Origin of the sequence: Paracoccus sp. DMF, from assembly GCF_004407025.1 — a bacterium.
Classification (GTDB): Bacteria; Pseudomonadota; Alphaproteobacteria; order Rhodobacterales; family Rhodobacteraceae; genus Paracoccus; species Paracoccus aminovorans_B.
This window is the reverse complement of sequence record NZ_SOKV02000010.1, coordinates 1-111,956: the sequence shown is the minus strand read 5'-3', so window position 1 is coordinate 111,956 and position 111,956 is coordinate 1. Positions and strand designations below refer to the sequence as shown.

Below are 111,956 nucleotides of genomic sequence, written 5' to 3'. Positions count from 1 at the left end.
CTACATCGTCGTGTCGCTGTGGTTCCACTTCTGGCGCTACCGCTTCGTGAACCGGGGCGCGCAGTTCACCATGCCCTGGCCCAAGCCGAAGGGCTATTGACGATGCCGGCAGCAGCCTGGACTGCCGTCATCCTTGGCCTGGGGCTGGCCTGGCTGGCCCTGCGACTTTACACCGACGCGGGCCGGCGCCAAGCCGCCCGCGCCGGCTATTTCGACCTGGTGCTGCCGCAGATGCGGGCGGCGCGGCGGGCCTTCGCGCCCACCGGCTTCGCCCGGGTCTCGGGCCGCATCGCCGGGACCGAGACCGACCTGCAGGCGGTGCCCGACACGCTGACCTTCCGCAAGCTGCCGGCGCTGTGGCTTCTGGTCACGCAGCCCGGCCGCCTGCCGGTCGGGCAGCGCATCCACATGATGGCCCGGCCGCGCGGGATCGAGCCGTTTTCCGCCTTCGACCAGCTGCCGCACCAGACGCTGCTGCCCGAGGGCTTTCCCCATGACGCCACGCTGCGCAGCGAGACCGCGCTGAGCCCGGCCGAGGCGGCGCTGCTGTCGCGCCATCGCGCGATCTTCGACGATCCGCGCGTGAAGGAACTGGTGATCTCGCCCGCCGGGCTGCGCGTCACCTGGCTGGCCGACGAGGCCGAGCGCGGCCGCTACCTGATCTTCCGCGAAGCCGAGATGGGCCGCGCGCCGCTGGCGCCGCACAGCCTGGCGCCACTCTTGGAGGCGCTGGCCCGGCTGCGCCGCGACATCCTGGCCGATGCGGCGGCCGCTTCCGAACAAGCGAGATGCGCATGAATTCTCCGCCCAACCCCTATCTGGTGCTGGCCTTGGCCATCGTGCTGCCCGGCTCGGGCCAGGTCTGGAACCGCGAGCCGCTGCGCGGGCTGATCTTCCTGTTCTTCATGCTGCTGCTCGGCGGCTTTACCCTGAAGACGGCGGCGCCGGACGTGTCCTTCGTCGGCCAGTTCGCCGGCGGCTTCTTCGTCCATGCCATGGCGATCTTCGACGCCTACAAGCGGGCGCGCATCCGCCATGCGGTCTGGCAGCACGGCGCGGCCGGCCGGGCCTAGGAAAACACCGCCCGCACCGGGCTGCGCGACAGCGTGATCAGCCGTTCGCGCAGCCGCTGCGCCAGGGGCGACAGCGGCCGGCGCTTCAGGTCCAAAAGGTAATAGGCCGAGACCCGGATCTCGTGCGGGATCTGCAGCATGGCGAAGCCGGCCGAGACCGGCGGCCGGATCAGCAATTCGGCCACCTCCTCGGACATCGGCGCCACGGCGTCGCATTGCGCCAGATAGGCGATGGTCAGCAGAAGCGACGGGCTGTTGACGATGTTCTTCGGCTCGGCCAGCCCGACATCGGCAAAGGCCGCCAGCGCCGCCTCGCGGATCGGGGCGCCGCGGCTTTGCATGATCCATTCCTGTCCGGCAAGCTCGGTCAACGTGACGGCGGGCGCGCGGCTCAGCGGATGGCCGGCGCGGGTCAGGAAGGTCACCTTCTCGTCGCGCATCGGCAGGATGTTGAAATCCTGGCTGTCGAATTCCGGCAGGATGCGGGCCAGGACGAAATCCATCTCGCCCGCCGCGAGATGGCCCAGAAGCTCGCGTGAGGGCATCACGTCGACGGTGATGTCGGCATCGGGCGCGCTCTGCTTGATCTCGCGGATGGCCGAGACCAGGTAACCCACCGCCGGCCCGGTCACCGCGCCGACGCGCAGCGTGCCGCCGAACCCCTCGCGCAGCGCCCGCACGTCCGAGGCCATGCTGACCATCTCGCGCAGGATGACGCGGGCGCGGCGCAGCACGGCGCGGCCGATCTCGGTCGGCTCCATGCCCTTGGGCTGGCGCAGGAACAGCTGCGCGCCGACCTGGTTCTCGATCTCGGCCAGCATGCGCGAGGCGGCGGGCTGGGTCATGCCGACCGTCTCGGCGGCCAGCTGCAACTGACCATGCTCGGCGATCTGCTGGATCAGGCGCAATTGGGCCGGCTTCAGCATCAACCGGGCGGGAGGCAGAGACATGGCGGAATCGCTATTCAGGGGACGGGTCGCATGACCTTATCATCATGTCCCGGCCGGCGCCAAGCCTCAGTCCGGCCCCGCCTCGAAGGCGCGGGCGATCTCGGCCTCGGGGCAGCCATTGGCAAGCAGCGCCGCCAACAGGATGCGCGCCTGTCCGGGCCGCAGGATGCGGGCATGGATGGCCCCGGCCCGGCGCATGTCGTGGCCACCGCCGCCACCGCCATAGATCGGCGCCAGCAGCCCGCGCGGCACCCGGCTCGACACCACCACCGGCACGCCCTGCGCCCGGGCCCGGGCGATGGCCGCGACCAGTTCCGGCGTCGCATTGCCCGAGCCCATGGCCGAGATGACGATGCCCCGCGCCCCCGCGGAAAGGCTCGCATCCAGATGCAGCCCGTCGCTGCCGGGATGGGTGGCGACAATGTCGACGCGCAGGCCCGCGACCGGCGCCGGCAGGGCGCGGTCCAGAGACGGTTCCTCTTCGGCGGCGCGCTCGAAGGCTTCGGGGGAATCCGAGGCTTCCTTGTAAAGCCCCCAGGCCGGCAGCGCCCGGCCGCCGAAGACCAGCGACACCCCCCTGCCCGGCGCCATGGCCGCGCCGAGCGCATCGGCCAGGTTGCGCGGCCCGTCCGACTGCGGATGGTCGGCGGCGAATTGCGCGCCGGTGAACACCACCCGCTTCGCGGGCTGATGCTGGAGCTGGACCAGCAGCGCGGTTTCCTCCATCGCGTCGGTGCCATGCAGCACGACCACGCCGTCGATGGCCGGGTCGGCCAGCTGCGCGCCGACCGCGTCGCTGATCGCCTGCATGTCGGCCAGCGTCAGGCTGGCGGAATCCTTGGCCAGCACCTCGCGCGGGCGCAGCTCGACCTGCATCGGCGGCACCAGCGCCAGCAGGTCGCGGCCGCTGAGGCTGGGCCGGGCGGCGCCATCGGCACCGCGGCGGCTGGCAATGGTGCCGCCGGTCGCCAGCACCGCCAGCACCGGCGGGCTGCCGGTCATGGTCGCCGTGCCTTCGGCATGGGTGCGCATCATCCTTCCCCCTCGCTGGTCGCGGGCTGCCGAGGCGCGGGCACACGACCCGCGAACCTGTCTGACAGATTTACCGGATTAGCGGCAAGCCCTGCCCCGGGTCAAGCATGCTGGTATGGAAATATGCCGAAATCCGCCGTCGCACGCAGGAAAGTTGCCGCGGGACGGCCATCGCCGCAAGGATCGGGTTCAGGCGCCGCGAGGGGCCTGGCCGATGATCCAGGTCATCGCCTGCTCGACCTCGTCGAGATGCTCGCGCATCGCCGCCCGCGCCTCGTCCTCGGATCCGGCCGAGATCGCCTGCGCGATGCGGCGATGTTCGTCATTCGAGGTCACCCGGCGGTCCGCCATCAGGTTCACCAGTTCGGACTGCCGCATGAGCGCATCGCGGGAATCGGTGACGATGCGGGCAAAGACCGCATTCTGCGCCGCCTCGGCGATCAGGAAATGGAAATCGCTGTCCAGCCGCACCCATTTCAGCGCGTCCTCCTGGCGTTCCATGCTGTCGCAGAGCTGCATCAGCCGCGCCATCTGCTCGGGCGTGCGGCGCAGCGCGGCCCAGCCGGCGGCCGGGATCTCGATGAAGGGCCGGGCCTCGATCAGCTCGCGCGCCGAGTAATGGCCATAGGCCAGTTCCGGCGCCTGGCGGTCCGAGATCACGAAGCTGCCGCTGCCGCTGCGGCTGCGGGTCAGGCCCAGCGTCTGCAAGGAGCGCATGGCCTCGCGGATGATCGGGCGGCTGACGCCATAGCGTTCGGCCAGCTTGGCCTCGGAAGGCAAGCGGGTGCCGACCGGCAGCTGGCCGGCCAGGATGGCGCCTCTCAGATCCTCGAACACCGTTTCGGCGGCGTTTTTCCGACTGACCGGGCTTTTGTGTGTCAACCAATCAGCCACTTTGTTCATGGCGCCAATGTTGCACGTCCGGCGAAGCTGTCAAGCCATGGCTTTGACGGCGCTACCAATAAAACACTGCGGCCCCGACCAGTCCGAGCATCCCGGCGACCTGGGCCATGAAAATCAGGTGATAGAGTCTCATCCGCGACCTCCGCGACAGAAGATGGCGACAGATGGTCATGGTGCGGCGAGCGGTCGGCCTTGGGAAAGCCGCATTTGCGCCGATGAACATTTATCAACCGCGCGGACGGGGTTGCGGGCGGGGCGCGATCATGGCATCAGACCTGCGGCGGCGGCGAATGACCCAATGGCGCGATTCTGCGTCCGCTTTTCCCATATTCTGAGACATTACAGGTTTTCCGATGCGTGATCCCCTGTTCCGCATGGCCCTGCTGCTTGGCCTGCTTTCCGCCGTCGGTCCCTTCGCGATCGACATGTACCTGCCCGCGCTGCCCGAGGTGGCGAGCGATCTCGGCACCAGCGAGGCTGGCGCCGCGCTGACGCTGACCGCCTATTTCATCGTCTTCGGCATTGCGCAGATGATCTATGGCCCGCTGTCGGATGCCTTGGGCCGCAAGCCGCCGCTGGTGATCGGCGTCGCGATCTTCCTGGCCGCGACCATCGCCGCCAGCCTGGCGCCCGACATCGGCTGGCTGATCGCGGCCCGCGCCGTGCAGGGCCTGGGCGCCGCGACGCTGATGGCGGTGCCGCGCGCGGTGATCCGCGACATGGCGACCGGGCCCGCGGCGGCGCGGATGATGGCGGCGATTATGATCGTGATCTCGGTCTCGCCGATGCTGGCGCCGCTGACCGGCTCGGCGGTGATGGCCTGGGGCGGCTGGCGCGAGATCTTCGCGGTCCTGGCCGTCGCGGCCGCCGTCAGCCTGGGGCTGATCGTCTTTGCCCTGCCCGAGACGCTGGCCGTCGCGCAGCGCCGCCCGGTGCGGCTGGCCGAGATGCTGGCCGGCGCGCGCCGGCTGCTGGGCGACCGCCGTTTCCTGGGGCTGACGATGATCGGCGGCTTCGGCATGGCCAGCTTCTTCGTGTTCCTGGCCTCGGCGAGCTTCGTCTATACCCGGCAATACGGGCTCAGCCCGACCGGCTTTTCCCTGGCCTTCGCGGTCAATGCCATCGGCTTTTTCTCGGCCACGCAATTCGCCGGGCGGCTGGCCGAGCGTTTCGGGATGGAGCGGGTGATCTCGCTGGCGATCACCGGATTCGCGCTGGCGACTCTGCTGCTGTCTGCCGTAGTGCTGGCCGGGATCGACGCGCTGCCGGTGGTGGTCGCGGGGCTGTTTATCGGCAATGCCTGCCTGGGACTGGTGTTGCCGACGGCCATGGTGATGTCGCTGGACCCGCATCCCGACATCGCGGGGCTCGCCTCGTCGCTGGGCGGCACGGTGCAGATGCTGACCGGCGGGCTGATGATCGCCGTCACCGGGCCGCTTCTGGACAATACCGCGGCGACCATGGTGCCGGCCATCGCGCTGTGCGCGGTGCTGGCCTGGGTGGCGGCGGCGGCATCGCTGCCGCGGCTGCGCCTGCGCTAGCTGCGCGGCCGGGTTCTGGGTATTTGGAAAACAGAGAAAGCCGGGGCGCCGTTCCGTTGCGGCGCCCCGGTTCGTTCAGGCGTTCTGCAGCTCGCCCGCCTCGGGGTTCTGCAGCACGCTGCGGTCGGTCTGGCCGAGGATCTGCGAGGTCACCGTGCCCGCCGTCATCGAGCCCGAGACATTGAGCGCGGTGCGGCCCATGTCGATCAGCGGCTCGACCGAGATCAGGAGTGCGACCAGCGTGACCGGCAGGCCCATGGCCGGCAGCACGATCAGCGCCGCCAGGGTGGCGCCGCCGCCGACCCCTGCGACCCCGGCCGAGCTGAGCGTCACGATGGCGATGAGCGTCGCGATCCAGGCCGGGTCCAGCGGGTTGATGCCGACCGTCGGCGCCACCATCACCGCCAGCATCGCCGGATAGAGCCCGGCGCAGCCATTCTGCCCGATGGTCGCCCCGAACGAGGCCGAGAAGCTGGCGATGGTCTGCGGGATGCCCAGCCGGCGGGTCTGGATCTCGACGTTGAGCGGAATGGTCGCGGCGCTGGAGCGGCTGGAGAAGGCGAAGCTCAGCGCCGGGACGATCTTGCGAAAGAAGGTCAGCGGGTTCACCCCGGTCAGGGTCAGCAGCACGCCATGCACCACGAACATGATCGCCAGGCCGATATAGGAGGCGATGACGAACTTGCCGAGGTTCAGGATGTCGGCCGCGTTCGAGGTCGCCGCCATCTTGGTCATCAGCGCCATGACGCCATAGGGCGTCAGCCCCATGATCAGCCGCACCAGCTGGCCGATCCAGGCCTGCAGCATGTCGATCAGCGCCAGCAGGGCGTGACCCTTTTCCGCATCGCGCCGGACCAGCCGGATCGCCGCCACGCCCAGGAAGGCCGCAAAGATCACCACCGAGATGATCGAGGTCGGGTTCGCCCCGGTCAGGTCGGCGAAGGGGTTCTTCGGAATGAAGGACAGGATCAGCTGCGGCACGGTCAGGTCGGCGACCTTGGGGGCATAGGTCGATTCCAGCGCCGTCAGCCGCGCGGTTTCCGCCGCGCCCTGCGCCAGCCCCTCGGCGGTCAGCCCGAAGGTCAGCGACATGACCACGCCCACGAAGGCCGCGATCGCCGTGGTGCCCAGAAGCGTGCCCAGCGTCAGCGCCGAGATCTTGCCTAAGGCCGAGGCGTCGTGCAGCCGCGCCACCGCGCTGAGGATGGCGGCGAAGACCAGCGGCATGACCACCATCTGCAAGAGCTGCACATAGCCGTTGCCGACGATATTGATCCAGTTGATCGTGGTCTGCAGCGCCTCGGACTCGGTGCCATAGGCCAGTTGCAGGCCGATGCCGAACAGGGTGCCCAGCACCAGGCCGATGAAGACCCGCACCGACAGCGACAGATGCCCGCCCTGCAGGCGGGCCAGCGCCATGATCAGCGCGGCGAAGATTGCGAGGTTGATGAGAACGGATGCCATTTGCGCGCCTCCGGCAATTTGAGATTGTCCCGTTAAGCCACAATGCACGCCCGTCGTATAGAGGCGCCGGCGCAGGGCCGCTATGGCGCGGGTGCAGGGGCCGAGGGCCATTATACAGCAAAACTTGCGTCAGCTTTCGGAGATTGTTGATTATCGCAGCGCCCCGGCCGGGATAATCTGCCGCCGTGCCGGACGTGGGATCGGGTGCGAGACAGGCGGCCCCGGGCCAGGAAGGCAAGCGATGGAGCAGACCAGATCCGGCGACCGACCCCTGCTTCTGGGGCTGGTGGCGCTGGTCGGGCTGGCGCTGCGGCCCTTCCTGACCGGGCTCGGCCCCGTGGCGCCGAAGGTCGCGGCGACGACCGGGCTGGGCATGCAGGGCTTGGCGCTGCTGACCTTGCTGCCGGTCCTGCTGATGGGCGCCGGCGCCTTCTTCGGCCCGGCCTTGCAGGCCCGGCTGGGCGCGCGGCGCGCCACGGTGGCGGCGCTTCTGGTGCTGGCGGCCGGCTCGGCCCTGCGGCTGGTGGCGGGCTCGGGGACGCAGATGCTGGGCTCGGCGCTGCTTCTGGGCTTGGGCGCGGCGGTGGTGCAGGCGGTATTCCCGACCATCATCAAGCGCGAGTTTCCGCGCCGCATCAGCCTGGCCATGGGGGTTTACGCCTCGATGATGATGGGCGGCGGCGCCTTTGGCGCGCAGGTCGCGCCGCTGATCGCCGAGGCGAGCGGCAGCTGGCGGCTGGCGCTTGGCTGGCTGGCGCTGCCGGCGGCGCTGACCGCCTGGCTCGTGGCGCGGGTGCTGCCGCGCGACGCCCGCCCGGCGCGTGCCGCGACGGCGGCGGGGCTGCTCGGCTGGCTGCGCCTGCCCCGGGTCTGGCTGCTGATGGCCTGTTTCGGGCTGATCAACGGCGGATATTCGTCCTCGGTCGCCTGGCTCTCGCCGGCATTCCGCGAGCTTGGCTGGACGGCGGGCGCCAGCGGCGGGCTGCTGGCCGTGCTGGCGGTGGGCCAGGCGGTCGCGGCGCTGCTGATGCCGGTGCTGGCCGGGCGCCGCCCCGACCGCAGGCCCTGGCTTTGGGCCTGCCTCGCCGCTCAGGCACTGGGGTTTCTGCTGCTGGCGGTGCAGCCGCTGGCCGCGCCCTGGGCGACTGCCTTCCTGCTGGGCGCGGGCCTGGGCGGTTGCTTTTCATTGATGATGCTGGTGGCGCTGGACCACCTGCCCGACCCGGCCGGCGCCGGCGCCCTGGCGGCGCTGATGCAGGGCGGCGGCTTCCTGCTGGCGGCGGTGCCGCCCTGGATCCTGGCCCTGCTGCACGAGGCGCGCGGCGGTTTCGCCGCCGGCTGGCAACTGCTCCTGGCCGCGGTGCTGCTGGTCGGCCTGCTGGTCCTGCGGCTCGACCCGCGGGGCTATGGCACCGCCACGGCCATGGGCGCGGCCCGGCCCACCCCGGCCGAATGACCGAGATTTTCACGAGGAGGAGAAACCCATGCTGACCATCACCCGGCTCGACCAGCAGGACGCCCGGCGCCTGATCGAGGGCGCCGAGGCGCATTCGCGCCAGATCGGCGTGCCGATGTGCATCGCCGTGACCGACGAAAGCGGACATCTGCTGGCATTTTCGCGCATGGACGGCGGCAAGATCACCTCGGCCACCATCGCCATCGACAAGGCCTTCACCGCCGCCGCGGCCCGCAAGCCCACGCATGAATACGGCACCGCCAGCCAGCCGGGCGCCCCGGCCTGGGGCATCTCCTCGGCGCTTGGCGGCCGGCTGATGGTGGTTGCGGGCGGCCTGCCGGTGGAGCACGAGGGCCAGGTCATCGGCGGCATCGGCGTGTCCTCGGGCAGCCCGTCCCAGGACCAGTCCGTGGCCCAGGCCGGCATCGACCACTGGCGCAGCACCCAGGGCTGACGGCGCGGCGGGCGGGCCGCCGCCCGCTTGCACCCCGGCCGGAAAGCCGCTACCAGCGCGCCCTTTGCAGATCCTGGGGAACGCCATGGCAGAGACGCTGGCCATCGACTTCGGCACATCGAACTCGGCCGCCGCCGTGCTGCGGGACGGCCGGCCGCTGCGGCTCGCCATCGAGCCGGGGGCCGAGACCCTGCCCACCGCCGTCTTCTTCCCGGCGCGCGGCGGCGCCATGCGCATCGGCGAGGCCGCGACCGAGGCGCTGATCGCCGGCGCCGAGGGCCGCTATATGCGGGCGCTGAAAAGCGTGCTGGGCACCGAGCTTTTCCATGAATCGCGGCTGGTCGCCGGCCGGCGCCGCACGCTGGCCGAGATCGTCGCGGCCTTCCTGGCCGCGCTGCGCGAGCGGGCCGAGGCGGCGACGGGACGACGCTTTGCCCGCGCGCTCTCGGGCCGGCCGGTGCATTTCCACGCCGACCCGGCCAGCGACGCCCGGGCCGAGGCCGACCTGCGCGGCTGCTATCTGGCTGCCGGCTTCGCGCAGGTCGATTTCCTGCCCGAACCCGAGGCGGCGGCGCTGGCCAGCCATGGCCTCGGGCGCGAGGGCGAGCTGGGGCTGATCGTCGACATCGGCGGCGGCACCTCGGATTTCTCGGTGTTCCGCAGCCAGGGCGGCAAGGCGCAGATCCTGGCCAATCACGGCATCCGCCTGGGCGGCACGGATTTCGACCAGCAGGTCTCGCTGAGCCACGCCATGCCGGCGCTGGGACAGGGCGGCAGCCTGCGGCGCGAGATGGGCCGGGGCCTGTTGCCGGTGCCGAACGCGGTCTATGTGGATCTGGCGACCTGGGCGCGCATCCCCTTCCTCTATACGCCCGAGACCCGGCGCATGGCGGCCGGGATGGCGCGCATGGCGCTGGACCGGCCGGGGATGGATCGGCTGGTCGCGGTGCTGGACGAGGAACTGGGTCATGAACTGGCCTTCGCGGTCGAGCGCGGCAAGATCGCGGCCAATTCCGGCGCCGAGGCCGGCATCGCCATGGGCTTCATCGAGCCGGGGCTGGCGCGGGCCATCACGCCCGAGACGCTGGAGGCGGCACTGTCGGCCAACCGCCATGCGCTGGCCGAGGCCGCGGCCGAGACGCTGCGCCTGGCCGGCGTCACGCCCGGCCAGATCGGCAGCGTGGTGCTGGTCGGTGGCTCCAGCCTGATGGGCCTGGTCGCGGACGAGGCCCGGCGGCTTTGCCCGGGCGCCAGCCAGCTGCGCGCCCAGGCCTTTACCGCCGTGGTCGACGGGCTGGCGCTGGCGACGGCGCGTTAGCGCTTCGGCTTGCCCTTGGGCCCGGGCTTGGCGCCGGCTTTCGGCGCGGCCTTGAAGCCGGGCTTCGGCCCATCGCGGAACGGCTTGCCCTCGGCCTTGTGCGACTTGAAGCCGACAGCGCGCCGCGGCCGGGCCTCGGCACCGTCGCGCTCTTCGCGCGCCGGCCCGCCATGCGACCGGGATCCGGCCGCGCGCGGCGCCGCGGGCGCACCCTTCTGCGCCTGCTTCTTCTCGGCGCTCCAGCGCGCCTTGCGCACCGGCGCCTCGGCAGGCTCGGCCTCGGCCGCGGGCCGCGGCGCCACATCGGCCGGGTCCAGCAGGGCCGGGCGCTTTTTCGGCGCAGGCCGTTCCACCGGCTGCGGCCGGGGCGTTTCGGCATAGGCGGCCCGCTCGCCGCCCTGCCCGCGATGCGGCTTCTTCTCGCGCGGCGCCTGATCTTCTCTGTTTTCCAAATACCCCTGCCGAGGCTTCCGCTCGCGCGGCGCCGCCGGCTCGAACACCGGCTCGCCCTCGATGCGGCGCATGGTCAGGCCCGGCTCCAGCTCGGCCCGCTCGCCGAACTGGCCCGCGACCGCCGCGGCGATCTGCACGAAGGTCTGGTCGGTCTTCACGCGGATCGCGCCGATCTCGTCGCGGGTGATGCCGCCGGTCTCGCAGATCTTCGGCAAGAGCCAGCGCGCCTCGGCCCGGCCGGAATGGCCGACCGACAGGATGAACCAGACCGAGGGACCGAATTCGCCGCGCTCGCGCGGGGCGGTGGGCGCGGGGCCGGCGCTTTCGGACAGCTCCTCGGGCGTCGGGCGGCCTTCGCGCCACAGCCGCAGGAAGGCGGCCGCGACCTGCTCGGGCCCGAACCGCTCCAGCAGCGCGCCGGCCAGCGCCGCATCCTCGCCCGGCGCCTGGTTCAGCCCGGGATGCTCCAGCATGCGCTGGTCGTCCTGGGCCTGCACCTCGTCGGCCGAGGGCGCCTTGCCCCATTCCGCCACCAGCTTGGCGCGCTGCAACAGCCGCTGCGCCCGCTTGTATTCCGAAGACGGCACGATCAGCACCGAGGTGCCCTTGGCCCCGGCCCGGCCGGTGCGGCCCGAGCGGTGCAGCAGCGTGTCGGGATTGGTCGGCAGGTCGGCATGGATCACCAGTTCCAGCCCCGGCAGATCGATGCCGCGCGCGGCCACGTCGGTGGCGATGCAGACCCGGGCGCGGCCGTCGCGCAGCGCCTGCAGCGCATGGCTGCGTTCCTGCTGCGACAGCTCGCCCGACAGCGCCACGACCTTGAAGCCGCGATTGCCCATGCGCGCCAGCAGGTGGTTCACATTGGCGCGGGTCTTGCAGAAGATGATGGCGCGGCTCGCCTCATAGTAACGCAGCGTGTTGAAGATCGCGTGCTCGCGGTCGCGGGTCTGGACCGAAAAGGCGCGGTATTCGATGTCGCCATGCTGGCGCGCCTCGCCCTGGGTCTGGATGCGCAGCGCATCGCGCTGGAAATCGCGGGCCAGCGCCTCAATGGCCGGCGGCACGGTGGCCGAGAACATCAGCGTGCGGCGTTCCGCCGGCGCCGCGCCCAGGATGAACTCCAGGTCCTCGCGGAAGCCCAGGTCCAGCATCTCGTCCGCCTCGTCCAGCACGGCGGCGCGCAGGCCCGACAGGTCCAGCGAGCCGCGCTCGATATGGTCGCGCAAGCGGCCGGGGGTGCCGACGACGATCTGGGCGCCGCGCTCCAGCGCCCGGCGCTCGTTGCGATAGTCCATGCCGCCGACGCAGGTCGCGATCTGGGCGCCGGCGTAAAGCCAGGCCAGCTCGCGCGCGACCTGAAGCGCCAGTTCGCGCGTCGGCGCGATGGCCAGCGCCAGCGGCCGGTCGGCGACGGGCAGCGCCTCGCCATCCAGGATGTCGCTGGCCATGGTCAGGCCGAAGGCCACGGTCTTGCCCGAGCCGGTCTGGGCCGAGACCAGCAAATCGCGGCCCCGCGCCTCAGGCGCCAGCACCGCCTGTTGCACCGAGGTCAGGCTGGCATAGCCCTTGGCCGCCAGCGCCGCGGCCAGGGGCGCGGCAATATCATAGTCGTTCATGTTCTTCGCCAGAAAGGGGATGCGGGTCGCATCCGGGTGACGGCACCATTCCCCTTTGCGGCCGGGCCCTCCACGGCCCGCCGGCCCGGAACGCGGAGCCAAGCCGCCCGCCTAGCGCGTCCGGACCCGCGAGTCAAAGCGTATTCGGCCCGCCCGACCCGGCGTCACGGCCGCGGTCCCGGGCCAGGCTGCGGCGGATCTCGTCCAGAAACAGGCGCAGCGCCGGCACCGGGTCGTCGTGGTGATAGACGATATAGACCTCCGAGATCGGCGGATCGGGCCGGATCGGCAGAAAGCTCAGCGGACCCGAAGTCAGCCGGGCGATGCCCGCCGGCACGATGCTGACGCCGAAGCCCGCGACGATCAGGCTGGGGATCGACTGCGCATCGACCACCTGCTGCGACACCCGCGGCCGATAGCCCGCGGCGACGATGCAGGCCATGACATAGGCGGCGAAATCCGAGCTGTCGGGGCGCAGCACCACATGCTGGTCCTCGCGCAGGTCCTGGATCGAGACGCAGGTGCGCCCCGCAAGCCGGTGGTCGCTGCGCACCAAGGCCACCATCTCTTCGCGCCAGCCGTATTCATGCGCCAGTTCCGGATCGCGCGGCACCGAGCGGTTGAAGCTGACGTCGGTGCGGCGGCTGAGGATCTCGCTGATCTGGACGGTCGGTGACTGCTCGTGCACCCGCAGCGTGATTCGCGGGTGCGCCTTGGCGAAACGGGCCAGCAGCTCGGCCAGCTCGCCGCGCAGGATCGATCCGGTCGCGCCGATTTCCAGCATCCCGTCCTGGCCCTGCTGAATTTCGCGAATCTCCTGCAGGCTGCGCTCGTATTGGTCCAGGATGGTGCGCGCCCGTTGCAGGAACACCTCTCCGGCCCGGGTCAGGGCGACGCGGCGGCTGGTGCGGCTGATCAGCTCGGCGCCGACTTCGCGCTCAAGTGTCTGAATCTGCGTGCTGAGCGGTGGCTGCGACATATGCAGGCGCTTGGCCGCGCGGGTATAGTTCAGCTCTTCGGCCAGCACCACGAAACAGCGCAATTGGCGTATTCTCATATCGTCACCCTATAGATACCCTGTAAATCGATATTAGACACACAGGTGACATTTCACCAAGAATTCCAGTATCGGGCGGCCGGAAAAGCGCCGCCGGTCGCAGGGAGGAACGACATATGCCGAATTGGTCCCGGTCCTTGTTTGGACAGGTCTGCGTGGCGCTGGTGCTGGGGATTGCCGCCGGCTTCTTCGCGCCCGAATTCGCCGCCAAGATGAAGCCGCTGGGAGACGGTTTCATAAAGCTCATCAAGATGCTGATCCCGGTCATCGTCTTCTGCGTCGTGGTGCATGGCATCGCCGGCGCGGGCGACCTGAAGAAGGTCGGCAAGGTCGGCGTGCGCGCCATCATCTATTTCGAGGTCATCACCACCATCGCCCTGACCCTGGGCCTGGCCATCGCCTATCTGTTCGGGCCGGGCCACGGCATGAACATCGACGTCAGCACGCTGGACGCCTCGGCGCTGTCGGCCTATGTCGACCGCGCGCATGAGGTCAGCGACGGCGGCACCATCGCCTTCCTGATGAAGCTGATCCCGACCACCATGGTCAGCGGCTTCGCCGAGGGCGACGTGCTGCAGGTGCTGCTGGTCTCGGTGCTGTTCGGCTGCGCGCTGTCGCTGGTCGGGCCGCGGGGGGCGCCGCTGCTGGGCATGATCGAGCTGGTCGGCGACACCACCTTCAAGATCATGTCCTTCATCGTCCGGCTGGCGCCGCTGGGCGTGTTCGGCGCCATCGCCTTCACCACCGGCAAATACGGCATCGCATCGCTGGCGCAGCTGGGCTCGCTGGTCGCGCTGTTCTACGTCACCATCGCCATCTTCGTCTTCGTGGTGCTGGGTCTGGTGATGCGGGTCGCGGGCTTCAGCATCTTCAAGCTGCTGCGCTACCTGCGCACGGAAATCGGCATCGTCGCCGGCACGGCATCCAGCGACTCGGTGCTGCCGCAGACCATGCGCAAGCTGGAACACCTGGGCATCAAGGACTCGACCGTGGGCCTGGTGGTTCCGACCGGCTATTCCTTCAACCTGGACGCCTTCTCGATCTACCTGACGCTGGCCGCCGTCTTCATCGCCCAGGCGACGAACACGCCGCTGGCGACGGGCGATCTGCTGGCGATCCTGGGCGTGGCGCTGATCACCTCGAAGGGCGCGCATGGGGTTCCCGGCTCGGCCATCGTGATCCTGGCCGCGACGCTGGCCGCGATCCCGGCCATCCCGGCCATCGGCCTTGTGCTGGTGCTGTCGGTGGACTGGTTCATGGGCATCGCCCGGGCGCTGGGGAACTACCTGGGCAATTGCGTCGCCACCGTGGTCGTCGCCTCGTGGGTCGGGGACATCGACCGCGACCGCGCCCGCCGGGTGCTGGACGGCGAGGACATGCCGACGCTGGACATCCTGGACGAGGACACGCCCGTCTCGAACACCGTGCCGCAGCACGGCTAGAGGTCTCTCGCGCTGCGGGACGGGTCGCGCGACACCGGCCCTCCCGCGTCGCCGAGACGACGGCCTGCGCCTTCCCTCCCGAGGGCGCAGGCCTTTTCGCGTCAGCCCACCAGCAGGCCGATCAGCGCCTGCATGGCGCGGGTGCAATGCCGCCGCGGATCGGTCAGCAGCGAAAACGGCCGCTCGGCCCCCGGCAGCGGCAGGCTGCGGATGCGCCCGGCGGCCGCCGCCGTCTCGACCGCGCGATGCGACAGCGCGGCCAGCCGGCGGCTGGCGGCCACCGCGCTCAGCACCGCTTCGTTCGAGGGCAGGTCCAGCGTCTCGGGCAGGTCGGCGACCGACAGTCCCTGCCCCGCCAGCCAATGCTCGAAGGCCGAGCGCGTGCCCGAGCCCGGCTCGCGCAAGACCCAGGGGCAGGCGGCAAGCTGCGCCAGCGGCGCCTCGGTCAGTCCCGCCCAAGGGTGGTCCGCCGCCATGACCAGCACCAGCCGGTCCCGCGCCACCACCTGAAGATGCAACCCGCCATGGGCGACCTCGCCTTCGACCAGGCCGATGTCGGCCGCGCCCTCGGCCACGGCATCGGCAACCTGCGTGGTATTGCCGACCGTCAGCCGCAGTTCGATGCCCGGATGCAGGTCGCGCAGCGCCACCAGCCGGGGCGGCAGCCAATAGCTGGCGACGGTCTGGCTGGCATGCAGGCGTAGCCGGCCGCGCGGTTCGCGCGCCAGATCCTCCAGCACCATCTCGGCGGTCTCGGCCCGGTCGAGCACGGCACGGGCCTCGGCCATGAAGGCGGTGCCGGCATCGGTCAGCACGATGCGCCGGCCGACGCGGTCGAACAGCCGCACGCCATGGCGCGCCTCCAGCGCCGAGATCGCGGCGCTGACCGCGGATTGGGTCAGGCCCAGGACCTCGGCCGCGCGGGTGACATGCTGGCGCTCGGCCACGGCCAGGAAGATGCGGAGCTGTTCCAGGGTCATGCCCGATACATAAGTCAAATCGAACGATCTGACAAATATAATGCGATGGAATGATAAGCGTTCGGGAACCATGTTCCGCCGTGAAGGCAAAGGAGCGGAATCATGTCCCAGATGGATCATGCACAAAGCGGAACCCCGGGTTTCGTCACCTGGTTTGCGGCGACCCTGCCGGGGCTGGGGCTGACCTTCGGCATCGCGGTGGCAGCCATGGCAGTTCAGCGCCTGTCGGGCACCCCGGCGCTCAGCCCGCTGGTGGTGGCCATGGTGCTGGGCATCGCGGTCCGCAACCTGATCGGCACGCCTGCGGTGGCGCAGCCGGGGATCACCTTCTCGCTGCGGCGGATCCTGCGCCTGGCCATCGTGCTGTTGGGTTTCCAGCTGACGCTGGCGCAGCTGCGCGCCGTCGGCCTTCCGGGGCTGGCGGTGATCTCGGTCACGCTGGCCGCGACCTTTCTGTTCACCAAATGGGCCGGCCGGGCGCTGGGGGTCGAGCGGCGGCTGGCCGAGCTGATCGCCGCCGGCACCTCGATCTGCGGCGCCTCGGCGGTGATCGCGACGAATACCGTCACCCGCGGCGCGGACGAGGACGTGGCCTATGCCATCGCCTGCGTCACCGTCTTCGGCTCGCTGTCGATGATCGCCATGCCGGTACTCGGCAGCCTGATGGGCATGGATGCGGCGCATTACGGCATCTGGACCGGCGCGACCATCCACGAGGTGGCGCAGGTCGTCGGCGCCGGCTTCCAGCACGGGGCCGAGGCCGGCCAGGCCGCCACCGTCGCCAAGCTGAGCCGGGTGATCCTGCTGGCGCCGATGATCCTGACGCTGGGTGCGCTGGCCCGCCGTCGCGGCGGCAGCGCCCATGGCAGCGCGCCCACGCCCTGGTTCGTGCTGGGCTTCATCGCCGTGGTGCTGCTGAACAGCGCCCTGCCGCTGCCCGAGGGCGCCAAGGCCCAGGTCGTCACCCTGACCTCGTCCCTGCTGACCGTGGCGCTGGCCGCGATGGGGCTGGAAACCGACCTGCGCAAGCTGCACGCCAAGGGCATCCGGCCGCTGGCGCTGGGGGCGCTGGCCTGGCTTTTCATCTCGGGCCTGGGACTTGCCCTGGTCGGGCTGGTCTGAGCCATTGATCGCGCGGGCCGGCGGCCCTAGGTAGAAAGCGACCCTGCCGACCGGAGCCGCCATGCAGCCCGCCGACACCCGCCCGATGACCCGGCGCGAAACCGAGGTGCGCCGCTTTGCCCGCGCGCGCTTCGGCTTGCGCGGCACCTTGGCGCTGCATCGCCACGCGCTGGGGCTGGACCTGTTGCGGGCGCCGGTCAATGTCATGCTGTCGCCGGTCTTCCTGCTGACGCGGCTGGCGCCGCCGCTGTTGCGCCGCTTGGGCGCCACGCGGGCGGCCGGTTGGATGGCGCGGCGGCGGATCTTCCTGCCCTCGGACCTGTCGCACCATATCGCGCAGGACCTGACGGGTTTCATCGCTGCGCTGGACGCCCAGGGGCTGGGCCCGCGGGCCCCGCCCGAGGCCGTCGCCCGCGCCACGGCCGACTATGCCGAGACGCGCAATGCCGTGTCCGAGATCACCACCTCGATCCTGGTGCTGCTGGCGGGGCTTTTGCTGTTTCACCGTGCGACGCCGGGCGTCATCTCGCTGGCCGTGCCGCTGGCCGACATGCGGGCGCAAAGTCAGGCGATCCAGGATTTCGCGCTGGGAAGCTGGGCCGGCGGGCTGTGGTACGGCATCTTCCCGCGCGAGCTTTCCACGCTCGAAGTGATCGCGACCGGGTTCGGGCTGGCGGTGCTCGCCTCGGTGCTGACGACCTTCGCCGGGCTGATCGCCGACCCGCTGCAACTGGCCGCGGGCACGCACCGGCGCCGGATCATGCGGCTGCTTGCGCGGCTCGACCGCGCCGCCGAGGCGCCGGCGCTGGAGCGCGAGCACCTGCTGGCCCGGCTGGGCGACCTGACCGATGCCTGCCTGAGCCTGTGGCGCAGCCTGAAGGGCTAGACCTTGCAGATAGAATTGCCGCCATCGGCCAGCATCGCCGTGCCGGTGACGAAGCTCGCGTGGTCGGACAGCAGGAACAGCGCCGCGCGGGCGATCTCCTCGGGCCGGGCCATGCGCTTCAGGGCATGCAGGCCGGCGATGAAATCCGCCGTGTCGGGGTTGGTCGCGGCATCGCCCGCCATCTCGGTCAGGGTGCCGCCGGGCAAGAGCGCATTGGCGCGGATGCGCTCTGGGCCGTAATCCACCGCCAGCGCCTGCACCAGCCCGATCAGCCCGGCCTTGGCCGCGGCATAGCCGCCCATGCCCGGCAGCACCGCGGTATGGCCGATGAAACTGCCGGTAAAGACCAGCGCGCCCCCGCCCCGCGCCAGCAGCGCCGGCACCTGCGCCCGCGCGGCCAGGAAGGCGGCGGTCAGGTTGGTGGCGATCAACCGCTGCCATTCCGCGTCCGGGATCTCGTGCACCCGCGCGCCCGAGCCGATCTGCCCGGCATTGTTGAAGGCGCCGTCGAGCCCGCCGAAGCGCTCCTGCGCCAGCGCGACCAGCGCCTCGGCATGGCCGGGCGCCGTGACATCGCCGGCCAGCACCGCGACGCGGCCCGCGCCTTGATCGATTCGGGCTGCGAGGTCGGCAAGCCGATCCTCGCGCCGGGCCGAGATCACCAGCCGCGCGCCCTCGGCCGCGAAGATCTGCGCCGCGGCCGTGCCGATGCCGCTGGAGGCGCCGGTGACGATGAAGGTCTTGTCCTTGAGCAGCATCCTGCTTTTCCCTTGCTTGTTGCGGGGCCAGCATGGGCCGGGGCCTGAAGCGGAACACCCGGTTTCTTGCGCCGGTAACCGGGTGTTCGCGTTAAGGTCCCGCATGCGGGTAATTGTCCACAGGGACACCATATCTCTGTGGATACCCCCGGAACCGACACTATATGTGGTTGACGACCGGGCGCGCTCATGGCTTACTGGGCGGGTCATGGTTAATCCGGTTTCGGCCGGGAGACGAAGAGGGAAGCCGGTGCGAATCCGGCACTGCCCCCGCAGCTGTAAGCGGTGAGCGACGCTGGAACGCCACTGGGAAACCGGGAAGGCCAGCCGAGCCGAGACCTGCGAGTCAGAAGACCTGCCATGACGCTGAAAGGACGACACCGTGCGGCGGGCGCGGGGCTTGATCGGCGCGATGGCCTGGCCATCGGCCCGGCCCTGTGCTGCCCACAGCAATAAAAGGAGCAGAGGCATGTCCATCACCGTTTATTCCAAGCCCGCCTGCGTGCAATGCACCGCCACCACCCGCGCCCTGGATGCGCGCGGCCTGGACTATCACCTGGTCGACCTGACCGAGGATGACGCGGCGATGGAACTGGTCACCTCGCTGGGCTATCGCCAGGCGCCGGTCGTCGTCGCCGGCGAGGCGCATTGGGCCGGCTTCCGTCCCGACATGATCGGCCGCCTGTCCTAAGGCCATGGCCGGCGGGGGCGATCTGGTCTATTTCTCCTCGGCCTCGGGGAATACGGCGCGTTTCGCGGCACGGCTGGGCCTGCGCGCCCTGCGTGTCCCGATCTCGCCCAAGGACGCGATGCCGGCGCCGGCCCGGCCCTATGTGCTGATCTGCCCGACCTTTGCCGATGGCGAAGGGCGCGGGGCTGTCCCGAAGCAGGTCATCCATTTCCTGAACGATCCCGACCGCCGCGCCGGCTTGCGCGGCGTCATCGCCACCGGCAACCGGAATTTCGGGGCGACTTACGCCTTGGCCGGCAGGGTGATTTCTGACAAGTGCAACGTCCCCGTGCTGTATCGATTCGAGCTGGCGGGGACTGATCTGGACATTTCCCGCGTGCTGGCGGGGCTCAACAAATTCTGGGGGACGGAATGCTTGACGATGGCGTAAAGGCCGAGCTCGACTATCACGCGCTGAACGCGATGCTGAACCTTTACGATGCCGACGGCCGCATCCGCTTCGACGCGGATCGCAAGGCCGCGCGGCAGTATTTCCTGCAGCATGTCAACCAGAACACGGTGTTTTTCCACAACCTCGACGAGAAGCTGCGCTATCTGGTCGACGAGGGCTATTACGAGCCCGAGGTGCTGGACCAGTATTCCAAGAACTTCCAGCGCGCGATCTGGGATGCCGCCTATCAGAAGAAGTTCCGTTTCCCGACCTTCCTGGGCGCGTTCAAGTATTACACCAGCTATACGCTGAAGACCCGCGACGGCCAGCGCTACCTGGAACGCTATGAGGACCGCGTGGTCATGGTCGCGCTCGCGCTGGCGCGCGGCGACGAGGGCCTGGCCATGCGCTTCATGGAGGAGATCCTGTCGGGCCGCTTCCAGCCGGCGACGCCGACCTTCCTCAATGCCGGCAAGAAGTCGCGCGGCGAGCTGATCTCGTGCTTCCTGCTGCGGCTGGAAGACAACATGGAGTCGATCGGCCGCTCGATCAACTCGGCGCTGCAGCTGTCGAAGCGCGGCGGCGGCGTGGCCTTGATGCTGACCAACCTGCGCGAGGCCGGCGCGCCGATCAAGGGCATCGAGAACCAGTCCTCGGGCGTGATCCCGGTGATGAAACTGCTGGAGGATTCGTTCAGCTATGCTAACCAGCTGGGCGCGCGTCAGGGCGCGGGCGCGGTCTATCTGAACGCGCATCACCCCGACATCCTGCGCTTCCTGGATACCAAGCGCGAGAACGCCGACGAGAAGATCCGCATCAAGACGCTGAGCCTTGGCGTGGTGATCCCGGACGTGACCTTCGAGCTGGCGAAGCGCAACGAGGACATGTACCTGTTCTCGCCGCATGACATCCAGAAGGTCTATGGCGTGCCCTTCTCGGAAATCTCGGTGACCGAGAAATATGCCGAGATGGTCGACGACAAGCGCATCAAGAAGCGCAAGATCAACGCGCGCGCCTTCTTCCAGACCCTGGCCGAGATCCAGTTCGAAAGCGGCTATCCCTATATCATGTTCGAGGACACGGTGAACCGCGCCAACCCCGTGCATGGCCGCATCACCATGTCGAACCTGTGCAGCGAAATCCTGCAGGTCAACGAGGCCAGCGAGTTCAACGAAGATCTCAGCTATGCCCACCTGGGCACTGATATTTCTTGCAATCTCGGCTCGCTGAACATCGCCGCGACCATGGACGGCCCGGACCTGGGCGCCACCGTCGAGGCGGCGATCCGGGCGCTGACCGCGGTGTCGGAAATGTCGGCCATCGACGCCGTGCCCTCGATCCGGCGCGGCAATGACGAGGCCCATGCCGTGGGCCTGGGCCAGATGAACCTGCACGGTTTCCTGGCGCGCGAGCGCATCCATTACGGCAGCCCCGAGGGGGTCGAATTCACCTCGGTCTATTTCGCCGCCGTGGCCTATCACGCCATCCGCGCCTCGAACCTCTTGGCGCAGGAGCATGGCAGCACCTTCAAGGATTTCGAGAAGTCGAAATACGCCGACGGCTCGTTCTTCGACAAATACACCGAGCGCGACTGGCTGCCGACGCTGCCGGACGTCGAGCGGGTGTTCGAGAATGTCACCCTACCCACGCGCGAGGATTGGGCGGCGTTGAAGGCATTGGTCATGCAGCACGGGCTTTACAACCGCAACCTGCAGGCGGTGCCGCCGACCGGCTCGATCAGCTATATCAACAATTCGACCAGCTCGATCCACCCGATCGTCGCCAAGATCGAGATCCGCAAGGAAGGCAAGATCGGCCGGGTCTATTACCCCGCCGCCTTCATGTCGAACGAGAACATCGAGTTCTATCGCGACGCCTATGAGATCGGCCCCGAGGCGATCATCGACACCTATGCCGCCGCGACCGAGCATGTTGACCAGGGCCTGTCGCTGACGCTGTTCTTCCCGGCCGAGGCGACGACGCGCGACATCAACCGCGCCCAGATCTATGCCTGGAAGAAGGGCATCAAGACGATCTATTACATCCGGCTGCGCCAGACCGCGCTGGAAGGCACCGAGGTGCAGGGCTGCGTGTCCTGCACGCTGTGATCGGCCGTAGCGGTGGGGGCTGTCTGCCCCCACACCCCCGAGGATATTTGCACAAGAAAGAAAGGTTCTTCGGATGAAGGATCACGCGCTCCAGGCTCCCTTGCGGGCGATCAACTGGAACCGGCTGGAGGACGAGAAGGACCTGGAGGTCTGGAACCGGCTGACCGTCAACTTCTGGCTGCCCGAGAAGGTGCCGCTGTCGAATGACGTGCAGAGCTGGGCCACGCTGCGCCCGGCCGAGCGCGAGTTGACCATCCGGGTTTTTACCGGGCTGACGCTGCTCGACACGGTGCAGAACACCATCGGCGCGCCTTCGATGATGCCCGATGCGCTGACGCCGCATGAGGAGGCGGTGCTGTCGAACATCAGCTTCATGGAGGCGGTGCATGCGCGGTCCTACAGCTCGATCTTCTCGACGCTGTGCCTGACCAAGGAGGTGGACGAGGCCTTTCGCTGGGCCGAGGAGAACCCGCATCTGCAAGCCAAGGCCCGCACCATCGTCGAGAAATACGCGGCCGGCGCCGATCCCTTGAAGCGCAAGATCGCCTCGGTCTTCCTGGAGAGCTTCCTGTTCTATTCGGGCTTCTATCTGCCGATGTACTGGTCCTCGCGCGCGAAGCTGACCAATACCGCCGACCTGATCCGCCTGATCATCCGCGACGAGGCGGTGCATGGCTATTACATCGGCTACAAATACCAGCGCGGGCTGGAGAAGCTGGGCGCCGAAAAGCAGCAGGAGCTGAAGGATTTCGCCTTTTCGCTGATCTTCGACCTTTACGAGATCGAGTCGCGCTATACCGCCGAGCTTTACGACGGCATCGGCCTGACCGAGGACGTGAAGGCCTTCCTGCATTACAACGCCAACAAGGCCTTGCAGAACCTGGGTTATGAAGCGCTGTTCCCGCCCGCCGCCTGCGAGGTGAACCCGGCGATCCTGGCCGCGCTGTCGCCCGACAGCGAGAACCATGACTTCTTCAGCGGCTCGGGCTCATCCTATGTCATCGGCAAGGCGGTCGCGACCGAGGACGAGGACTGGAACTTCTAGGCTGCGGCCCGGGCGCGGCGCTGCGCCACGGCCGAGCAGACCAGCAGTTGCGTCATGTGATAGATCATCACCGGCAGCACGGTCGCCCCGACCGTCGCCGCCGGGAAGATCGCATAGGCGATGGGCAGCCCCGAGGCGAGGCTTTTCGTCGAGCCGCAGAAGAACAGCACCGCCTGGTCGGCCGGCGGCAGGCGGCAGGCGCGGCCGGCGGCGGTCATGATGCCCATGGCCAGCGCCAGGAGCAGCGCCACCACCAGGAAGCACAGCACCAGCCCCGAGGCCGGGATGCTGGACCAGATCCCCGCGACCGTGCCGGCGCCGAAGGCGGAATAGACGATGAGCAGGATCGAGCCGCGGTCCACGATCATGGTCAGGAACCGGTGGCGCTGGACGAAGCTGCCGATCCAGGGCCGCAGCACCTGCCCGACCACGAAGGGCAGCAGGATCTGCAGCGCGATCTTCTGCACCGCCTCGAAGCTGACGGCCGCGCCCTCCTGGTGCAGGATGCGCGCGACCAGCAGCGGCGTCAGCACCACCCCGACCAGGTTCGAGACCGAAGCGGCGCAGATCGCCGCCGGGACATTGCCGCGCGCGATCGAGGTGAAGGCGATCGAACTCTGGATCGTTGAGGGCAGCACCGCCAGGAACAGCAGGCCCAGCGTCAGTTCCGGGCCCAGCATGCCGCCGAACACCGCCGCCAGCGCCAGGCCCAGCAGCGGGAACAGCGCGTAGGTCGCGGCGAAGGTCAGCCCCTGCAAGCGCCAATTCAGCATGCCGGCGCGGATCGAGGCCGGGTCCAGCTTGGCGCCGTAAAGGAAGAACAGCAGCACCACCGCCCACCAGGTCGCAAGCCGCAGCGCCTCGGCCGCCATGCCGCGGGCCGGCAGCAGCAGTCCCAGCGCCACGGTGGCCAGCAGAAGCAGCATGTAGGTGTCGATGCCGATGCGTTTCAGCGCGTTCATGGCGGTCCCCGTGGCTGGCGTTTCGGCGGTTCTGGACCACATGGCCGCCGGATACAAGCAAGCCGGGGATCAGTCGAAGCCCTGTTTCAGCACCACCATGGTCGAGGTCTCGGCCACCGCCGGGATGCGTTGCAGCACGTCGCGGATGAAATGGCCAAGCGCGTCGATGTCCCGGACCTGCACCCGCAGCATGTAGTCGATATTGTTGCCGGTGACGAGAAAGCAGGCCATGACCTCGGGCCGGCCGCGCAGGGCGGCGAGAAACTCCGCGCTGCCCTCGGCGCCGCTGCGCGCCAGGCGCACCGCGATCAGCACGCTGACATTCAGCCCCAGCGCGCGGGGGTCGATCTGCGCGGCATAGCCGGTGATGACGCCGGCCTCCTCCAGCCGCCTGACCCGGCGGCCGCAGGGCGTGGGCGACAGGCCGACCCGCTCGGACAGGTCGAGAATCGAGATCCGCCCCTCGGCCCGCAGATGGGTCAGGATGCGGTGGTCGATGGCGTCGAGCTCAATCATTGGCGAATCCGGTCGCTGAAATGGCAATTTCTGGCGTAATAGCGCGCAGATGGAGCGATTGCAGCAAGTCTTTGCAGGGACACGCCGCCATGGCGCCTGTATCCTGCGCCGGTCGTCCATGAGGTTGTCCATGCCCGCCACCGCCGCCGCCGCGCCGCCTGAACCCGCCGCCCGTCCCGATTTTGCCGAATGGCTGGGGCGCGGCAATGACGTGACCTCGGTCTTTCTGGCCGCCGGGCAGATCCCGGGGCTGATCAACCTGGGCGGCGGGCTGCCCGATCCGGCGCTGTTCCCGGCCGAGGAACTGGCCCTGCTGGCGGCCGAGGCGATCCGCAGCCAGCCGCAGGATTGCCTGGGCTATGGCCCGATCCCGGGCCTGCCGGCGCTGCGCGACCGGATCGCGGCCCGGGCTTCGACCGAAAGCCTGCAGCTGACGCGCGAGAACGTGCTGATCACCTCGGGCGGGATGCAGGGGCTGGATCTGGTCGGCCGGGTGCTGATGCATCCGGGCGCGGTGATCGCGGCGCAAAGCCCGGCCTATCTGGGTGCGCTGGACGCCTGGCGCCCGCATGATCCGGCCTATCGGCCGATGCTGCTGGAGCGGCCGGGTTTCGATGCGCACGCCGCGCTGGCGGGGGCGCAATTCGCCTATACCGTGCCGAATTTCTCGAACCCCAGCGGCCGGCTGGTGCCGCTGGAGGAACGCCGGACGCTGGTCGCGGCGGCGCATGAAACCGGCACCTGGCTGATCGAGGACGACCCCTATGCCGTGCTGCATTACGATGCGGCGCCGCTGCCCCGGCTGCTGGATCTGTCGGGGGCGCAGGCGCCGGGCCCCTATGCCGGGCCGGTGATCCACATGGGGTCGCTGTCCAAGGAGCTGACGCCGGGGCTGCGCATCGGCTGGGTCATCGCCGCGCCCGAGATGATCGCGGCGCTGGCGCTGGCCAAGCAGGGCGCGGACATGTGCAGCAGCGGGCTGTCGCAGGTGCTGGCGCTGCGGGCGCTGGAAACCGGCCTGGCCGAACGGATCCGGCCGCGGATCCTGGAAACCTATCGCCAACGCCGCGACGCGCTTTGCGCGGCGATGCGGGCGCATCTGGCCGAGCAGCTGGACTGGCAGCGGCCGGTCGGCGGCATGTTCGTCTGGGCACGGGCGCGCGATGCAAGGCTCGATACCGACCGGCTGTTGCGCCATGCGTTGCAGCACGGCGTCTGCATCTCGCCCTCCAGCGTTTTCGACCCCGAGGGGCGCGACCGCGGCGGGCTGCGGCTGAACTTCACCCTGAACCCGCCCGAAAAGCTGGACGAGGCTTGCCTGCGGCTCGCCCGCGCCATCCGGGTCGCGCTGGCCGAGGCCTAGCGGTCGGCAGCGGCCATGGTCGCCGCGACCGCCTTTTTCCAGCCCTGGTAGCGGGCCTCGCGCTGCCCGGCCGGCATCCCGGGCTCAAAGCGGCGGTCGAGCGCCCAGTTCCGCGCGAATTCCTCGGGCGGCGGGCAGAGGCCGGCGCGCAGGCCCGCGAGATAGCCCGCGCCCAGCGCCGTGGTTTCGGTCACGCGCGGGCGGTCGACCGGGGCGCCCAGGATGTCGGCCAGGAATTGCATGGTCCAGTCGCTGGCCACCATGCCGCCATCGACGCGCAGCACGCTGTCGCCGGCGCCGGGCCAGTCGGCGCGCATGGCTTCCAGCAGGTCGCGGGTCTGGAAGCCGACGCTTTCCAGCGCCGCGCGGGCGAATTCCGCGGGGCCCGAGTTGCGCGTCAGGCCAAAGATCGCCCCTCGGCAATCCGGTCGCCAATAGGGCGCGCCCAGGCCGGTGAAGGCCGGGACCAGCAGCAGTTCCTGCGAGGGATCGGCGGCTTCGGCCAGCGGCTGCGTCTCGGCGGCCTCGCGGATGATCTTCAGCCCGTCGCGCAGCCATTGCACCACGGCCCCGGCGATGAAGATCGAACCCTCCAGCGCATAGGTCGTCTGCCCGTCCAGGCGATAGGCGATGGTGGTCAGCAGCCGGTTCGAGGACGGCACCCTCTCGGCCCCGGTGTTCAGAAGCGCGAAGCAGCCGGTGCCATAGGTCGATTTCAGCATGCCGGGCTGAAAGCAGGCCTGGCCCACGGTCGCGGCCTGCTGGTCGCCGGCGACGCCCAGAATCGCGATCTCAGAGCCGAAAAGATCGGCGCGGGTCATGCCGAAGTCGTCGGCGCAGTCACGCACCTCGGGCAGCAGCGCCATGGGAATGCCGAGCAGCGCGCAGATTTCCGCGTCCCAGCGGTTCTCGGCGATATTGTAAAGCAGCGTGCGCGCGGCATTGGTCGCATCGGTGGCATGGACCCGGCCGCCGGTCAGGTTCCAGATCAGCCAGCTGTCAACGGTGCCGAAGGCCAGTTCGCCCGCCTCGGCCCGCGCCCGTGCGCCCTCGACGTTGTCGAGCAGCCATTTCAGCTTGGTGCCCGAGAAATACGGGTCCAGGAGCAGCCCGGTGCGCGCCGCGATCATCGGCTCATGGCCTTCGGCCTTCAGCGCTTCGCACAGACCCGCCGTGCGGCGATCCTGCCAGACGATGGCGCGATGCAGCGGCTGGCCGGTCTTGCGATCCCAGATGAGCGTCGTCTCGCGCTGGTTGGTGATGCCGATGGCGGCGATGTCGCCGGCATGCAGCCCGGCCTTTTCCACCGCAGCCCGCGCCACGCCCGCCACGCTGACCCAAAGGTCCGAGGCGTCATGCTCGACCCAGCCCGAGGCCGGGAAATGCTGGGGAAACTCCTTCTGCGCCGAGGCGACGGGGTTCAGCCTGGCGTCGAAGATGATGGCGCGCGATGAGGTGGTGCCCTGGTCGATGGCAAGGATATGGGTCATGGCGGGTCCGGCGTCTTGGGAAACGGGGGGCGGCGCACCGCCCCCCGGCTGGGCATTACTGCCAGGACTTGATCAGCTCGTCATAGGAAATCGTCTCGCCCTGCGGCTTTTCGTTTTCCAGCGGACCGACCGGCGAGCCCTCGGCGTCGAGCCATTCCTGCGGGTCCTTCTCCTCGTTCAGCTTCGGACCCAGGTCGCCCTGCACCTTCGCGCGTTCCAGACGGGCCAGCACCTTTTCCTGTTCGGCGCAAAGCGCGTCCAGCGCCTCTTGCGGGGTCTTGGCGCCCGAGAGCGCGTCGCCGATGTTCTGCCACCAGAGCTGCGCGAGCTTCGGATAGTCCGGGATATTGGTGCCGGTCGGCGACCATTGCGTGCGGGCGGGCGAGCGGTAGAACTCGATCAGCCCGCCCAGCTTGGGCGCGCGGTCGCTGAAGTGCTGGCTGTCGATGGTGGACTGGCGGATGAAGGTCAGGCCGACGTCGGATTTCTTCACATCGACCGTCTTCGAGGTGACGAATTGCGCATAGAGCCAGGCGGCCTGCGCGCGATCCACCGGCGTCGACTTCAACAGCGTCCAGCTGCCCACGTCCTGATAGCCGATCTTGGTGCCGTCCGACCAATAGGCGCCGTGCGGGCTGGGCGCCATGCGCCATTTCGGCGTGCCGTCCTCGTTCACGACCGGCGTGCCGGGCTTGACCATATCGGCGGTGAAGGCGGTGTACCAGAACATCTGCTGGGCGATGTCGCCGCGCGCCGGGACCGGGCCGGCCTCGCCGAAGGTCATGCCCATGGCTTCCGGCGGCGTGTATTTCTTGAGCCAGTCGATGGCCTTGGTCACGGCATAGACCGCCGCCGCATCGTTGGTCGCGCCGCCGCGTGCCACGCAGGAGCCGACGGGACGCGAATTCTCGTCGACGCGGATGCCCCATTCGTCGACCGGCAACCCGTTCGGCTCGCCCTTGTCGCCCATGCCGGCCATGGACATCCAGGCGTCGGTATAGCGCCAGCCCAGGCTGGGATCCTTCTTGCCATAGTCCATGTTGCCCCAGGCCTTCGCCGGGCCGCCCTCGATATAGGACATGTCGCGGCCGGTGAAGAATTCGGCGATGTCCTCATAGGCCGACCAGTTCACCGGCACGCCCAGGTCGTAGCCATATTTGGCCTTGAAATCGTCCTTGGTCTTCTGGTCGTTGAACCAGTCGTAGCGGAACCAGTAGAGGTTCGCGAACTGCTGGTCGGGCAGCTGATACAGGTCGCCGTCCGGCGCGGTGGTGAACTTCAGCCCGATGAAGTCGTCCAGGTCCAGGGTCGGGCTGGTGAAGTCCTTGCCCTCCTCGGCCATCCACTTGGTCAGGTCGCGGGCCTGCTGATAGCGCCAATGCGTGCCGATCAGGTCCGAGTCGTTGACATAGCCGTCATAGATGTTCTCGCCGGTCTGCATCTGGGTCTGCAGCTTTTCGACCACGTCGCCCTCGCCGATCAGGTCGTGGGTGACCTTGATGCCGGTGATGGCGCTGAAGGCCGGGGCCAGCACCTTGGCTTCGTATTCATGCGTGGTGATGGTTTCCGAGACCACCTTGATTTCCATCCCCGCCAGCGGCTTCGCGGCGTCGATGAACCACTGCATTTCCTTTTCCTGATCGGCGCGGGGCAGCGTGGACATCTCCCCGATCTCGGCGTCCAGAAATTTCTTGGCGGCCTCCATGTCGGCCCAGGCCGGGGCACCCATCACCATCAGCGCCAGCGCGATGGCTGTGGCCGCTGCGGCCCCTCTGTTCGGGATGGTTCTTGTCGGTCTCATGGTTTTCCTCCCTGACGAGACTTCTTTGTTCAAACCCAGCGGAATACCGCTGCGGCATAGACAAGGCACAGCGCGAGCGCCCACCACAGCGGCGGACCCGCGAAGAACAGCCAGCCCAGGCAGATGAAGGCCGAGCCGAGCAGGCTGATGAACAGCCGGTCCCCGCGCGTCGTCTCGATGCGCAGGATGCCGGTGCGCGGGGTTTCGGGAAACCGCAGCGCAAGAATGGTGAACAGCGTCAGAAGGCTGGCGATGACCCAGAAGAACAGCGCCACCGGAAAGGTCCAGGCCATCCAGCCGCCGGGGATCATCGGGTCGAACCATTGCTTTTCGCCGCTCGTGCTGGGGGTGGCCCAGAGCAGGAACGCCAGGGCAGCGCCCAGCACAGCGACGGCGGCGATGCAGATCGCGGTCCAGTTGACGCGACGGACGGCCAGGTCGGTCATCACACCCTCCCCAGGGCAAAGCCCTTGGCAATGTAGTTGCGCACGAACCAGATCACGAGCGCGCCGGGGATGATGGTCAGCACCCCCGCCGCCGCCAGCACGCCCCAGTCCATGCCCGAGGCCGAAACCGTGCGCGTCATGGTCGCGGCGATGGGCTTGGCGTTGACCGAGGTGAGCGTGCGCGACAACAGCAGCTCGACCCAGGAGAACATGAAGCAGAAGAAGGCCGCGACGCCGATGCCCGAGGCGATCAGCGGCATGAAGATGCGCACGAAGAAGCGCGGGAAGCTGTAGCCGTCGATATAGGCGGTCTCGTCGATCTCCTTCGGCACGCCGCGCATGAAACCTTCCAGGATCCAGACCGCCAGCGGCACGTTGAAGAGGCAATGCGCCAGCGCCACCGCGATATGCGTGTCGAAAAGCCCGATCGAGGAATAAAGCTGGAAGAAGGGCAGCGCGAAGACCGCCGGCGGCGACATGCGGTTGGTCAAGAGCCAGAAGAACAGGTGCTTGTCGCCCATGAAGTTGTAGCGCGAGAAGGCATAGGCGGCAGGCAGCGCCACCGCGATGGAAATCACCGTGTTCATCACCACATAGATGATGGAGTTCACGTAGCCCATATACCAGCTGGGGTCGGTCAGGATCACCCGGTAGTTCCGCAGCGTCAGGTTGTGCGGGTAAAGGCTGAAGGTGCCGGTGATCTCGGCATTGGTTTTCAGGCTCATGTTGAGCAGCCAATAGATCGGGATCAGCAGGAACAGCAGGTAAAGCACCATGACGATGGCCGAGGGTTTGAGGCGCATCACAGGCCCTCCGGGATGTCGGACGGGTTGCGGTCCATGCTGGTCATGACGGTGTAGAACACCCAGGAGACCAGCAGGATGACCAGGAAATACATCAGGCTGAAGGCCGCCGCCGGACCCAGGTCGAACTGCCCGACCGCCATTTTCACCAGGTCGATGGACAGGAAGGTGGTCGAATTGCCGGGACCGCCGCCGGTGACGACGAAAGGCTCGGTATAGATCATGAAGCTGTCCATGAAGCGCAGCAGCACGGCGATCAGCAGCACGCCCTTCATCTTCGGCAGCTCGATATAGCGGAACACGGCCCAGCGGCTGGCCTGGTCGATGCGCGCCGCCTGGTAATAGGCCTGCGGGATGGATTGCAGCCCGGCATAGCAGAGCAGCGCGACAAGCGAGGTCCAGTGCCAGACGTCCATGACGATGACCGTGACCCAGGCGTCGATCGGGTCGTTGGTATAGTTGTAGTCCAGCCCCAGGGCCTCAAGCGTATGGCCCAGAAGGCCGATATCGACGCGGCCGAAGATCTGCCAGATCGTGCCGACCACGTTGAACGGGATCAGCAGCGGCAGCGCCATCAGCACCAGCACCAGGCTGGACCAGAAGCCCTTTTTCGGCATGTTCAGCGCCACGAAGATGCCGAGCGGCACCTCGATGGCGAGGATGATGGCCGAGAACAGCGCCTGCCGCCCCAGGGCTTCGTGCAGGCGCGAGGAATGCACCATCTCGTCGAACCATTCGAGCCCGGCCCAGAAGAACTCGTTGTTGCCGAAAGTGTCGTTGAAGGCATAGTTCACCACCGTCATCAGCGGAATCACCGCCGAGAAGGCGACGATCACCAGGACCGGCAGCACCAGGAACCAGGCCTTGTTGTTCCAGGTCTTTTCCATCAGCGGCCCTCCTGTGGCGCCACGCGCCAGTCATCGGCATAGACGTTGATCTTGGACGGCAGAAAGGCGACGCGCGGTTCGGCCGGCAGGGCGCCGCCCTCGGGCAGGACCAGGTTCAGCGCCCGGCCCGCGACCTCGCCGCGCAGCAGGCGGTGGCGGCCGACGTCCTCGATCCGGCGCACGGCCAGCGGCAGGCCCTCCGCCGCAAGCGCGACATGTTCGGGGCGGATGCCGATCTGCACCCGGCCCGACAGCGCCGGATAGCGGGCGCCGAGCGCCACGATCTCGCCGCCCGGCAGCCGGGCCTGATCGCCCTGCACCTCGGCGTCGAGGAAATTCATCCCCGGCGAGCCGATGAAATAGCCGACGAAGCTATGGGCCGGACGCTCGAACAGTTCCTCGGGCGTGCCGATCTGCACCACGCGGCCGTCATACATGACCACGACCTTCTGGGCGAAGGTCAGCGCCTCGGTCTGGTCATGGGTGACATAGATCATGGTATGGCCGAACTGGCGGTGCAGCTCCTTGAGCTGGGTGCGCAGTTCCCATTTCATATGCGGGTCGATGACGGTCAGCGGCTCGTCGAACAGGATCGCGTTCACGTCCTCGCGCACCATGCCGCGGCCAAGGCTGATCTTCTGCTTGGCATCGGCGGTCAGGCCCTGGGCCTTGCGCGCCAGCATCGCCTCCATGCCGATCATCCGGGCGATCTGGTCCACGCGCGCCTTGATATAGGCGGCGTCCTTGCCGCGGTTCTTCAGCGGAAAGGCCAGATTCTCGCGCACGGTCATGGTGTCGTAGACGACCGGGAACTGGAACACCTGGGCGATGTTGCGGGCCGCCGTCGGCGCGTCGGTCACGTCGCGGTCGCCGAACAGCACCCGGCCGTGGCTGGGGGTCAAGAGCCCCGAGATGATGTTCAGAAGCGTGGTCTTGCCGCAGCCCGACGAGCCCAGCAGCGCATAGGCGCCGCCGTCCTGCCAGACATGGTCCATTTCCTTCAGCGCGTAATCCGCTTCCGACTTCGGATGCGGGTTGTAGCTGTGCGCCAGGTTCTTCAGCGTGATCTGCGCCATCTCAGGCCGCCTTCGCATAGGATGCGGGCGCGGCCAGCCGGCCGTCCGCGTCGAACAGATAGACATGCGCCGGGTCCAGCCAGACCGAGAGCGGCTGGCCCGGCGTCAGCACATGCACGCCCTCGACCAGCCCGACCCAGCGCTCGGCGCCGTGATCGACATGGATGAAGGTTTCCGAGCCGGTGATCTCGGTCGCGACCAGGGTGCAGGGAAACTCCACCGCCGCCGGGCTGTGGCGGGAGAGCGACAGGTGGTTGGCGCGAAAGCCGGCCAGATAGTCGCCGTCGGGCAGGCCCGGGACCGAGGGCACCGCGACCTGACCCAGAAGCAGCCGGTCGCCGCGCCGGGTGGCGGGGACGAAGTTCATCGGCGGGTCGGAGAACACCCGCGCCGTCGCGGCATCGACCGGGGCGCGATAGACCTGCGGCGTCGGGCCGAATTGCGTCATCCGGCCCTGCCACAGCGTCGCGGTATGGCCGCCCAGCAGCAGCGCCTCCTCGGGCTCGGTGGTGGCATAGACGAAGATCGCGCCGGAGGCCTCGAAGATGCGCGGGATCTCGACGCGCAATTCCTCGCGCAGCTTGTAGTCGAGGTTCGCCAGCGGCTCGTCCAGCAGCACCAGCCCGGCGCCCTTGACCAGCGCGCGGGCCAGGGCGCAGCGCTGCTGCTGGCCGCCGGACAGTTCCAAGGGCTTCCTGGCCAGCATCGGCGTCAGGCGCAGCATCTCGGCGGTCTCGCGCACCTTGCGGTCGATCTCGTCCCGCGGCCGGCCCAGGATGCGCAGCGGCGAGGCGATGTTCTCATAGACCGAAAGGCCGGGGTAGTTGATGAACTGCTGATAGACCATGGCGACGCCGCGGTCCTGCACGCGCTGGCCGGTCACGTCCTGGCCCTGCCACAGGATGCGGCCGGCGGTCGGCTGGTCCAGCCCGGCCATCAGGCGCATCAGGCTGGTCTTGCCCGAGAGCGTCGGGCCCAAGAGCACGTTCATCGTGCCCTCGCGCAAGGTCAGGCTGGTCGGGTGGATATGCACCCTTCCGCCGACAAGACGCGAGACGCCCTGCAATTCCAGCGCCATTCCTTCTCCTCCCCTCGCCGCCCCCTCCGGGCGGCGGATCATCGCGACCCGACGAACGCCTCCAGCTCGCGGATCTGGTTGTCATTCATATGCAGCCCCAGCTTGGTGCGGCGCCACAGGATGTCCTCGGCCGTGCAGGCGAATTCGTTGGCGATAAGCCAGCTTACCTCGGTCTCGCTCAGCCCGGCACCGAAATCGCGACCCAGGTCCGCAAGGCTCTGCGCCCCGTCGAGCATCAGGAAGGCCTCGGTGCCATAGGTCCGCACCAGCCGCTGCGCGAGTCGCGCAGGCAGGAACGGAAAGCCGGCCCGGAGTCGCGCGATCAGCTCGACCGCGCCATCGACCGGGAAATCGCCGCCGGGCAGCGCCACGCCGGCCGTCCAGGGCTGGCCTGCCTGCGGAAAGAAGGGGCTCAGCTTTTCCAGCGCGCTTTCGGCCAGCCGGCGATAGGTGGTGATCTTGCCGCCGAAGACGTTCAGCAGCGGCGGGCCATCCGTGTCGAGGCTCAGCACATAGTCCCGCGTCGCCGCCGTCGCCGATTTGGCGCCGTCGTTATAGAGCGGCCGCACCCCGGAATAGGTCCAGACCACCTGATCCGGCGTCACCGGCGCGGCGAAATACTGGCTGGCGAAGGCGCAGAGATAGTCGCGCTCGGCATCCGTGCAGCGCGCCTCGCCCGGCGGGCCCTGATGGTCCATGTCGGTGGTGCCGATCAGGGTGAAATCCTGCTCATAGGGAATGGCGAAGATGATGCGCCCATCGCTGCCCTGGAAGAAATAACAGCGGTCGTGGTCGTAGAGCTTCGGCACGACGATATGGCTGCCGCGCACCAGCCGCACCCCTTCGGATGAGCGGATATGCGCGACATTGCGGATCACATCCTCGACCCAGGGGCCGCCGGCATTGACCAGCGCCCGGGCCTGATGGGTCTGCACCCCCGCCGGGCCATCGGTCGTGACCTGCCACAGATCGCCCACCCGCTCGGCCCGGGTGACGCGGGTGCGGGTCAGGATGGTGGCGCCGCGTCCCACGGCATCGCGGGCGTTCAGCGCCACCAGCCGCGAATCCTGCACCCAGCAGTCGGAATATTCCCAGCCACGCCGGAAGCCGGGCTTCAGCGGCTTGCCCAGGGGGTCGGTCGCGAGATCCAGCCGGGCGGTGCCGGGCAGGATCTTGCGCCCGCCAAGGTGGTCATAAAGGAACAGCCCCAGCCGGATCAGCCAGGCCGGGCGGCGGCCGCGCGTCCAGGGCATGACCAGGCCCAGCAGGCGCGAAGTCGGCGTGTCGCTTTCAAAGCGCATCTCGGGCGAATAGGGCAGCACGAAGCGCATCGGCCAGCTGATATGCGGCATGGCGCGCAGCAGGGTCTCGCGTTCCTCCAGCGCCTCGCGCACCAGGCGGAACTCGAAGAACTCCAGATAGCGCAGCCCGCCGTGGAACAGCTTGGTCGAGGCCGAGGAGGTCGCCTGCGCCAGATCGCCCATCTCGGCCAGCGTCACCGACAGCCCGCGGCCGGCCGCGTCGCGCGCGATGCCGCAGCCGTTGATGCCGCCGCCGATGATGAAAAGATCGGCCGTTGGCCGCTTTGCCGATGACACGCCAACCCTCCGCCGGTGCCACGCCCCTGTCTTGCCGAAAACTTGTAACGGCTGCGTGACCCCGGTCAAGCATTGATTTTCGTTTTCATGCCAATTCGCGCAAAAACGAACTGATTTGCGCGGCGATGCAGAAAAATTCCAGGCGGGATTGCTGCAATTGCAGCGTGACGCCCGCGTCCATACGCGGTTTCTTTCGTTTCGCGTGGCGGAAGCTCCGCCGCGATGGCGGTTGAAGCGGCGGCGCGGCTCTTGCTAAGCATCGGGCGAATGCGGCCGCGCGCCGCCCGCCAAAGGAACCGCCATGCCCTTTTCCAGCCTTCGGCCCGCGCTGCTGACCGGCCTTGCCCTGCTGATGCTGGCGGGCTGCGGCATGCGGCGCCACAGCCCGCTGGAATGCATGGAGCGGGCGATGTATTTCGAATCGAACCGCTCCAGCCGCGACGGCATGATCGCCGTGGGCAGCGTGGTGATGAACCGGGTCGAATCGGGACAGTATCCGCGCTCGATCTGCGGCGTCGTCGGCCAGCGCGGACAGTTCGCGCCGGGCATCATGACGCGGCGCATGAACGACAGCGGCCTGCCCAAGGTACGCGAGGCCGCCCGCGCCGTCCTGCGCGGCGAGCGTCACCCGATGATCGGCAAGGCCATGTTCTTCCACGCCGCCAGCCACCGCTTCGGCTATGACAACATGCATTACGTGCTGGTCGCGGGCGGCAATGCGTTTTACGAAAAGCGCAAGAGCCACCTGGTCAGCCAGCCGGTGCCGCCGCGCCCGGTCGAGGGCATCACCGGCTGGTAAGCCGCGCCGAAGCGAACCCATACGAAAATTTGCGAATGGATACGCACGGCCGGACGCCGTTCGCCCGGGCATACCGGCCGGACAAGGCGGATTCCCGCTGCGGTGGTCTTGGTATTGCCGGCGAAATCTGGCAAAGGACGCGCAACACTGAACAGGGGCCATGCAGATGAGCAGCATCGAGACAGAAACCGAGGGTCGGGCGGCCACCCTGACCCATCTTCAAAGGCTTGAGGCCGAGAGCATCCAGATCATGCGCGAGGTCGTCGCCAGCGCCGACAATCCGGTGATGCTCTATTCCGTGGGCAAGGACTCGGCCTGCATGCTGCATCTGGCGAAAAAGGCCTTCTACCCGGCGCCGCCGCCCTTCCCGCTGCTGCACGTGGACACGACCTGGAAGTTCCGCGCCATGTACGAGCTGCGCGACCGCGCCGCCGCCGCCGCCGGCATGGAGCTGATCGTCCACCACAACCCCGAGGCGATGGAAAAGGGCATCAACCCCTTCGACCACGGCAGCCTGCACACCGACATGTGGAAGACCGACGGGCTGAAGCAGGCGCTGAGCAAGTTCAATTTCGACGTGGCCTTCGGCGGCGCGCGCCGCGACGAGGAGAAATCCCGCGCCAAGGAGCGGGTGTTCTCGTTCCGCTCGGCCAACCACCGCTGGGACCCCAAGAACCAGCGCCCCGAGCTGTGGAAGCTCTACAACACCCGCAAGGGCAAGGGCGAATCGATCCGGGTCTTCCCGCTGTCGAACTGGACCGAGCTGGACATCTGGCAATACATCCACCTGGAAGGCATCGACATCGTGCCGCTGTATTTCAGCGACAAGCGCCCGGTCGTCGAACGCGACGGGCTGCTGATCATGGTCGATGACGAACGCTTCCGCCTGCGCGACGGCGAACAGCCGATGATGAAATCGGTGCGCTTCCGCACGCTGGGCTGCTATCCGCTGACCGGCGCCGTGGAATCCGAGGCCCGCACCCTGCCCGAGGTCATCCAGGAAATGCTCTTGACCACGACCTCGGAGCGCCAGGGCCGCGCCATCGACCACGACCAGTCCGCGTCGATGGAGAAGAAGAAGCAAGAGGGGTATTTCTGAAATGAACCTTCAAGACAAAGACCCCGTCTACGTCACCGACGCGCTGATCGCCGAGGACATCGACGCCTATCTGCTGAAGCACCAGCACAAGACCATGCTGCGCTTCATCACCTGCGGCTCGGTCGATGACGGCAAATCGACGCTGATCGGCCGGCTCTTGTACGACAGCAAGATGATCTTCGAGGATCAGCTTGCAAGCCTTGAAAACGACAGCAAGAATGTCGGAACCCAAGGCGGCGAGATCGACTTCGCCCTTCTGGTCGATGGCTTGGCGGCGGAACGCGAACAGGGCATTACCATCGACGTGGCCTATCGCTTCTTCGCCACCGACAAGCGCAAATTCATCGTCGCCGACACTCCCGGCCATGAGCAATATACCCGCAACATGGTCACCGGCGCCTCGACCGCCGACCTGGCGGTGATCCTGATCGACGCGCGCCAGGGTGTGCTGACCCAGACCCGGCGGCACAGCTATCTGGTGAACCTGCTCGGCATCAAGAACGTGGTGCTGGCGGTGAACAAGATGGACCTGGTCGATTACTCGGCCGAGCGTTTCTACGAGATCGTCAGCGATTACAGCCACTTCGCCAAGCAGATCGGCATGGAAAGCTTCCTGCCGATCCCGATCTCGGGGCTCAAGGGCGACAATATCGTAACCAAGAGCCCGGCGATGCCCTGGTATCAGGGCCCGACCCTGCTGGGCCACCTGGAAGAGGCGCCGGTCAACGACGCCCGCATGCAGGAGCAGCCCTTCCGCATGGCGGTGCAATGGGTGAACCGGCCGAACCTCGACTTCCGCGGCTTCGCCGGCCAGATCGGCGCCGGACAGGTCCGGCCGGGCGACGCGATCCGGGTGCTGCCCTCGGGCAAGACCACCACGGTGAAATCCATCGTCACCTTCGACGGCGATCTGGACCAGGCGGTGGCCGGGCAATCCGTCACCATCACCTTCGCCGATGAGATCGACTGCTCGCGCGGCGACGTGATCGTCCGGTCGGACGCACCCTGCGAAGTGGCCGACCAGTTCGAGGCGACGCTGGTGTGGATGGCCGAGCAGGAGATGCTGCCGGGCCGGCCCTATATCCTGAAGATCGGCACCCAGACCGTGACCGCCACCGTGACCGAGCCCAAGTATGAGGTGAACGTCAACACGCTGGAGCACCTGGCCAGCAAGACGCTGGGCCTGAACGCGATCGGCGTGGTGAACATCTCGACCGACCGGCCGATCCCGTTCGAGGCCTATGCCACCAACCCCGACCTGGGCGGCTTCATCCTGATCGACCGGATGTCGAATGCCACGGTCGCGGCCGGCATGATCCATTTCGCGCTGCGCCGCTCGCAGAACGTGCATTGGCAGGCGCTGGATGTCGACCGCGAGGCCCATGCCAGCCTGAAGAACCAGAAGCCCGCCGTGGTCTGGTTCACCGGCCTGTCGGGCTCGGGGAAGTCGACCATCGCCAATATCGTCGAGAAGAAGCTGCATGCGCTTGGCAAGCACACCTTCCTGCTGGACGGCGACAACATCCGCCACGGGCTGAACCGCGACCTTGGCTTCACCGATGCCGACCGGGTGGAAAACATCCGCCGCGTGGGCGAGGTTGCCAAGCTGATGACCGATGCGGGGCTGATCGTTCTGACCGCCTTCATTTCGCCCTTCCGCTCGGAACGGCAGATGGTGCGCGACCTGATGGCGCCGGGCGAATTCGTCGAGGTCTTCGTCGACACGCCGCTGGCGGTCGCCGAATCGCGCGACGTGAAGGGCCTTTACAAGAAGGCACGCGCGGGCCAGCTGAAGAACTTCACCGGCATCGACAGCCCCTATGAGCTGCCGCAGCAGGCTGAGATCACCGTCAATACCGTCGATCTGACCCCCGAGGACGCCGCCGAGCGCATCGTTCAATACGTGCTGACCCGGATGAGCTGAGGCCGGATCCTTAGGGATTGACTTAAAAGCCAGGCAAAGGGGCGGTGTCGGCAACGGCACCGCCCTTGCCTTGCGCCGTTTCGGCAACACTGTCCGAAAGTGGTATTGTTGTTCCCCTGTTCCGCGAGGCAGGCTTGGGGAAAGAACAACAGGAGATGACCATGAAAGGCACGGTCACGATCACCGGTCGCAAGGGCGCGCTGGTGTCCGGGGAATACGAAGTCACCGGCGATCGGCTGCGGGTGTTCTATGACGGGCAGGAGCGGCTGGTGCGCATCGACGGCGGCCAGGTCGATCACCTGGCCCAGGCGCTGCTGCGCGACCTCTGGCTGGGCTGAGCCCGGCGGAACAAGCCTCGCGCCGGGCCGATGCGGCCCGGTGCGCGCGCCTTAGGCGTCCTTGCCGGCCGGGCGGTATTCCCGCGCCAGCGCGGCCCGGCCTTCGGGCGGCACGGCATCGGCCGCGGTCAGGTCCACGACCAGCAGCGCCTCGCCCCGCGCGCCCGCCATGGCCAAAGGCTGGCCGTCCGGTCCAGCGATGACCGACAGGCCGCCATAGTCCAGCCCGGCCTCGGAGCCCGCGTAATTCGCATAGGCCACCACCGCGCCACTCTCATGCGCGCGGGCCGGGACCAGCACGCGCTGGACATGCTCGAAGCCCAGGGGATTGGCGGTCGGCACCAGGATCAACCGTGCGCCCCCCGCCGCCAGCGCCGCGGCATGGCCGGGAAACTCGATGTCATAACAGACCAGCGTTGCCGCCGCCCGCCCCGCCAGTTGAAAGACCGGCGGCAGTTCGGTGCCGCGCCGGAACCCTGCCTGCTCCATGGCGCCATAGAGCTGGATCTTGCGATAATGCGACAGGATCGCCCCGTCGGCGCCGATCACCGTCGCGGCGTTGTAAAGCGCCTCGCCCGCGCGCTCGGCCCAGCCAAGGCATAGCCCGCAGCCGGCCTCGCGCGCCATCTCGCGCAGGCGGGTGATCCATGCGCCGTCCAGCGGCTGGGCCAGCGCGGCATGCAGGTCGGGGCGGTTATAGCCCGGCAGGATCAGCTCGGGCGTCAGCAGCAGCCCGGCGCCCGCCGCCGAGGCCGCCCGCAACTGCTGGCAGATCGCCCGGAAAACCGCGTCGATCCGGCCATTTGTCGGCGGCGCCTGCCAGAGTGCAATCTTCACTTTTCAGCCCCTTCGCGGCGATACTGGCGCGCAGTCTAACCGATCCTCCGGCCTTCGCCAGCCGGCCCCGTGGGAGAGCAGCATGACCGACCGCCCCGTCACCGCCTTCGGGCCGGATTTCCCCTTTGCCTATGACGACTGGCTGCGCCATCCGGCGGGGCTTGGCGCCATCCCGGCCGAGCGGTTCGGCACCAAGGTTGCGGTGATCGGCGCGGGCTGCGCCGGCATCGTCGCCAGCCACGAGCTGATGAAGCTGGGCCTGCATCCCGAGGTCTATGAATCGGCCAAGCTGGGCGGCCGGCTGCGGTCCGAGATCTTCGAGGGCACCGAGGACGTGGTGGCGGAACTGGGCGGGATGCGCTTTCCGGTCTCCTCGGCCGCCTTCTACCATTACGTCGACCTGGTCGGGCTGGAAAGCCGGCCGTTTCCGAACCCGCTGACCGCCGCCGCCGGCTCGACGGTGATCGACCTCGAGGGCGAGACGCATTTCGCCCGCAGCCTCGACGATCTGCCCCGGCTTTACCACGAGGTCGCCACCGCCTATCGCACCGCGCTGGAGGAACACGCCGATTTCGCCGCGCTGCAACAGGCGGTGCGCGACCGCGACGTGGCGCGGCTCAAGGCGCTGTGGGATCCGCTGGTGGCGCAATGGGACGAGCGCACCTTCTACGATTTCGTGGTCTCGTCCAAGGCGTTCCAGGGCCTCGGCTTCCGCCACCGCGAGGTGTTCGGCCAGGTCGGCTTCGGCACCGGCGGCTGGGACAGCGATTTTCCGAATTCGATGCTGGAGATCCTGCGGGTGAACCTGCTGGAGCTGGACGACAATCAGCGTTTCATCGTCGGCGGGGTCGAGACCGTGCTGCAACGGCTGTGGCGCCAGCCGGCGGTCTGCGTGCATTGGCCCGCGGGCACCACGCTCAGCGCGCTGAACGGCGGCGCGACGCTGGGCCGGGCCTGCCGCATCGCCCGCAACGGCGCGGGCTTCACCGTCACCGACCAATGGGGCGTTGCCCGCGACTATGCGGCCGTGCTGGTGACCTGCCAGAGCCACCTGCTGACCACCTCGGTCGCGGTGGACGAATCGCTCTTCGACCAGAAGCTGTGGATGGCGCTGGACCGCACCCGCTACATGCAGGCGGCGAAGACCTTCGTCATGGTGGACCGGCCGTTCTGGAACGATACCGATCCGGCGACCGGCCGGCCGCTGCTGTCGATGACGCTGACCGACCGGCTGACGCGCGGCAGCTATTTCTTCGACAATGGCCCCGACCGGCCGGCGGTGATCTGCCTGAGCTATTCCTGGATGACCGACGCGCTGAAGGTGCTGCCGCTGGCACCCGAGCGGCGGGTCGAACTGGCGCTGGATGCGCTGGACAAGATCTATCCCGGCGTCGACATCCGCAGCCATATCCGCGGCGCCCCGATCTGCGTCAGCTGGGAGGCGGACGAGAATTTCCTCGGCGCCTTCAAGGGCGCGCTGCCCGGGCATTACCGCTATAACCACCGCATGTATGGCCATTTCATGCAGGGCGCCATGCCCGAAGAGCAGCGCGGCATCTTCCTGGCCGGCGACGGCATCAGCTGGACCCCGGCCTGGGTCGAGGGTGCGGTGCAGACCGCGCTGAACGCGGTCTGGGGGGTGATGGCGCATCTGGGCGGCGCCTGCGCGCCCGAGAATCCCGGGCCGGGCGAGCTGTGGCCGCGGATCGGCCCGCTGGCCTTGCCGGACTGAACCCGAAAAATCGCGTGACAAGCCGGCGCGGCCCGGCTAACCATGGCGCCATGTCGCATCGTGAATTCTACACCGCCTCGTTTTATTGGTTCCGCTGTCCCCAGCGGAGCCGGGTTGCCGTGTAGCGTCAGGAACGCGATACTATCCCCGAAAGCCGCTGGCCCGACCGGCGGCTTTTGTCTTTCGAAAACCCCCGGTCCGGCCCCTTCGCAGAGAAAGAGCCATGACCATCCAGACCGAAAACCTGCATATCGACAGCCTGCGCCTGCTGCCCGCGCCCGCCGCCCTGGCGGCCGAGCTGCCGCGCGACGATGCGATCTCGCGCCTCGTCACTGAAAGCCGTGCCGCGATCCGCGCCATCCTGGCCGGCGCTGACCGCCGGCTTCTGGTGGTGGTCGGCCCCTGCTCGATTCACGACCCCAAGGCCGCGCTCGACTATGCCGCGCGGCTGGCCGAGGAGCGCCGGGCACTGTCCGACCGGCTGGAAATCGTCATGCGGGTCTATTTCGAGAAGCCGCGCACCACGGTCGGCTGGAAGGGGCTGATCAACGACCCGCATCTGGACGGCTCGGACCGGATCGAGGACGGGCTGCCGATGGCGCGCCGGCTGCTTTTGGACATCAACCGCATGGGCCTGCCGGCCGCGACCGAATTCCTGGACCCGATCCTGCCGCAGTATTTCGCCGACCTGATCGCCTGGGGCGCCATCGGCGCGCGCACCACGGAAAGCCAGATCCATCGCCAGCTGGCCTCGGGCCTGTCCTGCCCGGTCGGCTTCAAGAACGGCACCGATGGCGGCGTGCAGGTGGCGCTGGATGCGATCCGCTCGGCCGCGGGTGCGCACAGCTTCCCGGCGATCACTGCCGACGGCCGCGCCGCCATCGCCCGCACCACCGGCAATGCGGCCTGCCATCTGGTGCTGCGCGGCGGCCATGCCGGGCCGAATTACGGCGCCGCCGATGTGGACGCCGCCGCGGCGGCGGCCGCCAGGGTCGGGGTGGATCCCGGCATCGTCATCGACGCCAGCCACGCCAACAGCGGCAAGGACGCCGCGCGCCAGCCGGCGGTGATCGCCGATATCGCCGCGCAGATCCGGGGCGGCGAGGCGCGCATCCGCGGCGTCATGCTGGAAAGCAACCTCGTCGCCGGGCGGCAGGATCTGGCCCCGGGCCGCGTGCCGACCTATGGCCAGAGCATCACCGATGCCTGCCTGGGCTGGGAGGACACGCGCCGACTGCTGCACGACCTCGCCGCCACCCTGGACGCGCAGGCCCGCGCTGCCTGAGGCTCGGGGCGTCGGGCCAGCTTTCCTGACGCCCGCGGCCATTCGCGGCGCAAGCGGCCGATGGCGAATTCGGCAAGGCGCGGCGGTCCTTCCTGGTCACCGCCCAGACGGTGCCCGCTCGACCAGCGGCCGGCGCATGATTCCGGGCTATGGACCTCGACCACCGCGCATTCGTCGAAGATCGCTATGCCCAGGCCCGTGGTGCAGCAGGCGATCGCCGCCTCGCGGAACGGCCGCGCCGGGTCTCGCTTTTCGCGACGGCGAGCGCGTCCCGCATGGTTTGCACAGGAAAGGCAGATGACGCCCTTCCTGGCGGCGGCGGCCGCCGCTATCAGGTCGACATGCTCTTCGGATCCCGCCCGATCTGGAGCGTCGCCGCGCTGCGCGAGACGGCCGCGATCAGCTGTTGATCGCAACGGAACGCCGCCCGGATCGGCTGATCGGGGCGGCGGGATGGCGCGGGACGCGGGGTCTGCTGCCCCGGCCGTCCTTACAGGTGGATCTGGCTGAAGGCGGCCTTGGGAATGCCCAGTTTCTTCAGGTCGCGCGCGTCCGGAGTGCGGTGCATGTCTACCGCGGCGGCAGCGTGGACGGCGGCCTGGAAGGCGCCGAAGAACGAGCGGAGGGACTGAAGGGCGGTCATCTGTTTTGCCTGTCTGTCGGTGTTTCTACGCCAACAGAGATGGGCCTCTCCCGCCGTTTCCGCAACGCAGCATTTGGGCAATGCCGCCATGTGCGCAGGGCATGGCAACCCCGGCCGCGCCGTTGGGCGGGCCGGGGTTATTGCTTCAGTCCTCGTCGCCGGCAAGCTGCGCCAGCACCTGGCCCTTGCCGCGCGCCCGCAGGATCAGCGGCACGATCAGCGCCAGGGCGGCGATGCCCAGAAGCGTGGCCGCGATGGGCGAATGCAGCAGATAGCTCCAGTCGCCCTGGCTGATCGACAGCGCCCGACGCAGCTGCTGCTCGGCCATCGGGCCCAGGATCAGCCCGACGACGATGGGCGCGATGGGATAGCCGTAAAGCCGCATCACATAGCCCAGCACGCCGAAGCCCAGAAGCATCCCCAACTCGACGCTGGAGGGGTTGGCGCCGATGGTGCCCAGCGTCGCAAACAGCAGGATGCCGGCATAGAGCCAGGGTTTCGGCACGGTCAAGAGCTTCACCCACAGCCCGATCAGCGGCAGGTTCAGGACCAGCAGCATGGCGTTGGCGATCAGCAGGCTGGCGATCAGCCCCCAGACCAGCGTCGGGTTGGTGGCAAAGAGCAGCGGGCCGGGCTGCAGCCCGAACTGCTGGAAGCCCGCCAGCATGATCGCCGCCGTGGCGCTGGTCGGCAGGCCCAGCGTCAAGAGCGGCACCAGCGTGCCCGCCGCGCTGGCGTTGTTCGCCGCTTCGGGACCGGCCACGCCTTCGATGGCGCCCTGGCCGAATTCCTCGGGGTGCTTCGACAGCTTCTTCTCGGTCGCATAGGACAGGAAGGTGCCGATCTCGGCCCCGCCCGCGGGCATGGCGCCGATGGGAAAGCCGATGACGGTGCCGCGCAGCCAGGGCTTCCACGAACGCGCCCAGTCGCTGCGGTTCATCCAGACCGAGCCCTTGACGGCGGTGACCTCGTCGTCGTGCTGCTCGCGCTGGCCGGCGATGAACAGCGCCTCGCCCACCGCGAACATGGCGACGGCCATGGTGGTGACCTCAATCCCGTCCAGAAGCTCGGCCTGGCCGAAGGACAGCCGCGCCTGCCCGGTCAGCTGGTCGATGCCGACGCAGGCCAGCGCCAGGCCCAGGAACAGCGAGGTCAGCCCGCGCAGGGCAGAATCGCCGAAGGCGGCCGAGACGGTGACGAAGGCCAAGACCATCAGCGCGAAATATTCGCGCGGGCCGAATACCAGCGCCAGCTTGACGATGGTCGGCGCCAGGAAGGCCAGCAGCAGCGTGGCGATCAGTCCGGCGATGAAGCTGCCGATGGCGGCGGTGGCCAGCGCCGGCCCGCCCCGGCCCTTGCGGGCCATCTTGTTGCCTTCCAGCGCGGTGATGATCGAGGCGCTCTCGCCCGGCGTGTTCAGCAGGATCGAGGTGGTCGAGCCGCCATACATGCCGCCGTAATAGATGCCGGCGAACATGATGAGCGAGCCGGCCGGATCCAGCCGATAGGTCACGGGCAGAAGCAGCGCCACGGTCAGCGCCGGGCCGATGCCGGGCAGCACGCCCACGGCGGTGCCCAGCGTGACGCCGATCAGCGCATAGAACAGCAGCATCGGGTCAGCGGCGGTCGCCAGGCCCTGCATCAGGAAATCGAAGGCGCCCATGGCTCAGCCCCCCGGAAAGAACAGATGCTCCAGCGGGCCGGGCGGCAGGTGCAGCATCAGGAGTTGCGAGAAGATCACCCAGACCACGAAGGCGAAGGCGATGCCGATGGGCAGGGTCATGGCCAGGTTGCGCTTGCCGAAGGCGAAGGCGGTGCAGGCGAACAGGATGCCCGTCGCGATGGAAAAGCCCGCGACATGCAGCAGCAGCAACTGCACGGCCAGCCCCGCGACGATCCACAGCACCGGCGCGACCCTTTGCGGCGGCCGCTCGGGGAAATCGCCGCGCAACGCGGCCAGCACGGTCCAGCCGGCCAGGCCCAGAAGGCAGAAGGCCACCACGCGCGGCACGCTGGCCGGGCCGACGCCGGAATAGCCGCCCAGATCGGCCAGCCGGGCGCTGTCCCACAGCATCACCCCGGCGATGACCGCAAGGCCGGCCGCGATGACAAGCGCCGCCCCATCCGGGCGGCGCTTGGTTTGCGGTTGCAGGTCGCTCATTTCACCAGACCGATGTCCTTGAGGATCGCGGCGGTGGCCTCGGTGTCCTTGGCGAGCTGGGCGTCGAACTCGGGCCCGGCCAGGAAGGTGTCCATCCAGCCCTTGTCGGCCAGCTGCTTCTGCCAGTTTTCCGACTTGGCCATCTTCTCGATATCGGCGGTGACCTTGGCCTTCTGCTCGTCCGAAAGGCCCGGGGCGGCGGCGACCATGCGCCAGTTCTCCAGCGTCACGTCCAGCCCGGCCTCTTGCAGGGTCGGGGCATCGACGCCCTCCAGCCGCTCGGGCGCGGAAACCGCCAGCAGGCGCAGGGTGCCGGCCTGGATCTGGGCCTCGAACTCGCCCAGCGAGGAAATGCCCGCGGTGACCTGGTTGCCCAGGATCGCCGCCAGCGCCTCGCCGCCGCCGGAATAGGCGATGTAGTTGATCTTGGTTGGATCGACGCCGGCCGCCTTGGCGATCAGCCCGACGGCGATATGGTCGGTGCCGCCGGCCGAACCGCCGGCCCAGCTGACCGCGCCCGGGTCGGCCTTCAGCTTCTCGACCAGCCCGGCCATGTCCTGGATCTCGGACGCGGCGGGCACGACAATGGCCTCGTATTCGCCGGTCAGGCGCGCGATGGGGGTGACGTCCTTCAGCGAGACGGGCGAGCCGTTGGTCAGGATGGCGCCGACCATGACATAGCCGCCGACGATCAGCGCATCCGGGTTGCCCTTGTTCTGGCTGGCGAATTGCGCCAGGCCGATGGTGCCGCCGGCGCCGGGCACGTTCTGGACCTGCACCGATTTCGAGATGCCTTCCTCTTGCAGCACGGTCTGCATGGTGCGCGCGGTCTGGTCCCAGCCGCCGCCGGGGTTGGCGGGCGCGATGATGGTATAGTCGGCCATGGCCGGCAGCGCCATGGCGCCGGCGAAGAGGCTGGCGAGAACGAGATGCTTCATGGTTTCCTCCGCATCGGCCGGACGCGCGGCGGCGCCGGCCCGTTTTCCTGTTTTTCTGGCTTTGGCCCGCATCTCTCCCGGAATGCGGGCGGTCCTCCGTGAACCCGCTGGCGGGCTCTGCGCCCTTTGCATCACAGAAACCTGTCATGGACCTGACGCGGGCGTGAAAAATTTCGCAAACCTAGCGGGCCGACAATGCCCGACTCCAGCGCGCCAGCAGCCGGGCGCGCGTCGCCTGGTCCAGATAGGCCAGCAGCCCGGGGCTGACCGGCACCGGCTTCAGCCGCACGCCCTCCAGCCCCGCCATGCCGCCCAGTGGCGAATCCTGCCCCGCCACCTCGAGGCTGACGGCCGACAGCCGCAACGTGCGCGACAGCAGCGCCTGCCCCTCGGGCGACATCAGGAAGGCCAGGAATTCCGCGCCCAGTTCCGGCGCCCGCGCCGCGCGCGGCACCAGCGCCACGCGCGAGACGACCACGGTGAAGTCGCGCGGCAGGATAACGCCCACCTCGGGGTTCTGGCGCGCCCAGTCGGCGGCATAGGAGCCGAGCAGGTTGTAGCCCACCGCCAGCCTGCCGTCGGCGATGCGGGCCAGGATCTCGGCCGTGGTCGGGTATTGCCGCACGCCCATGCGGCCCATCGCGCGCACCACGTCCCAGATCTGCGGATAAAGCTCCTGGTCGCGGGCCAGGAACAGATAGCCCACGCCCGAGCGGGCCACGTCATAGGTGCCGATGCGGCCCTGCGCCTCGGCCGGATGGCGCGCCATCCATTCCAGCAGCTCGGCCCGGGTGGCGGGCGGCGGGTGGTCGCGGAAGCTGGGCTTGTGATAGGCGAAGACCGCCGGCTCGAAGGTCAGCGCATAGGCGGTGTCGCGCCAGTTCGCCCAATCCGGCCAGCCGGGCGTGTCGGGCGTCACCACCGGCCGGGCGAAGCCGTCGTTCGCCAGCTTCACCTGCAGGTCCATGGCCGAGGAAAAGGCGAAATCCGCCGTGCCGGTGCCGGCCTCGGTCTCGGCCACGATGCGGTCGTGCAGGGCGCCGGTCAGCAGGTTCTCGTAGCGCAGGGCAAGGTCGGGCCGGCGCTGCTGGAATGCCTCGACCAGCGGCCGGGCCAGATCGTCGTCGAGCGAGGAATAGATCGTGAGTTCGCCCGCCGCCTGTCCGGATGGCGCGGGAAACAGCACCGCCTCGGCCCGGGCGATGCCGGTCAGGGCCAGGATCAGCAGGGCGGGCAGCAGGGCAAGGCGCATGATGGCCGCCAGACTGCCCCAGCCGGACCCCGTTCACAAGCCGGGGCACAATCGCTAACCTGCCGGGCCGAGGGGGATTTCATGCGCATCCTGCTGGTCGAGGACAATCTTTCGCTGGCCGAGGGCCTGTCGGCGCTTCTGCGCCAGTCCGGCTATGCCGTGGACGTGGTCCATGATGGCGCCTCGGCCGAGGCGCTGGCGGCGGCGGAAAGTTTCGAGCTGGTGATCCTGGACCTGAACCTGCCGCAGATGGACGGGCTCGAGGTGCTGCGCGCCATGCGGGCGCGCAGAAACCCGGCGGCGGTGATGATCCTGACCGCGCGCGGCACGCCCGAGGAGCGGGTGCGCGGCCTCGACCTCGGCGCCGACGACTACCTCATCAAGCCCTTCGACATCGGCGAGTTCGAGGCCCGCATCCGCTCGCTTCTGCGCCGGCAGGCGGGCTTGCGCACGGCGACGGTCAGCTTCGGCGCGTTGAGCTTCGACCAGAACAGCCGCAGCTTTTCGGTCGAAGGCCAGCCGCTGGACCTGCCCGCGCGCGAACGCGGCCTGCTGGAACTGCTCATCACCCGCGCCGGCAAGGTGGTGCCGCGCGACAGCATCGTGCAGTCGCTGACCTCGCTGGAAGACGACCTGTCGGCCAACGCCATCGAGCAATATGTCAGCCGGCTGCGCAAGCGCCTGGCGGCGGCCGGGCTGACGGTGCGCACGGCGCGCGGCATCGGCTATTTCCTGGACCGGGCATGAGCCGGCCGTTCTCGATCCGCCGCCGGCTGCTGCTGTGGCTCCTGGCGGCGACGGCGGTCTTCGGCGCGCTGGCGCTGGTCGACACCGGGCGCGAGGCGCGGCACATGGCGACGGCGCTGGCCGACCGGGTGCTGGCCGGCTCGGCCCTGGTCATCGCCGAACGCGCCTCGCTGGACGAAGAGGGCATGATCGCCATCGAGATCCCCTATGGCGCGCTGGAAATGCTCAGCTCGGCGGCCGAGGACCGGGTGTTCTATCGCGTCGACGGCCCGCCGGGGCGGCTGGTCACCGGCTATGCCGACCTGCCGGTGGCGCCGGCGGTGCCGGGCGGCGAGCCGGGCTTTTCCGACGGCCTGTTCCGCGACCAGCCGGTGCGGGTGGCGACGCTGGCCCGCGCCGCCTCGACCGGCATCGACGAGGTGCCCTTTACCGTCACCGTGGCCGAGACCACCACCGCGCGCGAAGAGCTGACGCGGACCATCCTGATGCGCTCGGCCCTGCGGCTGGGGCTGATGATGCTGGGCGCGGCGCTGATCGTCGGCATCGCCGTCACCGTCTCGCTGCGGCCCTTGTCGCGGCTGTCCGAGGCCATCGCCACCCGCAGCCCCGACGACCTGTCGCCGGTCGAGACCCCGGTGCCCAGCGAGGTGCGCGGGCTGGTCGGGGCCATCAACGGCTTCATGCTGCGGCTGAAATCGGCGCTGGACGGATTGCGCAATTTCACCGGCAACGCCGGCCACCAGCTGCGCACGCCGCTGGCCGTGGTGCGCACGCAGCTGGCACTGGCGGCCCGCGCCGGCACGCTGGCCGAGGCGCAGGCCGCCGCCGCCAAGGGCGACGCGGCGGTCGCCCATGCCGAGCGCATCCTGGCGCAGCTTCTGCTCTTGGCCAAGGTCGATGCGGCGGCGGGCCGGGCGCCCGACGTGATCGACCTTGCCGGTTTCGCCCGCGACCTGACCGCCGAGCAGATCCCCGCCGCCGCCGAGGCCGGCATCGACCTGGGTTTCGAGGGCGGCTTCGACGGTGAAGGCCCCCTGCCCGTCCGCGCCGAGCCGCTTCTGCTGGGCGAGGCGCTGGCCAACCTGATCTCGAACGCGATCCTGCACACCGGGCGCGGCGCGATGGTGACGATCCGCGTCCGCGCCGAGGGCGACGAGGCCGTGCTGGAGGTCGAGGACGACGGCCCCGGCATCCCGGCCGAGGCCCGCGCCGCCGCCATCGGCCGTTTTGCGCGCGGCCAGGGTCAGGGTCAGGGGCCGGGCCTGGGCCTGGGCCTGCCGGTGGTCGAGGAAATCGCCCGGCTTTTCGGCGGCCGGCTGGGCCTGCACCCCGGCGCCGGCGGTCGCGGCCTTTGCGCCCGGCTGCATTTCCCCCGCGCCGCCTGATCCCCCGATTTGCAGAATCGGCGCCGCCATGGCATCGCGCGCCTTTCACCCGCAGGAAAGATCGCCATGCCGTCCTCGCCCCGCCAGACCCGGTTGATGCTTCTGGCCTGTTTCCTGGCCGCCGGCATCGGCGCCGGCGTCTGGGGCGCCAACCTGCCGGCGCTCGGCCGGCGCACCGGCATGGACGAGGCGCAGATCGGCCTGGTGCTTCTGTGCTTCGCGGCCGGGGCCATCGCCTCGATGAACCTGGTGCCGCGGCTGATGGCGCGCTTCGGCGCCGGGCGGGTCTCCTGCCTTGCGGCCGGGCTGTTCGGCGCCGGCATCGCCGCCGTGGCGCTGGTCGGGCAGATGGGACAGGCGGCGCTGGTCGCGGGTTTCTGCGGCGTGGTCTTCGGCGCGCTGGACGTAGCGATGAACAGCCATGCCGCGCAGTTCGAGGCCCGCGCCGGCCGGCCGGTGATGTCCTTCTTTCACGCCATGTTCAGCGCCGGAACCCTGGCCGGCGCCGCCGGCTATGCCTGGCGCGCCCATGCCGGCGGCGCCGCGCCGGCCAGCCTGGTCGCGGCCGGCGTGCTGATCCTGCTGCTCGCGGCGCTGGCCGCCACCTGCGCGGGCGGTGTCCCCGCGCCGCAAGGCGACACCACCCCAGCGCAAGCGCGCAGCGGCACCGGGGCGCCCGGCCTGCGGGTGCTGGCGCTTGGCGCGGTGGCATTCGCCATCTTCTTCGCCGAGGGCGCGATCATGGACTGGGCGGCGCTCTACCTGGTGCGAATCCTCGGCGCCAGCGAGAGCACCGGCGCGCTGGGTTACGCGGTCTTTGCCGGCAGCATGCTGCTGGGCCGGCTGCTGGGCGACCGTGCCAACCGCATGTTCGGCGCGGTGCGGCTGTTCCGGCTGGGCACGGCGACGGTGGCGCTGGCGCTGGCGGCGATGCTGGTCGCGGGGGCCGTGGCCCCGGTGCTGGCGGCGATGGCGCTCTGCGGGCTTGGCATGGCGAATGTCATCCCGATTCTGTTCTCGGCCGCCGGGCGGCTGGGGCTGGCGGATGGCGGGCGCTCGATGTCGCGGGTGCTGACCATGGGCTATGCCGGGCTGCTGGTCGGGCCGGCGATCATGGGCTTCATCGCCAAGGCCGCCTCGCTGCAGGTCAGCCTGGCGCTGGTGGCGCTGGCGGTGGCCGCCACCTGCCTTGGCGCCCGGCTGGTGCGACCCGAGGCCGGCTGAGCGCGCTCGCCGCCGTCAGGGCTGCACCGCCTCGGCCCGCAGCATCTCGACCATGCGGTCGCGCATGACGAATTTCTGCGGCTTGCCGGTGACCGTCATCGGCAGGTCCGCCACCACGCGGACATGGCGCGGCACCTTGAAATGCGCGATCTGCCCCTTGCAATGCGCGCGCAGGGCCTCGGGGTCGATGGTCTGGCCGCTGCGGGGCACGACCCAGGCGCAGACCTCTTCGCCAAAGCGGTCGTCGGGGATGCCGAAGACCTGCACCTCGCGCACCTGCGGGTGACGGATCAGGAATTCCTCGATCTCGCGCGGGTAGATGTTTTCGCCGCCGCGGATGATCATGTCCTTGACCCGGCCGACGATGGTGCAGAAGCCCTGCTCGTCCAGCGTGCCCAGGTCGCCGGTCTGCATCCAGCCGTCGTGGATGGCCTCGGCACTGGCGGCGGGATCGGCCCAATAGCCCGACATCACCGAATAGCCCCGGGTCCAGATCTCGCCCTTTTCGCCGACCGGCACGGTCGCGCCGCCCTCGCCGACGATGCGGACCTCGAGATGCGGGTGGATGCGGCCTACGGTCTCGCAGCGCTTCTCGGTCGGGTCGTCGGTGAAGCTCTGGAAGGACACCGGCGAGGTCTCGGTCATGCCGTAGCAGATCGTCACCTCATGCATGTGCATGTCGCGGTTGACCCGCTTCATCACCTCGATCGGGCAAAGCGCGCCGGCCATGATGCCGGTGCGCAGGCTCGCAAGGTCGCGATGCGCATTGTCCAGTTCCTGCAGCATGCCGACGAACATCGTCGGCACGCCGTAAAGCGCCGTCGCACGCTCGGCCTCGACCGCGTCCAGGGTCTGCGCGGGGTCGAAGGCCTCGGAGGGAAAGACCATGGTCGCGCCCTTGCTGACCGCGCCCAGGACGCCCATCACCATGCCGAAGCAATGGTAAAGCGGCACCGGGATCACCAACCGGTCGGCCTGGGTCAGCGCGATGCGGTCGGTGACGAAGCGTCCGTTGTTGACGATGTTCAGATGCGACAGCGTCGCACCCTTGGGCTGGCCGGTGGTGCCCGAGGTGAACTGGATGTTGATCGGCTCGTCCGGGTCCAGCGCGATCCGGTCGAGGCCGGCCAGCAGCGCGGGCGTGGCGCGGGCGGAGATCTCGGCAAAGGGGATCATGCCGGGGCCGGGATCGTCCTGCATCATCACCACATGGCGCAGCTCGGGAAAGCGGGCGCTGCCGCCGCCGGCGGCCAGTTCCGGCATCAGCTCGCGCAGCATGCCGGCATAGTCCGAACTCTTGAAGCGGCTGGCGGCGATCAGCGCCCGGCAGCCGACCTTGTTCAGCGCATGGTCCAGCTCGGACAGGCGATAGGCCGGGTTGATATTGACCAGGATGGCGCCGATGCGGGCAGTGGCGAACTGGGTCAGCACCCATTCCAGCCGGTTCGGCGACCAGATCCCCACCCGGTCGCCCTTGGCGATGCCGAGCGACAAGAGCCCCGCCGCCAGCCGGTCCACCCGGGCGGCGAAGTCGCGATAGCTCAGCCGGTCGCCGCTTTCGCGAAACACCAGCGCGTCGTTCGCGCCATGCGCGGCCACGGCCTCGGCCAGCAGTTGCGGGATGGTGGCATGTTTCAGCGGCGGCTCGGCCGGTCCGCGCACATGCGACAGCCCGTCCTGCGGCGCGGCCGAACGGGAAAGCGGATGCGTCATGATCGTCTCCTGTCCTTTCAAGGGCCGGGGCGCGGCGGGACCGCGCCCCGGCCGGGCGACCTTCAGCCGCGCGCGATGTTGACGACCTGCATCTGGGTGTATTCGGTCAGCCCCTCGACCGATTGCTCGACGCCCAGGCCCGAGCCCTTGAAGCCCGCCATCGGGATATGCGGACCGATGTTGAGCTGCTGGTTCACCCAGACCGTGCCGGATTCGATGCGCCCGGCGATCTCGGCCGCGCGGTCCACATCCGCCGAATGAACCGAGCCGCCCAACCCGTAATCCGAGGCATTGGCCCGCGCGATCACCTGGTCGACGTCGTCGAAGCGGATCACCGGCAGGATCGGGCCGAACTGTTCCTCGTCGACGATGCGCTGGCCGTCGCGAACGTCGCGCACGATGGTCGGCGTGATGAAATAGCCCCGGCCCTCACGCGCCTCGCCGCCGGCGATGACCGTGCCGCTGGCCCTGGCATCGGCCAGGAAGCCCTTGACCTTCTCATACTGCGCCTTGTTCTGGATCGGGCCGATGGTGGTGCCCTGCTTCAGCCCGTCGTCGACCACGGCGGTCCGGGCGATCTCGGCCAGCGCGTCGCAGAATTCGTCATAGATCGCGTCATGGACATAGGCGCGCTTGACCGCCAGGCAGACCTGCCCCGCGTTCATGAAGGCGCCGCCATAGATCTTTTCGGCGGTCTTCCTGACATCCACGTCGGGCAGGACGATGGCCGGGTCGTTGCCGCCCATCTCCAGCGTCACCCTCTTCATCGTGCTGGCGGCGCTGGCCATGATGCGCTTGCCGGTCTCGGACGAGCCGGTGAAGCCGATCTTGGCAATGCCCGGATGCGTGGTCATGCGCGGGCCGAGGTCGTTCGCGTCGGTGATGATGTTCACCAGCCCGGCCGGGAAGATCGCCGCGCAAAGCTCGCCCAGCTTCAGCGCCGCGACCGGCGTGGTCGGCGCGGGCTTCAGCACGATGGCATTGCCGGCCATCAGCGCCGGGCCGATCTTCCAGCAGGCCAGCAGCAGCGGGAAGTTCCAGGCGATGATCGCGCCCACGACGCCCAGCGGCTTGTGGCGGGTCTCGATGCGGAAATCCGCATCGTCCTGGATCACCCGGTCGGGCAGTTCCAGCGTCGCGGTATGGGCCAGATAGCCCTGGCTCCATTGCACCTCGCCCATCGCCTCGGGCAAGGGCTTGCCCTGTTCCTGGGTGATGGTGCGCGCCAGGTCCTCGGCCTGCTCGCCGATGGCGGCGGCCAGCGCCTCGATCCTGGCCCGCCGCTCGGCCATGCTGGTCCTGGCCCAGTCCCTTTGCGCGGCGGCGGCGGCGGCGACGGCCTCGTCCAGCTGCGCCTCGGTCGCGTGCGGCACGCGGGCGAAGACCTCCTCGGTGGCGGGGTTCAGCACCTCCACCATGCGCTCGGCCGAGATCAGCTTGCCGCCGATCAGCATCCTGTAATCCATGTCATCCTCCCATGGCTCCGGCTCCTCGACCGGGCATGGCGGACAGCATAGGGCGCGGGTGCTTGCGGCGTCTTGGCGTGGCGCGCCAGCGACCGGGGCTGGCGCGCCAGGAAAAGCCTTTGCAATCAATGCACGGCGCGGCAGGAAGCGTAATAGTCGCCCGGCGCCATGGCGTAATGCTGGCGAAACACCCGGTTGAAATGCGACAGATCGCCAAAGCCCGCGCGAAAGGCCAGGTCCGAGATCACCGGCCGGCGGTTCATCTGCGCCGCGCGCCGCAGGTGGTCGGCGGTCAGCCGGGCGCGGCGCTGCGCCAGCACCTGGGTGAAGCTGGTGCCATGGTCGCTGAAATCGCGCTGCAACTGGCGCCGCGACAGGTTGACCAGCGCCGACAGCCGCTCGATCGAGAATTCCGTGTCGGTCAGATGGCGCTCGATGGTCTCGCAGGCATGGCGGAACCGGCCGGCGCGGTCGCGAAAGCCGGGCGCCGGGCCATCGCCGCGAAACAGCAGCGCGACGAAATCGAACAGATAATCGGCGGCGTCATCGGCCTCGGGCGCCTCGGCCAGCAGGGCGCCAAGACCCGCGAGCAGCGGATGCCGGGCCGGAATGCGCCGCCCGGTCAGCGGCGCGGCGGGACGACCCTCCAGGCACAGGGCGCGCGGCAGGTGCACCGAGGTGAAGCTGGCGTCGCGGCCGTCGAAGCGGATCTGGGCGGTGCGGGTCGAATCCATCAGCAGGCAGTCGCCGGCCGCCAGCACCTCGGCCGCGCCATTGTGGATGACCCGCGCCTCGCCCGCGCGCTGCATCAGCAGGAACAGGTATTCGCTGTCATCGCTGCGGATGCCGGAGCGCTGGCGGTCGATGCGGTCGATGCGGCAATCCATCTCGGCGATGTCGATGCCGTGGCGGCGGCGCAGCCGGAAATCCCCCACGGCCCGCCGGTTGCGCTCGGCGGGGGTGCAATCGTATTGGCCGCAATTGGACAGGACGCAATTGCTCCATTCCTCGAAACACATCATCGCCCTTCCTCCCCAGAAGGCTGGCTGTGCGGCGGCCATGATACGCGAGGGCGGCGCAAGATCAACCGCGCCCTTCAGGGCGCGCCGATCTCGTCGCTGCGGCGGCTGTCGAGCTCCTGCGCATAGCGTTTCAGGCAATAGGCCTCAGTCAGCGAGCCCAGCACCCGCTGCGTCGCCGGCCCGTCCAGCACCGGCAGGATCTCCAGCTGCGTGCGCGAGAACTGGTCCAGCACGGCCTGGATATTGTCCTGGCGGAACACATGCGCATCGGCGCCGATCATGCAATCGGCGGCCAGCAGGACCTCGGCCAGCTCGGTGATCTCGGGGTCGTGCACGGTCGCCATGTCGATGATGCCGGCATAGCGGTCGTGCTCGTCCACGGCGAAGGCGTATTTGCGGCTGCCCAGCGGCAGCTCCTCGCGCAGCAGTGCCACCGGCTGGTGCAGCGGCACGCGGCGGATGTCGCTGCGCATCATCCGCCCCGCCGTCAGCTCGCGCACCCAGCCCACGTCATGCGCGCCCAGCAGCGGGATGCCGCGCAGATGGAAGCGCCAGGTCGAGAAGGAATAGCCGAAGGTCAGCCGCACCACGGTCGAGGCGATGAAGGCCGCGGTCAGAACACCGACGGTAAAGGCGAAATTGCCGGTGATCTCCAGCACCAGAAAGACCATGGTCAGCGGCGCGCCGGTGATGGCGGCGCCGACCGCGGCCATGCCGGCCAGCATGGCGGGGATGCGCAGCTCGGGCAGGCCGGGCAGCGCCAGCACCAGCAGCTGCGCGACCAGCGCCCCAAGCAGGCAGCCGATGAACAGCGACGAGCTGAAAAGCCCGCCGCGAAAGCCCACGCCCAGCGACAGGGCCGAGGCCAGGACCTTGCCAAGCAGCAGCAGCGCCACCGCCGCCAGGCCCCAGTTCTGGCTGATATGCACCTGGATCGAGTCGTGTCCGCTGCCCAGGACCTGCGGGCTGGCCAGCGCCATGGCGCCCAGCACCAGCCCGCCCGCCGCCGGCCGTGCCCAAGCCGCCAGCCGGCTTTTCTGGCACAGGCGCTCAAAGACCGAGACCAGCCGCATGGTCGCGGTGCCGACCAGCGCCGCCAGCAATCCGATGACGATGAACAGCGGCAGCAGCGTGTCGGGCAGCGCCATCACCTCGGGCAGGTGGAACAGCGAGCCATGCGGCTCGACCGCGCGGCGCGCCAGCGCGCCCGAGATCACCGCCGCGCCGATGATGGCGATGTTGCGCGGCGCGTAGGAGCCGTGGACCAGCTCGAAGCCGTAGAAAGCGCCGGCCAGCGGCGCGTTGAAGGCCGCGGCGATGGCCGCCGCCGCCCCGGCCGAGGTCAGGCAGCGCTTGTCCTCGCGCCGCAGCCGGAAGGGTTGGGCCACTGCGGAAAACAGGCTGGCGCCGAGCTGGCTGTAGCCCGCCTCCATCCCGACCGAGGCGCCCGACAGGTTCGAGAGCAGCGTGAGCCAGGCCAGCCGCAGCGAATCCCAGACCGACATCTTGCCGCCGTAAAGCGCATTGGCCTCGATCGGGTCGACGATCTCGGCCGGGCGGATGCGCTGCGCGACCAGCGCCCAGACCCCCAGCACCAGCCCGCCCACCGCCGGGACCAGCGCATAGGGCCAGGCCGGCAGGTCCGAAAGCGCGCTCAGCGCCGCATCGCGCGGCAGGCCGAACAAGAGCCCCTGCGCCGCCAGAAGCAGCCGGTGCAGCCCTGCAACCGCCAGCCCGACCAGCCCGCCAAGCGCGAAGGCAATGACGACCAGCATTGCCTCCTGGTCGCGCAGCTGCCGTCGGACCTCGTTGATCCGCTGCAGAAAGGACAGCATCAGGCGGCGCGGGGCGGTCTTGCGGGCAAAGGGCATGGGGCGATGTTCCGGCGGTCGCGGGCGCGGGCCTATTCCCCGCGCGGAAAACGCTTGTTTTCCTCGAGCACGTTCAGGTCCATGTGGTTGCGCATATAGCGTTCCGAGGCCCTTTGCAGCGGCTGGTAATCCCAGGGGAAATAGGCGCCGTTGCGCAGCGCCTCATAGACCACCCAGCGCCGGGCCTGGCTTTCGCGCACCTCGGCGTCATAGGCCTCCAGGTCCCAGCGCGCCCGCATCTGCGCCGAAAGCCGCGCCAGGGTCTCGGCATGGGCGGGGTCGTCGGCCAGGTTGCGCAGTTCCTGCGGGTCGTCGGCCAGGTTGTAAAGCATCGGCGCATCGGCATTGCACAGCGCCAGCTTCCAGTCGCCATCGCGCAGGGCGACCATGGGCGTGACCGTGCCCTCGGCCGCATATTCCATCGGCACCGGGCCGCGCGCGCCCTGCCCCGTGGCAAGCCCGGTCAGATCCTCGCCATCGGTCCAGCGCGCAAGCGTGCTGATGTCCAGCCCGGCCAGCGCCGCCACCGTCGGCACCACGTCCAGCGTCGAGGCCGGTTGGTCGATGCGCCCCGGCTGCCAGCCCGGCGCCGCGATCATCAGCGGCACCCGAGCCGAGCCCTCGAAGAAGCTCATCTTGAACCACATGCCGCGTTCGCCCAGCATGTCGCCGTGGTCCGAGACGAACAGGATGATGGTGTTGTCGTCCATCCGGCCGCGCTTCAGCACGTCGAGGATCTCGCCGATCTTTTCGTCCACATAGGAGATATTGGCGAAATAGCCCTGCCGCGCCCGGCGCACGTCCTCGGGCGCGATGTCGAAGGCGCGGAAGTCGCAGGCCTCCATCAGCCGCTGCGAATGGCTGTCCTGCTGATCGAAGGGGATCGCCGGCACCTCGGGCTCCAGCGCCGGGCAGTCGTCGTAGAGATCCCAGAAGCGGCGGCGCGCGACATAGGGATCGTGCGGATGGGTGAAGCTGACGGTCAGGCACCAGGGCCGGTCGTCCAGCCGCCGCGACAGGTCATAGAGCTTTTGCGTGGCGTTGAAGGCGACCTCGTCGTCATATTCCATCTGGTTGGTGATCTCGGCCACGCCGGCGCCCGTCACCGAGCCGAGGTTGTGATACCACCAGTCGATGCGCTCGCCCGGCTTGGTGTAATCCGGCGTCCAGCCGAAATCGGCCGGGTAGATGTCGGTGGTCAGCCGCTCCTCGAAACCGTGCAACTGGTCGGGACCGACGAAATGCATCTTGCCCGACAGCGCCGTGTAATAGCCGGCGCGGCGCAGGTGATGGGCATAGGTCGGGATGTCCGAGGCGAACTCGGCGGCATTGTCATAGACCCGGGTGCGGCGCGGCAATTGCCCCGACATGAAGCTGGCGCGGGCCGGGGCGCAAAGCGGGCTGGCCGTGTAGGTCTTTGCGAAGCGCACCGAGCGTTCCGCCAGCGCCCGCAGGTTCGGCGCGTGCAGGAACTCGGCCGGCCCGTCCGGGAACAACGTCCCGTTGAACTGGTCCACCATCAGGATAAGGATATTCGGGCGTGTCATCTGAGGCTCGTCTCGGTCGTTCAGGGTTTGGGCGCGCGGGCCGGGTTGCGGCATCGGCCTGCCGCCGCCTATAGCCCGGCGCGCCGGGATAGTCAGTCGAAATAACCGCCCCGCAGGACGCGGCGCCCTTCCGCCCCTTGCCATGCCGCTGCTTCGGGCGCTATTCCATCCCCTTATATAGCCCTGCACCAAGCCTGCGGTGCAGCGGGATTCTTTTCATGCATGATATAAAGGATCTTTATCGCCGATGCGCCATGTCGATCTGGGCTGGATGCGGGTTTTCGTCGAGGTCTGCCGCGCGGGCAGCCTGTCCGAGGCTGCACGGCTTCTGAACCTGACCCAGCCCGCCGTCAGCTATCAGATCCGCCGGGCCGAGGCCGAGTTCGGCACGGCCCTGCTGACCCGCGGGTACCGCGGCGTCGCGCCGACCGAGGCCGGAGAGGCGCTGCTCGCGATCCTGACGCGCAGCGTCGACCAGGTGGACGAGCTTGCCGCGCGGCTGCGGCGCAAGGCCAGCGCGGCGGTGCTGCGGCTGCATACCGACTATGCCTTTTCCGGCTTGTGGCTGATCCCGCGCATCCACCGCTTCCGCGACGCCCAGCCCGAGGCCGATTTGCAGATCATCGCCTCGCAGCACAGCGACCTGGGGCAGCTGCAGCCCGGCGACATCGCCGTGGTCTTCGGTAGCGCCGCCACGCTGGGCCCCGAGGCGACGCTGCTGATCGAAGAGCGCGTCGTCCCGGTCTGTGCCCCGCATTTTGCGCAAGGGCGCAGCGCCGGCGCCTTCGGCGCAACCCGGCTGATCCATCTCGACAGCCCGCATCCCGCCGCCTGGTTCGACTGGCGCCGCTATCTCTCGGCCATCGGGCGCGCGGGCGACCTGGCCCGCGACCAGGGCAACCTGCGCTTCAACACCTATTCGCTGGTCATCGACGCGGCCCTGGCCGGCGAGGGCGTGGCGCTTGGCTGGCGCGGGCTGGTCGATCCGCTGCTGGCGCGCGGCCAGCTGGTCCGCTTCGGCCCCGAGCGTGTGGCGCCCGGCCAGGGCTATCACATGATCCAGCGCGCCCCGCACGAGCCGGCGACGCAAGGCCTGCGCGACTGGCTGGTCGCGGAAAGCGCGCGGCGCTAGTTCCGTCCCCGGATCTGCTCGAGGCAGGCGCCTGCCGGGTCGTAGGGGCCAGGCTATGCCCAGAGCCTCTGGACCTGTGTCGCCGACCTGAATCCTCTGACGAAAGCGCCGCCCTGTCCCTGCTTGAAGATCGCCGAGGTTCGGACGGGGCGCAGCCATTCGCACCACGTCCCGCACCGAGCCTGGCTCAGGGCAGGTTCTCCAGCGCTTCGCGCAGGGCCGGACGCAGGGGCGAGCGCGCCGGCAGGGCGGCCAGCGTCAGCAGCGCAAGAGGCAAGAGCCCGGCCGGATCGCGCAGGGCGGCGGCGGGTGGCAGCCGGGCCGGATCGGCACCGATGACCGCCTGCACCAGCGCAAGCAGGGCGCCAAGGCGTCCGGCACCGCTCAGCCGGCCCGCCAGGGGCGCAAGCTGTGCGGCAAGACGCGCCGGCGGTTTCGACAGCAGGGCCTGGGCCAGCAGCCGCTCCAGCCGCAGCGCATCGTCCTGGTCGCCATCGGAGCCGGCCAGCGCCAGCGCCTGATCCAGAGCGGCGGCCATGTCGCGCAGGTGCTTGTCGCGCTGGGTGCGGCTCGAGGCTGCGGCCGCGCGCTGCCGGAACAGCCGCGCCAGCAGGACATGCCGGCCGAGGCTGGGCTGGCAGGCCCGGTTCAGCGCCTCGAGCAGTTCGACCCAGGCCAGCGGCCGGTCGGGATCACTGCCGTCCAGCAGGACCGCGCTGCCTTGCAGGCTGCTCAAGGGCAGGTTCGGCATCTCGGCCGCCAGCGCGCGACGATAGACGGCGATGGCCCTGTCGCTCTGCCCGCAGGTCATCCAGCCGTCGCCCAGCGCCGCGGCCAGATCGGAACGGTCCAGCCATTCGGCGCGCTCGATCCTGTCCTGCAAATGCGCCAGCCGCTCCGCCAGCGGGCGCTGGCCCGGCGCATCGGGCAAGGCCATCTCGGCCCGGACCTGGGCCAGCGCCTCGGCCGGCGAGGCAAGCTCGACGCCATCGCCCTGGCGCTCGGCCGTGGCCGGGGTCAGCACGAAGCCGGGATGGCCGTAGCACTGATAGGCGGCCCAGGTGTTCGTCGCCATGCCCGAAGCCTCATAGGCCTCGGCCCGGGCCTGGCGCAGGGCGGTGCCGTAGTCTGTGCCGCCGCATAATTGCTGGTAAAGCCCCTGCGCGAACTGCTTCGCGGTCGAGTCCGAGACCGCCCAGCCGCAGGCCACAACGGCCGAGCAGCCCCTCTCGATCAGTTCCACCGCCAGGCTGGCGGCAAAGCCGGGCCGGTTCTGACGCAGGGCCGCGCCGAAGCCGTCCTCGGTGCCGATCTGGCCCAGGTGGCAGCAGTTCAGAAACACCAGCTCGGGCGCTTCGGGCATCTGCCGCAAGAGCGGCGCCTCGAGCACGCCCAGGGGCGGCACACCCAGCACGATTCCGGTCATCGGCGGCTCGCCGGGGCCGGGGGACCAGTCGATGACGCCGTGGCTGGCGATATGGACCACGCTCCAGCCGCGCGAGAACAGCGCCGAGATCACCCGCGCCGGCGTCGCATCCGGCCCGACCAGCCGCGTGACCGCGAAGCCGGCCTCTTCCAGCTGCGCGGCCACGGCCAGGGCCTCGTCCCGGGCATTGGGCAGCGGGGGCAGGCCACCGCTGCCGTCGCCCGGATCGCCGATGACCAGCGCGCTGCGCGGCCCGCCGCGCCGGGGTGGCGTCGGCTGGTCGCGCTGGCTGACCAGCTGGCGCATCAGCCCATAGCGCACCGCCGGCGGCTTCAGGAGCTCGGGAAAGCGGCCGTATTCGTCGGGGCGGCGATCGTCCAGCATCTCCCAGGGGATGGTGGCGCTGTCGCGGTCCAGCACCAGGCGCAGGTTGCGATCCTCGAGGCTGTGCTGCTTCAGCGCCGCGGGCCAGAGCAGCTCGAAGAGCGTGCGGCCCGGCGAGATGCCGTCGGCATCCAGCGTCGCGGGCTGGTCGGGGATCTGCGCGACGTAATGCTGGACCAGCCGGCGGCTGACCGCCACGGTCTCGGCCTCGACCCGGGCGCGGCCATCGACCAGCAGGTAATGCAGCGGCCCCAGCGACGGCGCCGGTTCGCCCGGGGCGGGCGGTTCGGGACGCGGGGCGGTGATCGTGACCTCCATCCAGGAATCCGGGTCGGCCTCGGGGCCGGTGCGGCGAAAGCCGCCCCTGCCCAGCTGCAAGGGCCCCTCGCGGCGGAAAGGGTCGCGCATGCGCCGGACCCTTTGGCCAAGCGCGTGCCAGGCGGTGACGGCGACCTGCTCGACCGCCTCGATGATCTGCAATTCGGCAAAGCGCACCGGCATGTCGGTCCCGGCCTGGCCGGACAGGATCCGGTTGACCTGCTCGACCCCGTTCAGCAGCGCCGAGACGCTGTCCGCGACGGAGACCACGCCCGAGCCGCAGCCGATCAGCACCGCCGAGACGCCCAGATCCCGCGGGGCAGCGGCCTGCCCCTCGTCCTTGGCCGCCGTCGCGGGCGGCGCAAGCAGGTCGCGCGCCGCATCGGCATAGGCCAGCAGGCCCGAGCGGATCGTGGCGGTCAGCGCGCCGGTGCTGAGGCCGGACATGACGCCGGTGCCGACGACGATGCCGCCGGTCACGCCGTCCGGACCCTCGGCGCAAGGGGTCAGATGCACGTCCCAGCTGCCGATCAGCCCGGGATGCAGCCCAAGCGCGTTGCGGCGTCGCAGCCGGCCGTTCAGCCGCTGGTCCAGCGCCTGCTCGGCGCTGCGGATCGCGTCGCCCAGCCCATGGCCGACCAGGATCGGGTGGCGGGCATGGCGCAGGTCGTCATGGACGACGCTGACCCGCACCTCGGGCGTCGCCTGCGGCGCGCTTTCCAGCAAGGCCGGGGGACGCCCGCCCATGGTCATGGCGACGAGGTGCAGGGTCGAGGGCATGGCGGGCAGCGGCATGTCGGCACTGACCGCCTCGCGCGGGCCGGCGGCCGGCTCGGCCGCGCGCAGGCCGGGGTCGCGGGTGACGCGGCGCACCTCGGTCTGGCCCTTCAGCAGCAGGTCGCTGATCGCCGGATGCAGATAGCGGTCCTTGCACAGATCGCCATGTTCGGTCGGCGCATACCAGGCCGGCACGCCGGCCGGGATGCCGCTGGACCACAAGACGGTGCCGTCGCCGCGCGGCGTCGTGGTCATCATCAGCTTTGCCGAGGCATCCCGGAACAGCTGGTCGCAGGTCTGGCCCATGCCGGCCAGGTAAAGGCAGCGCCCACCGGGCAGGCCGGCATTGTTGCGCATCAGCGCCCAGAAGCTCCGCGCCTGCGCCAGTGCCGCCGGGTCCAGCCCCCGCGGCCCCGCGAGCGCCTGCCATGCGCCGCCGTCCAGCAAGGCTGGCGGCAGCAGCTGCAAGGCGCCCGGCCAGGCCCGCATGATCGCGCTGATCTGGGCGATATCCTCGGACAGGCTGAGCGCGGCCAGCATCTTGACCGTCCGGGACAGGCCGAGCAGCCCCAGCGCCATGGCCAGCGAGCCGCCGTTCGGCGTCCCGAGCATCAGCAGGCGCGAGGCGGCATTGGCCTGAAAAGCCTGCAGCAAGGCCGGATCGCGCAGCGCGACCCGCGCCACCAGCCCGCCCATGGAATGCGCGACGAAATGGATCGGGCGCTGCGGGCTGCCGCGCAGCTTGGTCAGCACCGTCCTTGCCACCGCCGCGCCGGTGGTCTGGATCGGCAGGCGCCAGTCATAGGCCAGCGTGAACGTCTCATGCGTCCGCGACAGGTGCTGGCGCAACTCGCCATAGTAAAGCTCGATCACCCCGTCCGGCCCGACCCGGGGCTGGTCGATCGCCAGCCGGCCGACGCCGCCGGTGCAGATGCCGCCCGGGTTCAGCCAGACCCGCTGCCCCGCCGCCGCCAGATGGCTGCCCGAGATCCCGGGCAGGATCACCGCCAGGGGCAGCACCGCGCCGCGCAGCAGCGCCGGTGCGGCCGGGCCTTCGGACAGCGTCAGCCCGGCCTCTGCCCCGGTCTCGGCCGGGATCGGCGAGCGGGTGACGCCGCGGTCCTTCTCGGCCCGCTCGGCCTTGGCCAGCTGCGTGTCGGGCGGGGCGATGCCGCGCAGCCGGGCGGGGGCCAGCAGCCCGTCGCGCAGCTGGGCGGCCGAGCGGGCATTGCCGAAATAGCCGAAATGCGTGACCGTGGGGCCGCGGTCGACCAGCAGGACAGGATCGTGCCGCGGCAGCCCGCCCTCCATCAGCGCGGTGTTCACCACCAGGTCATGGTCGCTGCCGAAGAAGTTGTCGAGGAAGAACAGCACCAGCTTCCTGGCCGACAGCGACAGCTCCAGGTCGCCCGCGATCACCACCAACGCGTCCGTGGCATCCCCGCGCAGCGGCCGGCCGGCGGCGTTCAGCATCCGGACCAGCGGCGAGAATTCCGGCGCCATCGCCGCCACGCCCGGCAGCGCATCGGCCCGGTCGCCGCCGGCCAGGGCGGCGGCGGCGATCCGGGCCAGCGCCTCGAGGTAATCCGCCGGCGCCTCGCCCAGGATGCGGGCGCTGTGCGCCAGCGCGTTGAAGACCAGCCCCAGCCAGTCGCCCAGCCGGCCGTCGGCGATGCAGGTGCCGCGCGCCGGGCAGGCGACGCGGACGAAGCGGGTGACGGCGATCCGCCGCCGGGCCAGGACGCGGCCCAATTCCTCGGCGCGGTCGCGCGCGGCGCCCTCGAACAGCGCCAGATCCTCGGGGCGCAGCACGGTATCGCCCTGGGGCTCGGCCAGATGGCCAAGCGCCAGCAGCTCGCCCACCAGCCCGCCGCGGCTGTGGCTGACCAGGTGCAGCTCGGCCCCCTGCGGCAGTTGCCCCAGCAGGTCCAACGCATTCTGCACCGGGTCCTCGGTCAGGCTGCGGTGGTCGAAGGCCAGGATGCGGCCCGGATAGGCCAGGTGCAGCGCCCGCCAGACCTCGGGCTGACCCGGTTGCAGCTTGCCGAAACTGCCCAGGGTCGAGGAACCGGTGCCATGCAGGAACAGAAGCCAGGGCAGGTCCTGCTGCTCCTCGCCCGGCTGCAATCCATCTGCGAGCGGCACCAGGCTGCCGTCCTGGTGCCACAGCTTCAGGCCCAGAGGCACCCATCCTTCGTATTCCCGGGCCAGATCCAGCGCCGACGCCTGGGGGCCGCGCAGGACGACACGGCGGATGGTCCAGGTGACGATGCCCCGCGCGGCGTCGGCGGTTGCGAGTTCGGGCGGCGGTTGCAGGACCAGTTCGTGCGGGATCGCCAGCACATCGGGCGCGGCACCCGAGCGCGCCAACACCATGCTGCCCGGCAGGCGCCGCGCCAACTCGTCGCCGCGGATCATCAGCCGGGCGCCGTCGTCGGTCTCGATCTCGACGATTTCGTTGTCGGCGATGTCGAGCGCGATCCGGTCGGCCTCGTCCCGGTTCGCCGAGATCAGCACGGCGGCGCGGATCTCGGGGTCGCCAGCCTCCGGCAGCGGCTGGCCTTGCAGCAGGATCTTCACGGACGCACCTCTTGCGCGGCGGATGGGGTTTCGGCCGAGCGTGCCGGCGGGCGCAGCGTCGCCTCGTCCTCGACCGCATTCAGCAGGAACAGATAGGCCAGGGTCGAGGACATGCGGCGGCCCTCGAAACTGCCGGCAAAGCGGGCGTTCATCTGCGCGCGGTCGGAAAACAGCTTGTAGATGCGCTGCTGCACGAACTGGATCAGCCGCGGCCGGTAGATCGAGATCGGAAAGGCATAGGGCTCATAGGACAGGAATTCGGCGCCGCCGGGCTGCTCGACCATGCAGGGCCCGCGCCTTTCGTTCCAGCCTTGCAGCCGCTCGAGGATCAACTCGCGATCGCCCATGTAGATGCGCCGCTGCGTCGAGGGCCCGGCGCAGAACCATTCGATCAGCCGCTCATGCGAGTCGAGCGGGCAGAAGCGATAGTCGGGCCAGGGCCGTTCGGCGATCGGCTTGTCTGCCAGTGTCTGGTCCTGCGGCTGCGGTCCGTCGCAGCTGGGATCCTGAACGAGATCGAGGGCCGGCTTGCAGGCCGCTGGAAACAGTCGCGGCTCGGCATTGGCCAAGGCGGAACGGCAGCTCTCCACGCTCGCGCTCAGGTCCAGCCTGGCCGGGTCGGTTCGGTCGAGGACGGCCTCCATCAGCGCCCGGCTGTCCGGGTCCAGCAAGGGGGCCGGCTTCTTGTCCTGCGCGACCCGGAAAAGCGTCTTCGCGGCCTCGCCCAGGGCTGCGAGGCTGGCCGCCGCCAGCCTGGGATCCAGCGATTCGTCCGCCAGCGCCCGGCGCGCCTCGGCCGCGCTCCAGCGCAGCTTGCAGCGTTGATAAAGGATGCCGCGCTGCATCGGCAGCAGGGCGTTGAAGTGATCGACCTCGCAGGCCTTGAAGGCCACGTCGCGCGCCGTCGTGCTGCCGATATAGCCGATCAGCATGCCGTTGCGCATGTCGCGCTCGATCTTGTCGAGATAGGACACGCCCGAGGCGAAGACGATGGGCGAGAACACCGTCTTTTCCGAGCGCACCGCATCCGAAAACCGCATGGTCACCGCGTCGCACAGCATGTCGGTATGGTCCTTGTGCGCCAGCGGCAGGTTCAGCCCCTGGAAGCGGTCGCCCGAAGTGACGGGCCGCAGCGTCACCTGGAACTGGTCCTGGCCGGCAAAGATGTCGAGGCAGAGCTGCGCGAGATAGCCGTGCCATGCCCCCGGCCGGCTGGGGTCGCTGCCCGGCAGCAGATAGGAAAACGGCGGCGCATCCGCGCGCATGGCCATGACGATCTGTTGCGGACCCCTGCTGCTGCGCGCGCCCTCGCGCGCGGTCTGCGCCAGCGCGGGATGCGCCGGCCACAGCGCCAAGGCGGCGATGACCAGCAGCGGCAGGGCCTCGTCGGGCAGCCAGCGCTGCCGCAGCCGGCGGTTGCGTTCGGGCAATTCGCCCAGCACGCCCGCCGCCAGGAAGGCCAGCATGCCCAGCATGAGGTGCATCACCAGCTCGCCCCGTCCGGCGCAATCGCTCGAGGACAGCATGGCGAGCCCCGGGCATTGCTGCACCAGCGAGGGGTTCCAGTAATACTGGTGCTCGATCGACAGCAGGATGACCCCGGCCGCGCAGCCCACCCCATACCACAGCCGCATCGCCGAGCTCTTGCGCAGATCGGCCGACAGCAGGGCCATCGGGATCAGCACCAGCAGGATGATCGCCTGGCTGGGGAAATAAAGGATGAACGGCGTGCTGCCGACATAGAGGCTGAAGAAATAGCTTGCCGTCGGCGCGACGAAAAACGCCTTCAGCGCGCCCACGCCCATCAGCCCCAGCACCGAGACCGCGACGCCCAGGCACAGGCAGGAGAAGATCTGCATGGCATAGCCCGACCGGCGCTGGGTCCTGGCCGCGCCGGCCCAGTCGCCGCTGTCCCAAAGGTATTGCCGCAGCGAAAAGGCGGCGAGCAGCGGCAGCCAGGTCAGGGCGGCGATGCGCAGCGTCTCGACCAGGGCGGTGGCCAGCACGCCATAGACATTGCTGGTTTCGACGAAGGTGCCGATCGGCTCGACCACGCCGCGCCAGGCCGCCGCGGCATAGGTCAGGAAGACCGCGATCAGCGCCAGGAACAGCCCGGCCTCGGGGCCGACCCCGGCCGAATCCGGCGGATCGGCCGCGACCAGCAGCCGATAGAGCGCCGGGTCGATGCGCACGGTGCCGGGGCGGCCGGGCCCGCGCGACTCGGATTCGGGATCCTGCACCGGGCTGTCGGGGTCACGTTCGATGAAGATCGCGAGAATCCCCACCAGGTCCAGGCGCAGGGCTTCGGCCTTTGTCGCCGCCTCGGCCATATCGGTGCGGAAACGATCCTTGCGGTTCGCGAGGTCGACGCCGGTGGCGGCTTCGGGCACTTCGGAGATGCGCTTGTGCAATTGGTCCAGCAGCTTGGCGGCATCGTGTACATAGTCCTGTTCCATCGCGTAGACCCGGTTCGAGACCTCGCGCCCGGGCCATTTCCCCCGCGCCGACCGCGCCCAGGAAATCAGCAGCTCCAGCTGGGCCAGCAACGAGATCAGCGCGTCCTGGCTGGACTTGCGCTGCATGGCCGGGTCGCTGGACCAGGGATGGCGCGCGAAGGTCTGCACCCAGGGCTCGCGATAGCTCGCCAATCGCCGGGTCAGGTCATCCCTTGCGGGATCGGGGGCGCTGGTCGCCGCGTCCAGCGCCACGATCAGGTTGCGCATGGTCTGTTCCAGCCGCACCGGGATGCCCACGGCACGATAGGCGCGGTTGCGCAGCCAGCCCTCGGTCAGCTTCACCGGCGGCAGCATCTCGGCCAGCCCGGCGAAGGCAAAGGCCAGCATCAGCGGCCATTGCGCGCTGTCGAATTGCAGCTTGTCGACATCCATCTGGATGCCGGCGACCGGAATCATCTGCGTCGACTGCAGGATCAGCCGGCCGAAAAACGTCAGCGAGACATAAAGCAGCAGGATCGCGCCGCAATAGATGAAATAGGCGCGGATCAGGGCGCCGTGCCCGCCGATATCGCCGGGGCTCAGCTCGCCCAGGGCGCGCGACACGGATCGGACATCGGATTTGACGAGAAATCTTTTCCAGGCGAAGAGTGCGATGAAGAGGCAGCCGAAGATGAAGGCATAGAGAAAGCCGGGCGCAAATTTTATGCCCATCATCGGGACCTGGTTCAGCGCATCCGGGCGCAGGTCGCCATAGGTCCAAAGCGACATCGGAACGCCGGCGGGCCACGGGTTTTCCATGCAGCCTCCGATACCAATAACGATACACGGCCAAGGCCCGTCACAGGCCCGGCGTCAGCCGTCAGCAGCGCTGAAGGTTGGGGTCGCAGACCCCGGCCATGGCAGGAGAAACGGTCACGGTCGGAGCGAGAGAAAAGGCAAGCGCAAGACAAAGGACAAGGAAACGCATCTCGAATCTCCTTTTCGTATCAGGGACTCTACCATGGAGTGCATGCCTTGTTAATCATTTTCGACCAAACCGCGACGACACCGCCGCTCCGAAAAGAAGGGCCATGACTTCATCAATGCTGATCGGCGGTTTTTCCAAGGGGGAGCATCAGATCGCGGCGGTGAATATCTCGAACGGCAGCAGAAAGACAAAAGGATCAACTCGCGCGCAGCCGCCGATGCGGCTGCATTCAGAAGCGGCATCAAGCTGGTCTCATCTTCCTGACCGGGCATTCCTTCAGCACCTGTCCTGACCGCCGCCGCCAGGACCGGCGACGGCGAGCTTGCGGCTCATCCGCCGTCGGGCGATCTGAAACCTGTGGCGCAGGGTGTTGTGACCGCTGATCCGCTCTCGCCGGCGCTGGGCAGGATGCCGGCATGGGCGCCGACCGTGACCGCCTGCTCGACGCGGTCCAGATGGTTGTTGCGGAAACGCGCACCGACCACCGGCCGACACCAAAAGCGGCAGGCGGCCGAAGTCTTACTATTCCTATCGGAATTCTTTTGCGATAATGGTGCCGCGAAACAGCAGGGCTATGCCATGACAGACCGAGCGCATTCCGGGCCGGCGCCGGCCGCGACGCCGAAGAAGAAAAAGAAGGGCAGCCTGGCGCGCCTGTGGCTGCTGATCCACGGCTGGCTGGCGCTGCCGCTCTGGGCCTATGTGTTCTTCATCTGCGTGACCGGCACCATCGCCACCATCAGCCACGAGCTGATCTGGCTGACCAATGCCGATGTCCGCGCCATCCGCCCCGCGGGCGCCGAAGAGCGGCTGAGCGCCGACGCGCTGGCCGCCGCCGTGGCCGAGCAGCGCCCCGGCAGCCGCGTCAGCGCGATCTCCTGGCCGGTCGAGACCCATTTCGCCCCCACCGTCTCGGTCAACGACGCCAAGGGCGAATCCGCGACGCTCTACGTCAACCCCTATGACGGGCAGATCCAGGGCGTGGCGGGCACGATCGGCTTTCGCTATTTCATCCGCGCCCTGCACGGCTGGCTGTTCCTGCCCTGGAACGGGGGTTATTCCTGGGGCTGGTATGCGGTCAGCTTCATGGGCATCCCGATGATCGCTTCGCTGATCACCGGCATCCTGGTCTACAAGAAGTTCTGGCGCGCCTATTTCAAGCCGCGGCTGCGCATCGGCAAGGGCGCCCGCACCTTCTGGGGCGATTTCCACCGCTTGGCGGGCATCTGGTCGATCCCCTTCATCGCCATCATCGGCGTGACCGGCACCTGGTTCTTCCTCGAAGGGCTCTTGTCGGACAATGGCATCACCGTCTCGACCGCGGGGGTGCCGACGGTGCTGGAGCGCGCGCAGATTCCCGAGGCCGCCTCCCGCGCCGACCTGCCGCCCTTCAGCATGGACGCGATCATCGCCTCGGCCAGGGCGGCGCATCCGGGGCTGCGGGTGGACAACGTGAGGCTGCCCTCGGACGTCTTTACCCCGGCCAGCATCTCTGGGCGCGCGGCCTTTCCGCTGTTCTATGAAAGCGCGATGATCAACCGCTATGACAACCAGGTGGCCAAGCTGAACCGCGTCTCGGACCGCTCGGTGCTGGAGCTGGTGACCGATTCGATGTATCCGCTGCATTTCGGCGATTTCCTGGGCGTCTGGCTGAAGCTGGTCTATTTCTTCTTCGGCGTGCTCTTGTCGATGATGGTGCTGTCCGGGATGCTGATCTGGACCAGGCGCACCGCGCGCGAGACCGGGGCCTTCATCGCCGAGCGCCGCGCCGCCCGGCTGGAGCCCGCGGAATGAGCGCCGGCATCGCCCGCGGCCATGCCACCACCCGGCTGGGGCGCTGGTGGCAGGAATGGCGCTTTCACCTGAACGTGCTGCTGATCGTGGTGCCCGTCGCCGCCTTCCCGGCCTTCTATCACCTGGCCCGGCTCAGCACCGGCGAGGCGGGCCTGGGCGCGCGCGCGCCGAGCCTGGTCCAGGTCGGACCCTTCGAGCTGCGCCTGGTCGAATTCAACGACGACGCGCCGATCGACGCCGGTGTCGCGGGCATGCGCAAGGTGTTTCGCCTGGCGCTCTGCGAGGGCTGCGACGACCGCATCCGTGCCGTCCATGTCCGCATCGGCAAGCCGCGCTCGCTGCGCGCCGCCGGGGCGCTGTTCAGCGGCCCCGCGGCGCGGCAGTCGGCCGATCTCGCCGTGCCCGAAAGCGCCCGGCCGGATGACGGGCTGTGGCTGACCGTCGAGGAATGGGACGGCAGCGTCCACAAGGGCGAGCTGGCGCTGGAGGAGGCCTCGCCCGCCACCGCCGAATGGCTGCGCCGCATACAGGAGAAACGCAAATGACCCGGATCGCAATCGCCTGCGCCGCCCTGCTGGTCTCGGCCCTGCCGGCCGCGGCGCATTATCCCTTCTGCACCTGCATGGCCAAGGGCGGCGAGATCACCTGCGAGGGCGGCTTTTCCGACGGCACCAGCGCCGAGGGGGTCAAGCTGGACGTGATCTCCTATGACGAGGACGTGCTGGTGCCGACGAAATTCGACGCCGCCAGCAAGGTGCATTTCCCCAAGCCGGACGGCGCGTTCTACATCCTCTTCGACGCCGGCCCCGGCCATGTCGTCGAGGTCGACTGGCAGGACGTCGAGGGTTTGAGCCCGTGAATGCCCGCGTGATCGTCCCGCCCGCCTCGGGGCGGCGGGAAAGCCTTGCCGTGCTGGTCCTGGCGCTGCTGATCCTGGCCGGGTCGTCGCTGGTCGTCGCCCTGCATCGCGACCGCGTCTCGGTGACGGCGCTGCCGGGCTGGCAGGTCGACCTGCGCTCGGGGCTGAATGCCGCCGAACAGGGGCTGACCGCCGACCTGCTGAACGCGGCGCCGGAATTCGCCTGGCTGCCCGACAACGCCCCGGCCGCGCTGGCCGCCGAGGGGCTGCCGCCCTTCGTCGCCGACGCCACCGCCGAGGCGCGCGGCGGCCATGCCTGGCAGGAACTGGGCGCGGGCGCGCTGCGCGGCTGGCTGGGCCTGCCGGCAAGGCCCGAGGCGGCGCGGCCGATGCTGCTGCGCATGGACAAGGACAGCCCGACGGTCTGGATCGGCGAAGGCGCCGGCGTGCCTGCGGCGCTGGACGACGCCGCGCTGATCGCGGCCGGCTGGCGGCAGGTGGTGACCCGCTATGACGCCAGCGTCACGCGAAAGGATGCCCACCCGTGACCCTGACCCGACGCGGCCTTCTGGCGGCCGGCCTTGCCTTGCCTTTCGCCGCCCTGCCTTTTGCCGCGCGCGCCCGCGCGGCCGCGCCCCTGCGGATCGGGGTGACGCTGCATCCCTATTATTCCTGGGTCGCCAATATCGCCGGCGAGCAGGCCGAGGCGGTGCCGCTGGTCCCGGTCGGCTTCAACCCCCATGCCTATGAGCCGCGGGCCGAGGACATCCGCCGCATCGGCGCGCTGGACGTGGTGGTGCTGAACGGCATCGGCCATGACGATTTCGCCGGCCGCATGATCGCCGCCTCGGAACGTCCCGACGTGCCGGTGATCGAGGCGAACCGCAACGTGCCGCTGCTGCCGGCCGTCGGCGCCTTTGCCCGTGGCCTTGGCGATACCATCGACGGCAAGGTGGTGAATTCGCATACCTTCATCTCGATCGCCGGGGCGATTTCGCAGGTCCAGACCATCGCGACCGAGCTTGGCGCGCTGCATCCCGACCGGGCCGAGGTCTTTGCCGGCAACGCCCGCGCCTATAACCGCCGATTACGCAAGCTGCGCGCCGATGCGCTGGCGCAGGTGACGCAGGCGCCCTCGCCCGATTTCAGGGTCGCCACCATCCACGGCGCCTATGACTACCTGCTGCGCGAATTCGGGCTGGAGGTCAGCGCCGTGGTCGAGCCGGCGCATGGCATCGAGCCCTCGCCCTCGCAACTGGCGCGGACCATCGACAAGATCCGGGCGATGAACGTCGCGGTGATCTTCTCGGAATCGAACTTCCCCTCGGCCTATGTCGAGACCATCGAGGCCGAGACCGGCGTCGCCATGTATCCGCTGTCGCACATCATCCACGGCGCCTATACGCCCGAGAAATTCGAGGTCGAGATGGCCCAGAACCTCGCCACCGTCGTGCGCGCCATCCGCGAGGGCGGCAAGGCATGAGCGGGCCGGGCATCGCGGTCCGGGGCCTGTCGCTGAGCTTCGGCCGCACGCGGGTGCTGGAGGATGTCGCGCTGAGCGTGGCGCCGGGCAGCATCCATGCGCTGGTCGGGCCCAATGGCGGCGGCAAGTCCTCGCTGATCCGCTGCCTGCTGGGGCAGATGCCGCATCAGGGGCAGGTGGCGCTGGACTGGCCGGGGCCGGCCGGGCGCATCGCCTATGTGCCGCAGGCGCTGCAATTCGACGCCTCGCTGCCGATGACCGTGCTGGATTTCCTGGCGGCGCTGGACGGAAACCGCCCGGTCTTCCTGCGCCCCGATGCCGCGGCCCGCGCCCGGATCGAGGCGCGGCTCGGCCATGTCGGCATGGCCAGCAAGTCGGATCGCCGCATGGGCGCCCTGTCTGGGGGCGAGCGGCAGCGCGTGCTGATGGCCCAGGCGCTGGATCCGGCGCCCGACCTGCTGATCCTGGACGAGCCGATGGCCGCGCTGGACGAATCCGGGGCGGCGCTGTTTCAGACGCTGCTGGCCGACCTGCGCAGCCAGGGCGTGACCGTGCTCTGGGTCGAGCATGACCTGGCGGCGGTGCGGCGCCTGGCCGACCGCGTGACCGCGCTGAACCGCCGGGTGCTGTTCGACGGCCTGCCGCAGCACGAGCTGACGCCCGAGCGGGTGCTGGCGTTGTTTTCGCATCGGGGTGCCGCCGCATGAGCTTCGAGAATTTCCGCCAGGCCGTGCAGGCCTTGGCCGAGGCCGGCTGGCTGCCCTCGGCGCTGGGCTGGGGCTTTGCCGTCAACGCCATGCTGGCCGGGCTGGTCGTCGGGCCGATGCTGGGCGGCCTCGGCACGCTGGTGGTGATCCGCCGCCACGCCTTCTTCGCCGAGGCCGTAGGCCATGCCGCGCTGACCGGCGTCGCCATCGGCATCCTGGCCGGCGAGCCCTATACCGGCCCCTATGGCGCACTGTTCGGCTATTGCCTGCTCTTTGCCATCGGGCTGGAGTATCTGCGCGGCCGCACCGGGCTTTCCGCCGACACGCTGATCGGGGTGTTCCTGTCGATGTCGCTGGCGCTGGGGGCCTCGGTGCTGCTGATCCTGGCCGGCAGGATCAACGTGCATATCCTGGAAAACGTGCTCTTCGGCTCGATCCTGACCGTGAACGGCACCGATCTTGCGGTGCTGGCGGCGGTGGGGGCGCTGGTCATGGCGCTGACCGCCTGGCTCTACAACCGCTTCATGGCGGCCAGCTTTCACCCGGCGCTCGCGGTGGTGCGCGGCGTGCCGGTGCGGCGGCTCGACTACCTCTTCGTCATGCTGGTGACGGTGGTCACCGTCGCCTCGCTCAAGATCGTCGGCGCGGTGCTGGTGGGCGCGCTCTTGGTCATCCCGGCCGCGGCGGCGCGCACCGTGGCGCGCGGCGTCCGCGGCTTCTGGTGGATCTCGGTCGGCATCGCGACATTCGCCACGCTGGCGGGCATCCTGCTGCCGATGCAGTTCGACCTGCCGGTGCCCTCGGGCGCGGCGATCATCCTGGTGGCGGGCAGCTGCTTTCTCATCTGCGCCCTGATCCGCGCCTTGCGAGGTGACGCATGAAACGCCTTCTCCCTGCCCTGCTGCTGGCGCTGCTGGCCTTGCCCGCCGCGGCCGAGACGCTGCTGACCGCCCATCCGGCGACCGAGGCCCTGGCGCGGCGCCTGACCTTCGGCACCGCGATCGCCGTCGAGGCCGTGCAGCCCGAGAAGCTGCCCGCCTCGCGCCTGCACTCCTATCTGGCCGGGCGCGGCCGCGACCGGCTGGAGCAGGCGGCGCGGCCGGCGGATGCGGTGCTGACGCTGGGCGGCATCTGGCCGGCCGATCCGCTTTATCCCGCTGCCCGCCGCGCCAATATCCGCATCGTCGAGATCGACGCGACCCGGCCCTTGGACCAGCGCCTGCCGGGCATCGCGCGCCTGGGCGAGGGCAATGCCGATGCGCCGCTCTATGCCATGCTGGGGCTCGAGCCCATGCCGCCCGCGGGCGAGGAAACGGCGCCCTGGCTGTCGCCCACGCGGCTGGGCGAGATGGCCGAGATCGTCGCGGGCGACCTGACGCGCCTGGCGCCGGCCGAGGCCGGGCGGATCGCGCAGAACCTGCGCGGGCTGAAGCACGAGCTGTTGCAGGCCAAGGCCGCGGCGGACCAGGCCATGGCCGCGCGCGACAGCGCCGAGGCGGTGGCGCTGTCGCCGCAATTCAGCTATCTCGCCGCCGACCTGGGGCTGGAACTGCGGGCGCGCATCATCGCCGCGCCCTCGGAATGGACGCCGGAGCGGGCGACGAAGCTCGCGGACTGGATGGCGGCCGAGGGGATCGACACGGCGTTGACCGCCCGCGACCTGCCCGAACCCCTGGCCGAGGCCCTGGCGGGCAAGGGCATCGGCGTGCTGCTGCTGGACAGCGCCGCCCCCGGCGATCCGGCGCAGCTGATCGCCGGCAACATCGCCAGGCTGGCCCGGAGCGGGCAGCAGAACTGATCTCCGCGACTGCCGGAAGCGGACGAACCGCACCATCGGCATGAGCCCCCTTAGTCCCTGCGAGGGAACGCGGCCTCGCGAGCCGGCGTTGCGAAAGCAGGCATGGGGGGATGGCGATGGGCCGATGGGGCGGAGAATGGGTCGGCGACAACTGGCGCGTCAGCCTGTGGGCGCCCGGGGCGCGCGCGGTCGCGCTGGTCCTCGAAGGGCGCGACCACGCCATGACCCGGGACCCGGACGGCAGCTGGAGCGCCGCCGTCCCCGCCCGGGCCGGCGCCCGCTACATGCTGCGCGTCGATGGCGCGCTGTTCCCCGACCCCGCCAGCCGCTTGCAGGACGGCGACGTTCATGCGCCCTCGGTCGCACATCGGGCGGACTATGCCTGGCAAGCGGACTGGCCGGGCCGCGATTGGGCCGAGGCGGTGATCTATGAGCTGCATGTCGGCAGCTTCACGCCGCGGGGCACCCTGCTGGCGGCGGCGGAAAGACTGGACCAGTTGGCGGCGCTCGGCTTCACCGCCATCGAGCTGATGCCGCTGGGGCAGTTCCCGGGACAGCGCGGCTGGGGCTATGACGGCGTGCTGCCCTTTGCGCTGCACCCGGCCTATGGCACGCCGGACGACCTGCGCCGTCTGGTCGACAGGGCGCATGCGCTGGGGCTGATGGTGCTGCTGGACCTAGTGATGAACCATTTCGGCCCGGAAGGCGCCGTGCTGTACCGCATCGCGCCCGAATTCTTCGACGCTTCGCGGCAGACGCCCTGGGGCGCGGCGATCGACTTTTCCCGACCTGCCGTGCGCGACTACTGGTGCGAATGCGCCGCGCATTGGCTGGGCGCGTTCCGCCTGGACGGGCTGCGGCTGGATGCGGTGCATCAGATCACCGGGCCGGGCGCCGACGAATTCCTGGTCGAATTCGCCCGCCGCACCCGCGCCGCCTGCCCCGGCCGCCCCGTCCATCTTGTGGTCGAGGACGAACGCAACCTGCCCGACCTGCGCCGACAGGGCTATGACGCCAGCTGGAACGACGATTTCCACCACGCGGTCCATTGCCTGCTGACCGCCGAGGATCACGGCTATTACGCGAGCTTCGCCCGCGATCCGCTGGCCGACCTGGCCCATGCCCTGCGCCGCGGCCATGTCGAGGAGGGCCAGCCCCGCGCCGGCCGCGACGGCCCTCGCGGCGCGGATTGCGGCGACCTGCCGACGACGGCTTTCGTCAATGCGATCCAGACCCATGACCAGATCGGCAATCGCGCACAGGGCGAGCGCCTGCTGAGCCTGGCCGAGCCGGAGGGCGTGCGGCTGGCCTATGCCCTGCTGCTGGTCGCGCCCTATATCCCCATGGTCTTCATGGGCGAGGAACGCGGCGCGCGCGCGCCCTTCCTGTTCTTCGCCGATTACCGGGGCGACCTGGCCCAGGCGGTGCGCGACGGCCGCCGGGCCGAATTCGCCGCCGACGCGGGCTTTGCCGAGGCGCCCGATCCGCTGGACCCCGAGACGCTGCGCCGGTCGCGCCTGGACTGGGACGCCCCGGATACCGAGGGCTGGCAGGCGCTGACGCGCCGCGCGCTGCGCTTTCGCCACCGGCAGGTCGTGCCGCTGCTGAAAAGCGGCCGGCGGTCCGCCGAGGTCGAGCGCCTCGGCAGCCACGGGCTGACCGCCGCCTGGCATTTCGGCGCGGGCAGCCTGCATGTCGCGCTGAGCGCGGGCGCGCCGGCCCCCCTGCCCGCGTGGGGTGAATTCGTGCTGGGCCGGCCCGGGCGCGACCGCTTCGCGCTGACCGCGCGGGTGGAGCCGGCATGACCGCGCCGCTGCCCACCGCCTCTTATCGCATCCAGCTGCGCGGCGGCGTGGATTTCGCCGCGGTGCGGGAGCGGCTGGACTATATCGCGGACCTCGGGGTGTCGCATCTTTACCTGTCGCCGATCTTCGTCGCGGCGGCCGGCTCGACCCATGGCTACGACATCACCGATCCGACCCGGATCGACCCGGCCCTGGGCGGCCTGGACGGGTTCCGGGCGCTGGCGCGTGCGGCGCGGGCGCGGGGACTGGGCATCATCCTGGACATCGTGCCGAACCACACCGCCTTCACGCTGGAAAACCCCTGGCTGCGGGACGTGCTGCGCCATGGCGCGGCCAGCCGCCATGCCGCGGCCTTCGACATCGACTGGCAGGCCGGGCCGCTGGTCCTGCCCTTTTTGCCCGAGCCCTTCGAAAAGCTGCTGGCCGAGGGCGCTTTCTCGGTCCGGGACGGCCTGTGGCAATTCGGCGAGATGCGCCTGCCGCTGGCGCCGGGCAGCGACCCGGGCCAGGATCTGCGCGCCCTGCACGAGGCGCAGCATTGGCGGCTGGTGCATTACGAGCTGGAGCGCGACGGCATCACGCATCGGCGCTTCTTCAACGTGACCAGCCTGATCGGCATGCGGGTCGAGGATCCGGCGGTGTTCGACGCCACCCACGCCCTGATCCTGGACCTGGTGCGTCAGGGGCTGGTGCAGGGGCTGCGCGTCGATCACGTCGACGGCCTGGCCGATCCCGGCGCCTATCTGCGGCGGCTGCGCGCGGCGCTGCCCGACACGCCGGTCTGGGTCGAAAAGATTCTGGTCGGGGATGAGGCGCTGCCCGATTGGCCCTGCACCGGCACCACCGGCTACGAATCCGGGCGGCTGATCGCGCGGCTGCTGACCGACGCGGCGGGCCTCGCGCGGCTGGACCGGATCTGGCGCGACGCCACCGGCGCGACCGCGGATTTCCGCGACGTGCTGCAGCAGGCCAAGCTGGATGTGCTGGAGCACGAGCTGGCCGCCGAGCGGCGCCAGCTGCGCGACATGGCGGCGGCCGCGGCGCAAGGCTCGGCCCTGGCCGAGCCCGGCCCGGAATCGCTGCGCGAAGCCGTCACCGCCCTGTTGGTCGCGATGCCGCGCTATCGCACCTATCTGGACGATGGGGCGGAGCCGCGCAACGCCGAGATCCTGCGCACCGCTGCCGACCGGGCGGCGCAGGGCCTGCGCGGGCGCACGGTGCTGGACCTGGTCGTGTCGCTGATGCTGGAACCGCCGAACCAGGCGGGGCGCGCCCTGGCCCGGCGCTTCCAGCAGGTCTCGGGCGCGCTGCTGGCCAAGGCGCAAGAGGACACGGCCGGTTTCCGCTGGGCCCGCTATCTGGCGGCAAACGAGGTCGGGGCCGAGCCCGACGAGCCGACCATCACCGAGCCCGAGGCGAATGACGCGCTGGCGCGGGGCCGGCCCGGCGACATGGTGGCGGTCTCGACCCATGACAGCAAGCGTTCGGGCGATGCGCGCATGCGGCTCGCCGCCATCAGCCACGACCCCGAGGCGTTCCGGGCGCTTTACCAGGCGGCTTCGGCCCTGCCCGAGGCCCAGGACGTCGCGCCGGAATGGCGCTGGTATGCGCTGCAATCGGCCTTGGCGCTGTGGCAGGGCGATGCCGGTTCCGCGGCGCCCCGGCTGGCCGACCACCTGGAAAAGGCCATGCGCGAGGCCAAGCTGACCAGCTTCTGGTCCAGCCCCGACCGCGAGGCGGAACAGGCAGCGGCCGGGTTCGCCGCCGCCGTGCTGCGGCAATGGGCGGCGGACCCGCCGCCGGAACTGGCGCGGCTTCTGGTGCGCGGCGCGGCGCTGGCGCTGGCGCAGCGCGCCTTTCACATGCTGCTGCCGGGCTTTCCCGACCTCTATCGCGGCGACGAGGCACCCTTCCTGGCGCTGACCGATCCCGACAACCGCCTGCCGCTGGACTGGCAGGCGCTGGCGCGGGCCGATGACCCCAAGGCGCGCTGGACCCGCGCGCTGCTGCAACTGCGGGCAGAGCATGCCGGCTTCCTGCGCAGGGCCTCGGCCCGGATCGAGGCCTCGGCCGCGGCGATCCGGCTGCTGCGCCAGGACCAGGACCGGGTTCTGGGCGCGGAAATCCTGTATCATCAGCCGCCTGCACCGGACGCCCGCATCGTGCTGCGGCAGGCCTTCGCGGATGGCGTGCAGCTCGTGCTGTTCTGGCAAGGTAATAATTAATTGATAAGGGCTGGAACAACGGGCGGCCGGACGGGTTCCCCACCCGACAGCCCAGGGTTGCGGGCTGGCGTCCCCTTCAGCAAAGGAACTCGCCGATGTCCGACAGGTCCATTTCCCTGCCCGCCGCGACCGCAACCATCCTGCTGGCAGGCGGCAAGGGCACCCGCCTGCATGAACTGACCGCCCGGGAAAGCAAGCCCGCGGTGTTCTTTGCCGGGCGCAACCGCATCGTCGATTTCGCCATGGCGAACGTGGTCCGGTCCGGGCTGGACCGGCTGCTGGTCGCCACGCAATTCGCGCCGACCACGCTGCACCGGCATCTGCCTGGGCAATGGGGCCGGCATTTTCCGGCCGGCGGCCTGATCCTGCGCGACGGGCGCGGCTATTACGACGGCACCGCCGATGCCGTGCGCCGCAACTGGCTGCAGATCCAGGCCTGGGGCGCCGAGCAGGTGCTGGTCCTGGCCGCCGACCATATCTACGAGATGGACTATGCCGCGCTGATCGCGGCCCATCGCCGTTCCGGGGCGGCGGTGACGATCGCGGCGGATGTGGTGCCCCGCGCCCAGGCCAGCGGCTTCGGCGTCATGCAGACGGACGCGGCGGGGCGCATCCTGGACTTCCTGGAAAAGCCCGCCGCGCCGCCGCCGATGCCGGGGCAGCCGGACCAGGCGCTGGTCTCGATGGGGGTCTATGTGCTGTCGGCCGCCTGGTTGCGCGCGCGCCTGTTCGGCGATGCCGCGCGGGCCGCGGATTTCGGCCACGACCTGATCCCGATGGCGGTGGCGCGGGGCGAGGCCGGAAGCTATCGCCTGCCGCCCGCCGCCTCGGGGCAGATCTATTGGCGCGACGTGGGCACGCTCGACGCGCTGCGCCAGGCGCATCTGGACTTCCTGGCCGGTGCGCCCGCCCGCCTGCCCCATCCCGCGCCGGCGGCGGAATGGTCGCTGGGGCGCGGCAGCCTGGCGATGCCCGGCGCCCATGTCCCGGCCTCGGCCCGGCTCAGCGCCGCCATCGTCGCGCCCGGGACGCATGTCCCGCACGGGCTGGTGGTCGGCGAGGACCCCGACGAGGACGCGCGCTGGTTCCGCCGCGACGGCCAGACCGTGCTGGTCACGCCCGAGATGCTGCAACGCCGCGACGCCTGTCGCGCCCGGCTGCACCCGCTGCCCCGCAACGTGGCGTGACGAGGATGGCGATGCGCGACCTGTCCAGCCTGCGCTTCGATGCTGCCTCGGCCCGCTCCGACCTGCTGGGCGCCGAATTCCTGGGCGAGGGCACGAATTTCGCCCTGTTCTCGGACCATGCGACGCGGGTCGAGCTGTGCCTTTTCGACGACAGCGGCGAAAGCGAGATCGCGCGCCTGGACCTGCCGGAAATGGAGGGCGGCATCTGGTTCGGCTACCTGCCCGAGGTGGCGCCGGGGCAGGTCTATGGCTATCGCGTCCACGGCCCTTACGCGCCCGAACAGGGCCACCGCTTCAATCCGGCGAAGCTGCTGCTCGACCCCTACGCGCGCGAATTGCGCGGCGCGATCCAATGGGACGACGCGCTGCATGGCTATGAGGTCGGCCAGGACGACCTGAGCCTCGACCAGCGCGACAGCGCGCCCTTCATGCCCAAGGCGGTGGTGGTGGATGCGGCCTTCGACTGGGACAGCGACAAGGCGCTGCGTCATCACTGGTCCGACACCGTGCTCTACGAGGCCCATGTCAAGGGCCTGACCCGATTGCATCCGGAGGTGCCCGAGGCCGACCGCGGCACCTTCCGCGGCCTCGCCAGCGAGGCGGTGATCGGGCATCTGCAAGGGCTGGGCGTGACGACACTGGAACTGCTGCCCATCCACGCCTTTGCCAATGACCGCCACCTGGTCGAAAAGGGCCTGTCGAACTATTGGGGCTATTCGACCCTGTCCTTTTTCGCGCCGCATGCGCCCTATCTGCAATCGGGCCGCATCCGCGAGATCAAGGAGACCGTGCGCCGCCTGCATGCCGCCGGGATCGAGGTCATCCTGGACGTGGTCTATAACCACACCTGCGAAGGCAGCGAGCTGGGCCAGACCCTGTCCTTTCGCGGCATCGACAATGCCTCCTATTACCTGTTGTCGCCCGAGGATCCGCGCCACAGCTTCGACACCACCGGCACCGGGAACACGCTGAACGTGGCGCATCCGATGGTGCTGCGCATGGTGATGGACAGCCTGCGCTACTGGGTGCAGGCCATGCATGTCGACGGCTTCCGCTTCGACCTCGCCTCGACCTTGGGGCGCGAGGCCGAGGGGTTCGAGCGCGACGGCTCGTTCTTCAACGCCATCCGCCAGGACCCGGTGCTGTCGGGCGTCAAGCTGATCGCCGAGCCCTGGGACGTGGGCGACGGCGGCTATCAGGTCGGCGGCTATCGCTGGCCGTTCCGGGAATGGAACGACAAGTTCCGCGACGACAGCCGCCGCTTCTGGCGCCGCGATCCGGGGCTGCTGCCGGCGCTGGCCGAGCGGCTGTCGGGCTCGCCGGTGCAATTCGCCCACAGCCATCGCCCCGCGACCTCGAGCGTGAATTTCGTCGCGGCGCATGACGGCTTTACCCTGATGGACACCGTCAGCTTCAACGACAAGCACAACGAGGCCAATGGCGAGGACGGCCGCGATGGCCATGACAACAACCTGTCCGACAACCTGGGCGCCGAGGGCCCCAGCGACGATCCCGGCATCCTGACCGCACGGCTGCGCCGGATCCGGGCGATGCTGGCGACGATGCTGCTGGCGCAGGGCGTGCCGATGATCCTGGCCGGCGACGAGCTGGGCCATTCCCAGCAGGGCAACAACAATGCCTATTGCCAGGACAACGAGATTTCCTGGATCGACTGGGCCTCGGCGCGCGAGGACATCCGCGCCGCGGTCGCGGCCCTGGCGGCGTTTCGCCGCGAAAGCGGGCTGGCGCATAACCGCTTTCTGGCCGCCGAGGGCGATCCGCAGGCGCGCTGGCTGCATCCCCAGGGCCGCGAGATGGCCGAGGCGGACTGGCAGGACGCCGAGCTGCGCTGCATGGGCATGCAGATCACCATGGACCGGGACCGACTGCTGCTGCTGGTCAATTCCGGCGAGGATGCCGAATTCGCCCTGCCCGAGGGCGAATGGCGGCTGCGTCTCGACAGTTCGGCTGACGAGATCGCCCGTGATGACATCGTCCAGGGCAGCATCGCGTTGCCCTGGCAAAGCGTGATGGCGCTGACGCGCCAGTTAACCTGATCGGAGGAAGAACCATGGCAGACACCGAACGCATCCGCGCCCGCGCGCATGAGATCTGGGAGGCCGAGGGCCGTCCCGAAGGCCGCGAGCTGGAACACTGGAACCAGGCCGAGCAGGAAATGGCTGCCTCCGAAACCGGACCCGATCCCGAGCTCACGCCCGAGCGGGCCCAGAAGGAGATCAGCGGCGACGCCCCCGCCGGGGCCGAACCGGCCGGCGGGCCCGCCTTGCAGCAAGGCACGAACGCCCCCGGCCCGCGGGGCTGAGCAACCGCCAGGGACCGGGTCGCGCCCCATCGCGCGGTCCGGTCTTTGCCCGCGCCACTTGCAAGCCGCTTGAACGGGTCGCCCGCAGGGACTGCGCGCCTTTCGGGAACATCGGCGGGACGAAGCGGTTTCACCCTTGCAGACGAAAGGGTGCCAGATGCAGCCAGAAGCAGCCACTTCGCAGGATCTTGCGGCCGCGATCCGGGATCGCGCCGTGCCGCTTGCGGCCTTGGACGATCCCGGTTTCGGCCAAGCCTTCGACCGCTGGGCGGACCGCAGGATCATCCTGCTGGGCGAGGCCAGCCATGGAACCTCGGAATTCTATCGCGCCCGCGCGGCGATCACCGCCCATCTGATCCGCAATCACGGCTTCAGCATCGTCGCGCTCGAGGCGGACTGGCCCGACGCCGCCGCGGTGAACCGGCTGGTGCGCGGCCGCCCCATCGGCCGCGGCGAGCCGCCCTTCCAGCGCTTTCCGCAATGGATGTGGCGTAATGCGGAATTCTTCGCCTTCGTCGACTGGCTGCGCGGCTGGAACCTCGGCCATCCCGGAATGCAGGCCGGGCTCTACGGGCTCGACATGTACAGCCTCTACGGCTCGATCCGCGCGGTGCTGGATTATCTCGACCAGATCGACCCGGAAGCCGCCGCGCTGGCGCGCGAGCGCTATGCCTGCCTGGAACCCTGGGCGCAAGCGGCGCCGTCGCCGGCGGATGCCCGGCTGCGCGCCTGCGAGGAAGCCGTCATCCGCCAATGCCGCGAGCTTCTGGAGCGCAGGATGCGCTATGAGCCGCAGGATCCCGACGCCTTCCTGGACGCGGCGCAGAACGCCCGGCTGATCACCGCGGCCGAGCGTTATTATCGCCTGATGCATCACGGCGGCGCCTCGTCCTGGAACCTGCGCGACCGGCACATGTTCGAAACCCTGTGTCACCTGATGGAGCGCGACGGCGCCAAGGCGGTGGTCTGGGCGCATAATTCGCATATCGGGGACGCGCGCGAGACCACGATGGGCACCAAGCTGGGCGAGCTGAACCTGGGCCAGCTCTGCCGCGAGAAATGGGGCGACGCGGTGGCGCTGCTGGGTTTCGGCATGCATGGCGGCACGGTGGCCGCGGCCTCGGCCTGGGACGCCGAGATGGAGGTCAAGGCGCTGCGCCCGGCGCGGCCCGGCAGTTTCGAGGCCGCCTGCCACGATGCCGGACTGTCCGGCTTTCTGCTGGCGCTGGGCGACGCCGCGCCGGATCTGGCCGGCACCGAGCCGCTGCTGCAACGCTTCATCGGCGTCATCTATCGCCCCGAAAGCGAGCTGATGAGCCATTACCTCGAGACGCGGCCGGCCCGGCAATATGACGGCTGGGTCTGGTTCGACGAAACCTCGGCCGTCGATGCCGCCCCGGCCCGTGGCGCCAGGGACGGCATTCCCGAAACCTGGCCATGGGGCTTGTGATGAACATCGACCTGGTGCTTCCCAATCGCGACGCGGCGGGCCGCATGCTGGCCGACCGGCTGGAATCCTATCGCGACGGCCGCAATGTCGTGCTGGCCCTGCCGCGCGGCGGGGTTCCGGTGGGGCTTCAGATCGCGCGGCGGCTGCAGGCGCCGATGGACCTGCTGATGGTGCGCAAGATCAGCATGCCCGGCTTTCCGGAATTCGCCATCGGCGCCGTGATCGACGGGGCCGAGCCGCAGGTGCTGCTGAACGAGGCGGTGGACCCGGCCACCCTGCCCGCCGGCTATGTCGAGGCCGAGGCACAGCGCATGCTGGCGGAAATCGCCCGCCGCCGGGCGCTTTACCTTCAGGATCATCCGGCGATCCCGTTGGCCGGCAAGCGCGCCATCGTCGTGGATGACGGCATCGCCACCGGCGCCACGCTGCGGGTGGCGCTGGCCGCGCTGGCGCGGCTCGACCTGCTGGAGATCGTCGTCGCGGTTCCGGTCGCCGCGCCGGATATCGTCCGGGAATTGCGCCGCAAGGTTGCGGATGTGGTCTGCCTGATCACGCCCGACCCTTTCCGCGCGGTGGGGCTGCATTACGTGAACTTCGACCAGGTCAGCGACGCCGAGGTGACCGAGGCGCTGCGCCAGAGCCGGGAACATCCCTTTCCGGCCTGATCGCTGTGCCACGCGCGGGGAACCATTCGCAGGGCCGGCCGGTTGACCGGCTTTGCGAGCCGCGGTCCTGCCCGGCGCAACAGGAAGGGCGGACATGCCGGACGAAGCACGAAAGGCCCGCAGCGCCGAGGCCGAGCCGCAGGTCGGAAACGCCTTTTCGCGCCAGATCCACGGTCTTGGCGCCGAGGATCTGGCGCGCCGGCTGATCGGCGCGACGCTGCTGGTCCGCGGCGCGGGCGGCACGGTGATCGAGACCGAGGCCTATACCCGGGACGACCCGGCCTCGCACAGCTATCGCGGTCCGTCGGCGCGGAATGCTGCGATGTTCGGGCCGGCGGGCCATGCCTATGTCTATCGCTGCTACGGCATCCACCTGTGCCTGAACGTGGTGGCTCGACCGGGCGAGGCCGTGCTGATCCGCGCCCTGGCGCCGCACACCGGGCAGAAGCTGATGCAGGCGCGGCGGGGAAACGGGCTGCTCTGCAACGGCCCCGGCCGCCTGGCCCAGGCGCTGGGGCTCAGCCTGGCGGATGACGGCGCGCCCTTCGACGGTGGGGATCTGGCCTTGCTGCTGCCGACCGCGGCTCCGGACCTGCTGGTCGGGCCGCGCATCGGCATCAGCAAGGCCCAGGACCGGCCCTGGCGCTTCGGGCTGGCCGGCGCCGCCGGGCTCAGCCGGCCATTTCCGTCGCCGGGAACATAATCCCGCCCGGCTTGTTCCACGGGCCCAGCCATTCGAAGGAGGATCCCATGGCACAGGCAGGCAAGAAGTTCGGCGCCGGTCAGCAGGACCAGGGCAAGGGCGACGGCAGCGGCGGCATGACGCCGGAGGATACCGGCGAACTGCCCGAGAATGCGGTTCTTTCCAACCGCGACACCGCCCGCCATTCGGAGCAGCGCGGCTTGGACAGCCGTCACGTCCAGACCGAACAGCGCCAAGACCATGTGGGCAATCGGGAAACGGACCAGGCCCCGCCGCCCGAGGACGAGCCCTAGGCCGTAACATACAGTCAAGAAACAACTGGGCTTGGCGCGGGGCAAACCCGCGCCCCCTATCCGGCGCGCCCAAAGCAAGGCCGCGCGCATTTTAGCAACAGCAGTCTTTTACGAACCGGGCGGCTCGATCCATACGCCCATGGCTTGCAGGGTGATGACCGATGCCGCCGCAAGGGCGCCGCCGGCCATGAGATACGCCATCGTGGCGGAGGCGAGGATGATTTGATTTTGCATGCTCGTTTTCCTTCGCTATGCCCCTATCCGCTGTCAAACCAACGCACGAGCGAAAAGCGATCAGCGGAAAAGCGCTGCCCTGCCCGTTCAGGCGGCAAAGCCGTTCCCCTGGAACATCGCGCGGGTTCGCCGGTTATCGTGCCCTTCCCGAACAGGCATTGGAAAGGAACAGCCATGACCAGCAAGCACCCCAAGACCAGCCAGCCTTCGGATGCGGATCTGCGACACGATCCGGGCATCGGGCGCTCGAAAGGCGTCACCCGCAAGGATGCCGCGATCGGCGGCGAGAACACTTTCGAAGGCGACGTGCTGAACGACACCACCCCGCAAGGCGGCATCGACCCGCAGCAACGCGGCCGCGAGAACAAGTGAGCACCTTGCGCCAGAACAGGAAGGAGGTTGCAAATGACCGGTCAGAAGACGCGCCAGCAGCAGCGGCAGATCATCGAGAAGCGTGTGGACACCAGCAATGCCGACAAGGATTTCGATCCACGCCCCTATCTCGAGGCCGCCGAGGACCCCAACAGGCAGATCGTCGAGGGCGAAGGGCGCCCGCATGACCTGGAGGATGACGACGGCGATCCCATACCGCACGGCGAAAACCAGGAAAGCCAGCATCACAAGCGCAGCGGCAAGCCGGAGAGCGACGACTGAACGCTCATAATACGGCCTGCAGTTCGTCGCTGCCGGACGATCCGGTCGGGGCCGTTTCACGGCCGAACGCATCAATGGTGCTCGCCACGCCATCATGACCGCGCTGACCGGGCAGGTTCATGCGCCGCATCCGCAGGCGCGCAGGACGCCCGGCGCGGCTGGTCGGCGGGCGCCGATGCGATGGGCCGACCGATCCGGATGTTTCTCGCGGCGGGTCGGACCTCGGATCACATCGGCGCGCGAATGCTCTTGCAGATCCCGCAAAAGATCGCGCTGCTGGCGACAGGATGCCGACTGGTTCCGCTGCGGACTGTTCGAAATGCGGATTTCACCTGCACCCCGTCGCGGAAAGTTTCGGAACTGCCCCCCTCGCGAGTCGACCTTTGCCAGAGCGTTCGCCAGAACGAAGGCGTCGGAGCGCACCCTGTCGTCCATTGGCCCGACTGCAAGGCATCATGGTCGCGGCCTTTCAGCGCGCTCATCCCGCCATCTTCCACGCGCGGCGCAGATCGGCCATGAACGCCATCCGCTCCTTCTCGCGCGTTTCCGCGTCGCGAATGCGCAGCAGCCAGGACGGATGGACCGTGGCGACCAGGGGGGTGCCGTCCTCGATGCGGCCCGTCTTGCCGCGCAGCGACGAGATGGTGGTCGGACGGCCCAGCAATCCGCGGAGCGCGGTCGCCCCCATCGCCACCAGCACGGCCGGCGCGACCAGCTTGAGTTCTTGCCCCAGCCACCATTTGCAGCGGTCGATCTCGCCGGCATTCGGCGTGCGGTGCAGGCGGCGCTTGCCACGCGGTTCGAACTTGAAATGCTTGACGGCATTGGTGATGAAGATCTGGTCGCGCGGAATGCCGGCCTGGACCAGCGCCGCGTCGAACAGGCGGCCCGCCGGGCCGACGAAGGGACGGCCGGCCAGATCCTCCTTGTCGCCGGGCTGTTCGCCCACGACCATCATGCGCGCCTGCCGGTGACCCTCGCCGGGCACGACCTGCGTGGCATCGCGATAAAGCGGGCAGCGCGTACAGTTGGCCTCGGCCTCGGCAAGCGCGGAAAGACTCGCGGCCTCGACTTCCGCATCCGTCATTGCGGTCTCCTCTCGGTCCGGCAGGTCAACCCGGCGCGCGGCGGGATGTTCCCGCTTTCCGATCCGCTTCGGGAGAGAGGTTGCCATGGCAACGGCGTCGCAGGACCGGCCCTCGCTGGCGAACGCGGCCAGGGGCGGCTGCCGGCCGCCCCCTCCGCGCGGGCCGGTCAGATCACTCCGGCGCCTCGACCAGGATCTTTACATGGGATTTCTCGGCCACCAGCGCCTCGAAACCTTCGGCCACGATGTCGCCCAGCGCAATGCGCTTCGTCACCAGCTTCTCGGCGCTAAAATAGCCTTGCTCCATCAGCGCCATCACCGCCGGATAGACGTTGCGATAGGCGATGGTGCCCTGCAACTGCCGTTCCTTCAGCACGACGGTATTGGGGTGGAACGAGGCCTCGCCCTCCCAGATCGAGACGACCAGCACCTGGCCCTCGTGCCGGGTGGCGTCGATGCATTGCGGCAGCACGCGCGGCACGCCCGTCACCTCGAAGGCGACATGTACGCCGCCGCTGGCCGCGCGGATCGCGGCGACCGCGTCGCCGGCCGTGGGGTCGATGGCCGAGGTCGCACCCAGTTCCAGCGCCTTCTGCCGCCGCACGTCCGAGGGCTCGACGACATGGATCTGGGCCGCGCCGGCGACGCGCAGCGCCTCGACCACCAGCAATCCGATGGGACCGGCGCCAAAGACCGCAGCCGTGTCGCCGGCCCTGATCTTCGACAGGCGGACGGCGTGCAGCGCCACCGCCGCCGGTTCAACCAGGGCGCCCTGCTCCATCGACAGCCCCTCGGGGATCTTGTGCACCATGCGGGCGGGCACCACCGAATAGCCCGCGAAGCCGCCATGGCCGCCCGACAGGCCGACGAAACCCAGCTGGTCGCACAGGTTGTATTTGCCTTCGTGGCAGGCCGGGCAGGTGCCGCAGGCAAAGATCGGCTCGATGGCCACCCGGTCGCCGACGGCAAGGCCGGTGACGCCCTGTCCCACATCGGTGATGGTGCCGCAATATTCGTGGCCCATGGTGATCGGCGCCTGGTCGTGGCTCAGCGGATGGTCCTGGCCCACCGGCACGAAGATCGGGCCTGCCAGGTATTCGTGCAGGTCGCTGCCGCAGATCCCGGTCCAGGCGACCTTGACCTTGACCTCGCCCGGCTCGGCCTGGGGTTCGGGAACGTCCTCGACGCGAATGTCCCGGGCGCCGTGCCAACGTGCTGCTTTCATCTGCTTTTCTCCGGTTCTGGATGGAAAGCCCGGCCGCGATCCGGCCGGGCACGGGGCGTCAGGACAGGTGATGCACCTCTTGCAGGCCATAGACGGGGGTGTCCAAACCCTCCAGCCGCGCCTTCAGCTGCAGCGCCAGATACAGCGAATAATGCCGCGACTGGTGCAGGTTGCCGCCGTGGAACCACAGGTTCGGCGCTTGCGTCGGCTTCCACATGTTGCGCTGCTCGCCCTCCCAGGGCCCCGGGTCCTTGGTGGTGGCCGAGCCGAGGCCCCAGACCTTGCCCACCTTGTCGGCGACCTCCTGGCTGATCAGGTCGGCCGCCCAGCCGTTCATCGAGCCGAAGCCGGTGGCCAGCACCACCAGGTCGGCCGGCAGCCGGGAGCCGTCGGTCAGCACCACGGCGTCCGCCTCGAAGTGATCGACCTGGCCCGAAACCAGCTTGATCTCGCCGTCGATGATCAGTTGGCTCGCGCCCACGTCGATGTAATAGCCCGAGCCCCGGCGCAGGTATTTCATGAACAGGCCCGAGCCGTCGTCGCCCCAGTCGAGCTGGAAGCCGGCCTTTTCCAGCCCGGCATAGAATTCGGCGTCCCGCTCGCGCATCTTGTCGTAAAGCGGGATCTGGAATTCGTGCATGATCTTGTAGGGCAGCGAGGCGAAGATCATGTCGGCCTTTTCGGTCGTCACCCCGTTCGCCACCGCCTCCTCGGAATAAAGCGCGCCGAGGCCAATCTCCATCAGGCTGTCCGAGCGCACGATATGGGTCGAGGAACGCTGGACCATGGTCACGTCGGCGTCCGCCTCCCACAGCGCCGCGCAGATGTCATGGGCCGAATTGTTCGAGCCGATGACCACCACCTTCTTGCCCGCCCATTCGTCCGGGCCCTTGTGCTGCGAGGAATGCTGGATCGTGCCCTTGAAGCTCTCCATGCCCGGGAATTTCGGCATGTTCGGCTTGCCCGACATGCCGGTCGCCAGCACCAGCTGCGTCGGGCGCAGCGTGACCTTCTCGCCGTCGCGGTCCACCTCGACGGTCCAGGTGCCCGAGGCCTCGTCGAAGGCGGCGCGCTCGACGGTCGAGCGGGTCCAGTAGTTCAGCTCCATGACCTTGGTATACATTTCCAGCCAGTCGCCCACCTTGTCCTTGGGCGTGAACACCGGCCAGTTGTCGGGGAACTTGATATAGGGCAGGTGGTCGTACCAGATCGGGTCGTGCAGGCACAAAGACTTGTAGCGGCTGCGCCACTGGTCGCCGGGGCGGTCGTGCTTGTCCAGGATGATGGTCGGCACGCCCAACTGCCGCAGCCGCGCGCCCAGCGCGATGCCGCCCTGGCCGCCGCCGACGATCACCGTATAGGGCTGGGTATCGTAGCCCAGCGAGGCCGCCTCGGTCTCGCGGCGTTCCTTCCAGGTGGTGCGGTTCTTCTTCGCGCCGTGCTCGGCGCCCATCGGGCGGCGCTTGCCGCGGTTTTCCTCGAAACCCTTCAGCTCTTGCAGGGCGGTGAGCAGGGTCCAGATCCGGTCCTCCTTCAGCCGGATCAGGCCCCAGCCGCGCCCGGCGGCGGTCTCGAAGGTGATCCAGGCGGTGATGACGCCGCACTCCTCGGCGGGGATCTCTCCGGACTGGAGTTGGAAATTGCCGGGGCGGGTCCGGGCCAGCTGCCGGTTCAGCATGTCGGCGACGCCGGCCGGCCCCTCGACGGTCTTCAGGTTCCAGCTGACGGCCACCAGGTCGCGCCAATAGCTGTCGGTGGCAAAAAGCCCGGCGGCGGCAGCCACGTCGTTCTGGTCCAGCGCGGTATTGAGCTGGTCCAGCACCGCCTGCGTGCGGCTCGTGACGGTAGAATCGAGCATCGCGTCTCCTCCTCTGCGCGTTGTTCGAGGGGGAGTATCGCGGCGTTTTGCCGCAGCGATCCATCACGCGATGCCGCGCGCGGCCGGAAAAACGAGTGCTGCGGTGCAGCGTGTTGCGGGCGCAACGGCGCGCAACGGCTCAGGCCGGGGGCTGCAACCCGGCATTGCGCAGCCGGCGCAGCACGGTCGAGCGGTTCACCCCCAGCCGGCGCGCGGCGCGAGCCATGTTCCAGCCGCAGGCCTCCATGACCTGCTCCAGCGTCTCGCCGGAATCGTCCGCAGCCGCGGCGCGGTCGACCGGCGCGGGCAAGTCCGGCAGGTCGATGACGCGCCCCTCGCAGAGCGCGATGGCGACGTCCAGCACCTGCTCCAGCTCGCGCAGGTTGCCGGGCCAGGGCCGCCCGAGCAGCGCCGCGCGGGCCGAGGGCGACAGCCGCACATCCTCGGAAGTGCGCCGGCGCAGGATGCGATCCAAGAGCCAGCCGATGTCCTGGCGCTGGCGCAGCGGCGGCAGTTCCAGCACCGCGCCGGCGAGGCGATGGAACAGCGGGCGCGGCAGGTCCAGCGCGCCGGGCGCCGCGCAGCTGGTCGAAATGGCGCGCAAGCCGCTGCGCCCGTCCAGCAGCGCGGTCAGCACCGGCACCGTCGCGGGCGGCAGATCCTCGACCCGGCGCAGCAGCAGGGTGGCGCCGGCGGGCAGTTCCGCGCAGGCCTGGCGCAGCGCCTCGGCCGTCAGCCCGGCACAGTCCAGCGCCAGGAAGCCGCCGGCGGCGCTGGCCATGTGGATGGCATGGGCCAGCTTGGTCTTGCCGGTCCCCGTCTCGCCCGCGATCAGCAGCGGCACCGCGGTCGGCGCCAGCCGCGCGGCCTGGGTCAACAATTGCGTCATCGCCGGATCGCCGCCCGACAGCCCGGCCAGCGGCCCGCCGCGCCGGTCGCCGCGCAGCACGGTGCGCGGCGCCTGCGGCGCGATGGCATGGCCGAACAGCGCGCCGCCGTCGCGCATCTCGACGATGCGCTCCTCGGTCGGGCGGTCGCGCATCAGGTCGGGCAGGTCGTCGATGGTCAGGCCCAGCACCTCGTCGATGCGCCGGCCGATGACCGCGCCGTCGGGGAACAGCCGCCGCGCCCCGCGCGTATAGCCCAGCACCCGGCCGGAATCGTCCAGTCGCACCGCCGCCTCGGGGTCCACGTCCAGGAATTCGGGGCTGTCGGACAGGCGCAACACCCAGTCGCGGCGGCTTTCGGCCATCAGATTCGCCATCTCGACCCGCCTTGCGGCATTGGTCACCAAGCTCATGGCCAGGTTCTGGCTGCGCTTCGGCGTGGGCGAGCGCAGAAGCGAGATGTCGAGCACCGCCGCCAGTTCCCCCAGGCTGTCGAAGATCGGCGCCGCCGTGCAGCTGAGCGTGACATGGGCATTGCCGAAATGGTCGTCCTGGTGGACGGTCACCGGCTCGCGGGTGACGATGCAGGCGCCGACGCCGCAGGTGCCGGCCAGATCCTCGGACCAGTTCGAGCCGAGATAGAGCCCGGCCCCGCGCAGGTCGTCCACGAACAGGTCGTCGCCGAAGAAATCGACGCAGACGCCCTTGGCATCGGTCAGCAGCAGCACGTAGTTCTGCCCGGCGACCTGCCGGAACAGGCTTTGCAGGCTGGAACGCGCCGCGCCGATCATCCATTCCGCCTGCTGGCGGTGGTCGCGCAGTTCGCTTTGCGTGACGATATGGGCCGGGTCGCGGCGCATCGGGTCCATGCCATAGACCTCGACGCAGCGTCGCCACGAAGCCGAGACGAAGCCGTCCCGCCCGGTCTGGGAGCCGCCCAGCACCCGCTCGATCTCCTCGACATGCTGCCGATCGCTCACGCCGCCCTCCTCCTGCGCGGTGCAGGTTAGCACAGGGCCGGCGCGGCACAGAACAGACTTTCATCGCGGACGCGGGTTCGGCTCCGGGAGGCTGGCGGCGTGTCGTCCCTTGCTGGTGACAGGGCCGACACCCGGCGGCGCCCAGCCGCCGAAGTCGTCTGCCCTGCGGCGGCTGGCCGTGCGGCGCCTTGCGCCCAGGTGTCGCCCGCGGTGAAGCCCTCGGGACCGGATCGCCGTGATCCAGGACCAGCGGGTCCAGCTCATAGAACCAGCTGACGCCGGTGATTTCCGGCACCACGGCTGGCCAGTCGGCCAGCATCGTCTTATCGACCAGCCGGCCGGTATGGATATTGCCCAGGATGCTCTGGTGGCGGCAGGGGCGATCCAGTGGCAGCTCGCCCGTCGCCATGGTCACGGCGTTCTTCCCATCCGCCGCCGAGGCCTCCCTCGTCCCGACAGTTGCGAGATGGTGATGCCGACCCCGGAGTAATCGGGATGCGCGGCCGGCAGCTGCTCGATCGCGGCCTGGCGGATCGGCGCCGAGACGCGGGCGATCTCGCGGCCGTGCTCGGGCTTCAGGCGATGGCATGGACCATGCCGCCCCAGCCGACATAGACCCGGATCCGGACCCGATGCGGCACCTCGATCGCGGCATCCAGATGCGCGGCAAAGGCCGGCCCGTTGCGGAAGGCCACGGCCTTGCCCTTGCCATGCACGCATTCCGCCCGCACACGGATCAACCCGGTGCGTCTCGAGCACCAGTCCGGTGACCGGCCCCTGCATCGGCAGCATGCCCATCGCGAGCAGCACTGTCACGACCGAGAGGGTGTCGCCGCCGGAGATGACTGAGCCGGCGTCGGCCTCGGGGTGGCCGGGCGGCACGATGATGTTGCCGCAATACGCCGAACAGCCGCGCGGGCTCGTTGCCAAGCGCCCTTCCGGGGCAGCCGCCTACCCCGCCATTGCCCTGGCGATGTAATCCGCCGTCATCAGGTCCAGATGCGCGCCGCCGCCGTTCTTGTAAACGGTGATCTCGTCCGGCGATTGCCGGCGCCGGGCATCGGGGCGCACCAGATCGTAGAGATCGCCCAGCACGCTGTCCGCCGTGATCGCGCCCGAGGCGATGGGCATCGTCAGCTCGCCGATATGGCCCAGCGTGGTCGCGCGGCTGTCCACGAACAGCGCCGCCCGCGCCATCAGCGCGTCGTCGGCCTCGCGCATGTCGGCCTTGAAGGCGCCGATCAGGTCTACATGGGTGCCGGGCCGCACCCAGTCGCCCAGGATCACCGGCGCGCGCGCCATGGTGGCCGCGGCGACGATGTCGGCCTGCCCGACCGCCGCCTGCAGATCGGGCACCGCCGCCAGCTCGGCCGGGATGCCGTCCAGCGCGGCGACCAGCGCCTGCGCCTGCTCGGGGCGCCGCGACCAGACCGAGACCCGCGCGATTCCCGGCAGCACCGCCGTATAGGCCTTGACCAGGCTGGCCGCGACCGTGCCCGCGCCCACGACCAGCAGGTGCCGGCTGTCGGGCCGTGCCAGCAGGCTGGCACCCAGAAGGGAATCGGCGGCGGTCTTGATCTCGGTCACCAGCGGGCTGTCGACGATGGCTTTCAGCGCGCCGGTCGCATCGTCGAAGACCAGCATGGCGCCCTGCACCGTCGGCAGGCCGCGCGCCGCATTGCCGTCCATGACGGTGAAAGTCTTGGCACCATAGCCCAGCCCCGGGATATGGGCCGAGCGGCTCATCATCGTGCCGGTCGGCGGGCCCAGGAACACGTCGCGGATCTCGGCCCGGGGCAGCGCATGGCCTTGGCGCAGCGCCTCGACCGCATCGGTCCAGGCCAGCCGGCCGATCGCATCCTGATAGGACAGAAACCGCGGGGCGGGATTGGTGGCGGTCATGGGATGGGCCTTCGCTTCTGGGAATGGGTCCCGGGCGCGTGCCGGGTCCTGTCGCAATGGTCGATCCGCCCGCGGCCCGTCAAGAGGCGGCCAGCCGGGCGCTTCCCGCACCAGGCGGAGGCAGTGGCTTTCGTGCCGGCCGGCGCACCGATGATCCAGCCCAACTGCGCGCGGACCCTTCGGGGCCAGGCGCCGGTTCGCGGGGCGACGCATGCCGCCGCGTGGCTCGGGGGCCGACCGATGCGGCGCGGCTGCTGCCCGACGGCCGCACCCTGCGGCAGGACGCCGCCGGCCTGGCCTTGGGCATGGCAAGTCACCGGATGAATCCTGAGCTGCGCATCCCTCCTCCCTGTGTCCATCGTCTGGACCGCAAGCGCCCGGCTTGCGGGGTCATGTCGTGGCGCGGCTGTTCAACGTCAGCAAGATCCCGGTGCGTGAGGCGCTGAAGCGGCTGGAAGCCCAGGGGGTGGTGGAGTTCCACCGCAACCGCGGCGCCATCGTGACCACGGTCTCGATGACGGGCTGGCTCATGACGCGGCGCGCGCCCGGATGTCGAAGGCGCCGCCGGTCTGGCTGGCCTGCGAGGTCACGGCCTGCTTGCCGATCCGGGGGAAGACCAGCTCCGCAAAGCGGATCGCCTCTTCCAGATGCGGATAGCCGGACATGACGAAGGTCTCGATGCCCAAGGCCTGGTATTCGCGCATCCGTGCCACCACGGTCTCGGCATCGCCGACCAGCGCCGTGCCCGCACCGCCGCGCACCAGCCCCACGCCGGCCCAGAGGTTCGGGCTGATTTCCAGCCGGTCGCGGCGCCCGCCGTGCAGCGCGGCCATGCGGCGCTAGCCGACCGAATCCATCTGGGCGTAATTGGCCTGCGCCCGGGCGATGTCGTCGTCGGTCAGATGCGCGATCAGCCGCTCCGCCTCGGCCCAGGCCTCGGCCTCGGTCTCGCGCACGATGGCGTGCAGGCGGATGCCGAAGCGGATGGTGCGGCCGTGTTCCGCCGCCTGCGCCCGGACATCGGCGATCTTTTCGGCCACGGCGGCCGGCGGCTCGCCCCAGGTCAGATAGGCATCGACATGCTCGGCCGCCAGCGCGTGGGCGGCCGGCGACGAGCCGCCGAAATACAGCGGCGGATGCGGATGCTGCGGCCCGGGGTGAAAGTTCTTCGCCCCCTCGACGCGGATATGCCGGCCGGCAAAATCCACGGTTTCGCCCGCCATCAGGCGTTTCCAGACGGCCAGGAATTCGCCGGCGTTCTCGTAGCGCCCGTCGTGGCTGAAGAAGGCGCCGTCCGCCGCCAGCTCGCGCGGGTCGCCGCCGGGCACGACGTTCAGCAGCAGCCGTCCGCCCAGCAGCTGGTCCAGCGCCGCCGCCTGGCGGGCCGAGGCGGTCGGGCCGCTGATCGAGGTGCGCAGCGCCACCAGCAGCTTCAGCCGCCGCGTGGCATGCGCCACCGCCGTCGCCGCCACCCAGGGGTCGAGGCAGCTGGCCCCGGTCGGGATCAGCATGCCGTCATAGCCCAGCCGGTCGGCGGCGGCGGCAATGTCGCGCAGATAGTCGAAGTCCGACGCCCGGCCGAAATCCGAAGCGCCCAGATAGCGCGTGTCGCCCGAGGTGGGCAGGAACCAGAAGATGTCGGGCGCGCTCATTCCGCCGCCTCCGTATAGCCTGCGCTGATGCCCTCGAAGGCCGAGGGGCGGCTGGCGTCGGCCACGCTTTCGCGGCCGATGTAATGCCGGCGCCATTCCGCGGCGGGGTGGCTGTCGCGCACCCGGCCGCCGGCATCGCCCAGCAGCTTCTCGCGCAGCGTGCCCGGCGCGTAATCGACCTGCGCCCGGCCGCGCCTGCGCAGTTCCGGCACCACGAAGTCGATGAAATCGGTGGTCGAGGCCGGGGTGACGGCATAGGCGAGGTTGAAGCCGTCGACGCCGCCCTCGTCCACCCAGGCCTCCAGCGCATCGGCGATGGTCTGCGGCCCGCCGACCAGCACCGGGCCAAGCCCACCGATCGAGCGCTTGCGGATCACGTCGCGCACCGTCCAGGCCTCGCCATCGGCGGCCAGCGATTCCAGTGTGGTGCGCAGGCTGTCGTTTTCCACTGCCGTCAGCGGCTGGTCGGGGTCGAGCGTGGAAAAGTCCAGGCCGGTCCAGCCGCCGTAAAGCGCCAGCGCCCCCTCGGGCGAGGCATAGTCCAGGTATTCCCTGTATTTGCGCTGCGCGGCCTCGTCGCTTGGGCCGGTGATGACGGTCAGCAGGGCAAAGATCTTCAGGCTGTCCGGCTCGCGCCCGGCGGCGGCGACCTCGGCGCGGATGGCGTCGCACAGCTTCCTGGCGGTTTCGGGGCTGGTCGCCAGCACGAACATCGCCTCGGCATGGCGGGCGGCGAATGCGCGCCCGCGCGCCGACGCCCCGGCCTGGAAGATCACCGGCGTGCGCTGCGGCGACGGCTCGCACAGGTGGAACCCCGGCACCTTGAAATAGCCGCCCTCGTGCCGGATCGGATGCACCTTGGAGGCGTCGGTGAAGATGCCGCGTTCCCTGTCGCGCAGCACGGCGCCGTCCTCCCAGCTGCCCTCCCACAGCTTGTAGGTGACCTGCATGTATTCCTCGGCCAGGTCATAGCGGGCGTCATGGGCGATCTGGCGCTCCATGCCGATATTCCTCGCGGCGCTGTCCAGATAGGAGGAGACCACGTTCCACGCCACGCGGCCCTTGGTCAGGTGGTCCAGCGTCGAAAGCCGGCGCGCCAGCAGATAGGGATGCTCGAAGGTCACGGCCGCGGTGATGCCGAAACCCAGGTTCCGCGTCACCGCCGCCATGGCCGAGATGGCGCCGAACGGGTCGTTGACCGGCACCTGCGCGGCGTCGTGCAGCGCCGCCTCGGCCGAGCCGCGATAGACGTCATAGACGCCGACCACATCGGCGATGAACAGGCTGTCGAAGGCGCCCCGCTCCAGCTCGATAGCGAGATTGGTCCAGTATTCCAGGTCGTTGTAGCGCGCGGCCTGGCTGGACGGATGCCGCCAGGTGCCCGCCGCCTGATGGCCGACGCAGGTCATGTCGAAGGCGTTCAGGATGATGCGCTTCTTGGTCGGATCGTTCATGATATCAGCCCTGGTTCAGCCGACCGCACGCAGCGGCGCGGCATGGTGGTGGGGAAAATGCACGGAGAACTGCCGCACCGCGCGGTCAAGGCGCTGCGCCAGATCGGCGCCGGGCGCCTCGCCGTCGAAATCCGACGCGGCGGCATAGACCCCGGTCGGCAGCGTATGCGCCTCGAAAAAGCCGAAGACCGGGCGCAGCTGGTGCTCGATCACCAGCGCATGGCGATGGCCGCCGCCGGTCGCCGCCAGCAGCACCGGCTTGTCCGCCAGCGCGCCCTGGTCGAGCAGATCGATGAAATGCTTGAAGAGTCCGCTGTAACTGCCCTTGTAGACCGGGCTCGCGACGATCAGCGCATCCGCCTGCAGGAAGGCGTCCAGATGGCGGCTGTGCGGACCCTGCTGCGGCTGTCGCAAGCTGCCGAAGTCGGCGCCCAGGTCGCCGATATCGAAGACATGCGCGCTGCCGCCATGGGCGCGGACGGCACGGGAGGCGATCTCCTCGACAAGGCGGCGGGTCTTCGAGGGCTGGCTCCACGAGCCTGCGAAAGCGGCGAAACGGGGTGCGGACAAGATATGCTCCTGAAAATGACGACTCAACGACTAGGGAATTGATAGGCGCCCGCCGTCCATCCGGCCATTCCAAAGCCGGCCGCTTCGGGAGGCGAAAACCCGCGTCGCCAGCCGCGGTCGGAGAATGGCATTCTCATCCGCCAGCAAGGCGACGGGTGGCGCCGGCGGGAATCGTCCAGGTCGGGGCCGCCCGGCCCGGCGAAGCGGCGAAATCGTCACGATCGACGATCTTCAGGAACTGCCCCTGGCCAGCGGCGGCTCGGCCCACCTGCTGGGACCAGGTCCGCACAGGACATCGTTGCCGACGTTCAGACCAGCGGGATCGCGAAATATTTCCGCTGCATCGTCATCCAGACCTTGCTGGATCGGGGATATGTGCCGATCAAGTCGCTGATAAGGCCGGCCGGAGGCTGACGGCGCCAAGAGGACAGGAGAATACCATGTCGGAAAACCAGATCGTCTATGACGACTTCGCCAGGGTCGAGATGCGCGTCGGCCGCATCGTCGCCGTGCAGCCCTTTCCGCGCGCGCGCAATCCTTCCTACAAGGTGCAGGTGGATTTCGGCGAGTTGGGCAGGCGCTGGTCCAGCGCGCAGATCACCAATTACCCGGAATCCGCGCTGCTGGACCGGCTCGTGGTCTGTGTGGTGAACATGACGCCGCGCAATATCGCCGGCTTCCAGTCGCAGATCCTGGTGCTGGGCGCGCCGGATGCCGAAGGGCGGGTCATGCTGCTGCAGCCCGACGCCGGCGCCGTTATCGGCTCGCGGATCTTCTGATCGGGGCGCAGCAGCCTTGCATCGCTGCCGCGCCTCTGGCCTAATCGCACTCCCTTCTGCTGGGAGAGCGTCATGTCCAGATCCTTCAAGGTCGGCGATCATGTCGGCTGGAATTCCGAGGCCGGTAAGGTCTCGGGCGTCATCACGGAAGTCAAGACCGGCGATTTCGACTACAAGGGCCATACCCGCCGCGCCTCGCCCGACGACCCGCAATATCTGATCCAGAGCGACAAGACCGACCATGTCGCGGCGCACAAGGGCAGCGCGCTTCACCTTCTGAGGTCATGACGCGGCCTTTCCATACCATCGGCCATTCCAATCGCAGCCTGGCGGAATTCACCGCCCTGCTGGCCGAGGCCGGGGTCGAGCGGGTCGCGGATATCCGCAAGCTGCCTGGCTCGCGCGCGCATCCCTGGTTCGATGGCGACGCCCTGGCGCCGGCGCTGGCCGGGGCCGGCATCGGCTATGAACGCATCGCGGAACTGGGCGGGCTGCGCGGCAGGAATCCCGGCGTCCCGCCCGAGCTGAACGGCTTCTGGACCAACCGCAGCTTTCACAACTATGCCGATTACGCGCTGTCGGACCGGTTCCGGGCCGGGCTCGACCGGCTGCTGGTCCTGGGCCGGGCGCAGAACTGCGCCACCATGTGCGCCGAGGCGGTCTGGTGGCGCTGTCATCGCCGCATCGTCAGTGACTATCTGATCGCGGCGGGCGAGACGGTGATCAACATCATGGGCCCGGGCCGGCTGGAAGAGGCGCGGCTGACCTCGGGCGCGGTCATCCGCCCGGACGGCAGCGTGGTCTATCCCGCCTAGAACAGCCCATGCGCGCCGCCGACCCCGCCGATCACCGCGATCAGCGAGGCGGCCAGCAGCAGCACATGCATCCGGCCCATGCGGTCGAAATCCGCCGCCGGATCGGCCGAGGCCTTCATGCGGCGATGCAGGAACAGCGGCTCGATCAGGAACAGCATGGCGGCAAAGACCAGCCAGACCGCGACCATGGCATGCATCCACCAATAGCCCGCCTCGGCGAAGCGGTCCCACATCGCGCCGCGCCAGACCATCCACAGCCCGCTGAGCCCGGCCAGCGCCACCCAGAGCCGCGCCTGGGCGGCAAAGCGGCCCTCGACGCGGTGAAAGGCGGCCAGCCGGCGCTCGGGCGGCTCGGCCACGCGGATCGCCGGGATCAGCACCAGGGTGACGAAAGCCACCCCGCCGATCCACAAGAGCACCGCGACCACATGGACGATCCGCGCGATGGTCAGGTCGTCCATGCCGTGGTCCCTCAGGCTGCCAGAAGCTCGTCGGCCGGACCGAAGAACTCGTAATGGATGCGCGCCGCCGGAACGCCCGCCAGCGACAGGGCCGAGACCGCTGCCCGCAGGAACGGACGCGGGCCGCAGATATAGTAATCCGCCGTCTCGGCCGGCGTGTTGGCCAGCAGCCATTCGTCGGTGATCAGCCCTGCGATGTCATAGTCGCGCCCCGCGACCTCATCCGCAAGCGGGGTCTGGTGGAAATCGGTGACGCGGATGTCGCTGCCCTGCTCTGCCAGCGCGCGGACATGGGCGCGCATGGCATGGGTGTCGCGGTCATGGGTGCCGTGGATGTAATGCACCGGCTGTTCGGCGCCCTTCTCGACCAGCCATTCCAGCATCGCCACCATCGGCGTCAGCCCGACCCCGCCCGACAGCAGCACCACCGGCCGCTGCGGCAGCGCCTCGATGAAGAACTCGCCCGCCGGCGCCGCGACCTTCAGCACCGTGCCCGGCGGCTGCTCGTGCAGCCAGCCCGAGGCCAGGCCCATCGGCTCGCGCTTGACGCTGATGCGATAGCCCTGTCCGTCCGGCGCCGACGAGATCGAATAGTTGCGCTTGGCCGGCGGATGGCCGGGGATGTCGAACCAGAAGGTCAGGTATTGCCCCGGCAGATGCGCCATCACCGCGCCGCCATCGACCGGGCGCAGCACGAAGGACTTGATGACGCTGCTTTCGGTCACGACCTCGGCGATGCGGAAATCGCGCCAGCCGTTCCAGCCGCCGGGCGCGGCGTTCTGTTCGCCGTAAAGCCGCTTTTCCCGCGCGATCAGGATATTGGCGAGGAACCAATAGGCCTCGCCCCAGGCGGCCAGGATCTCGTCGGTGGCGGCATCGCCCAGCACATGCTTGATTGCGCCCAGAAGCGCCTCGGCGACATGCGGGTAATGCTCGGGCAGGATCTGCAGGCCGACGTGTTTCTGCGCGATGCGCTCGACCGCCGGGGCCAGCGCGGCCAGGTTCTCGATATTGCCGGCATAGGCCAGGATGGCGCCGGTCAGCGCGCGCGGCTGGGCGTCGCTGGCGCCGTGGTGCGACTGGTTGAACAGGTCGCGGATCGCCGGATCGCGGAACATGCGCGCATACATCTCGTGCACGATGGTCATGCCATGCGCTTCCAGCGCGGGCACGGTGGCCTTGACCAGTTCGATGGTGCGGGGGCTCAGAGCCTGGGTCATCGGATTCTCCTTGGCGCTGCGGCCGCGGGCGCGACTCGCAAATCATGTATTGCGAATACATCTATGCGGCAGGGTCAAATCATGCAATCAGGATGCATGTTTCAGGAAGGCGCCATGCGACTGACACGCTATACCGATTACGCCATGCGGGTGCTCTTGTATCTGGGCCGACAGCCCGACCGGCTGTGTTCCATCGCCGAGATCGCAAGGGCTTATGGAATCTCGCAAAATCACCTGATGAAGGTGATCAACGACCTGGTGAATGCCGGCTGGCTCGCCAGCGTGCGCGGCCGCGGCGGCGGCATCCGGCTGGCGCGGCCGGCCGAGCAGATCAGCGTGGGTGCGGTCATTCGTCACACCGAGGCGGATTTCGACCTGGTCGGCTGCGGCAGCTGCATCATCGCCCCGGCCTGCGGGCTGACGCTGGCGCTGGACGAGGCGATGGAGGCGTTCCTGGCGGTTCTGGACCGCCAGACGCTGGCCGACGTGCTGGCGCGGCGCGGCGATTTCCTGCCGCTGCTGCACCCGACCGGCGCCGCGGCCTAGGCGGCGGCCATGGCCGGCAGCCGCGCGGCCAGGCACCAGTCCAGCACCGCCCGGGGGTCGGGCGGCAGGGCTTGGGCCAGGCCGCCGGCGAATTCCAGGAAGGGCGGCAGGTTCAGCCCGTTCACGCCGACCAGCACCGGCAAGCCGCGCTCCAGCGCCGTGGCGATGGTGCCGGCCAGGCCGCGGCCCTCGGCCTCCTGCTTGCCGAACTTATTCACCACCAGGAATTCGGCGCGGTCCAGCGCCGCCTCGGTCCAGGCCACCGAGCGTTCCAGCGCATCGGGGTTCAACCGGCAGCCGCGCGCCTCGGGGCCGCGATCGACGCTGATGCGCACCATCGGCCCGTCCGGCAGCAGCCGCAGATCCATGTCGCACAGCGCCCGGTCGGCGCGGTCGACGTTGCTTTGCACGGTGCCGGCCAAGCGCAGGCCCTGGGCCTCGAGTGCCTCGACCACTTCGGACAGCAGCGCGTCGATGGCGCCGCGGCCCGACAGCGTGACATAGGCCAGCTTCATGCCGCGCCCCCTTCCGCGTCAGCGCCCAGCGACACGCCCGTCACCTCGGCCCTCGCCACCAGCGCGGCGGTGAAGGCGCGGCTGGCGGCAACCCAGGCCGCCTTTTCCCGGGCCTCGCGCAGATGCGGCAGCACCGCGTCAAAGGGCAGGACGGCGCCCTCGGCCCTTGCGTCCAGCCGGATCAGGTGGATGCCGTAGCGGGTCTCGACCGGCGCGCCGATCTCGCCTTCGGGGATCGTGGCCAGCGCCGCCTCGAACTCGGGCACCGTGTCGCCGGACGACAGCTGGCCCAGAAGCCCGCCGCTGTCCTTGGACGAACAGGCGCTGTGCCGCGCCGCCAGTTCCGCGAACCGGCGCGGTGCCCGGCGCAATTCCTCCAGCACCTCGGCCGCCGCCTTGCGGGCCGCGTCGCGCGCGGCCGGGTCGCCGGGCGCGGCCGGGAACAGGATATGCGCCGCCTCGTAAAGCGAGGGCGCGCGGAACCGCTCGGGATGGGCGTCGTAGATCGCGCGCAGCGCCGCCTCGTCCGGGGCTTCGGGGGCGATGGCCTGATCCAGCAATTGCCGGATCAGCGCCTCGTCCTCGGTCTCCCACTGGCCGGGGGCCAGTTCGGCCGGATCGGCGGTCAGGCCCCGGGCGCGGGCCTCTTGCAGCAGGATCTCGCGCAGGGCCAGCGCCCGGGCGGCGGATTTCCAGGCCAGGCCCGGCTTGCCCTTGGGCGCGGGGTGGTTCTGCGCCTCGGCCGCGATGCGCTCGGCGCTGATGGTGACGCCGTTGACGGTGACGGGGGGCAGCAGAGGTTTCATCTCCATCGCCGTCACTCCGCCGCCTGGCCCAGCGGATCCTGCGGCGCCGGCCGGTCACGGCCGACGGCCTTGTGGGCCGTCGCCTCGCGCCCGGCGACGGTGGCCGCGATCGGGTTCAGCCCGACGCCCGCACGCGCGCCGCGTTTCGAGCGCACGATCTGATAGCCCGGCCGCCACAGGTAGCGCACCGGCGCGGACAGCATGTGCACCAGCCGGGTGAAGGGGAACAGCAGGAAGATCGTCAGCCCCAGCAGGATATGCAGCTTGAAGATCAGCGCGACGCCCTCAAGATGCGCGGCAGGATCGGCGCCGAAATAGGCGATGCCCTGCGCCCATTGCATCAGCTTGACCATCTCGTGCCCGTCCAGATGCTGGGCCGAGACGAAGATCGTGCAGAGCCCGAGCGTCAGTTGCAGCATCAGCAGGACCAGGATGCCGGTATCGGCCAGGGTGGAATTGGCCCGGACGCGCGGGTCCATCAGCCGGCGATGCAGCAGGATCAGCCCGCCGACCATGGCGAGGACGCCGGCAAAGCCGCCCATCGCCATGGCGAAGACCTGCTTGGCGCCATGGCTGATCCCCAGCGCGTCCCAGAAGGCGACCGGCGTCAGCAGGCCGACGAAATGCCCGCCCAGGATCATCAGCACGCCCAGGTGGAACAGCACCGAGCCCAGCACGAACTGCTTGCGGCGCAGAAGCTGGCTCGACGAGGATTTCCAGGTGAAGGGCTCGGTCTCGTAGCGGACGATGGCGCCCAGGATCATCACCGTGATGGCGATATAGGGGAAAACTCCGAACAGGAAATGGTTCATCTGTCGCTCCTCAGCTTGCGGCCCGCGCCGCGGGGGCGCCGGGATCCATGCGGGCAAGAAGATCGCGGCTGACCGGGCAGCCGGCATTGGGATCGGGACCGAAGGTCACCTGCGCCTCGGACCAGACCGCATCCAGCGCGGCCAGGTCCTCGGGGTCGTCGTCCTTGACCGCCAGCAGGGTCTGGACCTCCTCGGCGGCCGGGTCGGCCTCGGCGATGGCGACCAGCACCTCGAGCACCGCGGCATAGGCGGCGTCGCGCCGCACCAGGCGCTCGCCCAGCGCGACCAGGATATGGCCGGCGCCCTGCAAGATCTCGCGCGCATCGGCCAGCGGCCGGGTCGAGAGGTATTCCAGCAGCACCGGCAGGTGGTCGGGCAGTTCCGTGCCGCCCAGGTCGAAGCCGCCGGCGCGATACATCTCCAAGAGGTCGACCATGGCGCCGCCGCGGTCGCGGCTTTCGCCATGGATATGTTCAAAGAGGTTCAGCGACAGCGTGCGCGACCGGTCGAAGAGCAGCACATAGCGTTCCTGGAGGTCGTAGAGATCGCCCCGCGCCAGGTCGCGCAGCAGGGGCGCCAGCGTCTCCATGCGCCGGGGACCCAGCAGCCCGTCGGCATGCAGCAGCGCGTCGATCTCGGGGATGGCCTGCTGCAACTCCTCGGACGGATAGCTCAGCAGCAATGAGAGTGCCTTGAAGGTTTTCATGCGATGAACTCCTGCGGGCTGCGGAACTTCTTGCCCGAGAACAGCTTGGCGCCGCTGTGGCCCGACGAGCAGCCGTTGCCGTCGGTGAAGCTGCAGCCGCCCTTCAGGTCATAGGCATCCTCGACCAGCTCGCGATGCGTGGTCGGGATGACGAAGCGGTCCTCGTAATTGGCGATGGCGAGAAGGTTGTACATCTCGTCGATCTGGTGCGGGGTCAGGCCGACGCGCTTGGCGACGCCCAGGTTCACCACGCCGTCCACGGTCTTCGAGCGCATGTAGCTGCGCATCGCCAGCATCCGCTCCAAGGCCGAGGCGACCGGGGCCTCGTCGCCGGCGGTCAGCATGTTCGCCAGATAGCGCAGCGGGATGCGCAGCGACCGCACGTCGGGCATGTCGTCCTGCGCGGCGATCTTGCCGGCCTCGGCGGCGTTCTGGATCGGCGACAGCGGCGGCACATACCAGACCATCGGCAGCGTGCGGTATTCGGGATGCAGCGGGAAGGCGATCTTCCATTCCATCGCCATCTTCCAGATCGGCGAGTTCTGCGCGCCCTTGATCCAGTCCTCGGGGATGCCCTCGGCGCGCGCCGCGGCGATCACCTCCGGGTCGTTCGGGTCCAGGAACACGCCCAGCTGCGCGTCGTAGAGATCCATTTCCGACTCGGTCGCGGCCGCCTCGGCGATCTTGTCGGCATCATAGAGCATCACCCCCAGATAGCGGATGCGCCCGACGCAGGTTTCCGAACAGACCGTGGGCTGGCCGCTTTCCAGGCGCGGATAGCACAGGATGCATTTCTCGGATTTGCCCGAGGACCAGTTGTAATAGATCTTCTTGTAGGGGCAGCCGGAAACGCACATGCGCCAGCCCCGGCATTTCTCCTGGTCGATCAGGACGACGCCGTCGTCCTCGCGCTTGTAGATCGCGCCCGAGGGGCAGGAGGCGACGCAGGCCGGGTTCAGGCAGTGTTCGCACAGCCGCGGCAGATACATCATGAAGGTATTCTCATACTCTCCGTAGATGTCCTTCTGCACGCCCTCGAAGTTATAGTCCTTGCTGCGTTTCTCGAACTCGCCGCCCAGGATCTCCTCCCAGTTCGGGCCCCATTCGATCTTTTCCATCCGCTCGCCGGTGATCTTGGAACGCGGCCGGGCGGTGGGGAAGGCCTGCATCTCGGGCGCCGACTTCAGGTGGTCGTAGTCGAAATCGAAGGGCTCGTAGAAATCGTCGATCTCGGGCAGGTCGGGGTTGGCGAAGATATTGGCCAGAATGCGCCACTTGCCGCCCTGTTTCGGTTGCAGGTGGCCGGCCCGGGTCCGGGTCCAGCCGCCGTTCCAGCGCTTCTGGTTCTCCCAATCCTTGGGATAGCCGATGCCGGGCTTGGTCTCGACGTTGTTGAACCAGGCGTATTCGACGCCCTCGCGCGAGGTCCAGACGTTCTTGCAGGTGACCGAACAGGTATGGCAGCCGATACACTTGTCCAGGTTCAGCACCATGCCGATTTGCGCACGAACTTTCATTCCGCTGCCTCCACGTTTTGGGTTGCGGTGTCGGCCGGCTGGTCCAGCCAATCGACGTTATCGAGTTTGCGGACGATGACGAATTCGTCCCGGTTGGCGCCCACGGTGCCGTAGTAGTTGAAGCCGTAGGCCAGCTGCGCATAGCCGCCGATCATATGGGTGGGCTTCGGCACGATGCGGGTGACCGAGTTGTGGATGCCGCCGCGCTTGCCGGTGACCTTGCTGCCGGGCGTGTTCACGATCTTTTCCTGGGCGTGATACATGAACATGCTGCCTTCCTTGATGCGCTGGCTGACCACCGCGCGGGCGGTGATGGCGCCGTTCGCATTGAAGACCTCGACCCAGTCGTTATCGACCACGCCGGCCTTTTTCGCGTCCAGTTCGGAAATCCACACCACCGGGCCGCCGCGGTTCAGCGTCAGCATCAGCAGGTTGTCGGTATAGGTCGAGTGGATGCCCCATTTCTGGTGCGGCGTCAGGAAGTTCAGCACGACATGCTTTTCCGCCGAGCCCAGCGAGCGGGTCGCGGCATGGCCTACGGTCTTCAGGTCGACCGGCGGGCGCCAGGTCACGAAGGCCTCGCCAAAGGCGCGCATCCATTCATGGTCCTGATACAGCTGCTGGCGGCCGGTGACGGTGCGCCACGGGATCAGCTCATGCACGTTGGTCCAGCCGGCGTTGTAGCAGACCTCCTCGCTTTCGATGCCCGACCAGGTCGGCGACGAGATGATCTTCCTCGGTTGCGCCGCGATGTCGCGGAAGCGGATCTTCTCGTCCTCCTTGACCTCGGCCAGGTGCTTGTGGCTGATGCCGGTGGCCTTGGACAGCGCCTCCCAGGCCTTGACGGCAACCTCGCCATTGGTCTCGGGGGCCAGCATCAGCACCACCTCGGCGGCGTCGATGGCGGTGTCGATGCGGGCCATGCCCTGGGTCGCGCCCTCTTCCGTCACGGTGCCGTTCAGAGCCTTCAGGTGATGCACCTCGGTCTTGGTGTCCCAGGCGATGCCCTTGCCACCATTGCCGATCTTTTCCATCAGCGGCCCGAGCGCGGTGAAACGCTTGTAGAGGTTCGGGTAATCGCGCGTGACCTCGATATAGGCCGGGGCGGTCTTGCCGGGGATCAGCTCGCATTGCCCCTGTTTCCAGTCGGCGACGAAGGGCTGGGCCAGCTCGCCCGCGCTGTCATGCTGCAGGGGCAGCTGCACCACGTCGGTTTCCACCCCCAGCACGCCCGGCGCCAGGTCCGAGAATTTCTTCGCGATCGCCTTGAAGATTTCCCAGTCGGATTTCGATTCATACGCCGGGTCCACCGCCGCCTGCAGCGGGTGGATGAACGGATGCATGTCCGAGGTGTTCATGTCGTCCTTTTCGTACCAGCTGGCGGTCGGCAGGACGATGTCGGCATAGACGGCGGTGGTGGACATGCGGAAGTCGATGGTGACCAGCAGGTCCAGCTTGCCCTGCGGCGCATCGTCGTGCCAGACGGCCTCGACCGGCTTCACGCCGCCCTCCTCGCCCAGGTCCTTGCCCTGCACGCCGTGGTCGGTGCCCAGAAGGTGCTTGAGGAAATACTCATGCCCCTTGCCCGAGGAACCCAGCAGGTTCGAGCGCCAGACGAACAGGTTGCGCGGCCAGTTCTGCGGCGCATCGGGGTCCTCGCAGGACATCTCCAGCGCCCCGGATTTCAGGCCGCGGGCGACATAATCCTTGACCTCGATGCCTTCTGCCTTGGCGGCGCGACCGACCTCCAGCGGGTTCTGGCGCAGTTGCGGGGCGGACGGCAGCCAGCCCATGCGCTCGGCGCGGATGTTGTAGTCGATCAGGCTGAGCCGGTCCCAGTCGCCCTTCGGCGCGGTGGGCGACAGCAGCTCGCGCGCCGTCACCGTCTCATAGCGCCACTGGTCGGTATGGGCATAGAAGGCGCTGGTCGCGTTCATGTGGCGCGGCGGGCGCGCCCAGTCCAGCGCAAAGGCCAGCGCCGTCCAGCCGGTCTGCGGGCGCAGCTTTTCCTGGCCGACGTAATGCGCCCAGCCGCCGCCGGACTGGCCGACGCAGCCGCACATCACCAGCATGTTGATGACGGCGCGATAGTTCATGTCCATGTGGAACCAGTGGTTCATCGCCGCGCCGATGATGACCATGGACTTGCCATTGGTCTTTTCGGCATTGCTGGCGAATTCCCGCGCCACCTGGATGATCTTGTCGCGGCGCACCCCGGTGATGCGTTCCGCCCAGGCCGGGGTGAAGACCACGTCCTCGTCATAGCTGGTCGCGACGTTTTCGCCGCCCAGCCCGCGGTCCAGGCTGTAGTTGGCGCAGAACAGGTCGAACACCGTGGCGACCAGCGCCTCGCTGCCGTCGGCCAGCACCATGCGCTTGACCGGCACGTTGCGGGTCAGCACCTCGCCGCGGTCGTCGACGGCGAAACCGTTGGTCGCCGCGCCGCCGAACCAGGGGAAGTCGACCGCGGCCACGTCGTCGCGATCCTCTTCCAGGATCAGGCTCATCTTCAGCCGGACCTCGGCGTCGCCGGCCTTCTGCTCCAGGTTCCAGCGGCCCTGCTCGCCCCAGCGGAAGCCGATAGAGCCGTTCGGGACCACCAGGTCGCCGGTGTTCTCGTCGATGGCGACGGTCTTCCATTCCGGGTTGTTCTGCTGTCCCAGCCCACCGTCCAGGTCCGAGGCGCGCAGCTGCCGGCCCGGCACCAGCCGGCCGTCCTGTTCGTCCAGGCGCACCAGCATCGGCATGTCGGAATAGCGCCGGCAGTAATCCTCGAAATATTCGGCCTGCCGATCCAGGTGGAATTCGCGCAGGATGACATGGCCGAAGGCCATGCCGATGGCCGCGTCGGTGCCCTGCTTGGCGTTCAGCCAGATGTCGCCGAACTTGGCCGCCTCGGAATAGTCGGGGCAGATCACCGCCGACTTGGTGCCGCGATAGCGCGCCTCGGTATAGAAATGCGCGTCGGGCGTCCGGGTCTGCGGCACGTTCGAGCCCCAGAGGATCAGGTAGCCGGCGTTATACCAGTCGGCCGATTCCGGCACGTCGGTCTGCTCGCCCCAGGTCTGGGGCGAGGCCGGCGGCAGGTCGCAATACCAGTCATAGAAGGACATGCAGGTGCCGCCCAGAAGCGACAGGTAGCGCGTGCCGGCGGCATAGGAGATCATCGACATGGCCGGGATCGGCGAGAAGCCGAAGACCCGGTCGGGGCCGTAGGTCTTGGCGGTATAGAGGTTCGCGGCGGCGGCGATCTCCAGCGCCTCGTCCCAGGTGGCGCGCACGAAACCGCCCTTGCCGCGGATGCGGGTATAGCTTTCGCGCGCGGCCTGGTCGTTCTGGATCGCGGTCCAGGCCTCGATCGGCGACAGGGTCCGGCGCTTTTCGCGCCAGAGCCGCATCAGCCTGCCGCGGATCAACGGCGTCTTCACCCGGTTCGCGGAATACAGATACCAGCTGTAGCTCGCGCCGCGCGCGCAGCCGCGCGGTTCGTGGTTGGGCAGGCCGGGCCGGGTCCGGGGATAGTCGGTCTGCTGGGTTTCCCAGGTCACGATCCCCGATTTGACGTAGATCTTCCACGAGCAGGAGCCCGTGCAGTTCACACCATGGGTCGAGCGCACGATCTTGTCGTGGCGCCAGCGGGCGCGATAGGTGTCCTCCCAGTCGCGGCTTTCGATGGTGGTCTGACCGTGCCCGTCCGCGAACGTGTCCTTGCGCAGCGGCGCCAGGAAGTTCAGGCGATCCAGAAGATGGCTCATGGCTCTCTCCGTTTCTTTTCAGATTATTCGGCCGGGGCGGCGATGGCCGCGCGCCCGTGTTCGATGTCGTGCAGCAATCCGCCGCGCCGGGTGTAGACGCTCCAGGTGACGGCGATGCAGAGCACGTAGAAGACCAGGAAGCCCCAGAGCGCCGCGCCGGCGCCGCCGGTCAGCTGGATGGAGCTGCCGAAGGCCTTCGGGATGAAGAAGCCGCCGTAGCCGCCGATGGCCGCGGTAAAGGCGACGATGGCCGCGGATTCACGCTCGGCCTGGCGGCGGCGCTCTTCGGCGGTGGCGTTCGGGTAGAGCCGCGCGATCTCCTTGCGCATGATGACGGGGATCATCTGGAAGGTGGACGAGTTGCCCACGCCCGAGAAGAAGAACAGCGCCATGAAGCCCGCGAAGAACAGCGTGAAGCTGCCGCCGTTCAGCCCCTGGATGATGACCACGACCGAGGCGATCATGCCCAGGAACACGCCGAAGGTGACCCGCCCGCCGCCGACCCGGTCGGCCATCCAGCCGCTGCCCGCCCGGCTGAGCGCGCCGATCAGTGGCCCCAGGAAGGCGTATTGCAGCGCGTTGACGCCCGGGAAGGCCAGCTTGGTCAGCATCGGGAAGGCGGCGGAATAGCCGATGAAGCTGCCGAAGGTGCCGACGTAGAGCAGGCACATGATCCAGTTGTGCCGGCGCGAGAAGATCACCGCCTGTTCGCGGAAGCTCGACTTCGCATCGGCGATGTCGTTCATGCCCAGCCAGGCCGCGATGGTCGAGGCCAGGATGAAGGGCACCCAGACGAAGCCCGCGTTCTGCATCCAGACCTGGCCGCCGTCGCTCAGTTGCTGCGGCTGGCCACCGAGCGCGCCGAACACGCCCATGGTGATGACGACGGGCACCAGGAACTGCATGATCGACACGCCCAGGTTGCCCAGGCCCGCGTTCAGCGCCATGGCGTTGCCCTTTTCCGAGCGCGGGAAGAAGAAGCCGATATTGGCCATCGAGGACGAGAAGTTGCCGCCCCCCAGCCCGCACAGCAGCGCCAGCACCACGAAGATCAAATAGGGCGTTTCCGGGTTCTGCACGGCATAGCCGATGCCCATGGCCGGGATCAGCAGCGAGGCGGTGGAAATCGTCGTCCACAGCCGCCCGCCAAAGATCGGCACCATGAAGCTGTAGAAGATGCGCAGCGTCGCCCCCGACAGCGCCGGCAGCGCCGCCAGCCAGAACAGCTGGTCCTGGCTGAAGTTGAAGCCGATGGCGGGCAGCCGCGCGATCACGACCGACCAGACCATCCAGACCGCGAAGGCCAGCGTCAGCGCCGGGATCGACAGCCACAGGTTGCGGCGCGCGATGCGGCGGCCCTTGTCGGCCCAGAATTGCGCGTCCTCGGGGCGCCAGTCCTGGATCGTC

Annotated in this window: 100 protein-coding genes, 3 pseudogenes and 1 riboswitch (1 of these 104 running past the window's edge); of the genes and pseudogenes, 51 read left to right on the top strand and 52 right to left on the bottom strand. The window is 69.1% G+C overall.

All coding sequences use genetic code 11. The features are described 5' to 3' along the window. The 3 genes in view from E3D03_RS08380 to E3D03_RS08370 are tightly spaced (at most 2 nt apart) and all read left to right on the top strand, a layout consistent with a single transcriptional unit that may run on beyond the window. Positions 1–100: the final stretch of an APC family permease gene (locus tag E3D03_RS08380; protein WP_062563130.1), read on the top strand. Its footprint begins 1,292 nt before the window's first position; the window shows 100 of its 1,392 coding nt (coding positions 1,293–1,392); its start codon lies off the left edge, out of view; it ends in the stop codon at positions 98–100. Between the two features lie 2 nt (positions 101–102). Further along, positions 103–798 carry a hypothetical protein gene (locus E3D03_RS08375; RefSeq protein ID WP_263566588.1) on the top strand — a complete coding sequence of 232 codons (696 nt, stop codon included), beginning with the start codon at positions 103–105 and terminating at the stop codon, positions 796–798. After that, positions 795–1,073: a hypothetical protein gene (locus E3D03_RS08370; RefSeq protein ID WP_263566587.1), complete on the top strand. Its 279-nt coding sequence runs from the start codon at positions 795–797 to the stop codon at positions 1,071–1,073. Before E3D03_RS08375 ends, E3D03_RS08370 begins: the two co-directional genes overlap by 4 nt. On the opposite strand, the gene E3D03_RS08365 is transcribed toward E3D03_RS08370, so the two are convergent. From E3D03_RS08365 to E3D03_RS08355, 3 genes are all read right to left on the bottom strand, one after another. Further along, positions 1,070–2,023, bottom strand: coding sequence for a LysR family transcriptional regulator (locus E3D03_RS08365; protein ID WP_263566586.1), 954 nt, complete (start codon positions 2,021–2,023; stop codon positions 1,070–1,072). The genes E3D03_RS08370 and E3D03_RS08365 overlap by 4 nt on opposite strands. A gap of 66 nt (positions 2,024–2,089) precedes the next feature. Next, on the bottom strand, positions 2,090–3,058 hold the full coding sequence (locus E3D03_RS08360) for an asparaginase domain-containing protein (RefSeq protein WP_263566585.1): 969 nt from the start codon (positions 3,056–3,058) through the stop codon (positions 2,090–2,092). 186 nt (positions 3,059–3,244) lie between these two features. Further along, positions 3,245–3,937 (bottom strand): FadR/GntR family transcriptional regulator, encoded by a 693-nt coding sequence (locus E3D03_RS08355; protein WP_263566584.1) that lies wholly within the window; start codon positions 3,935–3,937, stop codon positions 3,245–3,247. Positions 3,938–4,311: 374 nt separating this feature from the next. On the opposite strand from E3D03_RS08355, the gene E3D03_RS08350 reads away from it, so the two are divergent. Continuing rightward, positions 4,312–5,499 (top strand): multidrug effflux MFS transporter, encoded by a 1,188-nt coding sequence (locus E3D03_RS08350; protein WP_263566583.1) that lies wholly within the window; start codon positions 4,312–4,314, stop codon positions 5,497–5,499. 75 nt (positions 5,500–5,574) lie between these two features. Here E3D03_RS08350 and E3D03_RS08345 read toward each other — a convergent pair whose 3' ends face one another. Then, positions 5,575–6,963 (bottom strand): L-cystine transporter, encoded by a 1,389-nt coding sequence (locus E3D03_RS08345; protein ID WP_263566582.1) that lies wholly within the window; start codon positions 6,961–6,963, stop codon positions 5,575–5,577. A gap of 241 nt (positions 6,964–7,204) precedes the next feature. Here E3D03_RS08345 and E3D03_RS08340 point away from each other — a divergent pair, with 241 nt between their 5' ends. The 3 genes from E3D03_RS08340 (at position 7,205) to E3D03_RS08330 (ending at position 10,191) form a co-directional block, all read left to right on the top strand. After that, positions 7,205–8,419, top strand: coding sequence for an MFS transporter (locus E3D03_RS08340; RefSeq protein WP_263566581.1), 1,215 nt, complete (start codon positions 7,205–7,207; stop codon positions 8,417–8,419). A 28-nt stretch (positions 8,420–8,447) separates the two neighbouring features. Beyond that, positions 8,448–8,873: a GlcG/HbpS family heme-binding protein gene (locus E3D03_RS08335; protein WP_263566580.1), complete on the top strand. Its 426-nt coding sequence runs from the start codon at positions 8,448–8,450 to the stop codon at positions 8,871–8,873. 85 nt (positions 8,874–8,958) lie between these two features. Then, a complete protein-coding gene (locus E3D03_RS08330; RefSeq protein ID WP_263566579.1) occupies positions 8,959–10,191 on the top strand; it encodes an Hsp70 family protein in 1,233 nt (410 codons plus the stop codon). Here the strand turns inward: E3D03_RS08330 and E3D03_RS08325 are convergent. Further along, positions 10,188–12,260 carry a DEAD/DEAH box helicase gene (locus E3D03_RS08325; RefSeq protein ID WP_263566578.1) on the bottom strand — a complete coding sequence of 691 codons (2,073 nt, stop codon included), beginning with the start codon at positions 12,258–12,260 and terminating at the stop codon, positions 10,188–10,190. The genes E3D03_RS08330 and E3D03_RS08325 overlap by 4 nt on opposite strands. 133 nt (positions 12,261–12,393) lie before the next feature. Beyond that, positions 12,394–13,317, bottom strand: coding sequence for a LysR family transcriptional regulator (locus E3D03_RS08320; RefSeq protein ID WP_263566577.1), 924 nt, complete (start codon positions 13,315–13,317; stop codon positions 12,394–12,396). Positions 13,318–13,433: 116 nt separating this feature from the next. On the opposite strand from E3D03_RS08320, the gene E3D03_RS08315 reads away from it, so the two are divergent. Beyond that, the gene (locus tag E3D03_RS08315; RefSeq protein WP_263566576.1) at positions 13,434–14,759 is read left to right on the top strand and encodes a C4-dicarboxylate transporter DctA; all 1,326 of its coding nucleotides are present in this window, start codon (positions 13,434–13,436) and stop codon (positions 14,757–14,759) included. Between the two features lie 101 nt (positions 14,760–14,860). Here E3D03_RS08315 and E3D03_RS08310 read toward each other — a convergent pair whose 3' ends face one another. Further along, entirely contained in the window at positions 14,861–15,739 is an 879-nt protein-coding gene (locus E3D03_RS08310) for a LysR family transcriptional regulator (RefSeq protein WP_263566575.1), read from the bottom strand. 102 nt (positions 15,740–15,841) lie between these two features. On the opposite strand from E3D03_RS08310, the gene E3D03_RS08305 reads away from it, so the two are divergent. Next, entirely contained in the window at positions 15,842–16,861 is a 1,020-nt protein-coding gene (locus E3D03_RS08305) for a YeiH family protein (RefSeq protein ID WP_318013718.1), read from the top strand. A gap of 61 nt (positions 16,862–16,922) precedes the next feature. Then, complete coding sequence (locus E3D03_RS08300) at positions 16,923–17,747, top strand: DUF6635 family protein (protein ID WP_263566574.1); 825 nt, start codon at positions 16,923–16,925, stop codon at positions 17,745–17,747. Here E3D03_RS08300 and E3D03_RS08295 read toward each other — a convergent pair. Beyond that, the gene (locus E3D03_RS08295) at positions 17,744–18,505 is read right to left on the bottom strand and encodes an SDR family oxidoreductase (RefSeq protein ID WP_263566573.1); all 762 of its coding nucleotides are present in this window, start codon (positions 18,503–18,505) and stop codon (positions 17,744–17,746) included. The two genes, E3D03_RS08300 and E3D03_RS08295, sit on opposite strands and share 4 nt — an antisense overlap. Positions 18,506–18,697: 192 nt before the next feature. Next, positions 18,698–18,883, top strand: a riboswitch (cobalamin riboswitch). Positions 18,884–18,974: 91 nt separating this feature from the next. Here E3D03_RS08295 and nrdH point away from each other — a divergent pair. From nrdH to nrdF, 4 genes are all read left to right on the top strand, one after another. Further along, positions 18,975–19,196: a glutaredoxin-like protein NrdH gene (gene nrdH, locus E3D03_RS08290; protein WP_018001355.1), complete on the top strand. Its 222-nt coding sequence runs from the start codon at positions 18,975–18,977 to the stop codon at positions 19,194–19,196. 4 nt (positions 19,197–19,200) lie between these two features. Continuing rightward, the gene (gene nrdI / locus E3D03_RS08285) at positions 19,201–19,626 is read left to right on the top strand and encodes a class Ib ribonucleoside-diphosphate reductase assembly flavoprotein NrdI (RefSeq protein ID WP_263566572.1); all 426 of its coding nucleotides are present in this window, start codon (positions 19,201–19,203) and stop codon (positions 19,624–19,626) included. Further along, positions 19,608–21,734 carry a class 1b ribonucleoside-diphosphate reductase subunit alpha gene (nrdE, locus tag E3D03_RS08280; RefSeq protein WP_263566571.1) on the top strand — a complete coding sequence of 709 codons (2,127 nt, stop codon included), beginning with the start codon at positions 19,608–19,610 and terminating at the stop codon, positions 21,732–21,734. Before nrdI ends, nrdE begins: the two co-directional genes overlap by 19 nt. A gap of 73 nt (positions 21,735–21,807) precedes the next feature. Continuing rightward, positions 21,808–22,779 carry a class 1b ribonucleoside-diphosphate reductase subunit beta gene (gene nrdF / locus E3D03_RS08275; RefSeq protein ID WP_263566570.1) on the top strand — a complete coding sequence of 324 codons (972 nt, stop codon included), beginning with the start codon at positions 21,808–21,810 and terminating at the stop codon, positions 22,777–22,779. Here nrdF and E3D03_RS08270 read toward each other — a convergent pair. Both E3D03_RS08270 and E3D03_RS08265 read right to left on the bottom strand, forming a co-directional pair. Beyond that, a complete protein-coding gene (locus E3D03_RS08270; RefSeq protein WP_263566569.1) occupies positions 22,776–23,741 on the bottom strand; it encodes a bile acid:sodium symporter family protein in 966 nt (321 codons plus the stop codon). The genes nrdF and E3D03_RS08270 overlap by 4 nt on opposite strands. Before the next feature lie 69 nt (positions 23,742–23,810). After that, the gene (locus tag E3D03_RS08265; protein ID WP_263566568.1) at positions 23,811–24,257 is read right to left on the bottom strand and encodes an Lrp/AsnC family transcriptional regulator; all 447 of its coding nucleotides are present in this window, start codon (positions 24,255–24,257) and stop codon (positions 23,811–23,813) included. A gap of 130 nt (positions 24,258–24,387) precedes the next feature. Between E3D03_RS08265 and E3D03_RS08260 the strand changes: the two genes are divergently transcribed. After that, positions 24,388–25,620, top strand: coding sequence for a PLP-dependent aminotransferase family protein (locus E3D03_RS08260; RefSeq protein ID WP_263566567.1), 1,233 nt, complete (start codon positions 24,388–24,390; stop codon positions 25,618–25,620). Here the strand turns inward: E3D03_RS08260 and glpK are convergent. From glpK to glpD, 8 genes are all read right to left on the bottom strand, one after another. Beyond that, the gene (gene glpK / locus E3D03_RS08255) at positions 25,617–27,110 is read right to left on the bottom strand and encodes a glycerol kinase GlpK (protein ID WP_263566566.1); all 1,494 of its coding nucleotides are present in this window, start codon (positions 27,108–27,110) and stop codon (positions 25,617–25,619) included. The genes E3D03_RS08260 and glpK overlap by 4 nt on opposite strands. 55 nt (positions 27,111–27,165) lie before the next feature. Next, the gene (locus E3D03_RS08250; RefSeq protein ID WP_411969809.1) at positions 27,166–28,845 is read right to left on the bottom strand and encodes an ABC transporter substrate-binding protein; all 1,680 of its coding nucleotides are present in this window, start codon (positions 28,843–28,845) and stop codon (positions 27,166–27,168) included. Positions 28,846–28,940: 95 nt separating this feature from the next. Continuing rightward, the gene (locus E3D03_RS08245; RefSeq protein ID WP_062563362.1) at positions 28,941–29,222 is read right to left on the bottom strand and encodes a DUF2160 domain-containing protein; all 282 of its coding nucleotides are present in this window, start codon (positions 29,220–29,222) and stop codon (positions 28,941–28,943) included. 134 nt (positions 29,223–29,356) lie between these two features. Beyond that, positions 29,357–30,160, bottom strand: coding sequence for a carbohydrate ABC transporter permease (locus E3D03_RS08240; protein ID WP_263566563.1), 804 nt, complete (start codon positions 30,158–30,160; stop codon positions 29,357–29,359). Beyond that, positions 30,160–31,047, bottom strand: coding sequence for a carbohydrate ABC transporter permease (locus tag E3D03_RS08235; RefSeq protein WP_062563106.1), 888 nt, complete (start codon positions 31,045–31,047; stop codon positions 30,160–30,162). Before E3D03_RS08235 ends, E3D03_RS08240 begins: the two co-directional genes overlap by 1 nt. Then, positions 31,047–32,123, bottom strand: a complete 1,077-nt coding sequence (locus E3D03_RS08230; protein WP_062563105.1) for an ABC transporter ATP-binding protein — start codon at positions 32,121–32,123, stop codon at positions 31,047–31,049. Before E3D03_RS08230 ends, E3D03_RS08235 begins: the two co-directional genes overlap by 1 nt. Position 32,124: 1 nt before the next feature. After that, a complete protein-coding gene (locus E3D03_RS08225) occupies positions 32,125–33,201 on the bottom strand; it encodes an ABC transporter ATP-binding protein (protein WP_062563104.1) in 1,077 nt (358 codons plus the stop codon). 38 nt (positions 33,202–33,239) lie between these two features. Further along, entirely contained in the window at positions 33,240–34,799 is a 1,560-nt protein-coding gene (gene glpD / locus E3D03_RS08220) for a glycerol-3-phosphate dehydrogenase (protein ID WP_263566562.1), read from the bottom strand. Between the two features lie 301 nt (positions 34,800–35,100). Here glpD and E3D03_RS08215 point away from each other — a divergent pair, with 301 nt between their 5' ends. The 4 genes from E3D03_RS08215 (at position 35,101) to E3D03_RS08200 (ending at position 38,959) form a co-directional block, all read left to right on the top strand. Continuing rightward, complete coding sequence (locus E3D03_RS08215; protein WP_062563102.1) at positions 35,101–35,598, top strand: cell wall hydrolase; 498 nt, start codon at positions 35,101–35,103, stop codon at positions 35,596–35,598. 166 nt (positions 35,599–35,764) lie between these two features. Further along, entirely contained in the window at positions 35,765–36,697 is a 933-nt protein-coding gene (cysD, locus tag E3D03_RS08210) for a sulfate adenylyltransferase subunit CysD (protein ID WP_216635406.1), read from the top strand. 1 nt (position 36,698) lies between these two features. Further along, positions 36,699–38,621 carry a sulfate adenylyltransferase subunit CysN gene (gene cysN, locus E3D03_RS08205; RefSeq protein ID WP_062563100.1) on the top strand — a complete coding sequence of 641 codons (1,923 nt, stop codon included), beginning with the start codon at positions 36,699–36,701 and terminating at the stop codon, positions 38,619–38,621. Positions 38,622–38,782: 161 nt separating this feature from the next. Next, on the top strand, positions 38,783–38,959 hold the full coding sequence (locus E3D03_RS08200; RefSeq protein ID WP_253880124.1) for a hypothetical protein: 177 nt from the start codon (positions 38,783–38,785) through the stop codon (positions 38,957–38,959). 51 nt (positions 38,960–39,010) lie between these two features. Here the strand turns inward: E3D03_RS08200 and E3D03_RS08195 are convergent, their stop codons facing one another. Then, positions 39,011–39,796: a nitrilase-related carbon-nitrogen hydrolase gene (locus tag E3D03_RS08195; protein ID WP_263566561.1), complete on the bottom strand. Its 786-nt coding sequence runs from the start codon at positions 39,794–39,796 to the stop codon at positions 39,011–39,013. Between the two features lie 82 nt (positions 39,797–39,878). On the opposite strand from E3D03_RS08195, the gene E3D03_RS08190 reads away from it, so the two are divergent. The 3 genes from E3D03_RS08190 to E3D03_RS08180 all read left to right on the top strand — a co-directional run bounded on the left by E3D03_RS08190 (position 39,879) and on the right by E3D03_RS08180 (position 43,223). Continuing rightward, positions 39,879–41,528, top strand: coding sequence for a flavin monoamine oxidase family protein (locus E3D03_RS08190; protein ID WP_263566560.1), 1,650 nt, complete (start codon positions 39,879–39,881; stop codon positions 41,526–41,528). Positions 41,529–41,751: 223 nt separating this feature from the next. Then, entirely contained in the window at positions 41,752–42,813 is a 1,062-nt protein-coding gene (locus E3D03_RS08185; protein ID WP_263566559.1) for a 3-deoxy-7-phosphoheptulonate synthase, read from the top strand. Positions 42,814–42,962: 149 nt separating this feature from the next. Beyond that, positions 42,963–43,223, top strand: coding sequence for a hypothetical protein (locus tag E3D03_RS08180; RefSeq protein WP_263566558.1), 261 nt, complete (start codon positions 42,963–42,965; stop codon positions 43,221–43,223). An 80-nt stretch (positions 43,224–43,303) separates the two neighbouring features. On the opposite strand, the gene E3D03_RS08175 is transcribed toward E3D03_RS08180, so the two are convergent. From E3D03_RS08175 to E3D03_RS08155, 5 genes are all read right to left on the bottom strand, one after another. Continuing rightward, positions 43,304–43,456 (bottom strand): hypothetical protein, encoded by a 153-nt coding sequence (locus E3D03_RS08175; RefSeq protein ID WP_263566557.1) that lies wholly within the window; start codon positions 43,454–43,456, stop codon positions 43,304–43,306. A 145-nt stretch (positions 43,457–43,601) separates the two neighbouring features. After that, the gene (locus tag E3D03_RS08170; protein WP_263566556.1) at positions 43,602–45,119 is read right to left on the bottom strand and encodes a tripartite tricarboxylate transporter permease; all 1,518 of its coding nucleotides are present in this window, start codon (positions 45,117–45,119) and stop codon (positions 43,602–43,604) included. 3 nt (positions 45,120–45,122) lie between these two features. Next, positions 45,123–45,617, bottom strand: coding sequence for a tripartite tricarboxylate transporter TctB family protein (locus tag E3D03_RS08165; RefSeq protein WP_263566555.1), 495 nt, complete (start codon positions 45,615–45,617; stop codon positions 45,123–45,125). Beyond that, positions 45,614–46,555, bottom strand: a complete 942-nt coding sequence (locus E3D03_RS08160) for a Bug family tripartite tricarboxylate transporter substrate binding protein (RefSeq protein ID WP_263566554.1) — start codon at positions 46,553–46,555, stop codon at positions 45,614–45,616. Before E3D03_RS08160 ends, E3D03_RS08165 begins: the two co-directional genes overlap by 4 nt. Positions 46,556–46,736: 181 nt before the next feature. Beyond that, positions 46,737–47,807, bottom strand: a complete 1,071-nt coding sequence (locus tag E3D03_RS08155) for an ABC transporter substrate-binding protein (RefSeq protein WP_263566553.1) — start codon at positions 47,805–47,807, stop codon at positions 46,737–46,739. Positions 47,808–47,888: 81 nt separating this feature from the next. On the opposite strand from E3D03_RS08155, the gene E3D03_RS08150 reads away from it, so the two are divergent. The 3 genes from E3D03_RS08150 (at position 47,889) to E3D03_RS08140 (ending at position 51,163) form a co-directional block, all read left to right on the top strand. After that, positions 47,889–48,554: a response regulator transcription factor gene (locus tag E3D03_RS08150; protein WP_018001382.1), complete on the top strand. Its 666-nt coding sequence runs from the start codon at positions 47,889–47,891 to the stop codon at positions 48,552–48,554. Next, complete coding sequence (locus E3D03_RS08145) at positions 48,551–49,939, top strand: sensor histidine kinase (RefSeq protein WP_263566552.1); 1,389 nt, start codon at positions 48,551–48,553, stop codon at positions 49,937–49,939. Before E3D03_RS08150 ends, E3D03_RS08145 begins: the two co-directional genes overlap by 4 nt. Positions 49,940–50,005: 66 nt before the next feature. Further along, positions 50,006–51,163 (top strand): MFS transporter, encoded by a 1,158-nt coding sequence (locus E3D03_RS08140; RefSeq protein ID WP_263566551.1) that lies wholly within the window; start codon positions 50,006–50,008, stop codon positions 51,161–51,163. Positions 51,164–51,178: 15 nt separating this feature from the next. Here E3D03_RS08140 and E3D03_RS08135 read toward each other — a convergent pair whose 3' ends face one another. The 5 genes from E3D03_RS08135 to betC form a co-directional block, all read right to left on the bottom strand. Further along, the gene (locus E3D03_RS08135; protein ID WP_263566550.1) at positions 51,179–52,876 is read right to left on the bottom strand and encodes an AMP-binding protein; all 1,698 of its coding nucleotides are present in this window, start codon (positions 52,874–52,876) and stop codon (positions 51,179–51,181) included. A 62-nt stretch (positions 52,877–52,938) separates the two neighbouring features. Next, on the bottom strand, positions 52,939–54,342 hold the full coding sequence (locus E3D03_RS08130) for an aldehyde dehydrogenase family protein (RefSeq protein ID WP_263566549.1): 1,404 nt from the start codon (positions 54,340–54,342) through the stop codon (positions 52,939–52,941). Positions 54,343–54,467: 125 nt separating this feature from the next. After that, positions 54,468–55,364 carry a helix-turn-helix domain-containing protein gene (locus E3D03_RS08125; protein ID WP_263566548.1) on the bottom strand — a complete coding sequence of 299 codons (897 nt, stop codon included), beginning with the start codon at positions 55,362–55,364 and terminating at the stop codon, positions 54,468–54,470. Positions 55,365–55,438: 74 nt separating this feature from the next. Beyond that, a complete protein-coding gene (locus E3D03_RS08120) occupies positions 55,439–57,235 on the bottom strand; it encodes a chloride channel protein (RefSeq protein WP_263566547.1) in 1,797 nt (598 codons plus the stop codon). Positions 57,236–57,267: 32 nt separating this feature from the next. Continuing rightward, complete coding sequence (gene betC, locus E3D03_RS08115) at positions 57,268–58,782, bottom strand: choline-sulfatase (protein ID WP_263566546.1); 1,515 nt, start codon at positions 58,780–58,782, stop codon at positions 57,268–57,270. Positions 58,783–59,029: 247 nt separating this feature from the next. Between betC and E3D03_RS08110 the strand changes: the two genes are divergently transcribed. Then, the gene (locus E3D03_RS08110) at positions 59,030–59,914 is read left to right on the top strand and encodes a choline sulfate utilization transcriptional regulator (protein ID WP_263566545.1); all 885 of its coding nucleotides are present in this window, start codon (positions 59,030–59,032) and stop codon (positions 59,912–59,914) included. A gap of 187 nt (positions 59,915–60,101) precedes the next feature. Here the strand turns inward: E3D03_RS08110 and E3D03_RS08105 are convergent, their stop codons facing one another. Both E3D03_RS08105 and E3D03_RS08100 read right to left on the bottom strand, forming a co-directional pair. After that, entirely contained in the window at positions 60,102–65,399 is a 5,298-nt protein-coding gene (locus tag E3D03_RS08105; protein ID WP_263566544.1) for a CHAT domain-containing protein, read from the bottom strand. Further along, positions 65,396–68,623 (bottom strand): hypothetical protein, encoded by a 3,228-nt coding sequence (locus tag E3D03_RS08100; RefSeq protein WP_263566543.1) that lies wholly within the window; start codon positions 68,621–68,623, stop codon positions 65,396–65,398. The genes E3D03_RS08105 and E3D03_RS08100 overlap by 4 nt, the downstream gene beginning before the upstream one ends. Before the next feature lie 302 nt (positions 68,624–68,925). Here E3D03_RS08100 and E3D03_RS08095 point away from each other — a divergent pair, with 302 nt between their 5' ends. The 18 genes from E3D03_RS08095 to E3D03_RS08010 all read left to right on the top strand — a co-directional run bounded on the left by E3D03_RS08095 (position 68,926) and on the right by E3D03_RS08010 (position 86,114). Then, the gene (locus E3D03_RS08095) at positions 68,926–69,114 is read left to right on the top strand and encodes a hypothetical protein (RefSeq protein ID WP_263566542.1); all 189 of its coding nucleotides are present in this window, start codon (positions 68,926–68,928) and stop codon (positions 69,112–69,114) included. Between the two features lie 287 nt (positions 69,115–69,401). Then, the gene (locus E3D03_RS08090) at positions 69,402–70,616 is read left to right on the top strand and encodes a PepSY-associated TM helix domain-containing protein (RefSeq protein ID WP_263566541.1); all 1,215 of its coding nucleotides are present in this window, start codon (positions 69,402–69,404) and stop codon (positions 70,614–70,616) included. Next, positions 70,613–71,161 (top strand): thiamine pyrophosphate-binding protein, encoded by a 549-nt coding sequence (locus E3D03_RS08085; RefSeq protein ID WP_263566540.1) that lies wholly within the window; start codon positions 70,613–70,615, stop codon positions 71,159–71,161. The genes E3D03_RS08090 and E3D03_RS08085 overlap by 4 nt, the downstream gene beginning before the upstream one ends. Continuing rightward, complete coding sequence (locus E3D03_RS08080; protein WP_263566539.1) at positions 71,158–71,475, top strand: hypothetical protein; 318 nt, start codon at positions 71,158–71,160, stop codon at positions 71,473–71,475. Before E3D03_RS08085 ends, E3D03_RS08080 begins: the two co-directional genes overlap by 4 nt. Positions 71,476–71,483: 8 nt before the next feature. Continuing rightward, positions 71,484–72,023 (top strand): DUF6162 family protein, encoded by a 540-nt coding sequence (locus tag E3D03_RS08075; RefSeq protein ID WP_263566538.1) that lies wholly within the window; start codon positions 71,484–71,486, stop codon positions 72,021–72,023. Then, positions 72,020–72,958, top strand: coding sequence for a metal ABC transporter solute-binding protein, Zn/Mn family (locus E3D03_RS08070; RefSeq protein WP_263566537.1), 939 nt, complete (start codon positions 72,020–72,022; stop codon positions 72,956–72,958). The genes E3D03_RS08075 and E3D03_RS08070 overlap by 4 nt, the downstream gene beginning before the upstream one ends. After that, positions 72,955–73,665, top strand: coding sequence for a metal ABC transporter ATP-binding protein (locus E3D03_RS08065; RefSeq protein WP_263566536.1), 711 nt, complete (start codon positions 72,955–72,957; stop codon positions 73,663–73,665). The genes E3D03_RS08070 and E3D03_RS08065 overlap by 4 nt, the downstream gene beginning before the upstream one ends. Beyond that, positions 73,662–74,546 carry a metal ABC transporter permease gene (locus tag E3D03_RS08060; protein ID WP_263566535.1) on the top strand — a complete coding sequence of 295 codons (885 nt, stop codon included), beginning with the start codon at positions 73,662–73,664 and terminating at the stop codon, positions 74,544–74,546. The genes E3D03_RS08065 and E3D03_RS08060 overlap by 4 nt, the downstream gene beginning before the upstream one ends. After that, positions 74,543–75,463, top strand: coding sequence for a metal ABC transporter substrate-binding protein (locus E3D03_RS08055; protein ID WP_263566534.1), 921 nt, complete (start codon positions 74,543–74,545; stop codon positions 75,461–75,463). The genes E3D03_RS08060 and E3D03_RS08055 overlap by 4 nt, the downstream gene beginning before the upstream one ends. Before the next feature lie 110 nt (positions 75,464–75,573). Further along, complete coding sequence (treZ, locus tag E3D03_RS08050) at positions 75,574–77,268, top strand: malto-oligosyltrehalose trehalohydrolase (RefSeq protein WP_263566533.1); 1,695 nt, start codon at positions 75,574–75,576, stop codon at positions 77,266–77,268. Further along, on the top strand, positions 77,265–79,493 hold the full coding sequence (gene treY / locus E3D03_RS08045; protein ID WP_263566532.1) for a malto-oligosyltrehalose synthase: 2,229 nt from the start codon (positions 77,265–77,267) through the stop codon (positions 79,491–79,493). The genes treZ and treY overlap by 4 nt, the downstream gene beginning before the upstream one ends. A 95-nt stretch (positions 79,494–79,588) precedes the next feature. After that, positions 79,589–80,680 carry a sugar phosphate nucleotidyltransferase gene (locus E3D03_RS08040; RefSeq protein WP_263566531.1) on the top strand — a complete coding sequence of 364 codons (1,092 nt, stop codon included), beginning with the start codon at positions 79,589–79,591 and terminating at the stop codon, positions 80,678–80,680. A 5-nt stretch (positions 80,681–80,685) separates the two neighbouring features. Continuing rightward, positions 80,686–82,737: a glycogen debranching protein GlgX gene (gene glgX, locus E3D03_RS08035; protein ID WP_263566530.1), complete on the top strand. Its 2,052-nt coding sequence runs from the start codon at positions 80,686–80,688 to the stop codon at positions 82,735–82,737. 14 nt (positions 82,738–82,751) lie between these two features. Beyond that, complete coding sequence (locus E3D03_RS08030) at positions 82,752–83,003, top strand: DUF2934 domain-containing protein (protein WP_263566529.1); 252 nt, start codon at positions 82,752–82,754, stop codon at positions 83,001–83,003. A gap of 157 nt (positions 83,004–83,160) precedes the next feature. Beyond that, positions 83,161–84,453 (top strand): erythromycin esterase family protein, encoded by a 1,293-nt coding sequence (locus E3D03_RS08025; protein WP_263566528.1) that lies wholly within the window; start codon positions 83,161–83,163, stop codon positions 84,451–84,453. Beyond that, complete coding sequence (locus tag E3D03_RS08020) at positions 84,453–85,118, top strand: phosphoribosyltransferase (protein WP_263566527.1); 666 nt, start codon at positions 84,453–84,455, stop codon at positions 85,116–85,118. The genes E3D03_RS08025 and E3D03_RS08020 overlap by 1 nt, the downstream gene beginning before the upstream one ends. 94 nt (positions 85,119–85,212) lie before the next feature. Further along, positions 85,213–85,821 carry a DNA-3-methyladenine glycosylase gene (locus E3D03_RS08015; protein ID WP_263566526.1) on the top strand — a complete coding sequence of 203 codons (609 nt, stop codon included), beginning with the start codon at positions 85,213–85,215 and terminating at the stop codon, positions 85,819–85,821. Between the two features lie 47 nt (positions 85,822–85,868). Continuing rightward, on the top strand, positions 85,869–86,114 hold the full coding sequence (locus E3D03_RS08010; RefSeq protein ID WP_263566525.1) for a hypothetical protein: 246 nt from the start codon (positions 85,869–85,871) through the stop codon (positions 86,112–86,114). A gap of 108 nt (positions 86,115–86,222) precedes the next feature. Here E3D03_RS08010 and E3D03_RS08005 read toward each other — a convergent pair whose 3' ends face one another. Beyond that, on the bottom strand, positions 86,223–86,348 hold the full coding sequence (locus E3D03_RS08005) for a hypothetical protein (protein ID WP_263566524.1): 126 nt from the start codon (positions 86,346–86,348) through the stop codon (positions 86,223–86,225). A 174-nt stretch (positions 86,349–86,522) separates the two neighbouring features. Here E3D03_RS08005 and E3D03_RS08000 point away from each other — a divergent pair, with 174 nt between their 5' ends. After that, complete coding sequence (locus E3D03_RS08000; protein ID WP_263566523.1) at positions 86,523–86,720, top strand: hypothetical protein; 198 nt, start codon at positions 86,523–86,525, stop codon at positions 86,718–86,720. Between the two features lie 33 nt (positions 86,721–86,753). Further along, positions 86,754–87,002, top strand: coding sequence for a hypothetical protein (locus tag E3D03_RS07995; RefSeq protein ID WP_263566522.1), 249 nt, complete (start codon positions 86,754–86,756; stop codon positions 87,000–87,002). A gap of 478 nt (positions 87,003–87,480) precedes the next feature. Here E3D03_RS07995 and E3D03_RS07990 read toward each other — a convergent pair whose 3' ends face one another. From E3D03_RS07990 to E3D03_RS07965, 8 genes and pseudogenes are all read right to left on the bottom strand, one after another. Further along, positions 87,481–88,176 carry a UdgX family uracil-DNA binding protein gene (locus E3D03_RS07990; RefSeq protein ID WP_263566521.1) on the bottom strand — a complete coding sequence of 232 codons (696 nt, stop codon included), beginning with the start codon at positions 88,174–88,176 and terminating at the stop codon, positions 87,481–87,483. 85 nt (positions 88,177–88,261) lie between these two features. Further along, positions 88,262–89,314, bottom strand: coding sequence for a 2,3-butanediol dehydrogenase (locus E3D03_RS07985; RefSeq protein ID WP_263566520.1), 1,053 nt, complete (start codon positions 89,312–89,314; stop codon positions 88,262–88,264). A 58-nt stretch (positions 89,315–89,372) separates the two neighbouring features. Further along, a complete protein-coding gene (locus tag E3D03_RS07980) occupies positions 89,373–91,172 on the bottom strand; it encodes a flavin-containing monooxygenase (RefSeq protein WP_263566519.1) in 1,800 nt (599 codons plus the stop codon). Between the two features lie 139 nt (positions 91,173–91,311). After that, the gene (locus E3D03_RS07975; RefSeq protein WP_263566518.1) at positions 91,312–93,039 is read right to left on the bottom strand and encodes a sigma-54-dependent Fis family transcriptional regulator; all 1,728 of its coding nucleotides are present in this window, start codon (positions 93,037–93,039) and stop codon (positions 91,312–91,314) included. A 232-nt stretch (positions 93,040–93,271) separates the two neighbouring features. Next, positions 93,272–93,628: pseudogene (locus E3D03_RS21390) on the bottom strand (proline racemase family protein); the annotation flags it as partial. Further along, entirely contained in the window at positions 93,615–93,779 is a 165-nt protein-coding gene (locus E3D03_RS07970) for a proline racemase family protein (RefSeq protein WP_263566517.1), read from the bottom strand. The gene E3D03_RS07970 and the pseudogene E3D03_RS21390, both read right to left, overlap by 14 nt. Before the next feature lie 19 nt (positions 93,780–93,798). Further along, positions 93,799–93,969: pseudogene (locus E3D03_RS21385) on the bottom strand (proline racemase family protein); the annotation flags it as partial. A gap of 21 nt (positions 93,970–93,990) precedes the next feature. Then, positions 93,991–94,941 carry an ornithine cyclodeaminase family protein gene (locus E3D03_RS07965; RefSeq protein ID WP_263566516.1) on the bottom strand — a complete coding sequence of 317 codons (951 nt, stop codon included), beginning with the start codon at positions 94,939–94,941 and terminating at the stop codon, positions 93,991–93,993. Positions 94,942–95,338: 397 nt separating this feature from the next. On the opposite strand from E3D03_RS07965, the gene E3D03_RS21320 reads away from it, so the two are divergent. Next, complete coding sequence (locus E3D03_RS21320; protein ID WP_318013717.1) at positions 95,339–95,608, top strand: GntR family transcriptional regulator; 270 nt, start codon at positions 95,339–95,341, stop codon at positions 95,606–95,608. Here the strand turns inward: E3D03_RS21320 and ssuD are convergent. From ssuD to E3D03_RS07940, 3 genes and pseudogenes are all read right to left on the bottom strand, one after another. Continuing rightward, positions 95,550–96,593, bottom strand: a pseudogene (gene ssuD / locus E3D03_RS07950) (FMNH2-dependent alkanesulfonate monooxygenase); the annotation flags it as partial. The gene E3D03_RS21320 and the pseudogene ssuD overlap by 59 nt on opposite strands. Next, entirely contained in the window at positions 96,590–98,047 is a 1,458-nt protein-coding gene (locus tag E3D03_RS07945; RefSeq protein WP_263566514.1) for an LLM class flavin-dependent oxidoreductase, read from the bottom strand. The pseudogene ssuD and the gene E3D03_RS07945, both read right to left, overlap by 4 nt. Positions 98,048–98,062: 15 nt before the next feature. Further along, entirely contained in the window at positions 98,063–98,617 is a 555-nt protein-coding gene (locus E3D03_RS07940; RefSeq protein ID WP_263566513.1) for an NAD(P)H-dependent oxidoreductase, read from the bottom strand. A gap of 440 nt (positions 98,618–99,057) precedes the next feature. Between E3D03_RS07940 and E3D03_RS07935 the strand changes: the two genes are divergently transcribed. From E3D03_RS07935 to E3D03_RS07925, 3 genes are all read left to right on the top strand, one after another. Continuing rightward, positions 99,058–99,396 carry a tRNA-binding protein gene (locus E3D03_RS07935; RefSeq protein ID WP_263566512.1) on the top strand — a complete coding sequence of 113 codons (339 nt, stop codon included), beginning with the start codon at positions 99,058–99,060 and terminating at the stop codon, positions 99,394–99,396. A 72-nt stretch (positions 99,397–99,468) separates the two neighbouring features. Beyond that, positions 99,469–99,684, top strand: a complete 216-nt coding sequence (locus E3D03_RS07930) for a DUF2945 domain-containing protein (RefSeq protein ID WP_263566511.1) — start codon at positions 99,469–99,471, stop codon at positions 99,682–99,684. Continuing rightward, positions 99,681–100,211 carry a DUF488 family protein gene (locus E3D03_RS07925; RefSeq protein ID WP_263566510.1) on the top strand — a complete coding sequence of 177 codons (531 nt, stop codon included), beginning with the start codon at positions 99,681–99,683 and terminating at the stop codon, positions 100,209–100,211. The genes E3D03_RS07930 and E3D03_RS07925 overlap by 4 nt, the downstream gene beginning before the upstream one ends. Here the strand turns inward: E3D03_RS07925 and E3D03_RS07920 are convergent. Next, complete coding sequence (locus E3D03_RS07920; protein ID WP_263566509.1) at positions 100,208–100,672, bottom strand: hypothetical protein; 465 nt, start codon at positions 100,670–100,672, stop codon at positions 100,208–100,210. The genes E3D03_RS07925 and E3D03_RS07920 overlap by 4 nt on opposite strands. 11 nt (positions 100,673–100,683) lie before the next feature. Next, on the bottom strand, positions 100,684–101,892 hold the full coding sequence (gene hmpA, locus E3D03_RS07915; RefSeq protein ID WP_263566508.1) for an NO-inducible flavohemoprotein: 1,209 nt from the start codon (positions 101,890–101,892) through the stop codon (positions 100,684–100,686). 114 nt (positions 101,893–102,006) lie between these two features. Between hmpA and E3D03_RS07910 the strand changes: the two genes are divergently transcribed. Beyond that, positions 102,007–102,438 (top strand): RrF2 family transcriptional regulator, encoded by a 432-nt coding sequence (locus tag E3D03_RS07910; RefSeq protein ID WP_263566507.1) that lies wholly within the window; start codon positions 102,007–102,009, stop codon positions 102,436–102,438. On the opposite strand, the gene E3D03_RS07905 is transcribed toward E3D03_RS07910, so the two are convergent. From E3D03_RS07905 to E3D03_RS07875, 7 genes are all read right to left on the bottom strand, one after another. Next, a complete protein-coding gene (locus E3D03_RS07905; RefSeq protein ID WP_263566506.1) occupies positions 102,435–102,953 on the bottom strand; it encodes a DUF2478 domain-containing protein in 519 nt (172 codons plus the stop codon). The genes E3D03_RS07910 and E3D03_RS07905 overlap by 4 nt on opposite strands. After that, the gene (locus E3D03_RS07900; RefSeq protein ID WP_263566505.1) at positions 102,950–103,759 is read right to left on the bottom strand and encodes a peptidylprolyl isomerase; all 810 of its coding nucleotides are present in this window, start codon (positions 103,757–103,759) and stop codon (positions 102,950–102,952) included. The genes E3D03_RS07905 and E3D03_RS07900 overlap by 4 nt, the downstream gene beginning before the upstream one ends. Before the next feature lie 11 nt (positions 103,760–103,770). Continuing rightward, positions 103,771–104,571 (bottom strand): respiratory nitrate reductase subunit gamma, encoded by an 801-nt coding sequence (gene narI, locus E3D03_RS07895; protein ID WP_263566504.1) that lies wholly within the window; start codon positions 104,569–104,571, stop codon positions 103,771–103,773. A 10-nt stretch (positions 104,572–104,581) separates the two neighbouring features. Further along, a complete protein-coding gene (gene narJ, locus E3D03_RS07890) occupies positions 104,582–105,277 on the bottom strand; it encodes a nitrate reductase molybdenum cofactor assembly chaperone (RefSeq protein WP_263566503.1) in 696 nt (231 codons plus the stop codon). Beyond that, on the bottom strand, positions 105,274–106,794 hold the full coding sequence (gene narH / locus E3D03_RS07885; RefSeq protein WP_263566502.1) for a nitrate reductase subunit beta: 1,521 nt from the start codon (positions 106,792–106,794) through the stop codon (positions 105,274–105,276). Before narH ends, narJ begins: the two co-directional genes overlap by 4 nt. Further along, complete coding sequence (locus tag E3D03_RS07880; RefSeq protein ID WP_263566501.1) at positions 106,791–110,549, bottom strand: nitrate reductase subunit alpha; 3,759 nt, start codon at positions 110,547–110,549, stop codon at positions 106,791–106,793. Before E3D03_RS07880 ends, narH begins: the two co-directional genes overlap by 4 nt. A gap of 23 nt (positions 110,550–110,572) precedes the next feature. Beyond that, positions 110,573–111,956: NarK family nitrate/nitrite MFS transporter (locus E3D03_RS07875; protein WP_318013716.1), on the bottom strand; the 1,384-nt coding region annotated here is incomplete at its 5' end.

Excerpts from the sequence above, each read along its gene's own strand:
- nrdF (WP_263566570.1), top strand. The coding sequence starts at position 21,808 with ATGAAGGATCACGCGCTCCAGGCTCCCTTGCGGGCGATCAACTGGAAC.
- E3D03_RS08130 (WP_263566549.1), bottom strand. The coding sequence starts at position 54,342 with ATGGATTACAGGATGCTGATCGGCGGCAAGCTGATCTCGGCCGAGCGC.
- E3D03_RS08325 (WP_263566578.1), bottom strand. The coding sequence starts at position 12,260 with ATGAACGACTATGATATTGCCGCGCCCCTGGCCGCGGCGCTGGCGGCC.
- E3D03_RS08145 (WP_263566552.1), top strand. The coding sequence starts at position 48,551 with ATGAGCCGGCCGTTCTCGATCCGCCGCCGGCTGCTGCTGTGGCTCCTG.
- E3D03_RS08165 (WP_263566555.1), bottom strand. The coding sequence starts at position 45,617 with ATGAGCGACCTGCAACCGCAAACCAAGCGCCGCCCGGATGGGGCGGCG.
- E3D03_RS07965 (WP_263566516.1), bottom strand. The coding sequence starts at position 94,941 with ATGACCGCCACCAATCCCGCCCCGCGGTTTCTGTCCTATCAGGATGCG.
- E3D03_RS08310 (WP_263566575.1), bottom strand. The coding sequence starts at position 15,739 with ATGACCCTGGAACAGCTCCGCATCTTCCTGGCCGTGGCCGAGCGCCAG.
- E3D03_RS08305 (WP_318013718.1), top strand. The coding sequence starts at position 15,842 with ATGTCCCAGATGGATCATGCACAAAGCGGAACCCCGGGTTTCGTCACC.
- E3D03_RS08055 (WP_263566534.1), top strand. The coding sequence starts at position 74,543 with ATGAAACGCCTTCTCCCTGCCCTGCTGCTGGCGCTGCTGGCCTTGCCC.
- E3D03_RS08315 (WP_263566576.1), top strand. The coding sequence starts at position 13,434 with ATGCCGAATTGGTCCCGGTCCTTGTTTGGACAGGTCTGCGTGGCGCTG.
- E3D03_RS08135 (WP_263566550.1), bottom strand. The coding sequence starts at position 52,876 with ATGACGCATCCGCTTTCCCGTTCGGCCGCGCCGCAGGACGGGCTGTCG.
- E3D03_RS08125 (WP_263566548.1), bottom strand. The coding sequence starts at position 55,364 with ATGATGTGTTTCGAGGAATGGAGCAATTGCGTCCTGTCCAATTGCGGC.
- E3D03_RS08190 (WP_263566560.1), top strand. The coding sequence starts at position 39,879 with ATGACCGACCGCCCCGTCACCGCCTTCGGGCCGGATTTCCCCTTTGCC.
- treY (WP_263566532.1), top strand. The coding sequence starts at position 77,265 with ATGACCGCGCCGCTGCCCACCGCCTCTTATCGCATCCAGCTGCGCGGC.
- E3D03_RS08370 (WP_263566587.1), top strand. The coding sequence starts at position 795 with ATGAATTCTCCGCCCAACCCCTATCTGGTGCTGGCCTTGGCCATCGTG.
- cysN (WP_062563100.1), top strand. The coding sequence starts at position 36,699 with ATGAACCTTCAAGACAAAGACCCCGTCTACGTCACCGACGCGCTGATC.
- E3D03_RS08330 (WP_263566579.1), top strand. The coding sequence starts at position 8,959 with ATGGCAGAGACGCTGGCCATCGACTTCGGCACATCGAACTCGGCCGCC.
- E3D03_RS08090 (WP_263566541.1), top strand. The coding sequence starts at position 69,402 with ATGACAGACCGAGCGCATTCCGGGCCGGCGCCGGCCGCGACGCCGAAG.
- narJ (WP_263566503.1), bottom strand. The coding sequence starts at position 105,277 with ATGAAAACCTTCAAGGCACTCTCATTGCTGCTGAGCTATCCGTCCGAG.
- E3D03_RS07985 (WP_263566520.1), bottom strand. The coding sequence starts at position 89,314 with ATGAAAGCAGCACGTTGGCACGGCGCCCGGGACATTCGCGTCGAGGAC.
- E3D03_RS07935 (WP_263566512.1), top strand. The coding sequence starts at position 99,058 with ATGTCGGAAAACCAGATCGTCTATGACGACTTCGCCAGGGTCGAGATG.
- E3D03_RS08340 (WP_263566581.1), top strand. The coding sequence starts at position 7,205 with ATGGAGCAGACCAGATCCGGCGACCGACCCCTGCTTCTGGGGCTGGTG.
- E3D03_RS07980 (WP_263566519.1), bottom strand. The coding sequence starts at position 91,172 with ATGCTCGATTCTACCGTCACGAGCCGCACGCAGGCGGTGCTGGACCAG.
- E3D03_RS08215 (WP_062563102.1), top strand. The coding sequence starts at position 35,101 with ATGCCCTTTTCCAGCCTTCGGCCCGCGCTGCTGACCGGCCTTGCCCTG.
- nrdE (WP_263566571.1), top strand. The coding sequence starts at position 19,608 with ATGCTTGACGATGGCGTAAAGGCCGAGCTCGACTATCACGCGCTGAAC.
- E3D03_RS08320 (WP_263566577.1), bottom strand. The coding sequence starts at position 13,317 with ATGAGAATACGCCAATTGCGCTGTTTCGTGGTGCTGGCCGAAGAGCTG.
- nrdI (WP_263566572.1), top strand. The coding sequence starts at position 19,201 with ATGGCCGGCGGGGGCGATCTGGTCTATTTCTCCTCGGCCTCGGGGAAT.
- E3D03_RS08375 (WP_263566588.1), top strand. The coding sequence starts at position 103 with ATGCCGGCAGCAGCCTGGACTGCCGTCATCCTTGGCCTGGGGCTGGCC.
- E3D03_RS08120 (WP_263566547.1), bottom strand. The coding sequence starts at position 57,235 with ATGCCCTTTGCCCGCAAGACCGCCCCGCGCCGCCTGATGCTGTCCTTT.
- E3D03_RS08265 (WP_263566568.1), bottom strand. The coding sequence starts at position 24,257 with ATGATTGAGCTCGACGCCATCGACCACCGCATCCTGACCCATCTGCGG.
- E3D03_RS08030 (WP_263566529.1), top strand. The coding sequence starts at position 82,752 with ATGGCAGACACCGAACGCATCCGCGCCCGCGCGCATGAGATCTGGGAG.
- narH (WP_263566502.1), bottom strand. The coding sequence starts at position 106,794 with ATGAAAGTTCGTGCGCAAATCGGCATGGTGCTGAACCTGGACAAGTGT.
- E3D03_RS08160 (WP_263566554.1), bottom strand. The coding sequence starts at position 46,555 with ATGAAGCATCTCGTTCTCGCCAGCCTCTTCGCCGGCGCCATGGCGCTG.
- E3D03_RS07880 (WP_263566501.1), bottom strand. The coding sequence starts at position 110,549 with ATGAGCCATCTTCTGGATCGCCTGAACTTCCTGGCGCCGCTGCGCAAG.
- E3D03_RS08200 (WP_253880124.1), top strand. The coding sequence starts at position 38,783 with ATGAAAGGCACGGTCACGATCACCGGTCGCAAGGGCGCGCTGGTGTCC.
- E3D03_RS08015 (WP_263566526.1), top strand. The coding sequence starts at position 85,213 with ATGCCGGACGAAGCACGAAAGGCCCGCAGCGCCGAGGCCGAGCCGCAG.
- E3D03_RS08000 (WP_263566523.1), top strand. The coding sequence starts at position 86,523 with ATGACCAGCAAGCACCCCAAGACCAGCCAGCCTTCGGATGCGGATCTG.
- E3D03_RS08235 (WP_062563106.1), bottom strand. The coding sequence starts at position 31,047 with ATGGAAAAGACCTGGAACAACAAGGCCTGGTTCCTGGTGCTGCCGGTC.
- E3D03_RS08095 (WP_263566542.1), top strand. The coding sequence starts at position 68,926 with ATGACTTCATCAATGCTGATCGGCGGTTTTTCCAAGGGGGAGCATCAG.
- E3D03_RS08140 (WP_263566551.1), top strand. The coding sequence starts at position 50,006 with ATGCCGTCCTCGCCCCGCCAGACCCGGTTGATGCTTCTGGCCTGTTTC.
- E3D03_RS07910 (WP_263566507.1), top strand. The coding sequence starts at position 102,007 with ATGCGACTGACACGCTATACCGATTACGCCATGCGGGTGCTCTTGTAT.
- hmpA (WP_263566508.1), bottom strand. The coding sequence starts at position 101,892 with ATGACCCAGGCTCTGAGCCCCCGCACCATCGAACTGGTCAAGGCCACC.
- E3D03_RS08110 (WP_263566545.1), top strand. The coding sequence starts at position 59,030 with ATGCGCCATGTCGATCTGGGCTGGATGCGGGTTTTCGTCGAGGTCTGC.
- glpK (WP_263566566.1), bottom strand. The coding sequence starts at position 27,110 with ATGACCCATATCCTTGCCATCGACCAGGGCACCACCTCATCGCGCGCC.
- E3D03_RS07995 (WP_263566522.1), top strand. The coding sequence starts at position 86,754 with ATGACCGGTCAGAAGACGCGCCAGCAGCAGCGGCAGATCATCGAGAAG.
- E3D03_RS07945 (WP_263566514.1), bottom strand. The coding sequence starts at position 98,047 with ATGAACGATCCGACCAAGAAGCGCATCATCCTGAACGCCTTCGACATG.
- narI (WP_263566504.1), bottom strand. The coding sequence starts at position 104,571 with ATGAACCATTTCCTGTTCGGAGTTTTCCCCTATATCGCCATCACGGTG.
- E3D03_RS08300 (WP_263566574.1), top strand. The coding sequence starts at position 16,923 with ATGCAGCCCGCCGACACCCGCCCGATGACCCGGCGCGAAACCGAGGTG.
- E3D03_RS08080 (WP_263566539.1), top strand. The coding sequence starts at position 71,158 with ATGACCCGGATCGCAATCGCCTGCGCCGCCCTGCTGGTCTCGGCCCTG.
- E3D03_RS08100 (WP_263566543.1), bottom strand. The coding sequence starts at position 68,623 with ATGTCGCTTTGGACCTATGGCGACCTGCGCCCGGATGCGCTGAACCAG.
- E3D03_RS08250 (WP_411969809.1), bottom strand. The coding sequence starts at position 28,845 with ATGGTGATGGGTGCCCCGGCCTGGGCCGACATGGAGGCCGCCAAGAAA.
- E3D03_RS08295 (WP_263566573.1), bottom strand. The coding sequence starts at position 18,505 with ATGCTGCTCAAGGACAAGACCTTCATCGTCACCGGCGCCTCCAGCGGC.
- E3D03_RS07920 (WP_263566509.1), bottom strand. The coding sequence starts at position 100,672 with ATGGACGACCTGACCATCGCGCGGATCGTCCATGTGGTCGCGGTGCTC.
- E3D03_RS08180 (WP_263566558.1), top strand. The coding sequence starts at position 42,963 with ATGGACCTCGACCACCGCGCATTCGTCGAAGATCGCTATGCCCAGGCC.
- treZ (WP_263566533.1), top strand. The coding sequence starts at position 75,574 with ATGGCGATGGGCCGATGGGGCGGAGAATGGGTCGGCGACAACTGGCGC.
- E3D03_RS08155 (WP_263566553.1), bottom strand. The coding sequence starts at position 47,807 with ATGCGCCTTGCCCTGCTGCCCGCCCTGCTGATCCTGGCCCTGACCGGC.
- E3D03_RS08225 (WP_062563104.1), bottom strand. The coding sequence starts at position 33,201 with ATGGCGCTGGAATTGCAGGGCGTCTCGCGTCTTGTCGGCGGAAGGGTG.
- E3D03_RS08085 (WP_263566540.1), top strand. The coding sequence starts at position 70,613 with ATGAGCGCCGGCATCGCCCGCGGCCATGCCACCACCCGGCTGGGGCGC.
- E3D03_RS08025 (WP_263566528.1), top strand. The coding sequence starts at position 83,161 with ATGCAGCCAGAAGCAGCCACTTCGCAGGATCTTGCGGCCGCGATCCGG.
- E3D03_RS07925 (WP_263566510.1), top strand. The coding sequence starts at position 99,681 with ATGACGCGGCCTTTCCATACCATCGGCCATTCCAATCGCAGCCTGGCG.
- E3D03_RS08170 (WP_263566556.1), bottom strand. The coding sequence starts at position 45,119 with ATGGGCGCCTTCGATTTCCTGATGCAGGGCCTGGCGACCGCCGCTGAC.
- E3D03_RS08065 (WP_263566536.1), top strand. The coding sequence starts at position 72,955 with ATGAGCGGGCCGGGCATCGCGGTCCGGGGCCTGTCGCTGAGCTTCGGC.
- E3D03_RS08350 (WP_263566583.1), top strand. The coding sequence starts at position 4,312 with ATGCGTGATCCCCTGTTCCGCATGGCCCTGCTGCTTGGCCTGCTTTCC.
- E3D03_RS08060 (WP_263566535.1), top strand. The coding sequence starts at position 73,662 with ATGAGCTTCGAGAATTTCCGCCAGGCCGTGCAGGCCTTGGCCGAGGCC.
- E3D03_RS07990 (WP_263566521.1), bottom strand. The coding sequence starts at position 88,176 with ATGGCAACCTCTCTCCCGAAGCGGATCGGAAAGCGGGAACATCCCGCC.
- E3D03_RS08240 (WP_263566563.1), bottom strand. The coding sequence starts at position 30,160 with ATGCGCCTCAAACCCTCGGCCATCGTCATGGTGCTTTACCTGCTGTTC.
- E3D03_RS07900 (WP_263566505.1), bottom strand. The coding sequence starts at position 103,759 with ATGAAACCTCTGCTGCCCCCCGTCACCGTCAACGGCGTCACCATCAGC.
- E3D03_RS08260 (WP_263566567.1), top strand. The coding sequence starts at position 24,388 with ATGCCCGCCACCGCCGCCGCCGCGCCGCCTGAACCCGCCGCCCGTCCC.
- E3D03_RS08010 (WP_263566525.1), top strand. The coding sequence starts at position 85,869 with ATGGCACAGGCAGGCAAGAAGTTCGGCGCCGGTCAGCAGGACCAGGGC.
- cysD (WP_216635406.1), top strand. The coding sequence starts at position 35,765 with ATGAGCAGCATCGAGACAGAAACCGAGGGTCGGGCGGCCACCCTGACC.
- E3D03_RS08245 (WP_062563362.1), bottom strand. The coding sequence starts at position 29,222 with ATGATCCCCGGCGGCTGGATGGCCTGGACCTTTCCGGTGGCGCTGTTC.
- E3D03_RS08040 (WP_263566531.1), top strand. The coding sequence starts at position 79,589 with ATGTCCGACAGGTCCATTTCCCTGCCCGCCGCGACCGCAACCATCCTG.
- E3D03_RS08185 (WP_263566559.1), top strand. The coding sequence starts at position 41,752 with ATGACCATCCAGACCGAAAACCTGCATATCGACAGCCTGCGCCTGCTG.
- E3D03_RS08230 (WP_062563105.1), bottom strand. The coding sequence starts at position 32,123 with ATGGCGCAGATCACGCTGAAGAACCTGGCGCACAGCTACAACCCGCAT.
- E3D03_RS08365 (WP_263566586.1), bottom strand. The coding sequence starts at position 2,023 with ATGTCTCTGCCTCCCGCCCGGTTGATGCTGAAGCCGGCCCAATTGCGC.
- E3D03_RS08175 (WP_263566557.1), bottom strand. The coding sequence starts at position 43,456 with ATGACCGCCCTTCAGTCCCTCCGCTCGTTCTTCGGCGCCTTCCAGGCC.
- E3D03_RS08150 (WP_018001382.1), top strand. The coding sequence starts at position 47,889 with ATGCGCATCCTGCTGGTCGAGGACAATCTTTCGCTGGCCGAGGGCCTG.
- E3D03_RS08005 (WP_263566524.1), bottom strand. The coding sequence starts at position 86,348 with ATGCAAAATCAAATCATCCTCGCCTCCGCCACGATGGCGTATCTCATG.
- E3D03_RS07930 (WP_263566511.1), top strand. The coding sequence starts at position 99,469 with ATGTCCAGATCCTTCAAGGTCGGCGATCATGTCGGCTGGAATTCCGAG.
- E3D03_RS08360 (WP_263566585.1), bottom strand. The coding sequence starts at position 3,058 with ATGATGCGCACCCATGCCGAAGGCACGGCGACCATGACCGGCAGCCCG.
- betC (WP_263566546.1), bottom strand. The coding sequence starts at position 58,782 with ATGACACGCCCGAATATCCTTATCCTGATGGTGGACCAGTTCAACGGG.
- E3D03_RS08020 (WP_263566527.1), top strand. The coding sequence starts at position 84,453 with ATGAACATCGACCTGGTGCTTCCCAATCGCGACGCGGCGGGCCGCATG.
- nrdH (WP_018001355.1), top strand. The coding sequence starts at position 18,975 with ATGTCCATCACCGTTTATTCCAAGCCCGCCTGCGTGCAATGCACCGCC.
- E3D03_RS08345 (WP_263566582.1), bottom strand. The coding sequence starts at position 6,963 with ATGGCATCCGTTCTCATCAACCTCGCAATCTTCGCCGCGCTGATCATG.
- E3D03_RS08335 (WP_263566580.1), top strand. The coding sequence starts at position 8,448 with ATGCTGACCATCACCCGGCTCGACCAGCAGGACGCCCGGCGCCTGATC.
- glgX (WP_263566530.1), top strand. The coding sequence starts at position 80,686 with ATGGCGATGCGCGACCTGTCCAGCCTGCGCTTCGATGCTGCCTCGGCC.
- E3D03_RS08270 (WP_263566569.1), bottom strand. The coding sequence starts at position 23,741 with ATGAACGCGCTGAAACGCATCGGCATCGACACCTACATGCTGCTTCTG.
- E3D03_RS07905 (WP_263566506.1), bottom strand. The coding sequence starts at position 102,953 with ATGAAGCTGGCCTATGTCACGCTGTCGGGCCGCGGCGCCATCGACGCG.